Genomic DNA, 115,343 nt, shown 5'->3' with positions numbered 1-115,343 from the left:
TTGCGTTTGTTATATACTCCTTACTTCTTTTTACGCTTTCACATATATCATATCCTAATGCTAAGTGTGCAGCTATTGCTGAAGATAGTGTACATCCTGTTCCATGCGTATTTTTTCTATATAGCCTTTCACTCTTATATACTTTAAATATATCTTTGCCTATAAGTATATCTACAGCATCACCGTCTAAGTGTCCCCCCTTCATAAGTACAAACTTCGGACCTAATTCTAATATTTTTTGACCTGCTAATTTCATATCCTCAACATTGTCTATTTTAATACCTGTTATTTCTTCTGCTTCTGGTGTATTTGGTGTTATTATGTAGGCCATTGGTATAAGATACTCTATCATACTTTGCTTAGCTTCTGGCTTAAGTAGTGAATATCCACTCTTTGATATCATTACCGGATCAATAACTAGATTTTCTGGTTTGTATTTATCTAGAGTTTTTGCTATTTCTTTTATTATTTCTTCACTAGATACCATACCTATTTTTAAAGATTTTGGACGTATATCATCAAATACAACTTCTATTTGTTTTTTAATTATCTCTTTGCTTAAATCTTCTACCATGAATACACCTTTAGTATTTTGGGCTGTTATAGCTGTTATAACACTCATCCCATAAGTTCCTATTGCACTAAATGTTTTTAAATCAGCTTGTACACCTGCTCCACCAGACGAGTCTGAACCTGCTATTGTCAGTGTAGGTATTTTGTAGTTTTTCATATGATCTTCTCCCTTTTATTTATTAAATATTTAATTTGCTAAAGCTTGTTATCTCCTCAATTAACTTCAATATCATATATTTTTGCAATTAAAAAGCTATACCCCAACATTGGAATATAGCCTTAATTTCTAATTTAATATATAATATAATAATATATTATCAAGCTTTCCTACGCTGGTATTATCCAGATCAGGTACAAGGGTTAACGTTTCGTCTCTCAGCCTTTCGGCACCCCTAGCAAATATTTTATTTTATACTTATAGTATATTTCTATAATCTAAATAAATCAACTTTAATTATAATTTATAAAATCTTCTGTATATTTATAAATACTAACATTTATTTAATACCCATTAATATATAAAACTAACATTAATATTTTATATTAATAAATAATATTATTAGTATTAATTATAACTATATGATATTATTTATTAATACGGAAAATATAAATAAAAAGTTTACTTCGTTTAAGCGATATTCAGGATAACTATTTCTATGTCGCAACGATATAACGTTCACTAATGCTTTAAGCAACGTGTTGGCAAACTATTTCGGTCAAATCCGTTGCTCAAATTATAAAGATATTAAGAGGTAATATATAATGAATTTTGAAGAACTTGGAATTAGTAAAGATTTAGTAAATGTACTAAAAAATAGGGGAATTAACTCTCCTACACCTATACAAAAAGAAAGTATTGGATTTATAAAGTCTGGAAAAGATGTTATAGCAGAAGCTCAAACTGGTACGGGAAAAACTCTAGCATTTTTACTTCCTATATTTGAAAATATTAATCCAAACGCTAATTATGTTCAAGCACTTATATTGTCACCAACAAGAGAGCTAGCTATTCAAATAACTGAACAAGCCATTGAACTTTCAAAAGGTAAGAATATAAATGTATTATCAGCTTATGGTGGAAAAGATATAGCAGGTCAATTAAAAAAGTTAAAGGGAAATATACACCTTATAGTAGCTACACCAGGAAGACTTTTAGATCACTTAGATAGAAAAACTGTAAATCTTAGTAAGTTAAAAACTTTTGTACTAGATGAAGCTGACCAAATGTTATTTATGGGATTTAAAAATGAAGTTGAAGCTATATTAAAGGAAGTTCCTAAAAAGCGTCAAACATTGTGTTTCTCCGCTACTATGAACTCACAAGTTAAAAAATTAGCTTATAGATATATGACTGATCCTATTGTTGTATCTATAGAAAAAGAAGAAATAACACTTGAAAATATAAATCAAGAAGTTGTAGAAACTACAGATAGAAGAAAACAAGATGCACTATGTTCTGTACTTGATAAAGATAATCCTTTTTTAGCTATAATCTTCTGTAGAACCAAAAGAAGAGCAGATGCTTTAGATGAAGCACTTTGTCAAAGAGGGTATAATTGTGCTAAACTTCACAGCGACATCCCTCAATCAAAACGTGAAAGAATTATGAAATCTTTTAGAAATGCAGATATACAATATCTTATAGCTACTGATGTTGCATCTAGAGGTATTGATGTTACTGGTGTTACTCATGTATATAACTATGATATACCAGAAACTTCAGAAGACTACATACATCGTATTGGTAGAACTGGTAGAGCTGGTGAAAAAGGTTATACTTGTCTATTTGTTGCCCCAAAAGATGAAAGATATTTAGAACAAATTGAAAATTCTATTCAATATACTATCCCAAGAAGAGAAATAGATAATAACTAATAGTAATGTTAATAAAAATACCTAAAGGAATTATTCCTTTAGGTATTTTTATTTTCTATATCAATATTCTCTAATTCTTCTTTAGTCAATATCTTCTTTCTAGATATAAGCATATTGCACTCCATGCAATAATAATTAATAGTACCTCATCCATCTAGTACATCTAATTTAGATTTACAGTATGGGCAATAATAATCCTTGTTCATATTGTCACTTCCTTAATGTTTATTATGATTATTATTTTACTAGTCATGGAAATGCTATTCAATATTTATTTGTTAAATAATTACCATTATTTATAACTATAAACCAGACTCCTTAAACTTATCATTCATAAATTCAGTTATATTATGGAAAGTTTTCTTAAATATGACTAATGATATAAATATTACAAAGAATATTGCTAACATAGATAAATCATAATATACAGCACTCATGCTAGGTCCTGCTATAGCTTCTCTAAATCCATCTATAGCATAAGTAAATGGCCAATATGGTTGTAATATTTCAAATATCTTAGGGTTAGTTTGTATAGGATATATCCCTCCAGAACCTGCTATTTGGAAGACCATAATAACTATAGCTATAGCTTTACCTAAGTTCCCAAATAAAGAAACTAATGTAAATATAATTGTAGTAAATAGTATAGAAGATACTATAGTAAATAAATACATTAAAGGTATACTAACAGGCTTATCAAATATAAATATATTACCTGTTGCAATTATTAAAGACTGTATTAATGATACTGTCATAAATGTAAGCATTTTACCAAAATGTTTTTGAACTAAATTAGTTTTTTCTCCCGCTAATTCTTCACACTCTGTTGTAAGTAGTGATGTAGATAAAAGTGCTCCTACCCATATTGCAAGTACTGAGTAAAATGGCATTAAAGCGACTCCAAATATACCTGCCTTATATAACTCTTCTGTCTTAACATTAACAGGTGATGATATAAAAGATGCTATCTCTTTTGAATTTTTATCTAATATTGAAATTAACTTGTCTAAATTTTTATCTGTTAATATCTTAGTTTTTTCTACTAACTTATCTAAATCATCTTCAAACTTATTAAGTTCTTTTGATATATTACCTGCTTGTTTTACAAAAACATCACTACTTGATATTCCATAAGTAGAAAGTGCATCTATTTGAGGTATTATAACATTTATACTTTCTAATATGTTGTTTATATCAGAAGAGCTAGAAATCATAGCATCTCCTACACTATCTAAAACATTAGATACATCAGAAGTAAATATAGTATTTGTTAAATTTAACTTATTGTTAAATGAATTTTCTAATTCTGATAAAGAATTAAGTTGTTCATCTATTTGTTCTTTAGTTCCACCACTTTCAATTACTGATTTTAACTCACTTAATTTATCTTTTTCTGAAGAAAGTATAGTTTTTAAAGTATTAAGTGAATCTATTATATTTTGTGTCTTAGAACTTTCATGTTTGCTATTTATATTTTCAAGATCACTTATAACTTTATCTATCGTATTTTCCATAGTTGATATCAATTTTAATACCGACTCTATCGTATTTTCTACATTTTCAATTGAAGAACCATCATTTATATTTTTTAAATTATCAATTTCATTTTGTAATTTAGTATTTATATTATTTATAGTATTCATATTATTATTCATATTTTCTGATGCATTATTCACACTATCCTTTGTAACTAATACTAAATTTTTACTATTTTTTACTACATCTTGAAGACTATTTATTTCTTTTTTTATCTGAGGAAGATTTCCTTTTGTATTATTTAAATACTTTTTAAGTGTATTTGCATGAGAATTTGCTTCTTTTACATAATTATTTATTTTCTCTAAATTATTATATGTACTATCTAAAGCATTTTTTAATTCTATTATCTGCGGTTTATTGTCTTCTAACTTAACTCCTAATGTTGATAAAAATGAAAAAGCTTCTTTATTTAAAGTATCAACAAAATTAGCTTTTATTTCTTCTACTAACTTATTTTTAGCAACATCTGTTATTTTAGTAGCTATTGCATTAACTTTTTCATTAGCCTTATATATAATATTTGGCTTTTGAGGGTCTTTCGTTGTAAGTGTTGACAAATCTTTAGAAAAATCAGGTGGTATTTCAATTAATGCATAAAATTTTCCTTCATTTAACTGATAATTTCCTTGCCACTCATCTACAAACTGCCACCCTATGTCTTTATTCTTTTTAAGCTCTTTAACTATTTCATCACCTACATTTATAAACTTTCCATCAACGGAAGTTCCCTCATCTTGATTTACTATAGCTACTGGAATATTTCCCGTGTTTGAATAAGGATTCCAGCAAGCCTCTATATTAACCCACGCATATAACGATGGTATCAAACAAAGCCCTCCGATTATTATAAAGGCTGACTTAATAGTTAATATATTTTTTAAATCTCTTAAATAAATTTCAAAAATCTTTTTCATATGTTCACCTCTATAATTATTCTGATAAACCAGATTCTTTAAATTCTTTCTCAAATTTTCTAACTGATTTATTAAGCTTTTCTTTAAGTAAATATCCTATGAGTATAGTTACTACTCCAAACACTATAAGTATAGACACATTAAACATAACTGTACTTAAAAGTGGACCTGCTATAGCTTCTCTTAAGTTGCTTAGTGTATATGTAAATGGGAAAAATGGTTGCATTATTCTAAATATTAAAGGGTCTACTTGTATAGGATAAGTTCCTCCAGATCCAGCAATTTGTATAACCATAAGCACTATACCTATTGCTTTTCCTATATTCCCAAATAGAGAAACCAATGTATATAAAATAATTGCAAATGCTGCTGATGAAAGTACTGTAGTAAATATAAATAGTCCTAGATTTTCAGTTTGAACGCCAAGTACAAATTTATCTCCAAGACCTACTATAAAACCTTGTATCATTGCTAAAAATACAAATGTAATCATTTTTCCAATGTATTTTTCTTTTATACTTAATTCTTTAAATTTATCCACTTCAGTTGTAAGAAGTGATGTAAGTACTAATCCTCCAACCCATAGTGAAAGTGTTGTATATATAGGTGCCATACCAGATCCATAATTTTCAATAGGATATATTGGTTCTGATTTTAAATTAAATGGATTAGATATATAATTTCCCATAAGTTGTGGCTTACTTTGAAGTATTGATATTATAGAATTTAAATCATTATCACTAACTTTTTTTAATTCTGTACTTAATATATGTATAGTATCTTTAAATTGATTTAATTTAGAGTCTAAATCCTTAGACATTTCTGCAGTTAAACTACTCCCTTTAGATACATACCCTAGCATATCATTTAAAGCTTGAACTAATCCCTTTGAGCTATCTACTAATGTAGCTGCATTTTTAGCTGCATTTACTAAACTATCCGCAGTATTGTTTAGTGCTGATCTAACCTTAGAATCATAGGAATTTATTGCATTATTTACATTACTTGATAAATTACTTGCAGTTGAATTTATAGAGTTTAATGTATCTTTCATAGATTCTATTGATCCATTTAGTTGATTTTTAAGATTCCCTATGTTTTCTTGCTGTTTACTTAATTCATCTTTTATTATATTTAATTCATTAATTAATTTATTTATATTTTTATTAGATTTAACTTCATTAAATTCTTCTAAATATTTAATAATTGAATCTATTTGGTTTTTAGTACTATTAATTTGATTATTTATCTGCGATATCGCTGATGCAACATCTGCTTTTGAAATATTACCAGAATTATGACTAATACTATTTACTATATCCTTTGTCTGATTATTTTCATTATTAATCTGGTTTAAAGTTGATTTAATACCATTAAATGAGCTATTTAAATTATCTTTTATGTTTTCTATATTTTTACTTGTATTCATATTATTATTAGATACTGCATCTAGCCCACCTGTAACTTGTGGTAGTGTACTTTGTATACTTTTTAAATATGTAGCTAAGTTCTCAGAATTATTATTGACACTATCAAGTATAAAATTAATAATATCCATGTGTTCATCTAAACCTATCACAGCTTTTTTTAATTCTAATATTTTATCTTTACTATCTTCAATATCTTTTCCATATGTATTTAATGAAGAGAATAAAGTTTTATTTACAGTGGCTATAAAATTTGAATTAATCTCATTTACAAGTGTTTCCTCAGCAACCTCTGTTATTTTACCTGCTACTGGATTTGATTTAGTGTTTACTTTATAAATAATGGTTGGCTTTATAGGTTTTCCACTTGTAACACTAGTTAAGTCCTTTGAAAAATCGCTAGGTATTTCTATCATTGCATAATAGCTTCCATCTAATACACCCATATTACCCTTTTTAGAGTCAACGAATTTCCATCCAATGTCCTTATTTTTCTTAAGTTCACTTATGACATCGTCTCCAACATTTAATTTTTTGCCATCTAGAGTCGTTCCCTTATCATTATTTACTATAGCAATTGGAACTGTACTAGTATTTTCATAAGGGTTCCAACAAGCTTTTATATTTACCCATGCATATAACGATGGTATGAAGCATAATCCTATCACTATTATTAGAGCTATAGGATTTTTAATTAGATTCTTCATATCTGTTTTAAAAATTTTAATGGAATTTTTCATATTTACCTCCATTTTAGTTTGATTCCTAAACATACTTCATGTAGTATTATATCACTTTTCACGTTATAATTAAATTTTTTTAAAATCATAAATATACTTATTCTATAAACTTAAAAGCCATTTTTATATAAAATATTATAAAAAAAGCTATCTTTAAAGATAGCTTTTTACCTATACAAGTTGTATTTGAGTACTTAAGTTATATACTACTTTTTTTTCTACATAATTACTTGTGCAAGCTGTTAATATTCCACCATAGCTAGTAACTACAAACCCTAGTATATCTCCTATATTATATATACTTTCACTATTTGTTATATCTAGTATCATATGGTCAGAACTTGCACCTATTATCTGTATATTTTCATCAGTTGGAAATATTGATTCAATATCTATATCTTGCTTTCCTATGCCAACTATTGCTCTTTTCATTATACCCTTATCCTCATAATGAGGCACTTTTCCAAAGGCATCTTTACCTATTTCTCCTATTGGCATTGACGGTTTATCTTTTATTTCTATAATTTCACAATATAATTTAAAACTATCATGATATGTTTCTTCTATGAAGTTTCCATATGCAGTTTCTTTTCCAAGAAGTATGGCTTCTCCTAGTCTTAGATTTGTTATACCTTTTGGCAGTTTTCCTTCTTGAAGTAAATATATAGAACTTGAATTTCCACCAGATATAAATTCTAATTTTATATTATGTTTATCTTCTATATTTTTAGCTATTTTTACTAACCCTCCTAAATTTTCCTGTGATGGAAGTATAGCTCCATAGCAAGTTAAATTAGTGCCTATCCCTATAAGTTTTATATTTTTTAGGTTTAATACGTTATCTACTACATTATATAGCTCTTCTTCATTAAAATATCCTTCTCTTAAATCCCCTAAATCGACCATTAAAACTATATTATGAACTTTATTAATGTTTTTAGCTTCTTCATTTAATCTATATATAGTTTCTATTTCAGAATTAAAACTTATATCTGAGTATTTAACAACTTCTTTTGATTCACTTATCATTGGTATTCTAAGTAATATTTTAGGAAGTTTTAGACTTTGAAGTTTCTTTAAATTTTTAATTCTTGAGTCAGCTATATAATCTACATATTCGTTACTTATTTCTTCTACGACTTCAGGAATTGCACAATATGCTTTTGTTACTATAGCCATTTTTAAGTTCTCTTCATTTAATATACTTTTAAGCCTACATACATTGTGTTTAAGTTTAGTTATATTTATTTCTAATCTTGGATACACAAAGTTTCCTCCTTAAAATTTAAACTCTTTAACATAAGCTTAAGAGCTGCATCTTCGTATTTTTTAGATAATACTCCAAGAGATGCCATTATATAGTCATTATCTACTAATACCTTTACAGTTTCTTTTGGAAACAATAAGTCCTTATTTTTGTTGTTTTTAGGTATTTCTTTCATTATTTCAACTCTGTTAGGAAGCCTAGTTAAAGCACCACCAGTTCCTACAATATATCTAACTTCTGTTAAGTCCTTACCTTCAGCTATCCTACTTTTACCACTAGTAGAATATATACTCCTTATAATTCCTGAATGTCTTTTAGTGGCACGAAGAGCTGCTTCTTTAGTAAGTCTTTCTACTAAAATTATTTGTTCTTTAGTTTTCGGTATTGGTAAATAATTTTCTATAACTTCATCTAAGTTTATATCACTTAATTCTTCCTGTAGATTTTCTTTTCCTATGGTATTTACTATATTTCTCATATTAACGTAAACTCCTAAGTCACCTTCAACACTTCTTTTAGCTATTGGTTCTGGATTTACAAGTATTCTACTTATTCCATCATTTCCTTCTGTTACAGAATGTATATCAGTAGTTGCCCCTCCTACATCTATAACCATCAAATCTCCTATATTTTTTCTAAGTAGCTTTGATGCCTCCATAACAGCCCCTGGTGTTGGTGTTATGTGAGAATTGACTAATTCTTTTATATGTTCCATACCCGGCGCATTAGTTATATGTTCTTCAAATACATTTTGTATGACGCATCTAGTTGGTTCTATATTTAGATAATCAATTTTAGGATATACGTTGTCAACTATATATAGCTTATAGTTTGTATCTTCAAATATTAATTTTATTTCTTCTATATTTTCAATATTTCCAGCATATATAACAGGTATTCCTAGATTAAGTCCTGCTATTAATTCTGCATTATAAATTGCAGTATCTCGCTCTCCATAGTCTACCCCACCAGCTATAAGTATTATATTAGGACTTATCTCTTTTATTTCTTTTAAATCTGTTCTTCTTAGTTTTCCCGCTGTTACTTTATGTATAACAGCTCCCGCTCCAAGTGCTGCTTCTTTAGCAGCTTTAGCCGTCATATCATATACAAGTCCATGAACAGTCATTTTAAGACCGCCTGCTGCACTAGATGTAGCAAAAAAGTCATTATATTCTATACTGTCTACTCCTAACTTCTTAGCTAAATCATCTATTGCTCCATTTAGTCCATTTCTTACATCTCCACCTTCAAATACAGTTGTTGGTGCTTGACCTTGACCAATAAATTTTGGACTGTCTGTATGTATGCCGAAAAAGGCATTTACAACAGTTGTTGTAGAGCCTATTTCAGCAACTAATACGTCTACTTTCATGTTTAATTATTTCCTTCTAGTGCTAATTTTTCTCTTCTTTTTTCAACTAAGAACGTAGCTACGTTAACCCCTCTATCACTTCTTCCAAATCCAGCATCCATTCCATTTTCAACTGCTATATCAGGCGTTACTTGAGTTCCTCCTGCTGCTACCATTACCTTATCTCTTATTCCCTTTTCTACACAATATTCATGTAATTTTTTCATATTTTTGTAGTGTATATCATCATGACTTATTATAGTTGATGCAAGTATAGCATCTGCATTTAACTCTATTGCTGCATTTACTAATTTTTCAACTGGCACTGATGTTCCTAAGTAGTGGCATTCTATACCATATTTTTCTATACCACCATGTTTTATGTCTATAACTTCTCTAAGTCCAACAGAGTGTTCATCTTCTCCTATTGTTGCACAAACGATTTTCATAGGCATTTTTTCTATATCTTCTCTTATTTCATCATCTGTCATTACCTTTTGCTCTTCTGGTATATCAAGTTTAGCTATATCTATGCTAAATGGAACTTTACCTTTCAACTCTATTCTAGTTCCTTCTGCACTATGCATAACTTCTCTGTGGATAACTTCTACTTCTTCTAGATTCATTTTCTTAGCAAATTCTATAGCTGCAAATTCAGCAGTTCTCTTATCTGTTGGTAGCATCATAGTAAGCATTACTGTACCATCTGCACACCATTCCATTTCTGGCTTTATATTAGTAGAATTTCTAAATTCTTCTACCTCTTTAAGTCTTACGTTTACATTATCCATATCATCTAGTTCATCTATATATATTATTTTATCTGGTTCTTCAAAAGTACATCCATCTATCAACTTAGAAGGATTATCTACTAAAGTTTCATCATATTGAGCTACATTATTGTATCCAAAGTGAGCTGTAACTGGAGCTAGATAATCTTCATCTCTTTCATATACACTTCCTGCTCCTACTCCTTCTCTTATCTTTCTACTTATTCCGTCTCCATTTCTTTCTGGGTAGTTACCAGAATCAACAAAGAATCCTTTTTCAACAGCTTCGAAATATCCACCTTCTTCTAATATTTCTTCCATATATAATACTGCTCTTTCTTTTAACTCTCTTGCTTTATCTCTAAGTGGACCTGTTTTTTTAAGTTCTATCATATCCATAAGTCCATCCATACCAACAAGTGCTTGTTTTGCAGTATCACAAGCTTCTATGTTGTACATATGCCAAGGAACGTTTCTTCCTTCGTCTGGAGTTATAGTAGATTGTATATCAGCTCTTGTTAAAACTGAAGTCAATAAGTTAAGTACATGAGTTACTGTTGCTTCTCTAGTTGATGAATCCATATATTTAGTATTCATTTGTGCTCTCATTTTATAGTCACTAAATAACTCTCTTAAAGCTACTGCATAAGGTAGGTCTAGTGTTAAACATGGTGCTGGAGGTGCTGTTGGTGGTACTGTTGATAGGCATATATTGTCTTTATTAATTCCTACTTTTTCTGAGAATACTGAGTTTAGTGCATGTTGAACCATAAGTTCAGGCATAACCTTCCAAGCTTCTCTAGCTGTTGCATTTGCATTGTGTGCTCCATCTATTTGAGCCATATTAGCAAAAGCCATTATATTTTTTGCTTCACAAGCATCAACAAATGATCTTATCATATTTATATTTCTATATAATACGTTGTATTGTGGGTCTTGATGAGCTCCGTTTATTCCTTCTTCTGCAAACATTACAGCAACCTCAGGTCCTGCAACTCCACTTACATAAGAATGATAGTTTATTGGTCTTCCAACTTCTTCTTCTATAAAATCAAGAGCTTTTCTTTGTGCTCTAACTTGCTTTCTTGTTATAGGAACTCCTCCTATTCCCTGTGGTGTTCCTTCTATTAATCCATCAAAGTGAGATTGACCAGCCGTTCTTATAACCATTAAATGGTCTGCTCCATGATGTGCTGCCATTCTCATTCTTCTTATATCATCTTCAAATCTTCCTGATGCTATTTCTGTTGTTATAACTGCATTAGGTTGAGGGTCTATATTATTAAAGTATTTAGCTGAAGGAAGTGCTACACTTTCTTTTAAAGGTGCTGAACAATCCTTATATTTAAAAGGTCCCATTTCTAAATCTTTTTCATTTTCTCTCCATGTCCAGCCTCTTCTTTTTGGTCTATAATTTTCTAGATCTTTTAATATATATTCTATATCTAATTTTTTATTTTCTTTTAACATTGTGCTCCCTCCTTCGCAAATAAACTAACTGCTTCATCCCAATACTTATTTTCTATAAGCATAAGACCAGCTTCGCGAACACTTATATTTTTTTCCTTGGAAAATTTATAAACAACATGCCCCGCACCTTTTCCTATAAGTCCATTTTCAAGTACACCATTTACTATTTCTTTAGCTTCTAAAGAAGAAAATCCCATTCTTAGTAGTACTGATCTTTCTATCGATGGTGTGGTATTTTTTCTTCCTAGTTCTATCATCGGTTCAACTATTTCACTTGCTAAGCTCCAAAATCTATTCTTTAATTCTTCATCACTTAAATTTGCTAGATGAGCTCTTCTTTCATTAAAATCATCATTTCTCTTTTTCATACGTCTCCCCCTATTCTCTATTACTTTCTATTTACGAATCTCTATATTATAATTTTAAACCCTAATTTTTAGTTTTTTATACTCTATACTAACTAATCATGATAAGTGAAATAATTAGTATGTAAGGCTATTTCCCTTTAACTAGTATTTCATTAGCAACATTTTTTACAAACTCTATATCGCACTTACAATCTTTAGCTAAAAATTCTATATCTTCATTATTTAACTTACTTACATTATTATTTTTTATTGCATTTTTTATATAAGATTTTTTTATCTTATTCATGTCTAAATCAACTGCTTTTATCATACTTGGATGTGATGGTAATATTAAATTTTCTCCACAAACTTCATCTTGTGGATTTCCGAACTTAATTTCTATCCCATTTTCACGCGCAAATGTAAGTTGTGGATTTATATGTTTTCCAGCTCCTGTATACTCTGTTTCTTGAACTACTATTATTTGGTCTTCATCTAGTTCTCTAGCTAAACTAAATGCTACTGCCAAAGATGTATTTCCAGCTGGACCTCTCTCTATACCTTCAAGTTGTGCTAGTAGTTCTGTCATATAAAATACTTCCCCTTGACTTACTGTTAAGTATCTATCCATATATCTTAGTGGTCTTGCAGCTGATCTTGGTACATCTGAACGGTCTGGCCAAGTACAAAATGGTATTCCAAACCCAGTGTGCCCTGTAGTAAATGATTTTTTATTAAATTGAGTATCACTAGCCATATGAAGTCCTTTTAGGTTGACGCTTGCACCTACTACTTTAACATCTGTAGCCCCAGCTTTTTTTAGTCCTCTAGCTGTTCCCGTTAAATTTCCTCCCCCTGCATTAGTGCATACTACTACATCTGGATCTTTTCCTAATTTTTCTCTACACTGCATAGCTATTTCATATCCTAATGTCTCAACACCAGCTATCCCAAATGGAGAATAAAGTGATGCATTAAAATATCCTGTTTCTTCTAATAATGTTAAAAATGTATAAAATAACTCAGGTCCTACAGTTAATTGAACAACTTCTGCACCATAGGCTTCACATTTTCTTGCTTTTTCTATTATTTCAGGCTGACCTATTCCATTACTGTCATAACACTCCTGAACTATTATACATTTAAGGCCTTGCATAGCTGCTTGAGATGCAACTGCTGCTCCATAATTTCCACTAGTTGCTGCAATTACTCCCTTATATCCCATCTTTTTAGCATGATATACTGCTGTTGCTGCACGTCTTGCTTTAAAACTTCCAGATGCATTACATGCTTCATCTTTTACAAATATCTTTGCACCTTTTCCCTTTGGCGATACTTTTCTAGCAAGTTTAGTTATATTTTTAAGCTCTATTAATGGAGTATTTCCTACTGCGAAATTTCCTTGGATTTTTTCTATTTCGCTTAAAGAATATCCTGTTTCTTTCATCATTTTTTCATAATCAAAGGATATTCCTTCGTTTTCAAACTTTGTATAGTCTATCCCTATTGCATTTTTCATTATTTCATTTTTTCTACTCATTACAGCACTATAACTATTATCTTTCATTTTCTTCACCTCCAAATAGTATATTTCTTGCCTGTAAACCTATTTGAAGTAATTCTGGTATACACTTTCCATAATCATGTTCATAATATGGTTCTACTTTTAGTAATTTTCCACTTACATTTCTTCCTGTTATAGTTTTTATATTGACTAGTTCCCCAATATTAGCATCTTCTTCTATAAATCCTTTAACCCACATTTCAAGAGGATGTAATTTTGTATCATCTGGAACTTGTGGCGCCCTTTGGCTAGATTCTAATACTATGTTGTGAATTATTACCCAATTTCCACGCTTAGCATCCATAAATCTACTCTCCTTTTTTTCCAATACTAGTAAAATTAATTTACTAGTATTGGTTTGTTATATTCTTTATTTATAAATTTATATTTAAGCCTTAACAGTTTCTTTTAAATTAACTAATTCTCTCATATCGCCCATTATTGCTCTTGGAACAGGTATATCAAGCATTGTTCTAAGTCCTGGTATTGCATTTATAACATGTGGTATAGAATTTACACACATTGCTATAGTACCTATCCCTCCTGGTATCTCTGGAGTTATTTGTAAATTTATATTTGGAGTACCTTTTATAGTTACATAATCTCCTGTTGATTGCCCTTCTAAGTGAGGTAATATTTGTTGTGGATGTTCCATTTCTATTTTAACTTTTCCATCAACATATCCATATCCACATTGTCTACAACCTGCAACATTTCCTGCTTCTACCTCAGCGTACTCGCTCTTTCTATATACACTACTCATTATTGGTTCTCTAGTTTCCTCTACTTTTTCTAAATTCCATCCTATACCATGTGTTATCATGTTTATAGATTCAGGAAAACCTACATGACCTGCTATTGATCCATCTTTAACTCCATTTTCAAATTCATCTTTTGTAACTCCAACCCCCTGTTCTATCATAACTGCTTTACCAAATGGAGATAAGTCATTTACTCTAGCAGCCTTTATATACTCTACTTCTTCGCAAGTTCCAGTTAAAGCAAGTATTAGTAAATCAAGTACAAATCCTGGGTTTATTCCTGTACCAAGTACACTTACTCCATTTTCTTTAGCTATCCTATTTAATTCTTCAGCTAATTCTGGTTCTTGTGCTTTTGGATAAGACATTTCTTCTGCTGTTGATATAACGTTTATTTTTCTTTCTAATATGTATTTTATCTTATCAAATGCTCCTTTAGTGAATGAGTCAGTTGCAAGTAACACAACATCTGCACATTCATCAGTGAAAGCTTCTTTATAATCAGGCTTTATTATAACTTCTGGCCTTTCTCCTCTTTCACACCCTAGTACATCATATACACTTTTATTTACTCTTTCTGGATGCATATCACAAACTGCAACTATATCTACTCCATTTTTTTTAAGTAACATTTTTGCCATTCCACTTCCCATTGCTCCAAATCCCCATATTCCAACTTTTATATTTCTCATATATACTTCCCCCTTATATTTATTTTTTATGCTTTATATATAAAGCAAGAGTAATGCCAATTTTTTAATTTTTCCTATTTTTTAAAAATTTATCTATTTTTCCCCTCGTAATTTTTTATACATAGGGTATCTTTCCTTTTTTACATGCAAGAATTTTATATTAATCATAAAACTGTTGATACCTTATACAAATGATATATATCAATAGGTTTGAAAATAAAAAAAAAGAGCATTAAATTTTGCATGTACTGCAAAATTTTTTGCTCTTATACTATCTATTAATTCTTATATTATATTTTTTCATTTTATACTGAAGGTTTTGCCTTGTTATTCCAAGTATAGCAGCTGCTTTTGTTACATTTTCTCCCGATTTTTCTAAAGCTTCATGTATATATCGTTCTTCTATATCTCCTATTATCCAATCTAAAGGCTTTGAGCCTATATCTATTATATATGTATTTTCTGATAAATTGGTTTTATATTCATTTATATTTATCATATCTTCATCTAAAACATCTTCATTTTCCATAAGGCTCATACTAGAGTATATAGTATTTTCTAATTCTCTTACATTTCCTTGCCAAAAGTGATTTTTAAGTACCTTAGCTCCCTTTTCAGATATACCAATTAAGTTTTTATTTAATTTATAATTATATTTTTTTATAAATTTATTTGCAAGCAATATAATGTCTTCACCTCTTTCTCTAAGAGGTGGTATTTCTATATAAATTACATTTAATCTGTAATATAAATCTTTCCTAAGTTTTCCTTCATTTAATATATCTACAGGATTTTCATTAGTTGTAGCTATTACCCTTACGTCAACTGGTATATCCTTTGTTCCTCCAACTCTTCTTACATATCCTTCTTGAAGCACCCTAAGTAGCTTTGCTTGAAGTTGAAGTGGCATAGAATTTATTTCATCTAAAAGTATTGTACCCTTATTAGCTTGTTCAAATAAACCTGGCCTATCTATTGCACCTGTGAATCCTCCTTTTACAGTTCCAAATAGTATTCCTTCTAATAAGCTTTCGGGAAGTGCCGCACAATTTTGTGCTATAAATGGTTTGTCTCTTCTTTTACTTTCATAGTGTATAGATTGACTTATAAGTTCTTTTCCTGTTCCTGTTTCCCCATATATAAATACTGTTGCATCACTTTTAGTTGCTTTTTTTGATATGTTAATTGCTTTTTTTATACATTCACTTTCACCTATTATATCGCTAAAATTATATCCTTCTTTTGTCTTATTTTTTCTATTATTTTCCTTAATATCATTTAATTTTATAATCTGTTCTGATAATGTTTGAATTTGAGTCATATCTTTTGAAACTTCTAATGCGCCAATTAGCTCCCCATTAATTTTAACTGGTATTGTCGTATTTATAGTAGTTATTTCTTTTCCATCTTTGTTTAAGTATTTTTGTACATTATCTTTTATCTCTTTTTTATTTCTAATAACCTTAAGTAGCGTACTATTTTTTATTTCCATATTTTTTAATACGTCTTTGAAAGATTTATTTAATACATCTTCTTTATTCATATGTTCTAATTTTGCCATAGCATTATTATATATTAATGTTTTTCCATTTTTATCTATAAAATGTATACCTTCATCTATGCTTTCTATTATTTTTTCTATAACTTCTTTATATATATTATTTTGCATAGCCCCTCCACCTAAATATCTATTTTATAATATAAAAATTTTTTGTATCAAACTTTTTCTTAAAATTACAACATACTTTTAAGAATTTAACTTTTGCACCCTATTTTCCTTTTTTATCAAATATATTTATTAGATATATAATTTTATATTATTTCAATTATTTATATATGTGTTATAAAATATCTTTCTATTTTTGATGTAGGTATTTATACTTTTTTCTGCTATAATTTCTATATAATTACAATTTTTTTCAAAAGGGTGTATAAAAATGTTGAATAAAGTTAAAAATAATTTTAGGTATTTAATATTACCTACATTAATAGTTTTATTTTGTCTAAATACCACAAATACAAATGCAATTTCAACAAAAAATGTATTATTCATCAGTTCATACTCTCCAAGTTTTATAACATTTGATGACCAATTAAATGGTATCTGTGATTCTATCGATAGTAACTACGAAGTTCAAATAGAATATATGGATATAAAAAAATTTAATGATGAAGAATTCAGAAAAAATTTCTATAATTTAATAAAATTTAAAACTAAAAATTATAGAAAATATGATGGCATTATTCTCGGGGACGATGCTGCTTTAGATTTTGCACTAAATAATTTAGAGTTATTTAAAAATACTGCTGTGGTATTTCTTGGTATTTCAGATGAAGATAATATAAAAAGGGCAATGGAGAGTAATATAAATGGGGGTGTTATAGAAAATCCATCTATATCAGAAAATTTAAATCTAATACATAATTTATTTAATGAAAATAAAAACTTAATCTTAATAAGTGGTGATGAAAGTAAGTATAAAAAAGAGATTGATGAATTTTATAGCTTTAAATCTAAATACAAAAATTTTAATTATAAAAATATTGTAATACCCGATAAAATTGATGAATCCTTTTTATCTAAGCTATCTAATATAGATAAAAATAAAGATGTTGTTTTGTATCTACATCCATATATAATTAACTCACCTAAAGACTTATATATATATGAATCAGTTGAAACAATCTCTAAGTATATAGATGCACCTATGTTTACAACCTTAAACTATAATCTTTATGATAATATGGTTGGTGGGAAAGTAGTAAGTCATTATGAACAATCTACTCTTGCAAGTAAATTACTTAAATCGATATTAGATGATAAAGTAAATACAAAACAACTTATAACCAGTGATGAGGCTAATGTATGGTGTTTTAATTATGATAATTTAGTTAAATATAATATACCAAAAAATAAGCTTCCAAAAAACTCAATAATAATAAATAAACCCATTCCATTTTTTGAAAAACATAAGGAACTTATTTTTCCTGTTACTTTGACTTTAATTGGACTAGTATGTATAATAATTGCTTTACTTATACATGCCCATAAAACTTCAAAACATAAAGAGGAATTAAATAAATCTAAAAAGATTGCTGAGGATGCTAATATTGCAAAAAGTAATTTTATAGCTAATATAAGTCATGAACTTAGGACACCAGTTACTGTTATTTCATCAGCTAATCAACTTTTAAGTATATTATTATCTAAAGAAACTTTACATAATGATGATAAAATACTTAGCAACTTAAATATTATTTCTCAAAATTCAAATAGACTCATTAGACTTATAAATAATGTTATCGACGTAGCTAAGTTTGACTGTGGGTTTTATAACTTAAAACTTAAAAATATCGATATAATATCATTTATAGAAAATACTGTTTTATCTGTAATTCCTTATGCTAAATCTAAGAAACTAAATATAATATTTGACACTAATGTAGAAGAACTTAACATGTGTGTTGATCCTGAAAAAATTGAAAGGATAGTACTAAACCTTCTTTCAAATGCTATCAAATTTTCAAGTGAAGGAGAAGATATATTTGCAACAATAATTTCAGATGAAAATAATTTTAATTTTATAGTTCAAGATAATGGTGTTGGTATAGATGAAGCTAACTTAAATAAAATATTTGAAAAGTTTACTCAAATAGATAGTGTATTTACCCGACAAAATGAAGGAAGTGGAATAGGACTTTCTATTGTTAAATCATTTGTAAAACTTCACCAAGGTACTATAAGTGTTAACTCAAAATTAGGTGAAGGATCCTCTTTTATAGTATCATTACCTATAAATTCTACATTAACTACTTGTGATGATTTAGAAATACCTTCTAACTTAGATGGTGCTAGCATTGAACTATCTGATATATTTAAATAAAAAGATACAAGTTAAAACTTGTATCTTTTATTATATTAAAATTTCATCTATATCTCTTATAAGCTCTAATTTCTTAGTGTCACTTATTTCTTTATTAACTTCTATTTTCTTTTTTAGTGCTAACAATTTCTCTTTTTTTATATCTAGTCTAGATTTTCTTATGTCCATTTCATCAAAACTTTTACTTAACATATTTATAAGAGACGCCATTTCATCAGAACTTCCTGCTATTCTATTTAATAACATTAAATTTTGTTCTAATAACTCTGGTATTTCGCTTAATGAATATCTAAGTTGATGATCTATTTCTCCATATCCTTCTTCAAATATAGTTCTAACTTGTATCTCAGATATAACTTTTTGCGTCGTAGGGTAAGATTCTATAAGATAATGTACTGACCTATACCCTGATATTCTTGAACACACTTCTATACCCAATTCTTCAAATTGCTTAGTATTATCCCCTTCTCTAACATTTGCTACTATTTCATTAACACGCCACATAAGGCTTATAAAATCATGTATTTCTTTCCAATCTTCCTTAAATATATGTATAACTCTTATTCCTAATAAATCTGTTATTTCTTGTTTATAGTTTGATACAGTAAAATTAAAATCTTCTCCATACTTTTTTCTTCTGTCTGGTGTTTTTCTTATTACTTTTTCTAATAAGTGCTCTTCATCTTTAACCCTAGTTTTAACTGAGTGTACTTTTTTATGTGCCCTTAATATATTTGCTATTAATTCAGCTTGCGTTTCATAACTTTTTCTATAATTTTTAAAATCCTCATATATATCTACTAGATCATTCCAATTTATATTATTTTCAATTAAAAAATCTTCACTTATATTGTAACTATTTAAAAAGTCTGTTTTATTAATCATTTCAGCCTCCACTTAAGTTCGTATAAATAATATTATAACCTATAAAAAACTTTATTTGTAAGCAATCTTTCTATAGGCTAATAGATATATTATTTTGATTGTCTATAATAAATCCATATTTTTTATATAAATTTCTTAAATCCTTTTCACTTATAATATTCTCATCTGCTACTAATAGACCTTCTATAATTTTTATTTCCTTTAGATTATTCTCTTTAAGTACCTTATTAATATCTCTAATTATATCTTTTAAATTAATAAGTATCTTTCTACCATATCCTTTTTTTGATTTAATAGCTCTAAAATTATTTATGTATAAACTAGATCTTTCTTTGTATTGATAGTATACACATTCCATATATGCCTTATTTTTACTGCCACTTAATGTTTGTATATTCACAGGTATACCTACAGATATAGTATTTATATCTATACTAATAATAATATACATTAGTCTATCTAAATTATCTTTATATTCTTTAATTATTATATTTTTTTTATCATTTGATTTTATATACCTTTTTAAATTTCTTAAAAATTTAACATAGTAATTATACTCATCAATATATTTAAAATCATCTTCATTTAAATTGTATTTATTATTATCTTTAATCACACTAAGTTTTAGTTTGTTTATAGCACTTATATCTTTAGTATTTATATATTGTTTCATTTTATTTATCTTAATATCTAAAGTTTCCATATGCTCCCCCCCTAAAAATAGTATTTTTACAATTTTATAGGAGTATAAAACAAAAAAGAACTTACTCATATGAGTAAGTCCTTTAATTTATTTAATACTATTTATATTTTTGAGCTACTATAATATGCTTATAAGTATTGCACCTTTTGAAGTATATGTTCCCATAACTGATCCAACTTCACTTATAGTTATATTTTTAAAATCATATTTATCTTTCATTATCTCTTTTATTTTTTCTGCTTTTTCTATACAATTTGAATGTGCTATTGCTAATGATTTTTTATCATCATTTATATATTTACTTACACTATCTATTACTTTTTTTATACAATTATTATCTCCTCTTGCTTTATCTACTGGTTTAACTACACCATCTATTACCTGTATTATCACCTTAAAATTAAGCACATTTATTATTTTTCCAGCTAAAGGATTTACTCTTCCTCCCTTTATAGCATTTTCTAGAGTATCTAGTGCTCCAAAAAATATAACTTCATTTTTTAATTTTTCAATTTCACTAACTATTTCCTCAAGAGATTTCCCTTCCTCTGCTAATTCACATGCTTTAACAACTAATAATCCTTGACCAATTGAGCCATTTAATGTATCTATTATTTCAATCTTTTTGTTATTTTCTTCTAAAAACATATTTTTAGCAAGCAATGCTGTTGAGTATGTAGCTGATAATTTAGATGTTAATGTAAGTACTAAAATTTCCTCTTCCTTGCAGTCATAATGCTTTACAAACTTTTCAGGAGATGGACAAGAAGTTTTTGGAAGTTCATTAGAATTGTCCATCCTTTTATAAAATTCACTTTTTTCTATATCTCCATCTTCATAAACATCTTCTCCAAAAGAAACATTAAGTTTTACTATGCCTATATCATATTTTTCTATTGTATCTTTATTTAAATCACATGAGCTATCTGTTATTATTTTTACCCTTTTCATAGATCTTTCCTCACTTTATTATTTTTAAATTCACCATAATATTAGAAATATAAATCAGTCGGTCGGTTGACTGATTTATATTTTCATTGTATATTTACTATATATAAAAGTCAATAGTTAAAATATATTATTGAGATCTTCTCAATTATATGATTTATTGACAATAAAATTTTATGATATTATAATTTACTTGTTATAATAGTAGTATTTGAAAGGGATATCACATGAAACCAAATAATATGAAAGAAAATATTTTGCTTACTGCAACAGATTTGATGATTAAAAATGGTATTAAAAATACAAGTCTAGCAGATATAGCAAAAGCTGTTGATATAAGTAAAGGAACTTTGTATTATCATTATTCTTCTAAAGATGATTTAATATCAGATATAGCCAACATGCATTTAATGGCTATTACAAATGCTGCTCTTGATTGCGTATGTAATATAGATTCTGATGCTTCTAACGAGCAAATGATAAATCTTATAATGGATAAAATATCAACTATTGAAGGAAGAGGCAGAATTCACATGTATATACTTTGTGAGGCTATAACTAGTAATGATAATTTAAGAGAAGAAATAAAACTTAAATATATTGAATGGAGAAATACTATTAAATCAGAACTTATAAAAACTAATAAAAAAGATGCAGAAGCCCTTTCTTTTTTACTAGTATCTATAATAGATGGTTTAGTTGTACAAGGTTTATTAAAAACTGAAAAAATACCATATGAATCTATAGCTAACTTTTTAGTTAGTCGTTTTATATAAAAGACATCTTAAATTTAAGATGTCTTTTTTATATAATAGTGATTTTCCTATATTTAAAATACTATTTTTATATTAAGAAAATAATCTTACATTATAGTATAATAGTACTCTCGTCTTCAAATACTATAAGCTTGTCTAGATTTTTTATATCACTCACTAATCTTTGTAGTGCTAAATCTTTTTTCTTAGCCTCTATCATTACATCTACATCCTTATTTACATTATCTTTTATTAAATATATAAACTTTAAGAATTCTTTAGCATCTATATAATCAGAATGTCTTCTATCATTTTCAAATTCTCTAGGCGTAGAAAAATGTATCTTAGGTTGCAATTTTTCATTTTTCCACGTATTAAATATATCATTTAACAATCTATCTATATTTTCGCCATTATTGTTACAATTATGATGATGTATGTCTAAAACCATAGGTAAATTCAGTATTTTACATATATACAAAACATCTTTTACAGTAAATATTTTATCGTCATTTTCTAAGATTAACTTATTTTTAACTATAACTGGAAGTTTATTAAAATTTTCTATAAATCTTTCTATAGCTTTTTCTTTTCCTCCCTTTGCTCCACCAATATGAATAACCATCTTAGCATCCTTACAATTTATATCTTCTAAAAAATTAGCTTGCATAGTTAAATTCTTAGATGTATTTAAAAATACACTTTCTCTATCAGTATTTATTACATTAAATTGGTCTGGATGAATATCAATTCTTAAGTTATTATCATTTATGATCTTACCTATATATTCAAAATCTTTTTTAAAATACTTTCTATAGTCCCACATAACTTCTGGATGAGTTGCTAATGGTATAAGATTTGAAGTTATTCTATAAAAGTGTATATTGTTTTTTATATTATATTTTAATATTTTCTCTAAATCAATTATATTTGAATATGTTACTTTTTTTAATTTGTTCAATCTTTCTTCATCACTATTCATACTAGAATATCTTTTAAATGTAAGAGTACTTGACGAAGTTACTTTTGGTAAATTAAGTGCTATAGCAACATATCCTAGCCTTATTCTCATATCTATTCTCCTTATCACCTTTTATATTTACTATTAATTTTTGCTTTTTTTTTAATTTTATTAATAGATAATATTTACTATTAATTTTTCATATATATATACATGTCTATATTAATATAATTATTTTTATAGACTATATATTAACTTAATGAGGAGATAAATTTTATGAACATAGTTAAAAGAAGAAAACTTTTAATAAATGCGTTTATTTTAACGTTTACCACCGTTACACTGGGGTTTATAAATACTGGATTTCGAGTGTATATTTCTAATGAAATTGGTGCTGAAGGTATGGGGTTATATCAACTTATAATGAGTATTCATATAATGACTTCTACTTTTGCCATATCTGGTATTAGAGTAACTACCACTAGGCTTATAGCTGAAGAACTTGGAAAAAATAACAGAGCTAATATAAAAAAAATTATGAATAGAGCCTTTGTATATAGTCTTTTCTTTAGTTCTTTAACTACATTTATAATTTACAATAGTTCAGAGTTTATAGCTATAAAATTTATCGGAGATGAAAGAACTATATTCCCTCTAAAAATATTAGCTTTAAGTTTACCTTTTATCGGTATTTGCTCTTGTCTTCATGGATATTTCTATGGAATGAGAAAAATTGTAAAAAGTATAACTTCAGATATTCTTGAAGTATCTTCATCAATGATAATAATAATAACTTTTTTAGGTTTATATTTGCCTAAAGGTCTTGATTATACTTGTATTTTAGTAGCTATAGCTATGACTGTGGCTAATATACTAGCAGCTGTTTATTCTTACATTCTATATTTATTTGAAAAAAAATCCGGATTTAGGCGCATTGATAGTACTAGTTCTAATTGTAGTTTATTGACTATTTCCAAAATAGCTTTTCCTATTGCTTGTAGCGCTTATATACAAACAGGCCTTAGGACTTTAGAAGATATTTTAATACCAAATGCTCTTAGACAATTTGGTTCTACTACTTCTGCTTCTTTATCTATATTTGGTATGATTAAGGGTATGGTACTTCCTATTCTCTGCTTTCCATCTATATTTTTAGCTTCATTTTCTACGCTAATAATACCTGAAATAGCCGAAGCTAAAGCACTTAATCAAACTAATCGAGTAAATAGTATAATATCTAGAGTTTTTAAATTTACACTTATGATAGCAGTGTTTGCATCAGGACTTTTTATTATATACTCTAAAGAAATGGGCATTACTATATATAATAGCGCTAAAGTTGGAGATATGATGAGAATTCTTGCTCCTTTGATACCTTTTATGTATCTAGATAGAGTTGTTGATGGTAGTTTAAATGCTCTTGACCAACAAGTTAGTACATTAAAATATAACCTTATAGATATGAGTGTTAGAATTGCATTAATATTTTTTGTAATCCCTAAAAAGGGTATTGAAGGTTTTATATTAGTATTATTTGTTGGTACTTTACTAAATGCAACTTTAAGTATAAATAAACTATTAAAAGTTACAAAACTTGATTTTCTTATAGGTGATTGGATTTTAAAACCAGCCATATCCGTTACTTTATCTGCTACTATAGTAAAATATATTTTTGATGTTACAAATATAAAGACTCTAATTATACCACAAGTATTGTTAGTTATTTTGTTTTATTTTATATTTTTAATATTGTTTAAATCTATAAGAAAAAATGATGTTATGTGGTTTATAAATGCTTTTAGAAAGGATATAAATCCTACTAAAATTAGTGACGTAGGTTTTTATAAATTTTACAATAATATGTAAAAATAAAAATACTATAGGATTCCTATAGTATTTTTTGTTTAATTTATCTCTTTTAAGAATTTAATTATACTCTTAGCAGTTTTGTTAATTTGCTCTTTTTCACTTATTAATGCTTCATTATCTCCATTTTGAAGTCCATAATCTCCAAAATAGGAATGATTAGCACCTTCTATTTCTACATAAGTAGTATTGTTAGGTAAATCTTTTTTAGAATCTATTAGTGATTCAAAGTTTACTACACCATCCTTACTTCCCCATATAGACACTACGTCTTTTGTCATATTTTTTAACTTATCAGTCATAGGATATGATGAAAGTAATACAACTCCATCTACTAAGTTGTTTTCAGCTGCAAAGCTTGAAGCAACCACTCCCCCTAAAGAATGTCCTCCTACTACCCAATGTGTTATATTTTTATATTCCTTCATTACTTTACTAGCTTCATTTTCTCCCAGAAAAGCTATATTAAGTGGCATTTTTAATATAACTACTTCATACCCAGCCTCTGCTATCTCTTTGCATATTGGTGCATAAGCTTCTGGATTTATTTTAGCTCCTGGATAAAATATAAACCCTTTAGTTACATCCTTATTTTTTGGAGTAAACACTATATTTTTATCTATTTTAACTTCTACATTCTTATCACTTATTAACGCTTCTTTTGCCAATGTTCCTGGTTCATATGTATTTCCTATCCATATAAAAAATCCTAAAAATGATATGCCTAATATTATAGCGATTGTTATAAGTATTTTTCTTTTGATATTTTTTCTTCTTAATTCTTTTTCCTTTTGTTCAGTATGCTTATTTATCTGATCTATTATTAGTGGTCTTTCTAATTCCATAGTTATGCTAAAAGTATCGTCTGATATTCTTTCTTTTCTGTCTTTTCCCATATGCTCCCTCCATAACTCAAAATACTATTATAGTTTATCATATATAAAGTATATTTTCATTAAATTAAGTAACTATTTTTTATTAAATTATCCAGTAAAATCTTTTATCCACTCTTTTATAGACCTATCCATTTCTATTGAAAATTCTGAACTAATTTTATTTTTGTATATTAATTCGCCAAAGTTTTTAGCATTTTTGGGGTTATTTTTTATCATTTTTTCTTCTTTATATTTATACATTTTATTTAAATCATCTTCATTTAATCTTTGGTATTTTTCTTCAAAAACAACATATTCTTTTTCAAATCTATCTCTATAAATCTTTTTAAAATTATCAGGATAATAGCCTAGTGTTATCATACAAGCTGGGAATGTATAGCTTGGTAAATCTAATATTTCTTTATGCTTTTCATAATTTTCCATAATATCTCCTATATAGCAACTTCCTATACCTAGGCTTTCAGCCGCTAAAACTGCATTTTGACATGCTATTATAGCATCATTTACTCCTAACATAAAATCATTTATTCCAGGTGATTTTATATCTTTAACATCACATATATTAAAATAGTCAAACCATTTTCTCATATCTGCTAAAAATAATAATATTACTTGTGCATTTTTTATAAATAGCTGATTATCACAAGTTTTACTTAATAATTCTTTAGTATTTTTATTTGTTATCTTTATAATAGAATACATCATCATATTTCCTGCTGTTGGCGCTTTTATTGCACTATTTATTATTAAATCTAAATGTTCTTTCTCTATCATTTTATCCTTGTATCTTCTTAATGACACTCTTTTATTTATAGTATTTATTACTTCATTCATAATATCCCCTCCCTATATAATTATATATCTATATGCAATTTATATTAATAAAAAATAAGCACCACGTAAAATTTACGTGATGCTTATTTTTTAATTTATTTTATTTCCACAACATGTACAATATATGGAATCTATATCTATATTCATATTACATATTTCACAAGTTATATATTCTTTTTCTTCTAGCTTAAGTTCTACTTTTTTGCCACATTCTGCACAGAATTTAGCACCTTTACTTATTGTGTTTCCACATTCACATATACTCTCTTCCATAGATTTATTTAAAGCTTCTATTATTTTCATATTTTCATATATTATTTTATCTATTTTTACTATCTCATTACTTATCTCATCAAAATCAGTATCTACGATTTCATTTTTTCTTATTTTATCATAAATTAATATCCCCATATCTAAAAATAGCCTTGATTTTAATTCTTGATTTTCATTTATAATCTTATTTATACTATTTTTTTCTTTTATTAAGTCTACTTTATTTTTACTCTTTTCTATTTTATCTTTAATCTTTGATACTTCACCTTCTATTTTCTCTTGTATATTTTCCATATTTATCCTCCAACTATACTTATTCAAAGTTATAAAGTTTATATCCTATAAAGGCTAATATATAGCTATATATAAATGAACTTATAATTGTAATTATAATAGGTAGTCCAAATGTAATAACATTATGATTATTTGCATTTGTAGTTAACATTCCCATACCAACATCAATTTTACTTAACATAGATATTAATGCCATAACAAAAGAATACATTATACTAAATATAAGTAATACATTTTTATCATTATTTTTAAAATGTTTCTTTAAATTACATCCAGCTATTAATATTATAAGACTTACTAATATAAATACTATTATAAATATAAGCTTAGTATCAAAAAATAAATTAGAATTTAATATATTAAATATAGATATTGTATAATCACCTATAACCATAGGAATTAAATTTGCAAATCCCCACATATAAACAGATAATTGACTTACAATTATTCCTGTGTTTATATATTTCATATATTCAGATATACCAAACTCGTATAAATATGTACTATCGGATATAGTAAGTATACCAACAATTATAAATACTAATATGTAACCTATTATAAATATATTTATAACTTTTTTAAATATATTTATATATATGTTTTCTTTGCCTATTCTTTTTTTATATCCTATAGTAAATGTAGATAAAAATCCTATTAAAAAACTATTTATAAATATACTTGTTGTAGCAAACTTTACTTTAAGTAAAGTAGCTATGTTCATCATATCATATGAGTTTAATTCAATTTTTGATATCATACTTATAACTGCCATAAATAAAGCGTAAACTATTCCAACCCCTATAGAATTTATAATGAGTTCATTAGGTGTGTTACTTTTATTTTTCATAAATAATATATTACTTATAACTAAGGATATTATAGGTGCTATTAATAAAGATATTACTCCTAAATGTACGCTTACTTCACCTACACCTATTAAAGATGATGATGTTATATTAATACTACCTAAATTCATACCTAGCATTGTATGAAGTGGACTTATACTAATCCCTAATTTTCCTAAACTTATATCCATCATACCATTAAAAATTACAGATAAAATAAATAAAATCAATATAGATGATACAGAGGTTATAAATATATTAGTGCTACTAGCATAGCTTTTTATATTATTAATATTAAATTTACTTTTTTCTCCTATATTAAATAAGTTTTTATCTACTACTTTAAAAAGCTCATTGCCGCATTGTTTACAATAATTACTTCCATATTTACTTTCAGTATGGCACTTAGAACAATTCATTTCATTATTTATTTCTAGTCTATAATAATTTGAAATTTTATTTAAGATTTTCCCATCCTCTTTTGAATAATTACTATATTTTTCTTCTGTATTCATTATTACCTCCAATACAAGCATTTAACTTATTTATTGCTATATTCATATTATCAAGTATACTATAAAACTCTAGCTAAAAGCTAGAGTTTACAATCCAATTATTCCCTTTTCTAAATTATATAATTTGTTGAATCCTTCCATATGAAGTAGATTACATGCTGTTATACTTCTATGTCCACTTCTACAGTAAACAATAACATTTTTTTCTTTGTATTCTTCTAATTCATCTATCTCAAATAATAAATTATTTAATGGTATATTTATAGAGTTTTCTATATTATTATCTTCATATTCTTCCCTTGTCCTTATATCAATTAATATAGTATCCTCTTTTTTCATTAATTCTTTTAATTTTTTATTATCTATATTTATATAAGCCATATTATCCTCCTTAAATCTTTAATCTATCTATTTAATACCCTGAATATTTTGTTAAAAACATTGTATTAATTAACTTTTCTAGATTTCATAAGCTTAATATGTCTTATTATAAATGATATTTCCATAGTTATAGCTGCACAACTTATAAGCCTTTGAACTATATCTGTTGTATCAACTGCATAGTTATAAAAATATATAATTAATAAAATATCTATTATCAACATTATATTGTCAAGTATCTTTATCATTTTGCCTCCAATTTTTATTATGATTAATAATTATAACATAAAATATAATCTATTTTTCTATATTTTATTAAATTAGGACTTATACTACTCATATATTATTTAGATAATTTGTTAAATTTTTCTGTATATAAAGTTCGCTTATATTTAGTAACGTTTAGATAATTCGATTTAAAGCCGAATAATAAAATTAAAAGCTTAGGATATTCCCTAAGCTTTTAATTTTATTATTCAATTGTTATTGCACTTACTGGACATCCTTCACATGCTTCTTGTGCACTTTCTTGTAAATCCTCACTTATTTCTCCTTCTATAGCTACTGCTAATCCATCATTATCCATATCAAATACTTCTGGGCATATTCCTACACATGCTCCACATCCTATACATACGTCTTTATCTACAAATGCTTTCATTTTAAAGCCTCCTATTTAATTTGTTTACATTATGTATATATCCATATTGTGATGGTCTAAACAGATTTTTTTATATAACTAATTTTTTATTTATTTTTTAAATATTATTATAATATAAAAAGCACTAAACATAAGTCTAGTGCTTTAATATATAAATATTAGAATTCAGCATTTTTAGGAGTTCTTGGGAATGGTATTACGTCTCTTATATTAGACATTCCTGTCATGTACATTATTATTCTTTCAAATCCTAGTCCAAATCCTGAGTGAGTAGCTGTTCCGAACTTTCTAAGTTCTAAGTACCACCAGTAATCTTCCTTGTTTAATCCCATTTCTTCTATTCTTTCTAATAGTTTTTCTTCTCTTTCTTCTCTTTGAGAACCTCCAACTATTTCTCCTACTCCTGGAACTAATAAGTCCATTGCTCTAACAGTCTTTCCATCTTCATTCATTCTCATATAGAATGCTTTTATGTCCTTTGGATAATCAGTAACAAATACTGGAGCTTTAAATATTTGTTCTGTTAAATACCTTTCATGTTCGGTTTGAAGATCATCTCCCCAATTAACTGGGTATTCAAATTCATGTCCGCTTTCTTGTAATATTTTAACAGCATCTGTATAAGTAAGTCTCTTAAATTCAGAGTTTACTACGTTGTTTAATCTATCTAATAATCCTTTGTCTATAAAGTTATTGAAGAATTCCATTTCTTCTGGAGCATTTTCCATTACGTAGTTTATTACGTATTTTATCATGTCTTCAGCAAGTTCCATATTGTCTTCTAAGTCTGCAAAACATATTTCAGGTTCTATCATCCAGAATTCTGATGCATGTCTTTGAGTAAATGAGTTTTCAGCTCTAAAAGTTGGTCCAAATGTATAAACATTTCTAAATGCAAGTGCCATTATTTCTGCATTTAATTGACCACTAACTGTTAAGTTAGCTTCTTTCCCAAAGAAGTCTTTAGAATAGTCTATATTTCCTTCTTCATTCTTAGGTATGTTGTTTAAATCCATAGTAGTTATTCTAAACATTTCTCCTGCACCCTCACAGTCACTTCCTGTTATGATTGGAGAATGTGCATACACGAAGTTTCTATCTTGGAAGAACTTATGTATAGCGTATGCTGCTAAACTTCTTACTCTAAATACAGCAGAGAAAGTGTTACTTCTTGGTCTTAAGTGAGCTATTGTTCTTAGATACTCTAATGTATGTCTTTTCTTTTGTAATGGATATGAAGAATCTGATTCTCCTTCTACTACTACTTTAGTAGCATGTATTTCAACTGGTTGCTTAGCACCTTCTGTTGATACTAATTCTCCTTCTACAAGTATTGATGAACTTATTGGTAATTTAGATATTTCTTTGAAATTCTCTAATTTATCTTCTGCTATTACTATTTGCATGTTCTTAAAGAAACTTCCATCATTTAACTCTATAAATCCAAAGTTTTTAGATGCTCTAGATAATCTTATCCATCCAGCTACATTTACAGTTTTACCTACATACTCTTCTTTTTTTCTGTACAAGTCTTTAATTTCTATAAATTCTTTTTGCATTTTGTTTCCTCCATATTTTATTTTTTATATTACTTATTTTATTTATTACTAAAATATTTATTATTTTGTATTAAAAAAGCCCTTCATCCCTATAAAAAGGGACGAAAGGCTGTTGCTCTCGCGGTACCACCCTAATTGCCAAAACTGGCCTCTTAGTAAGCATTGCTTATAGTCTGTAACGGGACTTCCCGTCTAAGTCTACTCTCTTTCAAGATTTCGGTTAGAAACTCCGAGATGTTCTTCAATATAAACTTCGTATTGAGCTTTCACCATCCTCAACTCGCTATGACTACCTTTTATATTTACTCTTCTCTTCACAGTCTATTATTGTTATATTATTTCAACTATTTAAAAAGATTATACCAACTTATATTTTTTTAGTCAATAATTTATTTTCTAAATAATTATCACAAATGTTTAATACTATATTTATTTATCAATAATATTAGCTAGGAGGTGCATTGCTTGAAATATCTATTTATATTTTTATTTATAATAACATTTATATCACCATCAGTTGATAAAGGATATTCTTCTAATATCATACGCTCATCTGTTTATAATTATATAACTTCTCTAGATAGAGCTAAAGATTATTTTGTAGAAAATGTTTCATTTTTTTCAAAGCTATCTAAATTAAGCTATAAAAAAGCATACGATAATGTCATGAAAGATAGAATATTAGTTAAACACTTAGTTTTATCCGGCGAGACTTTAGACGATATAATAAAAATTTATAATTCTGATATTGAGAATATTGAATATTTTAGATTAGTAGCTCTTAATGAAAATCCTGATACCATTTCCAAAGATTATCAAATATCTTATGGTGATTATATACTCGTTCCTAGTGAATAATTTATATTTTATGTAGACCTATTAAAATAGGTCTACTCATCTTAATATTTTAGCTAATTGTATAAATGTGTTTTTTAAATCAAGTACCCCATAACCTCTTGTTACATTTGGATATATATATAGATCTTTTTTTCTTGCTCCAAGCATTAAGTAAGTTTTTAAAACTTCTGTGAATAATAAATTTCGGCTAAATGCACTTTGACTTGTTATATATTCCATAAGTATAGCTACAACTCCACTTACCATAGAACTGCTTACTCCTGTACCCGTTGATGTGGTATAGCTTCCATTTTTAGATGGAGATATTATATCAACCCCTGGTGCTAATAAATCTGGCTTTATAGGTCTACCTCTTACTGGGCCTTTTGATGAACCTATCCATACACTATCAATCTTATCATCATATGCTCCTATAGTTATTGCATTTGAAATTGCACCAAACAAAGTTATGGTTACAAATGAATTTGGATCTGTAAATCTAGTATCGTTAGAGATTAAGTTTTTATTGGGTAAATACACATCGTACAATCCATCTATAATAAATTCTGGAAATAACCTTAAAGTCCATACTCCTGGTTTAACATTATTTAATTTTATTGTTAATTCTTGAGTCGCTGATTTTATCCAAGGATATAGATATCTAATTTCATAAGATGTATCTTCTATATTAAATTTACCTTTATATGTATAATCATCTGGAGCATATACAACTTTATAGCTTATTTCACCTGATGGTGATATTATTGAAGCTGCTATTTTATCAGGACCTGCAACACTTAATGTTATATCTAAATTTTTTTGCTCTCCAACTTGAATTGGTATATCTTGAATATCATCTATACTATTTATTTTTCCTTGGTAGTGTATATCAGTATTTCCTTCGTTTCCTGCCCCACTAACTACTATTACACCCCTTCCTCTTAAATCATTAAAAGTATCTAGTAATGTAGCTACTACTACAGACCTTGATCTTTCCCCTAAAGTTAAATTAATGATCATGTTTTTTTCTTCTTTTCTAGCTATATCTATAGCATATTTTACTCCTGCTAAGAAGTCTGATAGTTCATAATTAATTTTTCCTTCTTTATAAGTATCTTTATATGATTTTAACTTTATTACTAATAATTCACTATCTACTGCTACCCCTTTGTATTCTCTATTTAAGTTTCCCCTGCCACATGCTATTCCTGAAGCCACAGTACCAGTTCCAATATTATCTTTACTTAAACTTGGATCACTATTTCTTATATACTCATTTATAATATCTTTTTTAAACTCGCTTCCAAATAATAATCCTATTGGAGGGTTCCCCATTTGACTTTCTTGATCCCATATAGATACTATTTTTGTAGTACCATCTGAGTTTATAAAATCAGGATGTAGATAGTCTATGCCAGAGTCTATAATTGTAATTATACATCCTTTTCCTGATGTTTTTATATATGGGTTTTTATCAACATAATCAATACCTGATGCTATTTTTACACTTATTCCACTTTCTAAATTATCAGTTATATCAATTAATGAACTCATAGGTACTGATGGTATCCAATCTGATATGCTTTTTATACTTTTTAATGTCTCTTCTTCAAAACTTTCATCAACATAAATTGATGCTATTTGATTATTTAATATAATATATTTATCTATGTTATATAAATTTAAATCAGTCTCTAAACGTTCTAAATTATCATAAACAATCACATATGATTTTTCCATATAAATATATTCTCCCTAAAATTACCTTAATTGTTCAAACAATCCTCTTATATCTAACTCTCCATATCCATAACTATAATTAGGATATACAACATCTTGATTTCTTCTAGCTCCTGCAGTTAGATATGTTCTTATCTTTTGTACGAATGCTTTATTTTCATAATTCCCATTTACTTGTATATATTGAAGAAATAATGCGACTGCTCCTGATGTGTATGCCGATGCTATGCCAGTTCCTGTCCCTGTTGCATATGTTTTATTTATATATGGACCTATTATATTTACGCCAGGTGCTACTATATCTGGCTTTAACAATGATTCTATGGTAGGTCCTCTTGATGATGGTGCCCATAGACTATTATTTATAGTATCATATGCTCCTACACTTATTACATCATCTAATGTAGATGGATAGTTTATTGTACTTGATGGGTCACTCTTTGAAAATTTAGTTCCTGGTTTGATGAATTTTCTATTTTCTAGGTACATATTATATATTCCATTTGTTATATATGCTCCTATTAATCTAATTTTCCAAATTCCTCTTTTAACATCAGTTAAATTTATTACTGTTCTTTGCTGGCCTGAGTAAGAAAATGGATACGAAAAAGATATTGTGTATCTAGTATTTTCTAAGTTAAATAATCCACTTATAATATTGTAATCAGAAACAAAAGCAACCTTACTTTCATCTCCACTTGGAGATATTATATATAAATCGATTTTATCTGGTCTATTTACCCATAACTCTATATTTAAAATTTCCTCATCTTCCTCTACGTCTATCTCTACATCTTGTATTTCTCCATTAAATCCTAATTTTCCTGATGCATGCGTCTGTGTATTACCTTCATTTCCTACTCCTATTACTTGGCATAATCCATGCTCAAAAAATAACTTATCTGTAGAAAGCCTAGAGCTCATCCCTACTAAACTATTATTTCCCAAAGAAACATTATTAACAAGAGGTTTTCTTTCTTGTCTCGCTTTTTGATACATATATTCCATGGCCGCTATTAAATAGCCATTATTATAATCATTTTCTATTTTCTTTAATTTTACTATTATTAGATCTGATTCTTCTGCTACTCCTTTATACTTAGGGTTTATATTTCCTAATCCTGTGCATATTCCACTTATCATGGTTCCTGTACCTTCTTCATCTACTGATAAAGAAGCATCTTCTTCTAAAATTGCTTTATTTATATCTTCTCTGTTATATTCTGTACCTATATAAAATCCATTTGGTGCTTTTCCTTCTTTTGTTTGATCCCATAGATATAAAATTTTAGATGTTTTATCTGGATATATAAAATCTGGATGTAGATAATCAATCCCAGAATCTGCAATACCAATTATAACTCCTTTGCCACTTATTGATATATTAGGGTTATCTTTAATAAAATTTGCACCTATATCTTCGTTAGCCACAACACCATTAAAAGTTCCTAGATTTATATTTATTAATGATGCTAATCGAATACTAGGTTCTAATCTATATAACGATTTTATATCAATAACATCACTAATATCACTAATATCACTAATACCATTAAGTTCATTATTCTCCGCGAATAATATTCCAAAGTTTTCTGAAATTTTTTCAAACTTAAATTTATCTCCAAATTTTTTTAAATCATCTTCAAAACCTTCTCCATAAATCACATTTCCTACTAAAGTGTAATTTGCTCTAAATTCTTTTTTCATAGTATTTATATCACCCCCATATATGTCAATATTTTATTATTAAAAGTTTCTAAATAAAATTTTTTAATCATCTTTATAAAAAAGTATGCTTTAAATTCTTAAAGCATACTTTTTTTATTATAATCTACTTCCATTATCAACCCACTCTTTAGCATTTTCTACATTATTTAAAGATGGGATTGATACATTAGTTACTTCTTGTAGTTCCTGTGTATTTGCCCAAGCAGCTGTGCTCTCTTGATTTGTTGGCCTATTTGATTTTAATCTTTTGTTATTTTCTCCACTTAATGCTTTACTTTTTTCATTTTGCAAAACTATCACCTCTTTTCATTTTTAGTTTTTGCATTATTTCTTATAAAATACGCTTTATTCAAAGTTATTTGAAATAGAAATAATGGTATCTTTGAGATTTAAAACTCCATATCCTTGAGATACATTTGGGAATGTATATATCTCATTCTTAGTCGCACCAAGCATTAAATATGTTTTTAACTGTTGAGTATATAATGCTTCTTCATACTCATTAGTTTGTTCTTTTATAAACTCCATCATTAATGCTAATACTCCACTTACTACTGATGAACTTACTCCAGTACCTGTCGCTGTATTATATGACTTGTCTTTGTATGTGGAAATTATATCAACACATGGCGCTATTATATCTGGTTTTATCCCCCCATTTTTTACAGGTCCTTTTGATGAACCTATCCATAGGCTATCAGTCCTTCCATTGTATCCACCTATTGTTATTACACTTTCTTGTGTTGCATACATAGTTAGAGTTGCTACTGAATCTGGATCTAGAAATCTAGTATTTTCAGACATTAAATTTTTATTTGGCAAATATAAATCATACTCACCTCTAATTATAAATTCAGGTGCAAGTCTTACATTCCATATACCAGGCTTAACGTCTAGTAGTCTTATTATTAATTCTTGATGTCCTGATTCTAGCCATGGATAAGTAAATTTCATTTCATAGGCTGTGTCTTCTAAGTTAAACTTTCCTCTATATACGTAAAAATCTGGAGAATACATTATTTGATAGCTTACTTCTCCGCCTGGAGATATTATTGATGCCCCAATCTTATCTGGACCAACTGCCACTATTGTTATGTCTAAATTTAACTGTTCTCCTACTTGAATTGTTATATCATTTTTTTCTTCTAAAGATGTAATTATTCCTTGATAATGTATATCTGTATTTCCTTCATTTCCTGCACCACTTACTACTATAATTCCTGGTTTATCTATATCCGAAAATGTTTCTAACATAGTAAGATTTACTATTGATTTTGACATAAGACCTACTGTAAGATTTATTATTAATTCTTTTTTCTCTTTTTTAGCTATATCTAAAACATACTTTATTGCAGCTAAAAAATCTGTTTTTTCATAATTTGTTGTACCTTTTTTGTATCTATCTTTGTATTCTCTAAGTTTTACTATTATTAGTTCACTATCTACGGCCACACCTTTATATTCTCTATTTAACCTTCCATTACCTGATGCAATTCCAGCTGCCATTGTTCCTGTACCCATATTATCTTTAGTTAACGTATCATCATTTTCTTTTATAGCTTGATTTATTTCATCTCTTGTAAATTCACTTCCATATAATAATCCTTTTGGAGGATTTTTTTTCATACTTTCTTGGTCCCATATCGATACTATCCTTGTTGTACCATCTAAATTTATAAAATCTGGGTGTAAGTAATCTATTCCAGAGTCTATTATAGCTATTAATATACCTTTTCCTGTAATATTTATATACGGATTTTTATAAATATAATCAGTTCCAGCAGCGCTAGTAGTACTTTCTCCTTCACTCATATTATTTGTTATATCTATTAATGAACTCATTGGAGCTGAATTTTGCCACCATGCAATAGTATCTATTTTAGTTAATTTTAATTCATCAAAATCTATAGGAACATATATTACTAATATAGTATCATTTAATATTATATATTTTTCTATTTGATTTTTTAATAAATCATTTATTACTTCATCTAAACTACCTTGATACACTATAATATAAGATTTTTCCACAGTGATTTTACTCCCTATCTAACTTTATTTTAATTGATTAAACATTCCAATTATATCTAGCTCTCCATATCCATAACTTTCATTTGGATAAATTATTTCCTTATTTCTTTTTGCACCTGCCTGAAGAAAAGTTCTTATCATTGTTGTGAATGATTTTTGTTTATAATAGCCTTCAACTAATGTGTACTGTAAGTAAAAACTAACAGCTCCAGATACATACGCAGCTGATGCTGCAGTTCCAGTTATAGTGGCATACTTATTATCTGGGTATGTTGATATTATGTTTACCCCTGGAGCTATTATGTCTGGCCTTAACAAACCATTTATAGTTGGTCCTCTTGAAGTAGGTGGCCATAAACTATTATTTATTATGTTATATGCTCCTACTGATATAACATCACTATAAGTAGAAGGATAATTTATAGTATTATTTGGACTTGAATCTCTAAACTGAGTCCCTGGTTTTATAAGCACTCTATTTGGTAGATATATATTATAGATTCCATTACTTATGTATTCTCCTCTTAATCTAATCTTCCATACACCTTTTGTTACATTCTTTAGTCTTATTATAGTTTTTTGCTGACCTGAAAACGATGTTGGATATATATAAGTTATTGCATACCATGTACCTTCAAAATCAAATATTCCCGTTACTTCATTAAAATTTTCAACTTCAATGAACTTACTTACTTCTCCACTTGGTGATATTACTGCTACACTAGCCTTATCTGGTTTATTTATCCATAAATTAATATCAAGAAATTCTTCATCTTCAGCAAGTTCCAATTCTATATCTTGCTCATCTCCATTAAAATTAATCACTCCTGTAGCATGAGTTCTAGTATTGCCTTCATTTCCAACTGCAGATACAAGGCATACTCCTCTACTAAATAATGGTGTATCTGATAATATCCTCTGTGTAGCTCCTACTACGTCATTACTTCCTAAAGATATATTTATTACCAAAGGCATTTTCGCTTCTGCTGCTTTTTTATAGGCATAATCCATCGCAGCTTCTACAAGTGCATTATTATAATTTCCATCAATTTTTTTTAGTTTTACGATTATCAACTCTGCATCTGGAGCTACACCTTCATATCGTTTATCTATATTTCCAAGTCCTGCACATATACCACTTAACATTGTACCTGTTCCCTCTTCATCTACTGACAAAGACTTATCATTTTCTAAAATTGCTTTATTTATTTCTTCTCTTGTATATTCTGTACCTATATAAAACTCATTTGGTGGTCTACCATCTTTAGTTTGATCCCATAAATATAATATTTTAGATGTTCTGTCTGGATATATAAAATCTTCATGTAAGTAATCTATTCCAGAATCGATTATAGCTATTAATACACCTTTACCGGTTAAATTTATATTTATATTATCTTTAAAAAAATTTGCACCAATTTCCTCTGTGGCTACAACTCCGTTCTCTATCCCTCTAGTTATAGTTCCTAGTGAGTTCATTGTTATTATAGGTTCTGAGGTTTTATAAGAGCTTAAACGTTTTATTGTACTAATCTTATTTTGTTCTCCTAAAGGTATCATTAATATTCCATTTTTATCACTTATAGGATAAAACTTATAATCTAAATTTGTTTTTTTTAATTCTTCTTCAAATCCAGGTCCATGAAAAATTTGAATATATGTTTTTATATCGTCTGGAATTTCTAGTCTTCTAAGCTTTTTCGCTTTTTTTTTATTACTTCTATATAAAAAATCGTATTCATTATTCATTTGAGACATACTACTCAAATCTACATTTGATAAATCAAAAAGGCCGTATCCCATAGAGTTATTTGGGTATCTATATACAGGGTTTCTTCTAGCTTCCTTTATAAGAAATGCTCTTAACTTTTGACCATAAAAAAATAAATCATTTCTATTTACAATTCCCCATTCCATTAAGAGCGCTGCCGAGCCAGTCACATGTGGAGTAGCCATACTCGTTCCTGTTAAAGCACCTAAACTCCCACCTGGTAATACTGATAGTATATCTTCTCCTGGAGCTAGTAAGTCTGGCTTAATTACATTTCTTTCTATATCCCCTTCTCCTGAGAATACAGATACATTGTCAGTTCTTGAGTTAAAACTTCCAACAGTTATTACCTTACTTGCAGTTCCTGGAACAGTTACAGTCAAATTTTTATCTGCACCTAAAAATCTAGTATCTTTGCTTATTCCTTCTGACGTTGGTAGGTATATATTTACATTTCCTACGACTACATCTATAGGCGTAAATACCAATTTCCATATTCCCGCATTTATAAATGTATTCGATGTCATTTGAAGAGTAACCCTTCTTATAAGAGAATATGGTGCTATAGGGTAAAAGTATCCTTTTATTCTAGTTGCACCTATTATATTTCTTATTTCTCCTGATGTTAATGATATTTCTTGCGTTTTAGCGTTAGATGGACTTACCAACCTAACACTAAAATTATCAATAAAGTCAGGCCATATATTTATATTTAGTATCTTTTCTGAATCACCTACTACAAATTCAACTTCAACTTCTCTATCTTGCTTTATGTTTATATTTCTATGTCCGCCTTTGTCTGCATTATTTCCAGCTGCAACAACTATATTATTCTTCCAAAATGAACACATATCATCTATATATTGTTCAAATAACGATAATCCTCTATGAGATCCTTCATTACTACCATAGCTTATATTTATAACAATTGGCATTAATAGTTCTAATGCTTTATTTAATACAAATTTTATAGCCCTCATAAACTCTGTACTTCTAGAAAAAACATCAGTTGATCTATTTCCAACTCTTACAACTATTAATTTAGCTTCATTTGCAATTTGAGCGCATATCCCTGCTACATGAGTTCCATGGGCACTAGTTGCAGATACCGGTATTATCTTTTCTCCTCTTATTGCACTATTTATATCTTCATTTGTATAAAGAGTACCATTTCTAAATCCTTCTGGAGGGTTTCCCTGTATTGATTGGTCCCAATAATAAAGTATTTTTGAATTTCCCTGATTATCTTTAAATACATCTAAATTGTAATCTATCCCCGAATCAATGATACCTATTATTGTTCCTTTTCCACTTAGATTATTTAAATTCTTAAACCTAGTTATTCCAGTTCTCGAAAAACTTTGTACATCTTGAGTGGTTAATATAAATGGTTTTTCTATAAATACTATTTGAGGATAATTAAGTAGCGCATCAATTTTTTCTGCACTATCAGCTGTTATTATGGCGTAATTATATTCTAAAATTTCTACGAATACCCCTAATTCTTGTTGTATAAACGAAATATCTCCATTATATCTGACAATTACTTCAAATTCGATAAAAACACCCCCTATGCTTATACCTATATTTATTTTTGCTATTTCTAATATTTATAATATATATGTATGTATTTATGCTAAATTTATTGTATAATACATATATTGATTTATTTTAAATCAATTAAGATAAAATATTAGATTAGAAAGGATGTATTAATTTGAAAAATAAAAAAATTAATCTAAGTCTCGTACTTACATTAGTAGTTTCTTATATAATAATAAAACTTATAGATAATTATCAGTACTTCTTAGGTATTTTGAAAGTTTTATTTTCGCTTTTAACTCCATTTGTTATAGCATTTGTATTAGCATATATATTCACTCCTATTGTTAGTTTCTTAGAAAATAAGTTTAAGATTAAAAGGATATTTGCTTTATGTATAACATATGGATTTTTACTTCTTATAATAGGTTCTTTCATATTCATTACAGTACCTATATTAATAAGTAGTTTAGCAGATATAATAAGTCAAGTTCCTTTATATGCTGAAAAGACTCAAACTTTTCTTATACAGATTGGTGATAGCTTAAAAAATGTTGATCCAAATACTTTAAAATCAGTAGGAGATAAACTATTTTCTGCTATGCCACAAATAAGTAATTTACTAATAGGATATTTAGGACAAGTATTTTCAACTACATTCTCAATATCTAAATTTATTGTACAATTTGTATTAGCGTTTATAATATGCTTTTACATTATTCTCGAAAAAGAAGATTTCTTTTCATTTTATAAAAAGACTCTAAACGTAATATTTGGTCAAAAGTTTTGTAATTTAACTTTAGATATTGGAAGTACCTTAAACGAAAATATAGGTAAATATTTCACAGGAAAAATAATAGATTCTGCTATAGTTGGTTTAATATCAGGTATAGGTCTTCAGCTTATTGGGTCTCCATATTCTTTATTATTTGGAGTTTTAATGGGAGTTACAAACTTAATTCCTTATTTTGGACCTGTTATTGGTATGACACCAGTCGTATTAATAAATATATTTTATAACCCTAGTATAGCAATATTTTCATTAGTATATTTAATGCTGGTTCAACAAGTTGAGATTGCCTTTATAGAACCTAAAATAGTCGGTGGTCAGCTAGGGCTTAGTCCATTTTTAACTATACTTGCTGTAACAATTGGTGGCGGTTTTTTTGGTATACCAGGTATGATTTTATCAGTTCCTATAATGGGTGTTATAAAGATATATCTTAATAAATTTTTTGATTATAAACAAAATCAACTAAATATATAAAAAATGAGTAGCATATGCTACTCATTTTTTATATATTTACTGTTTATGTATAAATTAATTACGATATTGTAATCATAAGTAACAGGGGTGTAACTATTATATTTTGATAATTATGTTAATATTTAATTATAGAAATAATATTTATATAATTAAAATAATTTATGAAAGTTGGTGTATTATGAAAAAGGCAATTATAGTTTTATCTATCTTATGTGGTTGTTTAATTATTCAACAACCTTTACAAAAAGTTGTTTTTGCTCAACCTGCTATCACAATTTCAAATAATCAACATGAACTTACTAAAGAAGATGCTAAAAACCTTCTTATAAAATATAATGATAAAGTAGATTATATATATCAAGGAGATGCTAGTAAATTCGAATATCTAAAATCTAAAAATCTTGAAGGATATGTATTCTTACCAGATGTAGAAACAGATATTGGATATTTTGTTGATAAAAATACTAGTGATATATACTATTTCCATCCAAGTGGATATTTAGAACTAGTAAATGATATAAAAAAATAAAAGGAGTGGATACCCACTCCTTTTATTTTATGAATTTTCTTCGATTTTTTTACTAAGCCTAGATAACATCTTCTTAGAAAAGTCTGATATATCTTTTGGGATACATGTATACGTAGATAATATTGAATAGATTTCAATGGCTCTTTTGTAGTCTCTTTTGCCTGCATATGACTTAAAAGCTTCTTCTGCTAAGTCTTTTGAAGCACTGCTTATTTGTTCATATCTTCTTCTCAAAACCATCTCTCCTCTAATAAAGTATATCTACTTATATGTTTTTTATTGATGATTTATTACTGGTTCTTCTATATCCACATCTTCATCGCTAACTTTTCTTTTTATAATTTCAATATTACTATGTTTTGAATATTTGTCATCTTTATTAGCTTTTACATAAACTTCTAGGTCTACATTTTCATCAGAAAGTTTTATTGTATATTTATTACTTTCTATATTGCTTTCAAAAAGCACAAATCCTTCATCTTGATTTAAGTTGTTTTTAACGTAAATACTGTATTTAACATTTTTTATATCTAATTTATCCCAAGTAAGTGTTGCTAAATTATTATTATTATCTATAGATGCTTTTAGATTTTTAACTTCTACATTCTGTATATCTTCATCTATTGGTTTTATATTTATAGTGTTACTTGGATTTGTCATACCATATTTAGTCTTACCAGCTACGTATATGCTTATATTTGGTATTTTACCATCTATTAAATCTATTTCTATATTTTTGTGTACAGTATTTGAATCTAATTTATCCTTTTGTACTTTTATTGAATCATATAAATTAAAATCTGGATCATTTAATGAATTATTTTTTAAGTATATATAATATTCATTTACATCATCTATATAATCCCAAGATAATTTAACTAAAAGTTTACCATCTACTATCTCATATAAAGCTTTTATATTCTCTACTTTGTTGCTTGTAACTGACTCCTTACTAACATTTATAGTTACTATTTTTTCTTTTTCACCACAGATTATTCTTATCTTTTCTTTTCCTTCTTTTATTCCAGTTATAACTCCTGTGTTTTTATCAAGACTTATATTTCTGTCTACTCCTAATTTATTTTCAACTAGTTCATATCTTATCTTAGGATGTTTAAGTCCAACAGGCATAGTTATTATATCTGGTTTTAACTTTTTACTTTTTTCAAGTCCTACTTCTATAGTACTACTTATAGATATTTCTGCAATCTTTGCTTGTATATTATACTTTAAAGTTTCTACCATATCTTTAGACTTTATATACACCTTAGCACTACCTACACCCACAGCTTCTATTTTATTGTCCTCTATTTTTATAACATCTTCATTACTACTTTCATAAAATACTTTCTCTTTTTCCTTAAATTTGTCATAGTCTACTTTAACTTCTGATGTTATAGTAGCAATATCTCCTACATACTTTAAATTATTATCAACATCATACGTTATATCCTCAACTTTCGGATCTATAACTCTTACATTAACTTTCCTTAGTACTCTTTGATTTTTCATAACACCTATAGTTGATATTCCTTCTTTTTTACCTATTAATTCATTTCCTTTTATCTCTAGAATATTCTTACTATCTAATACATTAAACCAAATATCAGGTTTTTTTGCATAAGATGGTATACAAATATAATCTCCACTAGATAGTTTAACTTTATCATTTAATTTTATAGTATATTCATCTATATCTGTAACATAATCTCCATTTACTACTTTAAGTTCTATACCTCTTACAATAGGACTTAAAACTCCAAATTTAAAAAGAAAGTACTGCAAAAATACTAATATAGGTAAAGATACTAATATGAATAACCACTTGCTGTTTTTACTAACTTTCTTCATTTAACCACATCCTTTATGACAATTCATTTTACCTATGATTAAATCTTAGTGTACTAATATCTATATTAATTCCATATGTTTACTAAAATTCCTTTAAAACACCTTTTATTATCATATTTGATTATTATCCATAAAGTTAAACTCTAATCATTCTTGCATTTAAGTATAACTTTATAGTTAAATAAAAAAATTTTACAATAAATAAAAGCTACAGATTTAGGAATACCTATATCTGTAGCAAAATATTATCTATCTTTTACTTGGACATTATACTTTTCTATTAAATTATCGACAACATTACTTTGTTTTTCATATGATAGTTTATACTTTAATTCTTCTTTTATATCATCAAAGTTTTCTTGCTTTTCATCAGTCTTTTTTATTATGTGATATCCAAATTGAGTTTCTACAGGTTCTTTGCTTATTTCACCTACTTTTAAAGCAAATGCTTCTTTTTCAAATGGCTCAACCATTTGACCTTTTGTAAAGAAATCAAGGTCTCCTCCATTGTCTTTACTACTATCTTCAGAATATTCTTTTGCTAATGTAGCAAAATCTTCTCCAGCTTGAGCCTTTTTAAGTATTTTATCTATTTCTTCTTTAATCTTTTTCTTTTCATCTTCACTTACATCATTTCCATCTTTATCTGTAGTTTTAAGAAGTATGTGAGATGCTCTAACCTTTAAGAATTCATCTTTGTTTTTATCATAATAGTTTTTAGCTTCTTTATCACTTACTTCTGAAGCCTTTTTTATATATTTAGTAGCTATAATTTCTTTTTCTAAATCTTTTTCAGAATCTTTCTTGCTTATTCCAAATTTATTTATATATTCTTCTTCTGATATTCCAAATTGTTTACTAATACTTTCCATTAAAGATTTATATTCAGCATCTATTTCTTCTTGTGTAGCTTTTATACCATCCTTTTTACCTTCTAAATATAATACTTCTGTTGTAGTCATATAATCTATCATGCTATCTTCATAAGCTTTTATTTGTTCATCCGTCATTTCTGTTTTACCATTTATATAAAATAAAGGTTCCATCTTTTTTTCAAGTTCTTTTCCCGTTATTTTAGTATCTCCAATTGTTGCTATTACCTTATTATCGCTATAATTTTTGTGTGTTGCTGGTAACTTTCTTCCAACATTTTTTCCTGTAGTAAATCCTACTCCTATGCATAATATACCTACTAATGAAGTTATCATAGCAGTTTTTACTATTCCTTTATTTTTTTTAGCTGGCTTTACTTCTTTTTTTTCTCCCTTTTCATTTTCAATTTCATGTTCATCTAAACTATTTATTTTCTTATCTTCAGACATTTACATCCTCCCTAATACCTATTTTTTATAACTATTTATATTTTACATTATTTGAAATGTAAATAAAATTAAAATTTAATAAAGTAATATACTCTTATTTCTGTCATTAATTATTTTAGTATATATAAGTGAATGGTAATTGAAGTGCTTATGAATTTATTATGAATTTAAATATTTCTTAAACTATATCTTATTTCATATCTACCTACTTTTGTATTTTTTTCTTTTAGCATTTTAACAACTTCTTTTTTATCTTTTTTTAAATGATTCGCACATTCATCTAAAGACTTAAATATCTCTATTACTTCTCCTTTTGTGTCTATAAGTTCTACTTTCTTTTTCCCCCCTCTTTTAATTATTGATTTATATTTATTAAAATACTCATCATACTCTTCATCTATACACTCAAATATATAGTGCATTTTCACAGGGTCTAATTTATCACTACATAATATTTCTTCTCTTTTTTCCTTTGATATTTTTGAAGTAAATATTTTATTATTTAATATCGTTAAAATCTGAGAGGGCTTTTTATTACTATCCAAATAACTTTCATACTCTTTTTCAAGATTTAACTCTTTACTTAAATACTTTATAGCTCCTCCTAGATAATCAGTATATCCATACTTTAGGTTTTCCTTTATATACTCAATAGGAATTCCTAGATTTTTAGCACACTCTTTATGTGTCTTAAAAACTCTCTCTTCTTTTGTATATACATCTATAGCTTTAATAGACATACCTCTTTTTATTTTTATATCTTTTATATAACATTTATCGTCTTCACTAACAATTTCTATACTTTTATTTTCAATTTTTTCTTTTTTATGTTCTTTACTTTCATTATAAGTCCTATCTTCATTATGTATTCCATCTTTTTTAACTTCTTTTATTTCACTTATTTTATTATTTTTATCTGGTTTTACAATCTCTTCTTTATATACTACTTTATCTTTTTTATGTATTTTTGAGTTATCTTTATTTTGTTCTACTAAATGTTTTACCTTATTTATAAATTTCTTTAACAACACTTTTCCTCCCTAAAATTGTCGATATTATATGTATTATGCCTTATAATATATTACTAAAATATACGTTATTAGTAAACTAATTCTATAATTTTATTAATTAATTATTTAACACAGATTTTTGGGTATCATGTAATAATTTCTGTATATAATTATCCTTTTTTCTGTTATAATATAACATAATATAACTTATTTCGAGTTAATTAGTGTACTTTATATTTATATATAATATACCTTTAATATAATTTAGTACATCATATTTTATATCATAATATAATAAAGGGTGGTAATATAATGCTTAAAAACTTAAATGAAGCCAACAAATGTATTAATTGTAAAAATGCAAGATGTCAAAATAATTGTCCTATAAATACTCCAATCCCTCAAATTATTGAGCTATACAAGGATGGTAAAATAAAAGAAGCTGGTAAAATACTATTTGAAAATAATCCTTTATCAGCAATATGTGCCATAGTATGTCCACATGAAAACCAATGTAGAGGTAATTGTATAAAAGGCATAAAAGGTGAACCTGTACGTTTTCATGATATTGAACATGAAATATCTAGCGAATATTTAGAAGATATAACTCTAAAAAAACCAAAACAAAATGGTGTTAAAGTTGCTGTTGTAGGTTCTGGTCCTGCTGGTATTACAGTTGCACTTAACTTAGCTTTAAGAGGCTACGATGTTACTATATTTGAAAAAAATGAAAAAATAGGTGGAGTATTAACTTATGGTATACCATCTTTTAGACTGCCAAGAACTAATATTGATTTATTAGAAAAAAGACTAAAAGAATTAGGCGTTAAAATAAAAATAAACTCGCTTATAGGTCCTGTAGTTACTTTATCTAAACTATTTGAGGATGGATATAAATCTATATTTATCGGTACTGGTGTTTGGAATCCAAGAAGACTTGATATAAAAGGTGAATCTCTTGGACATGTTCACTATGCTATTAACTATCTAAGATCCCCTGAAAGTTATGACCTTGGAAATAAGGTTATAGTAATAGGTGCTGGTAATGTAGCAATGGATGCTTCTAGAAGTGCAAAATACTTTGGCTCAGATTGTGTAGAAATATTCTATAGAAGAGACTTTGATAGTATGAGTGCTACAAAGCATGAAATACATGAAGCTCAAAATGAAGGTGTTTTATTTAAAACTTTCAAGGCCCCTGTTGAAATAGTTGATGAAGGTATAATATTTGAAGATACTGAAGTTGTATTAAATGAAGATGGCACTGAGTCTTTAGTTTCTATAGAAGGAAGTCAAAAGCTATATGAATGTGATAGCATATTAATAGCTATTAGTCAAATTCCTAAAAACAATATAGTTATAAACAATAAAGGTCTTGATACTAAAAATAATGGACTTTTAATGACTAACGAGTTTGGCCAAACTACAAGAGAAGGTGTATTTGCCTGTGGGGATGTTACAAATGGAGCTAAGACTGTTATAGAAGCTGTTGTAGATGCTAAAAAAGTTTGTGATTCTATGGATAACTACCTTAAGCAATTTATTAAATAAAAAAAAATTCCTAGATATCTAGGAATTTTTTTTTATTTAATAAGATTTAATTTCTTATAACTACTCATTATTATAGGGATCATAACTAAAGAACCAATTAGAGCATCTATCATATCTATAACTGTATCCTTAAGCCCACCTACTTGCATATTAGTTCCTATAAAAGTATCTAATAAAAATTCAATTATTTCCCATAAGCTCGCTACCCCCATGCTAAACATAAATAGGTATATAATTATAAATATTTTGCTTATAGATTTTATTTTGTTATCATTAAAAAATAACAATAATGAATATGCTACACTACAACTTATAAGACCTGACCAAACATGTAAAAAATCATCATAATGATTTATGTCGTAAAAATCATAGCAAGAACCTAATAAAGAAGATATCATTATAAATAAGGCTAATACTAAATATAAATTGTCATTTATAAGCCTTTTATTCTTTTGATTTATCTTATGAAGCGCTATTGTAGCTATCAAGCAAAAAGATGCTATACCTATGTTTCTTATTTCACCATTTTTAAAAAATAATATAAGAGATATTGAGTATAAAATATATAAAGCATATGTTGTATATTTCGTTGATTTTTTATTACCCATAATAATCACTCTTTTCCTATTATTGTATTATTTATATATTAATTTTAATATGTGTTTATAACTTACTATTTTAACATTTTTTATTATCCATTATTAATTACATTTTTATCTATAAAGTTAAATATTCTATTAAAATATTCATCTCCTAATATTTCATATCCGTTTACATGCCCAACATTATCTATAAGCCATAATTCTTTTTTATCATGCGGTATATTTTCATATATTATCTTACTACTTTGTGGTGAGCATACCTTATCTTCTTTTCCATGTATTAAGAACATTGGAGTAGTTATATTTTGAACTTCTTTATAAGGTTTTACATCTTCATAGGAAAATCCTGATTTTACTTGTGTGTATATATCTCCCATAAATTTTGCATATCCTACAGGAAGTAGTGGTATATTTTCAGCCTCTATTCCAAGTCTTATTGCATCAGCCATTTCATGATATGGTGAATCTACTATATAAAAGTCTACATATTTATTTTTTTCATTTAAACTAGAGTGCATAAGTGCAGTACCTGCTCCCATTGAATGTCCATGTACCCCAAGTAAACCATTAGGGTATCTTTCATGTATAAATTTAGCTACATTTTCTAAATCATATCTTTCATATAGTCCAAAAGTATAATCATCTCCTCCAGTATTTCCTGTATGTCTTTGATTATATATAACTGCATTGTATCCTTTTTCTAAGTACTCATATGCCTTATCTAAATATTCATAATAATAACTTTCTATACCATGAACTAATATAACAGTCTTATCTGTTTTTATGTTTGACTTTATAAGCTTAGCTTCTATTTTATAACCATTTTCTGGTGAATCTATAAATACATCTTCATTTTCATAATTTTTAAGTCTTTCTAGTGGCTTATTTTCTCTACTTGAAAATACTTCTACAACATCTTCATTTTTTATTTTCTGACTAGAACCTACCGAACCATCATAAACTAAATATCCTATAAATGTAGATACTCCTATAAATACTGTCAAAGACAATCCTATTACTTTTAATCTTATTTTATTGCTTTTATTCATATTTTTCTCCTTTGTTACCTAGTACTAAAACCTAGTATACAATATTTTTTATTATTTTTCTACATGTTTACAAGTTTTTTATTTTAAATTAAAATAAAGCATCTTACTATGTTTAGTAAGATGCTTTATTTACTATAGGTAATAATTTATAAATTCTTTAATATCTACACTTAGTATACTATTTCTTTAACTTAGCTAAAGCCTCTGCAAATGGATTATTAAATACTTCCTCATTTTTGTTTTGATTTTTTAGATACTTATTAATATCTTTTTTAGATGCTTTATTTTTTTCTTCACTTTTTCTTTTGTTAAAGGCACTTAACTTTTCTCTATGCCCACAGCTACAAACAAAAGTCTTTCCTTCTCCTTCTCCACGAAGTTCTAATCTCTTATGGCATACTGGACATCTTGCATTAGTAGTTTGGGATATAGTCTTTCTAGTATTACATTCTCTATCTTCACATACTAACATCTTTCCTCTTTTACCTTTAACTTCAAGCATATATTTTCCACATTCTGGGCATTTATTTTTGGTTAAATTATCATGCTTAAATTTACTATCACTATCCTTTATTTCTCTAACTATATCTTTTGAGTATTCTTTCATTTCATTTATAAATACATTTTTATTAAGCTTTCCTTTTGATATATCTGTAAGCTTAGTTTCCCATGTAGCTGTTAATTCTGGTGTTTTTAATTCATTTGGTACTAATTCTAAAAGTTGTCTACCCTTTGATGTTATGTGTATTTCTTTTCCTTTTTTCTCTACTACAAATGTGTTAAATAATTTTTCTATTATATCTGCTCTAGTAGCTACTGTTCCAAGATTATTTTTTTCCATAAGAGTAAGAAGGCTTCCTTCATTTAAATATGATGGAGGGTTAGTTTTCCCACTAGTCTTTATAATATCAAAGACCTTTAATACTTCGCCTTCTTTTACTACTATTACATTACCATAGTCTTCATTATCATCTAAGTCTTTATAATTTTCTCTAAATCCTAGATTTATTACTCTATTTCCTTTAAATGTGAAGTATTCATTTTCAATACTAGCATTTATTACTGTTTGTTCATACTCAAATGGTGTACAAAGTACTGATAAGAACCTTTTAACAACAAGGTCATATATTTTTCTCTCTTTTTCACTTAACTCACCTAAAAATACTCTTTCTTCTGTAGGTATTATTGCATGATGGTCCGTTACTTTCTTATCATCTACAAATGATTTATTTGCCTTTATATTAGACTTTAATATTTTATTACATACTCTAGAGTAATCACTTATATTAACAGCCTTAACTCTATCTTTTAAAGTTTCTACTATGTCAGATGTTAAATATCTAGAATCTGTTCTAGGATATGTAAGTACTTTATGATGTTCATATAACCTTTGCATTATAGATAAAGTTTCTTTAGCAGAGTACCCATATATTTTATTTGCATCTCTTTGTAGTTCTGTTAAATCATATAATCCTTGTGAATATTTTTTCTTTAGGGTTTTATCTACCTTTATTATCTTTAAATCTTTACTTCTTATTTTATTTATTATTTTATCTATCTTTTCTTCATTAAAACTACTACTTTGATTATTTTTATCTACCCAAGTAAATAAAATATCTGAATTTCCTTTATTAGCTTTTAAATTTATTCCATAGTAGTTTTTAGGTTTAAATTCTATTATTTCTTTTTCTCTTTTATATATCATTCCTAATGTTGGTGTTTGTACTCTACCACAAGAAAGCTGTGCATTGTACTTTGTTGTAAGTGCCCTAGTTGCATTTATGCCAACTATCCAGTCAGCTTCAGCTCTTGCTATTGCTGAGTAGTATAAATTATCATATTCTTTTGCATCTTTTAATTTATTAAATCCGTCTTTTATTGCTTTATCTGTATTTGATGATATCCATAAACGCTTTAATGGCTTTTTTACTTGTACTTTTTCTATTATCCATCTAGCTACAAGCTCTCCTTCACGCCCTGCATCTGTAGCTATTACTATTTCTCCTACATCATCTCTAGTCATTTGAGATTTTACTGTGTTAAATTGTTTGCTAGTTTTTTTAATAACTACAGTTTTTAAGTACTTTGGAAGTATTGGTAAGTCATCTATATTCCATGTTTTATACTTTTGATCATAGCTTTCTGTGTCCGCTAATGTTACTAAATGTCCTAGTGCCCATGTTACTATGTATTTACTTCCTTCTATATATCCATTTTTATCTTTATTGCATCCTAATACCCTAGCTATATCTCTTCCTACAGAAGGCTTTTCTGCTAGTACTAATGTTTTTTTCATATTTGTTTCCTTTCTTATAGGCTAAACTTAAATAAACCTAAACTTTGTTCTATTTATAATATTACCATATTTTATACTTAAATAATAAAAAGAAATAGAGGATAGTTAACTCCTAGCTAACTATCCTCTATATTATATGTTTTAATTTATCTATAAAAAATTTCTTCAAATGATGCATGATCGAAAACTTCTTGTTTCTTACCATCTATTAAAATATCCACACCTTTTATCCACTCTCCATTATAATCTTTTTGAAGTAGTGTTTCTACTATTGTCTTTTGATTTATATATCCACCTGTTGAACCTTGGAAATGTGTTCTCCAAGCATTTTCATCTACTAAATTTATTGTAACTATCCCATCATTTATTGACTCTAATTGTATATTTGTTTTGTCATCTTTAAAATAATCTTTCTTTAAAGATAATAATAAAGCATTTATTTTATTTTCTAGTGTATCGTCTTTATTTATATTATGTATGTCTTTTAGTATGATCCTTTTATCAGTATCCTCAGAGTCAAATGTGTATAATTTAAAATCTATTTCTCCTTTAGGATTTTCAATATTTATATTTTCCTTATTAATTTCTTCTATCTTTTCAATAGGTTCTTCTTTTTCTTTATTTATACTAACATTATTTTTATTACTATTTTCTATTTCTTCTTTATTAATTTCTTGTTCTTTATTATCTTTATGTGTATCTTTGTTTTCTTCTATACTCGGTTTATTTGTACTATCATTATTTTCTATTGTTGCATCTGAACATCCTACTAATATTGTACTAAGTACTAGTGCTAATAATCCTATTTTGATTTTCATAAGTATCTCCCCTTTTGTTGTGTTATTTATACTATCATACCAAATTTTACGTATAATAGGATTACAATAAAAAAACAAAATAAAAGACAATGGATTTAATGGTTGTACCATCAAATCTATTGCCTTTTACAAAGCTATATGCTTTTCCCTCTTTTTGACTTTTACTAGATAATACTTGCTTCTTAGCATTTAGCCATCTATTGGTTTTGGCCTTATTAGCTAACAGCCATAGATTAAAATGAGGTAGTTTTAGCCTAGGTGAACTATCTAATATGATAAAATATCTCGTCTTCTAAACACCCAATAGGTACTAGCAAAAGGTTCGGTAACCCGAGCTTTTATCTAGTGTGCTTAGATACACAATTAATTGTGTAGTTATATATTAACCATTTTTTTTAAAATAATTCATATTTTTATTTTTTAAAGTTTTATTAATATTTATAAAAAATAAACACGAGTAATCATGATAAGAAAAACTTTCTTTTCTTAGGAAAGCTAAGTACTGTTTTTTAATGTTGATAAATTTTTTTCAAATATTAAATTAGAAAGATTATTAAATTACAGTAAATATGTAATTTGATTTTTAGCTATTTTTCGTTAAAAAAAATGACCTATAAATTGGTCATAATAATCATAATTTTTTATTTGAATTTAACATCAAATTCTCGAGTACATTAATACTACTAGATTTAAAAATTTATTATATTAATAATAAATTTGACTACTGATAGTAATCAATAACTCCGCACGCCCATCTATCCCCTGAATTTCCCGCAGGTTGTGAAGTAAAATCATCATATCCTTCATGAAGTATAAAAGATTTTCCTATAACTTCATCTACAGTAAACCTATTGGTAAATACAGAAAGTATCCCTATTCCATTAGCAGATAGTATTGGCGGTAAATCTCCTGCATGCATAGGGTGTTCTGTGTTGGTTGAATTATAATGAGATTTTGCAGAAGTAAATGGATTATTTTTATCTTCTATTGAACAATCGCCTACTTCATGGATATGAAATCCATGAAACGAACTAGTTTGATTATTTATACTAGGTATTCCTGTTATATATGCCTTTACATATACCCCCTCTTCTAATTGATACAGGTATACTATTCCTTTTATACAAGATGCTAATGGTCCTCCATTTATTTGAGCATATGCATTTGGTTTAGATGGTTTGTATCCAGAAAATATTTTTTGAATATCATATTTTGGGCAAGAATTATCCATGATGCACCTCCTTATAATGAAATACATTTCTATCGCTATATATCTTATGATTTACATTAATAGAATGTTAATATTTATTTCATATAATTTTAGATGCTTTTTATGAGATTTTGACGTAATTAATTTTTAATGATTTAAAAATAAAAAATCTCCATCTTATTTTGATGGAGATTTTTTAATTAAAAGTGTAATAGTCCAATGTCACATTCTATAGAGAACTTATCTCTACTCATTAGCCCGCCATAAGATATATTCATAAAAAATATTTGGCAATCCAATCTTTTATTTATTATTATCTTATATCCATCAACTTCATGAAGTACATCATCTTCCTTCATTTCGTCTAACATAAAGTCTAATTTTGCATCTTCATATATAGATGGACGATTTTTATATATTCTTATATATTTATGCTTGCTATTTTCTAATATTTTATCAAATTGTTTTTTAGCTTCTTGAGTTATTAATATATCCATATTATCAGTCTCTCCTATCCTTATGTCTCTTTAATATTATACCATATTTATAAAAATAATTATTTCTAATAGTTTAAAATTTATTAATTGAATATAATTTTTATATTTTGAGAAAAATATTTTCAATTACGTATATATATGGAGGTTTTTTATGGAATCAAATCATAAACATTTACTAGACCCACAAGCTGCAAATTTCAATGATACTGTAGTCCCTAAGACGCCAGTATTTTCTGGTAACGATATCACTTGTGAAGTTTATTATTTTAAGCCAAATCAAGATTTGGCAATGCATAGACATCCAAATGGAGAGCAAATATTTTTCTTTTTAAAAGGCTCTGGAGTTATGACTGTTGAAGAAAAAGAACATAATGTTCATACTGGATGTACAGTTTTTGTAAAAGCAAATGAATGGCATGGCATTAAAAACTCTGATAAAGAAGATATGATTGCTGTTCAAGTTACTAAAGTTAATGCTGGTGCTGAATATAAAGATAAATAAAATTTTTATTAAAAGTTGTAAATAATTTTATACTTAATATAAAATCCTTACAAACAAAAAAGCTTGATTGTTAAAATCAAGCTTTTTGTATACTTACAATTTATATTTAGGTTTTATTGAATTACTTTTTTACTAACTTTAATTCGACTGGTATATATTTATCTATTTTCTCACCTTTTATAACCTTATTGGCAGCTTCAACAGCTGTTTCTCCTATAAGTATCGGTTGTTGTGCCACTGTTGCATCCATTTTCCCACTTTTAACAGATTCAACTGCATCATCTGTTGCATCAAATCCAACTACTAATACATCTTTCATATTAGCATCTTCTAATGCTTTTTGAGCACCTAAAGCCATTTCATCATTTTGTGCAAATACAGCATTTATATTATCCTTTGATTGAATGATATTTTCCATAACAGTAAGTCCTTTACTTCTATCAAAATCTGCACTTTGTTTAGCAATTAACTTAAACTCACTATTTTTTATACCATCTTCAAATCCTTTACCTCTATCTCTTGTAGCTGAAGAACCCGCTATACCCTCAAGTTCTACTACATTTCCTTTTCCACCAAGTTTTTCTATTAAAAAGTCTGCTGCCATTTTTCCACCAGCAACATTATCAGATGCAACGTGAGATATAACTTCTCCTCCATTTGCTGCTCTGTCAACTGTTATTACTGGTAATTTTAGATTATTAGCAACCATAACAGATGCTATTGCTGAATCTGAATCAACTGGGTTTAAAAGTACTACATCTACATCTCTAACACTTATATCTTCCATATTAGATACTTCTTTAGCTGGGTCATTTTGTGAATCAAGAACTACTACTTCATATCCTAATTCCTTTGCTTTTTCTTCTACTCCAGCTTTTAAATCTACGAAAAATGGATTGTTTAATGTTGATACTATAAGTCCTATCTTTTTCACTCCATTATCTTTAGCACTACATCCTACTAGTAGGCTTGCTGATAATATTACACTTATTATTATAGAAAGAAATTTTTTCATTTTATTTCCTCCTAGTTACTTCTTCTGTCTAAAAGTACAGCTATTAATATAACTACACCTTTTACCATCATTTGATAATATGATGATACATCTAATATATTAAGTGCGTTACTTAATACACCTATTATTAATGCACCTATTATAGTTCCAGTTATTTTACCTTTTCCACCTGTTAAACTAGTTCCACCAAGTACTACTGCTGCTATTGCATCTAACTCATATCCAGTACCTGCTGTTGGTTGTGCAGAATATAATCTAGAAGTTATTATAACTCCAGCTAGTGCTGATAATATACCACTTATTGTGTATACCCATATTTTTATTTTATCTGTATTAAGTCCTGATAGCTTTGTTGCTTCTTCATTAGAACCTAATGCATAAGTATATCTTCCCATTTTAGTACTATTTAGTATATAAGCACATACTAAAAATACTACTATCATTATTATTGCTGGAGTTGGTATAGAGAATATTTCTCCTCCACCTATTTTACCAAAGTTTATTGCTAAATCTCCACTCCCTAATGTTATAGGCTTTCCATCTGTAAATACTAAAGTTAAACCTCTAAGTATTGTCATAGTTGCAAGTGTTGCTATAAATGGTTGAAGTTTTCCTTTTGAGATTACAAATCCATTTAAAAAACCAACAACAGCTCCTATTAATATAGATATTACTATAGCTATTACTATATTTTGTCCTGATACAAGTAAACTTGCACAAATTGCTCCACTTATAGCAAGTATTGAACCTACAGATAAATCTATTCCTCCTGTTAATATAACAAAAGTCATACCAGCTGCTATTATTGCATTTACGGATGTTTGTCTTAATATATTAAAAATATTTTTAGTGCTTAAAAATGATGGACTTAATATTGAAACTATACCTACTAACAATAATAATCCTACTAAACTTTTATACTTTATTAATATATTTTTTATATCTAATTTACTATCTTTCGTATTTTGTATACATTGTGATGACATAACTATACTGCCTCCCTAGTTTCTACTGCACATTTTAATATTGCTTCTTGGCTTACTTCTTCTTTCTCAAACTCTCCAGTTATTCTTCCTTGGCTAAGTACTAATATTCTATCACTTAATCCAAGTATTTCTGGCATTTCTGAAGATATCATTATAACCGCTTTTCCCTTTGACTTAAAATCATTTATTAAGTCATATATCTCTTTTTTAGCTCCTACATCAACACCTCTAGTAGGTTCATCAAGAATTAAAACATCTGGATTTGTAAGTAGTGCTTTTGCTATTGCTACTTTTTGCTGATTACCACCACTTAAATTTCTTATAAGTTGTTCTTGGCTTGGTGTTTTTATATTTATCTTATCTATATAGCTATTTACTATCTCTTTTTCTTTTTGCTTATTTATTTTAAATAAAGATGATATAGTATTTAATGAAGATATGGTCATATTTTCTCTTATAGATAAATCTAAGATTAATCCATCCCCTTTTCTATCTTCACTAACATAAGCTATTTTATTTTTTAAACCGTCTTTTGAGCTTCTATTAAATATCTCTTTTTTATTTACATATATACTTCCACTTTCTTTTTTTATATGTCCATATATAGTTTTTGCAAGTTCCGTTCTACCTGCCCCCATAAGTCCTGATATACCGACTATTTCTCCACCTTTTACATCAAAACTTACATTATCTACAAATTTATTTTTTAGATTTTTAACCTCTAGTATAGGCTCTCCTTTTTCACATTCAATTCTAGGGAATTGATCTGTAAGCTTTCTACCTACCATCATCTCTATCATTTTATCTTCGTCTATATCTTTTATTTCTTCTTGACCTACATATTTTCCATCTCTTAGTACAGTTATATAATCACATATTTCAAATATTTCTTTTAGTCTATGTGATATATATACAATTGCTTTTCCTTCTTCTTTTAACTCATTTATAACCTTAAATAAACTCTCAGTTTCCTTATCTGTTAGTGCATCTGTTGGCTCGTCCATTATTATTATCTTTGCATCTAATGATAAAGCTTTTGCAATTTCGATCATTTGCTTTTGACCTATGCTTAAGTTTTTTACAAGACATTTTGAACTAGTCTCTACATTTAACTTTTGAAGTAACTTTTGACTATCACTATGTAGTTTATTAAAGTCTATTTTAAGTCCATTTTTAGGTTCTCTTCCTAAAAATATATTTTCGCCTATACTTAAATCATTTACTAAGTTAAGTTCTTGATGTATTATTGCAATACCTTTATCAGCTGCATCTTTAGGTCCTTTTATATCTTCTTCTTTTCCATTATAGTAAATTTGACCTTTAGTTTTTTTATATACACCACTTAATATTTTCATAAGTGTAGATTTTCCCGCTCCATTTTCTCCCATCAAAGCCATAACTTTTCCTTCATAAAGCTCCAGATTAACCCCGTCTAGTGCCTTAACTCCTGGAAATTCTTTTACTATATTTGTCATTTTCAAAATAGGTGTTTTCATGTTAAAATACAACTCCCGATTTTAATATTATATTAGCATAAGGACTGCACTCCCCAGTTCTAACAAAAGCTTTACTGTTATTAGTCATCTTTTTAAATTCTTCATGACTCACTTCTGTAACTTTTACATTTTCAAATCGTTTTAATATTTCTTTATATATTTTTTCGTTTTTTTCTTTAATCTCACTAGCTATTATTATCTCTTCAACACATAGTTCTTCTAATATTACATCTAAAGTATCTATAAAACTTGGTACGCCGTGAGTTAATGCTAGATCTATCTTTTTAACATCATCACTTATCGGAAGTCCACAATCTCCTATAGTTAAACTATCAGTATGACCCATTTTAGATATAGTGTATGATATTTCACTATTTATCAGTTTAGTTTTTTTCATAATTTACCCCCTAAAGTTCTCAACTTCTATTAATGTTGGTAAGCTACTTTGAGCACCCTCTTTCATAACTGATAATGCTCCAACTTTTGAAGCAAAATCCATAGCATATTCCATATCTTTGCCACATGCTATTGCCACAGCCAAAGCTCCAGTATAACTATCACCAGCTGCTGTAGTATCTATAGCTTCAACTTTATATGCCTTTTTAAACATTGATGTTTCTTTATTTATATATAAACTGCCCTTAGAACCTAAAGTTACTATAAGTTCTTTTACACCTTTGTTTATCATTATTTGTGCACATTCATTTATATCATCTTCATTACTTATTGATTTTTGGCTTATTATTTCAAGCTCAGTTTCATTTGGAGTTAATAAATCGACATTTTCTATTATCTCATCTTCTAAGACTACTGCTGGTGCTGGGTTTAATATAGTATACTTACCTAGCTCTTTAGCTTTTTTAAGAGCATACTTTATAGTTTCTAGCGGAGTTTCAAGTTGAACTACTACTATATCACTATTTTTTATTGCATCTATATTCTTATCTATATCTTCTTTAGTTAATTTATAATTAGCTCCTGGTGCTACTACTATAGAGTTTTGTGCATTTTTATCTACCGTTATAAGTGCTACACCACTTGGACCTTCTTCTACTTGTATGTAATTAGTATTTATATTATCTTTTTTTAATGAGTTCACTAAAGTTTCTCCAAAGCTATCATTTCCAACTTTACCAATCATAGTTACATTTCCATTTAACCTAGCCATAGCTACCGCTTGGTTAGCTCCTTTTCCGCCTGGAACTTCTTTGAAATTACTTCCTAATAAAGTTTGTCCTGCTTTTGGCATCTTTTCTACATTTACAACTAAATCCATATTTAGACTACCTATAACGCATATATTCTTCACAATGTTCCTCCTATTTTTTATAATATATATATCATTTCTATTTTAATATTCATTTTATCTTTTCTATAGAGTATCATATTTATTTATTAAGTGCAACATATTTATATATTTATATATATTTTTTTACATTTTATATCAATTACAACCATAATTTTATATAAAAGTATATAATTATATTTTAATAATATACTCTTATATAAAAAATTTGCTTCGCTCATGTATCCAACAAATTTGTCCTTTGCTAAAAATATCATTTTTTACACTTTTAAACTTATTAGTATATCTTATTTTATAAGTTATCAATAATTTTATATTTAATATAATTTCCTTATATGCAAAAAATGAACTAAAACAATTATGCTTTAGTTCATTTTCACTATCACTATATACTTATTTAAAGTTTTATGCCTTTATTAATCTTTAAATATACATTTGATTTTTATTTTATTACTATATTCATAAGTTTAGTTAATTCTAAGGCTTGAATAGGTGTAAAAATTCCACCTGAGACATCTTTTATACTTATTTCTAAGCTATCTATATTACAAGTAGTTAAATCTACTTTATCAAGAGAACTTCCCCTAAAAATTGATTTTGTTAAATCTGTAGATTCTAAAATTAAACCTTTACTTTCTACTTCCTGAAATACTGAATTTCTAAAATTAGAATCTTTAAAACATACATTTTTTAATTTAGCATATGAAAAATTTGAATATGTCCCTATAGTATCCTTAAATAATACATTTTTCATCAAAGAATCATCGAATCTACTTCCTATTAATTTACAGTTTATAAACTCTGTTCTATATATACTACTATCTGATATATCTATATTAGATATATCACAGTTTTCAAATATACAATCTACTATATCTATTTTTTTTAAATCGCATTCTTCAAATATTATATTTTTAAAAACACAGGAATTAAAACTAATTCTTATATTATATATATCACTTATTATAGTATCTTCTATTGTTTTATTTTCTATACTTTCCTCATCTATTATAAGTTCTACTATATTGTTGCACTCTTGTAGATCATCATATATTTTAGGCTTTTCTATTTTATACTTCACAGGTATTTATATCTCCTTTATATCCTCTAATTCTTTTTCTTTCTTATTGTATTCTTTATTTTTTCTACAATACCCATATATATTTTTATATTTATTTATAAAGAATATAGATATTATTACTGTAGATAATTCCGCTAATGGAACTGCTAACCATACTCCATTTGCATTTAAATATTTAGGTAAAAAAATTATTCCACATACTATAAATACAAAAGTTCTTAAAAAAGATATAGTTGCAGATATTTTTCCATTTGAAAAGGCTGTAAACATTGCCGAAGTAAATATATTAGTTCCCATAATTAAAAAACCTATAGCAAATAGCCTAAATCCATTATAAGCAATATTAAAAACATTACTTTTAGGCTCTGAAAATAAACCTACTATTACTGGAGATGCTAATATTGCTACTGTAAACAATATTACAGAACTTATCAATATAAATATTATACTATACTTTATTATCTTTTTAAGCTCAGGCTCATTTTTATTCCCATAATTGTAGCTTATAATAGGTGCAACCCCTGATGAAAATCCTATATATGCAGATGTTATTAAAAATTCACCATATAAAACTATGGTTATAGCTGCTACTCCATCTGAACCTAAAAGTTTCATCATAACTATATTAAATAACATTGTAGTTACTCCTGCTGATAAATTCGTAACCATTTCAGATGAACCATTTGTCATTGTAGTTAATATAACGTTAATGTCTAAGCTAGGCTTTACAAAATATAAAGAAGCTTTTTTTCTACTAAAATATATTATACCAAGTATTGCTGGTATTAAATTTCCCATACCTGTTGCATATGCCGCTCCTGATATTCCCATATCCATAGGAACTATAAATAAATAATCTAATATTATGTTGCTAAATCCACCTATTAAGGTAAATAATAATCCTATATTTGGCTTTCCTGCAGTTATTGTAAGGTATTGAAATAATAAGTTAATTATAAATGCTGGAACAAATATTAAAGTTGATGCTAGATAATCTCTACAATACCCATATAAGTTATTATTTCCACCAAGTGTATATATTATCTTTTCTAAAAATACATATCCAATAAATGATATTAAGATTCCTAAAGTAGCCCCTAAAAGTATTATTAATGTAAAATTCTTTTTAGCTTCTTCAGTTTTACCTTCACCAATTTTTTTAGCTATAACTGCGCTACTTCCAGTCGCTAGCATTACCCCAACTGCTATTACTACATTTATAAATGGATATACTATATTTACAGATGATAATGCGTCAGTATTTACAAATCTAGATACAAATATTCCATCTATTATTGTATATAAAGACATAAATACAAGCATTACAACCGATGGTATAGTAAATTTTATAAGTGATGAAAAGTTAAAGCTTTTTGCTATTGAATTATCCATTTTATCCTCCTAAATTGTGTATCTTATCATATTATACAATAAAGTATATTGTTACAATACAGTCAATAGATATTTTAAGTAATAAATATAATAAAAAACTACTTAGCATAAATTTATACTAAGTAGACTTTTGTTATAGTATATTTAATTTTATAGCTTCTAAAACTCCATTATCATCATTACTTTTTGCAATAAATCTAGATACTTTCTTTAAATCATCATGAGCATTTTCCATAGCATAACTGTGATAAGCTGCTTCCATCATCTCCAAATCATTTAGATAATCTCCAAATACCATAGTTTCATTAAAATCTATACCCATTTTCTCTTGAAGTGCTTTAATTGCCATTCCTTTATTGGCGCCTTTATTCGTTATATCTAACCATATCTTCCCAGATATAGATACTTGTAAATCATCTCTATAGTCGTCGTAATATTTATTGCTATTTTCTTGAGCCCCATTAAAGTCACATATAGTAACCTTTAATATATCATCTTCTATTTCATTTACATCTTTTACTACTTCATACTTTTCATAGTATTTTTCTACTTCTTTTATAAATTCTTCATCAGTAGATTCTATATATGCAGAATTTTTACCACAAAGTATTACATTTGAATTTTCTATATTTCTTCCTATATTAACTAATTCTTTAGCTATATTTCTATCTAATGAGTTTATAAATATCTCTTCTCCCTTATAAACTACAATTGTTCCATTCTCAGCTATAAACATCATCTTATCTTTAACATCTTCAAATCTTTTTAACAAATTAAAGTATTGTCTTCCACTAGCAGCTGCAAATATTATATCTTTTTCTTGTAGTTTTTCAAATACATCTATAAAATCATGGTGTATTTCATTATTATTATTTAATAGTGTTCCATCCATATCTGTTGCAATAAGCTTTATCATCTGACTCCTCCTTTGATGCTTTATGTATATTATATCAAATGTATTTGCTTATTTTAATTATAAAATCTAGGTTAATAAATGTGAACACTATTATATAATTTATAGGTTATCTAATTCTTCATATATTCTTATAAATGGTATATCGCCAATTACTGCTATATCCTCTGCATTAAAATAGTGCTTTATATTTGAGTCAAATAATATATTAGATGCTGATTCTATTTCATCATCCCCACTCCATAAAATATATATAATATATGTATCATTTAAAAATCTAATTTTATAGGCACTATCTCCCATATTTATTTTACTTGCTCCAATATTTTTCATTACAGATTTAAATTTTTCTACATTTCCTCCAAATTCTTTAGTTAATCTATTTATACTAGTTCTTAAAAATGCCGGATAATATACATGTCCTCCATCAATTTCTTTAAATGTTATATATTTATTAGTTGGTGGTATTGGATTAGCATTGACTAAAAATCTTATTACTAAAATTTCTAAAGCTATTTTATCTAATTTTTCTCCATTTTCTTTATATATATCTCCACTAGGATATTCTACATATAAAGTAAAATCCATACACTTTACATGAAATATACTGGTGCTTTTATCATAGTATGAATTTGATAGCTTTGCCATAAGAATAGGATCTTTTTTACTAAATTCATTTTTAGCATAGTCTAACGGTATATTATAATTTCCAACTTTATTAAATTTCTCCATGATAATTCCCCCAAAATAATTTATATTACTACTTTCTACATAAAGTAGTTTAAAACCTTTTAATTATACTAACATTTCATACTATATTTAATATATTATTAATAATTAGTGTCTACCTAGTAAATTTGATGTTGTTATTTGTATATATTTTTTACTTATGCTAATATTATTAATTATCAATAAAGTTTTATTTTAATTTGGAGGTGAAGTATGAAAATACTTTTAATACTAACTCTAATTTCATTTTCTATCTTTTTAATCTCTTATAATCTAGATAAAAGAAAACTTTATAATGGCTTTTTATTTAATATTTCATTATTTATGTTTTTATTAACTGCAACATACATAACCTTCTCTACTTCTAATATATTATTGATGGTTATATTTTTTATATTTTTTATTATAGCAATTTTTATTTTAATATTTGGGATTTATATACTCATAATTGGATTATTTATAAATGCACGAATTGTAATAAAAAGGGAGAGTAGAAGCTTATCTAATCTATTAACATTTTTCTTAGGCTTAGTTTTACTTTTTCATGTAATACTAACTATAATTAATCCTGAAAGATTTTTACCTAGTGATATTAATGCATTTATTGGTGGATTTATTCTTATAGAAATATATTTCTTATTTAGTGTTTTTAACTTCTTAATGATTTCACTATTATATCAACTTAATAGACCTAAGTTAAATCAAGATTTTATAATTGTTTTGGGTAGTAGGGTAATTGGAGATAAGGTTCCTCCTTTACTTGCTAGCAGAATAAAAAAAGCAATTGAATTTTATAACAAGCAAGCTAAAGCATCGAAACCACCTAAAATAATATTTTCTGGTGGTCAAGGTAAAGATGAGAAAGTTTCTGAAGCATTTGCTATGCAAAAGTATGCTATAGAAAATGGTATACCTATTTCTGATACAATACTTGAAGATAAATCAACAACAACATTTGAAAATATGAGTTTTTCTAAAAATATAATGGATAAAATTAAGCCAAGTGGATACAACAGCATTTTTGTTACTAATAATTATCATCTATTTAGAGCTGGACTTTATGCCAAAAAAGCTAATTTAAAAAGTGATGGCATTGGTGCAAAAACTGCACTTTACTTTATTCCAAATGCTTTAATAAGAGAATATATTGCTATTGTAGTAATGAATAAAAAACGTCATTTTATAGTTATATCATTTATATTAATCTGTAGCTTTATATTAGCCTTAATAAATTATTTTTTAATAGGTTAAAAATAAATAAATAAAAAAGCAGTATACATAAATTTATGTATACTGCTTTTTTATTTATTTTAATACGTCTAAAACCTTATCATAATTTGGTTCTTCAGTTATTTCTTCTAGATATTCTACATATATAATTTTATCATCTTCATCAACTACAAACACTGCTCTTGATAAAAGACCTAATTCATTTATGTATACTCCATAATTTTTCCCAAATTCTCTATCTTTATAATCTGATATAGTCTTTACATTTTCTATACCAGCTGCACCACACCATCTAGCTTGTGCAAATGGTAAATCCATTGATATTGTATATACTGTAACGTTGTTTAATTTTGAGGCCTCTGTATTAAATCTTCTTACTTCCATATCACAAACTGGTGTATCTATTGATGGAACAGATAAAAATACTCTTTTTCCTTTAGTATCATCTAATTTTAATGGGTTTAATTCATTGTCTATAACTGTAAAGTCAGGAGCTTTATCTCCAACTTTTAATTGTTTTCCTTTTAATGTTAATGGTGCTCCTTGAAATGTTACTTTCATTATAATTACCTCCTAATTATTTATATAAACCTATATTATTTTTAGTATTTGTTAATATATTTATACCTTTATATTAACTATATAAACAACAAAATATAGCTTTTTATAAATATTAAAGTAATACTTATTTATCTATCTTAGGAAAGACTAATATAGATTTAAATAAATCACCATCTATTTCTACACTAAACTTACCACCTTGAAGATTTACTAAATCTTTGCTTATAGCAAGTCCCAGTCCACTACCTTCTGTGTTTCTTGACTCATCTGCTCTTTTAAATCTTTCTGTTATCTCTGTGGCATCAAAGTTAAGTTCATATGAAGATATATTTTTCATAGTAATGATTACACTTTCATCAGACTCTAATAAATCTATATATACTCTTGTACTAGGTAGTGAGTACTTTGATATATTTGATAATAAGTTTTCAAATACTCTATACATTCTTCTACCATCTGCATATATATTAATTTTTTCACTACTCAATTTTAATCTTATATCTAAGTTAGAATTTGTTAATTTTTCTTCCATTTCTCCTATACTTTGTCTAAGTAGCTGTACTATATCTATATTTTCCATATTAAGCTCTAAATTTCCACTACTTGCTTTACTAGCTTCAAACAAATCTTCGATTAATATTTTTAACCTCTTAGACTTTTGGTCTAATACTTTTATATAATCATTTACATGTTCTGGGGTTACGTCTTCTTTTTTTATTAGCTCTATATAATTTATTATAGATGTAAGTGGGGTCTTTAAATCATGACTTACATTAGTTATAAGTTCTGATTTCATTCTCTCACTTCTTAATTGAGTTTCTATTGATTTTTCTAGTCCTTCTCCAATATTATTAATATTTTCTGCTAAATTAGTGAAACTATCATTTCCCAATAAATCTATTTTGTAATCTAATTCTCCATTTTTTATTCTAGAAGTTCCTTCTATTATATTACTTAAATAAGCTAATTTTTTAACTATATATAAGGTAAATAAAATCATAGACATAGGTATTCCAACTAAAAGCATAACCTCATTATAGATAAGTTCATACAATAAGACTGACACTACCCCACCTATAAATGTTATACCTATTGATACTATTATTATTCTTTTTATTAAAGGTATTTCTTTAGATGCTTTTAACGCACTGATAACAGTATTTTTTAATATTTTATATAGTTTATATACAATAGTTTCTTTTAATATATATATTTTTTTATCATATTTTTTGCTTCTTCTATTTATAGTGTAAGCTGCATATATAAGTAGATATGCTCCTATTACTGCACATATTTTTTCTATCATATACCTATAACCTTGATAATAAGAAAGTGAAAATGGTACATATAATAAAAAGTCTATAGCCATTAACCATAGTATAATATCTATTGGTACTTTGTTTGATAACTTAGTTAATATGCCTTCATCATGGTCTTCATTTATTTTTATTTTTTTATATGTAACTGCTGATATAATAAATACAATTATATTTACAATCATTAAAATTAAACATATATACACTTCTTTTATAGTTTGTGTATATTGGTGATACTCATTATATACCTTATCTGAAATTTCTACATTAGATAATAATTTAGGAAAAGACATATGTACTTCTAAATTTTCTTCTGGTGTAGCATCTAATAACTTACCCTCTATATAATGGGTTGGATTTTCTGATACTTTTTTATTTATTGTTTTTATGTAACTTCTATTTGAATTATTTTTGTCTATTTTTATATTTGTATATTCATCTATATTTTTATCAAATTCATCAAATGTCTTATATCCTGTATTAGTATAATACTCATTAGTTTTAGTGTTTTTAACCATAAATTTAATATTGTGTATTTGCTTTAATTGATTTCTACCATAATTAATCTTATTTAAAAGAGCCTTTTTAGCTTCTTCTTTAGTAGGTTTTACTTCTTTTTGTTCATATATTTCATTTCCTTTTTCATCAATACCACTGCTAACATCCTCATAATATGTATTTTCATTTATATAATTACTTATATTTGAATCTACATCTGATACACTTTCCCCCATCCAATACAAAATAGGTCTAAGTACATTAAATTCAAATACATTACTTTTATAAAAATCTGTTTCTAGTATTTGCTTATCCTTATGCATATAACTTGTCCATAGCCCCATATTTTGACTATAGATTGAATATGTCGTTGGTATTACTGTAAGTAATATTGATAATGAAATCATAGATAACATTAAGAATACATTCTTTAATCTATTTTTTTTCAAATTTATCCCTCATCTCAATTTATTTAAATTATTACCTATAATATAGATAGTTTTCTCATTATTTTATATATAACAAAATTTATAAATGATAAATTAGCTAATATCATAAATAAATTTTGGCTAAAAAATTTAAAACATGTTATTATTCCTATTATTTGTGTAACCATAAATATAGTTAGTATAAGTATTAAATTAAACACTAAACTTTTATTTTTTACAATTTTACCACTAAAGCTTTTCAACTTTATATCCAACTCCCCACACCACCTTTAAATATTTTGGTTCTCTAGGATTTATTTCTATTTTTTCTCTTATTCTCCTTATGTGAACTGCTACGGTATTTTCCGCATTAAAACTTTGTTCCTTCCATACTTTCTCGTATATTTCATCAATTGAAAATACTATTCCCTTATTAGATAATAAAAGCCTTAATATATTAAATTCAATTGGTGTTAGTTTAACATTCTCTCCTTCTACTAAGACTTCCTTTGTCAATAGATTCATAGAAAGTTCTCCACTTTTTATTACTTCTTTATCTTCATTTTTATAAGTTCCTAAATTAACATACCTTCTAAGGCTTGACTTTACTCTAGCTACAAGTTCTAGTAAATTAAATGGTTTTGTTATGTAATCATCTGCACCAATATTAAGTCCAAGTATCTTATCTGTATCTTCACTTTTTGCTGATATTAATATTATAGGTATATTTTTTTCTTCTCTTATTTTTATAGTAGCTTTTATACCATCTAATTTTGGCATCATTATATCCATCAAAATAAGATGTATTTTTTCATTTGCTATAATATCTAATGCATCTAATCCATTATAAGCTTTGTATATTTTATAACCTTCATTTTTTAGATATATATCTATTGACTCAACAATTTCTTTATCATCATCCACTACTAATATATTGTACATATAAACTTTCACCTTCTTTATTATTTTCTTTAATATTATACAATAATTTCACATCCTTTAAATATTAATAATATAAATTCATTTCCTACCTTACAAATATATAATAGAGTATAAATCTTAAAAATTTCTTAATCTAATTCTTAAGATTTTATTACAAAATATGTAAACATAGCGGTATTTGGCAAATGTTATTTGGCTTTGAAGATATAAACATACAATCTTGGGTTAATATCTACAGTGTAGCTTCTATGGCTGCTTTTGATGCTTGTTCTAATTATATTATTTAGTGCTAAAGTGAGATGATTACTCTAAGTTTGCTCTTATAAGCTCTATGATATCTTTATAGATCGTAAGGATACCTGCTTGATATTTATTTTCTAATTTCTTTGGTGTAAATGTTATATTGATGGGAATTCCTGTTGGTTAGATAATTGAATTTTTTATAAAACTTGAAACTAGAAGAAAAGACAGTCGTTTATAATCAGTATAAATCCATATTAAATTTTGAACTAGTAAATACTTATAATGAAGAATAAATTGAATTTATGCTCAAATAATATTATTATAAGTTTATGTCTTTCATCTTAGGAGTGTATATATGTCAACAATATTAAAAAAGTACAGACATAAAATAATCGAATATATAAAATTCAATGTAATAGGTATAAGCAATTTTGTAATATCTCAAGGTATATATCTTACTTTGTTTCTTTACTTTAAACTTCACTACCTATTAGCCTATACTATAACTAGTGTTATTAGTATAACAGCATCTTATATATTAAATAGTAAATATACTTTTAAAGAAAAGAAATATTCTTATAAAAAATTTTTCTATTCAATTTTAATATATATATTTGAGTATATATTAAATATGGGAGTTATAGTAATACTTGTAAATGTATTTAAACTTGGAGAAATATTATCACCAATAATTGCTCCAGCTTTTACTACTCCCCCAATATTTCTTCTTATGAGGAAAGTAATAAAAAATAGTTAGCAATATTGCTAACTATTTTTTATCCTTCTATATTTTCATATAAATTAAATTATATTTTAGATAAAGCAGATACTATAATCTCTTCCTTAAAAGGCTTTACTATAAACCCTTTTGCTCCATATATTATAGCTTCTTTCATTCTTGCCTCTTGTCCTAATGCAGATACCATTACAACTGAGGCAGATGGATCAATTTTCTTTATTTCTCTTAGTGCTTCTAATCCATCCATTTCAGGCATAGTTATATCCATAGTAACAACTTCTGGCTGTAATTCTTTATATTTTTCAATTGCCATTACTCCATTTTCAGCTTCTCCAACTATCTCAAATCCATTATTTTCAAGCATATTACGTATAGACATACGCATAAATGCTGCATCATCAACTATTAATACTCTTTTCATATTTTTTCCTCCAATTACTTGTTATAAATTTTTTCTATATACAGATGGTCTCACTCTTTCAAAGTCAGTTTGTAGATTAGATAAATTTTCTGACATACCTATTATCAGGTATCCTCCTGGTTTTAATGAATCATATAATTTCTTACATAATTTTTGCTTTGTAGGATTATCAAAATAAATCATAACATTTCTACAAAATATGACATCATACTTAGAATGATTCCAGCCTATATTGTCATTTAAGTTAAAGTATTTAAATTCTACTATGTTTCTTACATTATCTGTAATTTTATAATTTCTATCATTTAATTTCCTAAAAAAGCTCTTAATCCATGCTGGTGGTAGTTTAGCTATTTTGTCTTGTGAATAAATCCCCATTTTAGCTTGATTTAAGACATTATTTGATATATCAGATGCAGTTACAGAAACTTTTAACCTAGGATTTTTAGACATCATTTGTTGAGCTAACATGGCTATACAATAAGGTTCTTCTCCAGTAGATGAAGCTGCTGACCAAATTTTAACTCCTCCTATTGGAGGTTTTTTTAAAGCATGTGTTAAAACTTCATCCCTTAAAAATTCATAATGTTGTTCCTCACGCATAAAATATGTAAAGTTTGTAGTTAACTTTTCTACTAAAACTGCTGCTTGTTCTCCACTTTTATCTTGCGTTAAATTGTCTATGTAACTCTTAAAATCTCTAAAGCCTAATCTTTTTACCATAAGACCTAATCTAGTTTCTATCAGGGTCCTTTTTTTGTCAAGATTTATCCCATAATTATTATACATAAAGTTCTTTAGTCTTATGAAATCTTTATCTGTTAAGTGCATAATCTATATCCTCTACAATTTTTACTAATGAATCACAATCTAGTATTAATTGAACTTCATTATTTATTTCGCTAACTCCCTTTATAAAATTAGGCTTATCATCACTATCATTTGAATCCATTTTCATACTTTGACCATCAGGAATATGAATAACCTCATTTACTGCATCTACAATTAAACCTATTTTTTCATCATTATTTTCAATTATTATTATGCAAGTTCTCTCATCATATTCTTTTGGACTAATTCCAAATCTCATTCTTGCATCCATAACAGGTATTATATTACTTCTTAAGTTTATAATTCCTTTTATATATTCAGGTATAAATGGAACTTTAGTTATAGGTAGCATTTCAATAATTTCTGTAATATATTTTGATGATAAAGCATATTTTTGATTATCTATAATAAATACCATACATAAATCATCAATTTTATTATCTATTATTTCATCATTTGTGCTCATATATAAGGCATCCTCCTTTTTAAATGACTTTTTCACCTTTTCCTACACTTTTGATTTTTAGTTTACTTGTTAATACATCAAAAGTAATAGTTCTACCACATGTTCCTAAAACATCTTCAGATACAATAGGTATATGTAATTTTTTTAATGTTTCTTTACATGCCTTTACATTTTTTTCTCCAATAGTAAATATACTACTATCTGCGTTTTTAAAAGTAAACATGTGAGCTCCACCCGCTATTTTAGCTTTTATAAACATTGGATTTGCTCCTGATTTTTTCATTTCTTCATACAGTAAACTTATTCCAGTATCTGCATATTTAGCTTTATTTACAACTTGTCTCTCATTCTTTGAATCTGATAATAAAATATGAACTAAACCTGCTATCTTTTTTGTTTCGTCATATAATACTATTCCACAACATGATCCTAATCCAATAGTCGTAATTTGGTCTGGAGCCTTAACAATATTAAAATCGGCTATACCAACCGTTATATTTTTCATTTTTTATCTCCTAAACATTAAATCCTAGTGATGCTAATAATTTATCACATGATTCAGCCTTTGGTAGGAAATAATATTTTCCTTCTATTTCATGATCTTCCGTGAAAAAGTCTGTTTCTATACAAAGTATAGAATCAAATACAGGCCCATATAATGACATTGGTAAATTCATAATAGCCATGACCATATCTACACTAAAATATGGAATAGAAGGAGTTACATTTAAATTTGTCATATCCGAAATTGCTGTTAAATACGTTCCACAAAGTATATTACAAACTTCACCAATAGAAGATAATGTTTCACAAACTTTATTATAATCATTTCTATCGCAATCTATTTTACTTCCTGTAAGTCTAGATAATAAATTGAATGCAGAATCTACCTTCATTATCACCATAATAAAACCTTCCATATCTCCTGATAGTTGAAGTACCGTTCCAACAACTAACTCCTCTGGTGATTCATAGCTATCTGTTATATCAGAAAAACCTACCATATCACTTTTAGGAATACCTATATCTACTAACTCATTTAACATAACTGCCAATGAATTAGATGCATTTCCTGATCCTATATTACTTATCTCTCGAAATACATTTAATTTATCACATTCAAATTTCATATATATTATCCTCCAACTATCCTTTTACTTTCGATGTTAATTGTCTTCTTTTTAACTGATTTAATATAATATTTGGCATCATATCTAAAGATGCTTCTTTTAGCACTGCTCCAATTTTCTTAGCAACCATAGGCATACCATATACAACACAAGAGTTTTTATCTTGTCCTATGGTATATCCGCCTTCATTTTTTATACTTAAAAGTCCTCTTGCTCCATCTGACCCCATACCCGTTAAAATAACTCCTATTGAATTATCCTTTGCTTGCTTTGCAACGGACATAAATAAATAATCTACTGACGGACAATGACCACTAATCTTTTGGCCTTTTTTTATATCTAAGATATATTTTCCATTTCTTTTTATAATTCCCATCTGTAATGCTCCTGGGGCAATATAAGCATGTCCACTTAATAGTTCTTCTCCATCTTCACCTTCTTTTACTTTTAATACGCACCCTCTATCTAATCTTTCTGCATATTTTTTTGTAAATATTGGTGGCATATGTTGTGTTATTACAATTGGTGGCAATCCTAGTGGTAGTTGTTTTAATAACTTTTCTACTGCCTCAACACCTCCCATAGAAGCTCCTATGGCAATTATATCTTTATCATTTTTTCTTACTATATTATTTTCTAATAACTTACGTTTATTTTGTATAATACTAGATTGAACTTTTGTTTTCTTGTCTAATTTTGCAATAGATGCTTCCTTTATTTTTGTCGATAAATCATCAAAAAACTGGTTCATCGTATCTGCAGTAGGCTTTCCAACAAATCCTACTGCTCCTGCATCTATAGCTTCGAAGCATCTTCCATCTGCTCCACTTATTACAATAGTTGGTACTGGATGTTGTTCCATTAGTATTTTTAAAAACTCAATACCATTTATACCTGGCATTTCTATATCTAAAGTTAATACATCTGGCTTAAGTTGTATTACTTTGTCTTTTGCTTCAAAAGAATCTTTAGCTGTTCCTACAACTTCTATACCTGAATATTCTCGTAATCTAGTTGACACTACTCTTCTAAATACCATAGAGTCATCTATTACTAAAACTTTTATTTTTTTACTACCTTCCATAGATATCTCTCCTTAGATAACTAAATTACTTGTGTATTATTGCATTTACATCAAGTATTAAACTAATTGAGCCATCTTCTAAAATAGAGCATCCTGACATATAAGATTGAACTTTGTCAAATTGAGTAAGTAAAGTCGGTATTGGCTTTATAACCACTTGTTGTTGACCTAAAATTCCATCTACTATGATACACACATTTCCCATTTCAGACTCTACTAATATCATAATACCTTCATCATTTTTCTCAGAGTTAATACCTAATACATTAGAAACCCTTACTATTTCATAGCAATTTCCTCTTATAATGCTATGTTCTTGCCCATTAGGATTTTTAACTATTTCATAGTCTCCTTGTCTAAATACTTCTTTTATACTTAGAGCTGGTATAATATAAATTTGATCCCCTATATTTACCTTCATTCCATCTACTATCGCTAATGTTAAAGGAATTCTAAGTATAAATGTTGTACCATTTCCTGGCTCGCTATCAATACTTATTGAGCCTCTTAACTTACGTATATTGGTATATACAACATCCATACCTACTCCTCTTCCAGAGTATTCACTTACTGCTTCTTTTGTTGAAAAGCCTGGTGCCATTATAAAGTTATATGCTTCTTTGTCACTTATTTCATCTATACTTTTAGTTGTTATTCCTTTTTCAATAGCTTTTTTTACTATAGTTTCTTTATTTAAACCTCTACCATCATCTTTAATTATTATTACAACATCTCCACCAGTATTTTTAGCTTCTAATGTTACAGTAGCTCTTTCTGGCTTAGTTGTATTTTTACGTTCTTCCAAAGTTTCAATACCATGATCCATACTATTTCTAATCATGTGCATTAAAGGATCTGAAATATTTTCTAATATGTTTCTATCTACTTCTGTTTGCTCTCCTATTAAAACTAAGTCTACTAATTTTCCAGTTTTTCTACTCATATCTCTTACAACTCTTTGCATTTTAGTAAAGGTTGAAGATATTGGAACCATACGCATAGACATTACAACATCTTGTAATTCATTAGTTAATTGGTGAAGCCTTCTAGCTTGTTTTTCAAAGCTATCTCTGTCAAAGTTTTCTACTTGAGATTGCTTTTCTACCATTGACTCTGTAGTAACTATTTCTCCAACAAGGTTCATTAATGTATCTATTTTATTAATATTTACTGTTAGATAGCTATTTTTACTATGTGCATGACCTTGATTTTGTTCTTCTTTTTTATCTTTCTTTTGAACTTGTGCTTGTTTTTCCTCTATTATATTTGTACTTTGTTCTTTTGACTCTTCTACTACCTCTGCACTTTCTTCTTTTGGAGCTTCTATTATTTCTTCATTAATATCACAATTTTTTTCTTCCTTTATTTCTTCTTTTGGAGCAATTATTCCAAATACACTTTCTAACTCTTCATCATTTAGTCTATGTATTTCGTATTTATCTAAAAACATTGTATCTTTTATAGCTTCTTCTATTAATGATTGTTCCTGAACTGTTCTCATATATAATACAAATCCGTCTTTAATTATTACATCATCACAGTCTGAATCTAAATCTTGTGGTATATGCTTTACTTCAGAGCATAGACTTTGTAATATTGTTAGTACACCTAAAGCCCTTATGCTTTCCATTGCACATCCTTTTTCAAAGAATACTTTTGCACATAAATAATTTTCATTACTATTTTTAGCTGTAATTTTTTCTTCTTTATTTTCCGCTAACTCTTGTATATTTTCATTTGATTTATTATCTATATCATCTTCTTTATTTGTTGCACTTTTTAAAAAATTAATTGCCTTATCATGTAGTTCTTCAATACTTGCTTCTGGAAGAAGACCATCTTGAATATTTAACATTTCTTCTTTCAAGAAATCTATACTCGCTAAAACAAGATCAACAACTTCATCCCACTGATTACTTGAAAGTTCTAACCCATTACGTATTGCATCAAATATGTCTTCTACACTATGAGTTAGTTTTGTTAAACTATCATACCCCATCATTGCAGACGAACCTTTAATAGTATGCATCGCTCGGAAAATTTCTTCTATATGCTCTTTATCTAACTTCCCATTTTCTGATTGACCTGCAAGTAAAATCTCTTCCAATTGTTCTAATAACTGCATATTTTCATGCACATAAAATTCATTTAAAGAATCTACTCCACTCATATTTCTCTCCTTTATTAAATAAGATAACTCCTTTAAAACTAACTTTTAAAAATGGAAGCTAAAAGCTTCCATTTTTTAAATCATAATTTATGATATATTATTTTTTACTAAAACTCATTCATTTCAAAATAGCTAGCTTCGTCAGTATTAAAGTTTATTGATCTATTTGAACCATTTACATCTTTTAATCTAAAGTTTTCAATAAGTGATTTTAACATTTGTGCTTGACCACTTAATTCTTCACTTGCTGCAGCACTTTCTTCTGAAGTTGCTGAATTTGTTTGCACCACTTCAGAAATTTGTTCAACACCTAATGTAACTTGAGCTATAGCAACAGCTTCTTCTTCTGATGTTTTAGCTATATCATTTACTATAACAGTAGTTCTGTTTGTTGTATCTATTATCTTTTGAAGAGATTGTGCTGTATTATCAACTATTTCAGTTCCTTTATTTACAGCTTCCATAGAATTTTCAATTAATGTAGCTGTGTTCTTTGCAGCTTCTGCTGATTTAGCAGCTAGATTTCTTACTTCATCTGCAACTACAGCAAATCCTTTACCTGCAGAACCTGCTCTAGCAGCCTCAACAGCAGCATTAAGTGCTAGTATATTTGTTTGGAATGCTATATCGTCTATAGTTTTTATAATTCTGCTTATTTCGTTAGACGTAAATGATATTTCTTCCATAGCATTTACCATTTGTTTCATTTGTTCATTACCTTCTTGAACTTGTTTTGCAGAACTGTTAGTTAATGAGTTAGCATTTCTTGCATTGTCAGCTGTTTCTTTTATCTTATCTGATATTTCTATTATTGTTGCTGATAATTCTTGTATAGCACTTGCTTGTTCTGTAGCACCTTGAGCTAACATTTGTGATCCACTTGAAACTTGATTTGATGCTGCTTCAACTTCTTCTGCAGCTGCATTTATTTGTGCTATTGTTTCACTTAAATCATTACTTATTCTTGTAACAGACTTTTCTATATCTTTAAATACGCCTATATATTCAACATTAGTTTCAACATTAAAGTTACCTTTAGCAAGTTCTCCTAGTACACAAACAGTGTCATCTACTATTGATTTTACTTCTTTACTCATATGACGCATACTTTCAGATAATAAACCTAATTCATCTTTTGATTCGTATTCTATATTTATATCAAAATCTCCATTTGCCATTTTATTTGAAGCTTCTTCTATTTCTTCAATTGGCTTTGTTAAAGATTTTGTTATATAAATTGATATAGCAAGACCGACAACTATAGTTAATACACTTACGGCTACAGATGCAATTATTGCATTTTTTACTGTTTCATGGATGTTTTTATTAAATTCAATACCTCTTTGGTTAGATCCTTCGTTTAACTTTACAGCAAGATCTACAGCTTTGTTATAATCATTATAAAATGGAGTATTTTCATCACTCATTTCCATAGCTTTTTTGTAATCACCAGTTCTTGCCACATCATAAATATTTTGACACTCTAATTTATAATTATTTACAGCAGTTCTAACCTCTTCAAGATCACTTTTATCTCCTGTAAATGTTTTAGATATTTTATCTATTCTATTGTTTATACTGTCAAAATTTTCTTTTGCCTTTTGGAAGTAAACATCAGGCTTTTGTCTAAGTACGATATTAACTGTATTTCTTCCGGCAGAAACTAAATCCCTACGTATACCCATAGTTTCATTAGTTCCTACATACGGTCCATTAAATAGCTGAGAATTTAACTCTTCCGCTTCTTTTAATTTCGATATTGTATATATACTTGAAAATGTAGCAAGTAGTAATACAATTATAAATGATATTGCAAGTTTTCTACCTATTTTTAAATCTTTAAACTTTCTCATAATCGTCTCCCTATAATTCATATTAGATAATATAGATTTTAAAATTATACATAAGTATATAAACTATTTTAATTCCTTATAAAATTTTGAGCTTTGATTATATTAATATATGATTCTATGTTATTAGTTTATATTTCATTAATATTAATTCTTGAAGTTCGTGCACGCTAAATCCTAAATATACCTTTAATAAACATACCAAATATATTAAATACATTTAACATATATTTTATACGGATACTTAATTTAATACTTTAGATTTTATATATTATGTTTTTAATAATTACATAATATGAATAAATTTTATATTCTATTTATACGGATAAAAAACAAATACTTTATATATTAAATATTTTTTTATATTTAATATATAAAAATAAAGCATATGAAGCTATTTAATATATTTATAATAGACTCATATGCTTTATTTTTATATTTTTTTTATACTGTAGTCTTTAGATCTCTTACTTTTATGTTCATTTAAAAGTAAAGTAAGGGTTTGAATTATTTCATATTCACTAGGTAATATTATTACACGTCTTGAATCTAATACAAACTTAGTTTCCTTGGTTACAAGAGTATTACTAGATACTTTCTTATTTACACTCCCCTTCATATCCATAAGAAGTTTAGTAACTTCACCCTTTGTAATGTTTTTTAGTATAAGTTTTACTTCTTTTTCAGTCAATAAATTTTCATAGCTAACTTTTTCTAATTCTTCATCGAATAATTCCATTATGGATGATGTACTATTTTTTACATATTTTTTCGTGATAAAGTTTATACTTTTTATCATAATAAAAGCAACTATAGACATTGTAATAGCATTTAATAATAAATATACTATTTCATTTGAAATATTTTCTCCAAAATTAGTAGCAATCTGTACAATCATAAACCCTAGTAATCCACCTAAAAAACCTAGTGGTAAATCTAAACTTTTAAAAATCTTATGTTTTGGATTTAAATCATTTTCTTCAATTTCATTATCTATACTATAGTTTTTAGATTTATATAATTCTACATCCATTAGATTTTCTATTGAAAATATACTCTTTGCAAATTTTAAGTACTCAACTTCATCTGAGTCTTCATCTAGAGTTATCCCATATATAAAGTCTTCACCATAAACTTTTATAGACCTAATTACTGCTTTTTCTAAAGCTTCAATCTTACTTTCTCCATTCCAAATAGATAGTGCATACTCTATACTTCCTGATATGCCAAGTATGTGTTCACATTCTACACTTCCATCTATCTCAAAAAAATCTAAACCTTTAATTTTTCCATCTATAGCTAATTCTTTAGCTTGATTATAACTTATAGTACCTCTTTTTAATATTGCTTTAGGATTCATATCCTTTTGAGCTATACCTTCTTTAATCCTATCTTGAAAATCACTTATAGCTTCCTCATATTTATCAAAAGGTATCTCTATATTAACTGGTGATCCATCTTCATTTACATATCTTAGCATCCCATAATTTAAACAAGCATCTACACACCTTTCCCCCGTACTGCTGTATTTACTTTTTAATATTTTTGCCATGTGCTGCTAACCATCCTTTACTATATAGGTTCTTAGCTTAAAGTTTTTACTAATTCTTCTTCTCCTAATATACTTGTTATTCTTATACCGAAATTTCTATCTACTACTACAACTTGTCCATAACCTATTTTTCTTCCATTTACATATATTTCTACTTCTTGATCTTCGAATGTATCTAATTCTATTAAAGATCCTTTAGATAACTCAAATATATCTTTTAAAGACATCTTAGTTCTTCCAAGTATAGCACTAACTTTTAATTCTATATCTAATACTCTATCAAATTTTTCACTCATATTCTACCCTTCCTTTCTTATAGAGTTTGTTATTATAACACCTTTTTTATTTTTTATAAGTCCAGGTTTACACTTAAATGCTTTAGCCCCTGCAACATACAAATCTAAATCTCCTGCTACTTTTGTATCTAGTGATAAAATATCACCAACTTGTAAGTTTAATAAATCCTCAACACTTATATTTGTTTCACCTAGTCTAGCTACTATATCTACATTTGCACCACAAACATTGTTATAAATTGCATTTGTAAATTCAAAATCATACTCTATATTCTTATTTCTAAATAATATCTTCGTTTCTAGTTGATCTAATATTGGTTCCATGCAACTATAAGGGTTGCAAAAGCGCATTTTTCCGATTTCTTTGTCTCCATACATCATTTTCATATGAGCTATAAGTACTGATTCACTTACTGGATACTTTTTACTAGCACCTGCATTTGAATGTACTCTTAATACTTCTCTTGATTTACAAGTCTCAACTATATATAACCTAGTTAACAATTTTGTGCATAAATGAAAAATTAATTGCTTATCAATTTCTGTTAAATCTCTTTCATAATTTTCAAATACTCCATCTCCACCTAGCATTAAATCTATGTATGTTAATGCTACAGATTTATCAATTTGATAAATAAGATCCTTTACTAGTGGTTGTATTGCATGTTCTACGATAACTGATTTTGGACTTATTGAGTTAATAAATTCTTCATAATTTGTTTGTTCTACTTTTTCAACCTTGCAAGTTATATTAGGTCTTTTTAACTCATATGCTAAAAATAAATTTGTATTTTTGCAATAGTCTTCAGATATAACAGATAAAAATCTCATGTTATCAGTTGAATATCTTTGTGGTTTTTTAAAATCATATGTTTTTACATTTTGTTCCATAAACTGTATATATCTAAAATATATAATTATACATTTTAGAATACTAACTCCTTTCTATAAAAATTTATCTACTTTGTAGATTATTTATCATACTCCACATATCATCAGTAGCTTGTAGCCCCTTACTATTAAATTGGAAACTTCTCTGAGCTATGATTAAGTCTGTCATTTCAGTTTCCATATTTACATTAGACATTTCCACATATCCTTGTAGTATATTTGAATTAGTTACTAACTCAATTTTAGCGCCATCTCTTAAATTAAATAAATTATCACCTGCAGGAATAAAATCTTTATCGCCTTGTACTTTATATAAATTTATCTTACCAACTTCTTCTTTATCTACAAATATTTCTCCCAACTTATTTATGCTTACTTCTCCTTTTGATAAATCAACATCATTTCCATTTATAACTTGTATATCTAATTTATTTCCCTTATCATCAACTAAATCACCATTTGAATCTACATTAAATTCTCCATTTCTAGTATAACTAAATGTACCATTTGGATTTATAACTCTAAAAAATCCATCTCCATCTATAGCTAAATTACTTTTTATTCCTGTATCCTTTATTGCTCCTTGGGATAAGTTTCTAAAAGATTGAGATACTTTTACTCCAGTACCAGTATTGTTATTATTATTGTGTGGATAGTAGCTTCTATCTAATGTTTCATTATACAAATCTAAAAAACCAATGTCTAATTTCTTATACCCTGTAGTCTGCACATTCACCATATTATTTGAAGTTACCTCTATTTTCCCTTGACTTGCAGACATTGCAGATACGCTATTTTTCATTATATTGTACATATTTTATCTCCCTTATCTTACTGTTCCAATTTCATTTGCGACTTTACTAAGAGTAGAATCTATCGTTTGAATAACTTTTTGATTTGCTTCAAATAGTTTTACAGTCTCCATTAATGATGACATTGTACCTATACTATCAACATTTGAACCTTCTAAATACCCTTGTTTGATCTTTATATTATTGGTTTTTATTTCATTTTTACCATTATATAGATTATTTCCACTCTTTGTTAAATCATGTTTATTATCAAACTTAACTATATTAAAATCATACATTTTATTACCATCTATGCTTATACTATTATCTGGATTTATAACTAGCTTTCCATGTCCGACATATATAGGCTCTGAATTATTTGTATTTCTGTTTGTTCCAAGTACATAATCCCCTGATTTTGTTACTAAATACCCTTGATTATCAATATTAAAAGATCCGTTTCTCGTATAAAATGTTTTATTATTATGATCTAATACCTTGAAAAATCCATCACCATCTATAGCAAAGTCAGTATTGTTTTCAGTTGAAATATGTGCACCTTGTTTATGATTTGTAGCATTCTCATCTATTCTTGTACCAAAGCTTAATCCACCTAGCTTTTGTTTATGAGCAATTCCATTTATGTAATTGTCATTATTTGATAGCATAATTTCATCAAAACTTTTCTCAACTAAAGTATCTTCTTTATAACCTACAGTATTTACATTGGCTAAATTATTTGTAACAATACTTTGTTTAGCTTCTAATGCCATCATGGCAGATACAGACGTATATAATCCTCTTATCATTTTTTCTCCCTCCAATTAGTCTATATATTTTAACTTTTTCATAGCTAACTTTAAATTCTTTATGGCTCTACTATTTAATTGGGATACTCTAGACTCAGAAACCCCTAATATTAATCCTATTTCTTTTAATGTTAATTCCTCATAATAGTATAAAGATAAAACAAGCCTATCTTTTTCATTAAGGGTATCTATAGCCTTTGCCATTATTTCTTGTAGCTCATCTTTTTCAACTAAATGTGTCGGAGATAACTCTTCTTTTTCTTTTAAAGTATCTATAAGCTTAACTTCATTTTCATCATCAAAAATTACATTATCAAGATATACGTTGTTTAAATCTAACATTTTTACATTTATATCATTAATTTCATTTTTACTAACACCCATATGATTTGCTATTTCATCTATAGTTGGTTTTCTAAAAAATTTATTTTGCAAAATTTCTACAGCCTTATTATATTCTTTTATTTTGCTCATATACATTCTAGATATAGGTGAGTATTTTCTTATTTCATCAATTATATAAGATGATATTCTTATAGATGCATAAGTTGAAAATTTCACTCCTCTACTTTCATCAAACTTATTAGTTGCGTCTATAAGTCCCATGACTCCATAACTAACTAAATCTTCATATTCCATTCCCATTTTGCTCGTATAGTATTTTGATGCAATATGCTTAACAAGAGGCATATTACTAATTATAAGTTCTTCTTGTTGATGTGACTTCATTATTACATTCCTCCATATTATATATTTACTACACCTTGAGCTTTTATCTGAATATCACTTGGAACTTCATTAAGAGATAGTACTGAGACATTTGGAAATACAATCTCAACTAATTTTCTAAAAGGTGCTCTTATCTTTGGTGATACCAGTAATACTGGTCTGTTATTCGTAAAGTTAATTTCTTCTATTGTCATTTGTATACTATTAAATATTTTATTAGTAGTGTCTGGGTCTATAGCTGGATATGTTCCATTTACTGACCTTTGAAGATTATTTCCGATTAAATTTTCTATTTCCATAGATAATGTAGCTACTGTAATAGAGTTATCCTCATCTATTAATTCCGAGCATATGCTTCTACTCATTGCCATTCTTACATATTCGGTTAAAAGTTCTATATCTTTAGTATTTCTTGCATTATCTGCCAAAGTTTCTAAAATAGTTACTCTATCTTTTATAGCAATTTTTTCTTTAAGAAGGTTTTTAAATACCTTTTGAATTTCACCTAATGTCATTAAATCCGGAATTAGCTCTTCAACAACAGCACTATATCTTTCTTTTGTTTCATCTATTATTTCTTTAACTTCTTGTCGTCCTAAAAGTTCATGAGACTTCGACTTTATAACTTCTAATAGATGTGTTACTAAAATTGTAGTAGGATCTACAACTGTAAACCCATATAATTCTGCTTCTTCTGCTTTATCTTTATTTATCCATAAAGCATCAAGGCCAAATGTAGGTTCTTTTGTTTGTATACCTTCTATACTTGAATCTATTCCCATTGGATTCATACAAAGTAACATAGATGGCATTAAATCATATGTTGCTACTGCAATTCCTTTTATTTTTATACTATATTGATTTGAATTTAGCTGTAAATTATCTCTTATTCTTATTGGTTGAACTATTATACCCATATCAATAGCACATTGTCTTCTTACTGATACAATTCTTTGTAGTAAGTCTCCTCCATTACTTTCATCTACTAGGGGAATTAGACCATATCCTATTTCTACTTCTATAGGTTCTACATTTATTAACTTAGATACATCTTCTGCGTTTTCTAAACTAGCTTGAGCATCTTCTTCTTTATATTCTAAGTCATAAGATTCTGCTTCTTTTTCTTTTTCTGCTTTATTTAATAAAAACGAAATTCCTACTGCTCCTATACCTAATGAGAAAAATGATAGTTTTGGAAGCCCTGGTAAAAAACCTAATACTATAAGAACTATTCCTGTCATTCCTATAGCTTTTGGTATAGATATTAATTGTTTTCCTAGTAAATTTCCAAAACTTTCATCTGAGTCTGATCTAGTTACTAATATACCTGCTGATGTAGATATTAATAGTGCTGGTATTTGACTAACTAGACCATCTCCTATTGTAAGTCTAATATATGTTTGCACAGATTCTGAAAAACTCATCCCAAGCATTATAATACCTATAATAATTCCACCTAATACATTTATAGTTGTTATTATTATACCTGCTATAGCATCTCCCTTTACGAATTTAGATGCTCCATCCATAGCTCCATAGAAATCTGCTTCTTGTTGTAATTCTCTTCTTCTAATTCTTGCCGTTTTTTCATCTATTGTACCTGAGTTTAAATCAGCATCTATACTCATTTGTTTACCTGGCATGGCATCAAGAGTAAATCTTGCTGAAACTTCAGAGACTCTACTTGAACCATTTGTTATGACTATAAACTGAATAATTATTATAATTAAAAATATTATTACTCCAACTACATAATTGCCACCTACAACGAAACTTCCAAATGATTCTATTACATTTCCTGCATAACCTTGCCCTAATATAAGTCTTGTAGATGATATATTTAGAGCTAGTCTAAATAAGGTTGTAACAAGCAATATAGTAGGAAATATTGATAGTTGTAATATATTAGTTGAAAAAAGTGTAAGTAATAATATTAGTAATGAAAATGCTATATTTAATGTTAGCATTACATCCAATAGAAATGGAGGTAGTGGTATTATTATCATTAAAACAATGCCGATTATTCCAAATCCTACTATTATATCAAATCTTTTCTTCAAATCTAGTTTTTCCATCTATGACCTCTTTTTAACTATTTGTATTTATTTTTAATTTTATAAACAGCCACTAATACTTCTGCTACTGCTTGATACATTTCTTCTGGTATTTCTTGATCTATTTCTACCTCTTTATATATAAGTCTTGCTAGAGGTTTATTTTCTAAAATAGGTATATCATGTTCCTTGGCTATTTCTCTTATTTTAAATGCTACTACATCAGCTCCTTTTGCAACAACTATAGGAGTTGTATCTTTTCCTCTTTCATACCTTATTGCTATAGATATGTGTGTTGGATTTGTTACTATTACGGTAGCTGATGGAACAGCTTGCATCATTCTCTTACTAGCCATTTCTCTTTGTCTTTGTTTTATCTTTCCTTTTATATGAGGATCTCCTTCAACTTGCTTAAATTCCTCTTTTACTTCCTGTTTAGTCATTTTTAGACTTTTTCTGTAACTATACTTTTGATATACAAAATCAATTACTGCTATTATTACTACTGCTAAAACTATATTTATTAGTAAATCTTTTATTATATTTACTATAGTGTATATAAGGTATGGAAGATGTATGTCTCCACTGTTCATTATTAATTCGAAATTTTTTTTCATAAAACTGTATCCTATTTCAAAAAGTACAGCTATTACAACTATACTTTTTATCAACATTCCTACAGATTTCATAGAAAACATATTTTTAAATCCATTTATTGGATTAAGTTTTGAAAATTTTGGCTTAATGCTCTCAAAGTTAAACATAAACCCTGTTTGCATAACATTTCCTATTACAGAAAATACAATTATTATCAATCCTATTGGTAAAAATAACTTCATAAATGAAATTATTAAATTTACTGTCAAAGTGTGTAATATGTTATAATCCATATTAAATTTAAAATTATTACTTAAATAATGTATTATATTATTTTTAAAATCTGATATCATATAATTTGACATTGTACCAATTATAAATAATATGGCTATTAGGGTTATTGCAGTTGTTACTTCTTTACTTTTAGCTACATTACCCTTTTTTCTAGCGTCTTTCTTTTTCTTTGATGTAGGTTCTTCTGTTTTATCACCACTAGAAGATAAAATCATACCTACAGGTCCAATAGAGCTTAACACTCCATGCTTTACTTTTAAAGTTCCATCTAGTATAGATGGTAATTGATTAAATAAGTTATGAATTTCTTTTAGTATAAATGGCATTCCTATAATAAAAACTGCTATTCCTACTAAAAGTTTAATTGGCATTCCTATAACCATTACATTAAATTGTGGAACACTTCTTGATATTAATCCCATTATTATCTCAGTTATTATTAAGCAAAGTACAATAGGAACTGCTATTTTAAAACCAATTGCAAAATATTCAATAAATACATTTATTACGTAATCGAAATTTCCAATTAGTATAGATTTTCCTACAGGTATTATCTCAAAGCTATGTTGTATTCCTTCTATTAAACTATGATGTCCGTTCATAGTAAAAAATACCAAAATACCTATCCAATACATTATATTTTCTATAAGTGTTGATTGATTTTTACAGTTAGGATCATATATGTTTATCATAGATAATCCTAACTGTTGATCTATTAAGCTACCTACAATTTTTAAGCTATTAAAACACAAACTTGTTATAAATCCTAATACTAATCCTGTTACTATTTCAACTACACTATAATTTATTAATTGTAAAACTGTAGTAATGTGTACATTTACATGTACCGAAAAAGCTATTATTGTAGACATAAATAATGAAAATACTACTTTAAATATATTTGGTGTTCCTGCAGGAAATATTACATTTATGATAGCAAAAAAGGTTATTATTCTAATAAATATAAATATCAATTTTTTATCCTTTTATATTAGCTATTATACTCATTATTTTTGTTGTAAATTTTATAAGTTCCTGCAACATCCAATTTCCACCTAAAGCTAATGTTAATGCTATAACTATCAACTTAGGTACAAAAGTTAATGTTTGTTCTTGAATCTGAGTAGTTGCTTGAAATACACTTACTAGTAGTCCAACAACTAAAGATAGTATAAGAATTGGGCCTCCCACCAACATACTTGTATATAATGCTTCTTTTACTATACTCATTACCATAGTTTCATTCATAATATTCTCCTCATTATTTAAAGCTTAAAAGTAAAGATTTTATTAATAAATTCCATCCATCTACCATAATAAATAATAGTAATTTAAAAGGTAATGAAATCATAACCGGAGGGAGCATAAACATCCCCATAGACATAAGTGTGCTTGATACCACTAAATCTATTAATAAAAATGGTAAATATATTAAAAATCCTATTTGAAAAGCTGTTTTTAATTCACTTATAGCAAATGCTGGGACTAATATATATAATGGAATATCATCTCTTGTGACTTTTTTTCCATCCATATTAGACATTTCTAAAAATAATTTTATATCTTTTTCTCTTGTCTGCTTTAATAAAAATTTTCTTACAGGTACTTCAGCTTTTTCTATAGCTTCTTTAAATTCAACCTTTTTTTCCATATAAGGTTTTATTGCAGTTTTATTTATATCACTTATAGTAGGTGCCATTATAAATATGGTAAGTGCCATGGCTATACCAATTAAAATCTGATTAGGTATAGATTGCTGTGCTCCTAATGCTGATTTTAAAAATGAGAGTGTAATAATTATTCTAACAAAGCTTGTCATCATAAATATTACAGTTGGCAAAAACATTAAAAATGTTAAAACTATAAATAATTTTATTAAAGGAGCTAAATGTTGCTGATTTTTTAACATCATACTAGCGAAATCTTCCATATTTATTCCTCTTTAAGTTTAATTTATCTATCTTGTATTTACTAAGATTTAAATTATTATAATCTGATTTATTTACTTTAAGGCTTTTATATTTTGATTTATTTCCAAAAAAATTAAATTTCTTATATCTTGGAGTAAACTGCCCTAAGTTTATTTCAGAATCATCTTTTATTTTTTCTATTGAATTTATTTCTTCTTTAGTTAAATCCTTAATTTTATCTACTTTAGAAGGTGATGATACTAATACACATCCCTCATCACCTATCTTTAAAACAAATAAATCTATGTCTTTTTTTAAATTTGTAACTTCTAAAACTTTAGTATATTTTTTGCCTGCAATAGTTGACATACTTGCTTTACTTAATCTTAAAGAAACTACTATTAAGATTAAAATTAGTGGTACAAATATCAATAAATTTATTATATATTGCAACATATTATCCATGATGTTTATTATCACTTCTCCTTTTGCTCAACAATTAAAATATCTACCCTCCTATTTGTTGCCCTGTGTTCTGGTGTATCATTTTTAACTAATGGTTTAAATTCTCCATATCCTTTTGCAGAGAATCTAATAGGATCTAGTTTTTGCTCATCTACGAAATATTCAACTACACCTACAGCTCTTGCAGTTGATAGTTCCCAGTTAGAAGCAAACTCTTTATTATGCATAGGAACATCATCTGTATGACCTTCAACTAAAACGTCATTATCAGTGCTTTTTATTATACTCGTTATTCCATCTAACACTTTTTTTCTATCTTCTTTTAAATTTGCTTTTCCTGGGTCAAATAATATATTTTCTCCTAATTGTAATACTATACCCCTATCTTCTTCTCTAACTTTTATGTCATCTTTAAGACCTTTTTCATCTATTATTTTATTTAATTTTTTAGATAAATCTTCGTATTTTGATGCTAATTTATCTCCATCTTTTTCTATAGCTACCTTTAGCTGGTCTATATTTTTTAAATCAGTTACTTTTGTACTTCCTTGAAGTGAATTTTTTAATGCAGCAGTTAACTCATTAAGTTTTTGAGTATCTACTGCAGACATTGAATATAGCAATATAAAAAATGTAAGAAGTAAAGTTATTGTATCGGCATATGTGTCCATCCACGCATTTGTATTGACATCATCGCCTTTCTTTTTTTTACGCGCCATCTAAATCTGCTACCTTTTCATTTCCTTCTCTTTTATAATATTTTGCTCTTTCTTTTTCATCTAAGAATGCTATTAATTTTTCTTCTATTACTCTTGTACTTTCTCCATTTTGTATACTGCTAATTCCACAAATCATCATTTCCATAAATACAACTTCTTTTTCACCTTTTCCCTCTATATTAAATCCTATAGGGTTTAATACTGCATTTGAGAATAATGCACCGTAAAAAGTAGTTATTAATGCTTTTGACATACCACTTGCTATTACTTCAGGAGAACCCATGTCTGTAAGCATTTGTATTAGACCTATTAGTGTCCCAACCATACCAAATGCTGGTGCATAAGATCCCCATACTTTAAACATTTTAGATCCACCCGAATAAAGTACTTCTTTTTCTGCTATTTCTGTTTCTAATATTTCTTTTATACTTTCAGTGTCCACACCGTCTATTACTAATTCTAATCCTTTTTTTAAAAATTCATCTTCTATCTGCGAAACTTCCTCTTCTATAGCTAGTACTCCATCTTTTCTTATCTTTTTAGAAATTTCTTTAAACTGGTCTACTAAATCCATCTTGTATAAATTGTTTGATGTTGTACATAACTTAAAGTACTTAGGAATCTTTTTTATATCAGCAACCGAAAATGTTACTAATACTGCAGAAAATGATCCTCCTAATGTTATTGCTAAAGAAGGCATATCTATAAATGGTTTGATTCCAGTCCCACCCATAGATATTCCAAACATTACAAGAGCAAAAGCTAGCACTAGTCCTATTGGTGTTAAAATATCAAGCTTTTTCATTTCTTTATCTTTCTCCTCTTTTATCTCTTAAGGTTTATTATCTCTTGTAATAATTCATCACTAGTTGTTATAACTTTACTAGAAGCTTGGAATGCTCTTGTTGTAACTATCATTTCTGTAAATTCTTCTGATAAATCTACGTTAGACATTTCTATGGCTCCTTGGTTAATTTGACCATGAACAGCTGTCTTTAACGGTTGTCCTGAGTTTGCAGATTCTGAATAAAGATTTCCACCTAATAACTTTAATCCTTCTGGATTTTGAAAAACTGCTATTTTAAGTTTTTGCTGTGTTCCTTTAACTATATTTCCATTTTTATCAACTAATGGCATTTTTGTACCATCCTCTAATAAATAAGATATTTTACCTTCCTTATCTATATTAAAAGATAATACCTTTTTAACATTCTTAGCTCCATCTGGTGCTGGATTTCCATTTGCATCTACTGCCTTTGGTATTTCTATAGGATTTCCATCCTCTCCTAATACTTTATAACCATCAGCTGTTACTAAATTACCATTTAAATCTAGACTAAATGATCCATCTCTTGTATATGCATATTGATTAACTCCTGTTTGAACTGTAAAAAAACCATCTCCATCCATAGCTAAATCTGTTGGTCTTCCTGTTGGTTGTATTGGTCCCTGTATCATATTTTTAAAGATACCACTAACTTTAGTACCTATACCAACTTGTCCAGGGTTTACTCCACCAATTACTCCACCTGGAGCACTTGCATATAAAAATGTTTGGTTTAAAGCATCAGAAAATCTTGCAGATTCTTTTTTAAATGCACTTGTTCCAACATTCGCGACATTATTACCAACAACATCCATCTTAGTTTGGTTTGCTTTCATACCGCTTATTCCTGAGTACATTGATCTTAACATAAAACTAATCTCCCTTAACTTCTAATTTTTTTCATTTATTTTCATTAAAGCTGCATATTCAATAGATGCAACTTCGCCTGTATCTTTATCTTTTACGTCCATATATACAGTCCCATCTTTTATATGAACACCTTCTACCATACCTTTTATAGTTTTATTTTCTGACTTTGTGTTATTTGAACTTTCATCTAATTTTGTGGCATTCATTTCGACTTCCTTACCTATTAAAGATGTCGCAGAATTTAATGCTGAATTAGTTAATAACCCACTAGTCATTCCCATCATTTGTTCCATATTATGATTAAGAGTCATTGTCTGTTCTAGCATAGTAAATTGAGATAATTGTGTTACATATTGAGTGGGATCTTGAGGATTAAAAGGATCTTGATTTTGCATTTGAGCAACTAGCATTTTTAAAAATAATTCTTTGTTATTTTCTTCCCCCGGCATTATTATAGGAGTGTTATTTTCTGTTTTTTGACTTTTTTGATTTTTAGGTACTTTTTGACTTCCTATTATATCTGGTTTATTCATACTTACTAATCCACTCATTTTATATTCTCCTATACTAATATATTTAGATTATCTTCTTCTATATTAGAGATTTCATTTATATCTTCTAACATAATATCTCTTATACGTCTTTGGTTATTTTTCTGTCTTTCTTGCTGGCTATTTTTATTATTAAAATTTTGGTTTAGATTGTCTGAAAATACATTTTGGTTTTCTGAATTTATATTTATTGATACATCTTTTACTTTTATGTTCATATCATTCAAATGTTTAGTTATATCATTTATATTTTTATTTACCAAGTCAAATATATTATTTTTACTAACAGTTATAGATAAACTATTTTCTTCTCCATGCTTTACAAGTTTTATAGTCATCTCTCCTAATTCTATTGGATTAACTTTAATTTTTATTTCTTCATTACCACTTCTTTTTAAGTAGTTTACTGTTTTTATAATATCTTCATTTATAAATATTTTTCTAATCTCTTTAACTGAGCTATCATTTAAATTATATGTATTTTCATTTTTTAAAATATTATTTGTATTTAGATTTCCTATGCTTCCTTTATTAAGGATGTCTTCTAACTTACTTATTTGTAGATCATTGTTATCTAAACTACTACTTTTATTTAAGTTTTTTTTATTTATTAATGAATTAATTTCTAATTCTCTATACTTAGTTTCCTTTATTAAGTCATTTTTTTTATAATTTTTAGTATCTTCAAAATCATTATTTAATAATTCATTGCTATTTGAAGTTGGTTTTGATTTGATATTATTACTACTTTTGTTTTCGTTTATATCAAATTTTTTTATTATATTTTCTGTATCATTATTTATTTTCTCTAATAAATCATTTAATTTATCTTTATCATTGTTACTTAATAAATTAGACTTAAATTCAATTTCACCTAAAGTATTTTCTAAAGTTTCTAATCCTTCTTTATTATTTATATTTATTTCTAAATTATTTTTATCTATATTCATAGAATCAAAAATAACTTGTATATTATTGATACTTTCATTTAACCCTTCTACATCTTTACCTTCTTTTAACTCATCATTTACAAAATTATATATGTATTTAAGGTTAAATATTATATTTTGAAGGAGATTAAAATCAATGTCTTTTTTATTAGATTCATCTGTATTGAAATTTAAACTCATATCTTCAAGCTTTGATTCTATTTCGCCAAAAAAACAATTGACTATATCTTTACTTCCCTCTGTTTTTTTTAAAATATTTTCTTTTGCATTAGTCATTGCTTTTATAGACATATTTAAATTCATATTAATTCACCTTTATGATATATTTGTTCTATTTCTTATATATGCATATAATGCAAATTCGTCATTTTTTAATTGTTCTAATCTATCTTCTTCTTTTTTTAATCTATTAAGTTCGTTTTCTTTAAGGGTTTCTAAAGATTTCCTATCTATTTGTTTTTCTATAAAATCTTTTTTTGCTTTAGAAACATTAATTTCTTCTTTTCTCAAATCTTCACTAGTTAATTTTATAGATTGAGTAAGTGCTGCTAAATAATTAATAGTAATTTTTTGACTAATTATATCTTTAGACATTCCTATATCTGAGTATTTTTTATAAGAATTTTCTAAATTCCTTAAATTATTCTCTATTATTCTTTTTTGATTTTGAGCTTGTGTATATCTTAATTTACTTTCTTCCTCATCTTTTACTTTTATATCTAGCAGTTTTTGAAGTTTGAATTTGAACTTACTCACTTACATCAGTCTCCTTTAGTTGAACATATTAATTAATAACTCTTTGCTTTCATTAAATGGTGTACTATCATTAACACCTTGTTTTAAATAATCATTTACTCTGTCTATATATTTAATAGACATATCTATATTTTTATTTGAACCTTCTTCATAAGCTCCAATATTTATTAAATCTTCAGCTTCTTTATAAGTAGCAAGTATATCTCTAGCAAATGATGCAGCTTTATTATGATTATCATCTGCAATTTCTTTCATAAGTCTACTTACACTGTTTAATATATCTATAGCTGGATAATGATTTTTATGTGCTAATTGCCTAGATAAAACAATGTGTCCATCTAGTATTCCTCTTACAGTATCTGCTATTGGTTCATTAAAATCGTCTCCATCAACTAAAACAGTATAAAAAGCTGTTATAGATCCTTTTTCAGACATTCCTGTCCTTTCCATAAGCTTTGGTAACATAGCAAATACGGAAGGAGTATATCCTTTTTGTGCTGGCGGTTCTCCTATAGCTAATCCAACTTCTCTTTGAGCCATAGCAAATCTTGTTACAGAATCCATCATTAATATTACTTTTTTACCTTTATCTCTAAAGTACTCGGCAATAGATGTAGCTGTTAGTGCTCCCTTTAATCTTACTAAAGGTGATTTATCTGATGTAGCACAAACAACTACCGACTTCTTCATGCCTTCTTCACCTAAATCTCTCTCAATGAAGTCTAAAACTTCCCTTCCTCTTTCTCCAATAAGGGCTATAACATTTACATCTGCTTCTGCCGTTCTTGCCATCATTCCTAAAGTTGTACTTTTACCAACTCCACTACCTGCAAATATTCCTATTCTCTGTCCTTCTCCACAAGTTAAAAATCCATCTATTGCTCTTATTCCTGTTGGCATTATATTTGTTATTCGAGGTCTTCTCATTGGATCTGGTGGTTCATTAAATAAACTATATCTCTCACCTTGTAAAATCATATTTTCATCTATTGGATTACCTATGCCATCAAGTACTTTTCCTAAAAGTTCATCACTACATTTAACACTAAGTGGTACTCCTTGTGCAATTACTTTGCAACCAGGTCCAATCCCTGTTAACTCACCAAGAGGCATAAGTATTACATCTCCATCTCTAAAACCTACAACTTCACAATTTATAGGGGTATTTAAATTATTGTATACAGAGCATAACTCACCTACAAATCCTTTTATACCTTCGACTTCTATTGTAAGACCTATAACTTTTTTTACTTTTCCTTCAGATATAACAGTAGGCATATCCTTTATCCTACTAAGTATTCTTTCAAAATCTATGTCTATCATAATAGCTCCTCTTTAACCTTATCTATTACAGCATCTACACCTACTATTATTCTTCCTTTTACGTTCTCTATAATAGCATTTCCAATATCTATAGATTCATCTTCTAAAACGAATACGTCGCCTTTAAGTTTATTACATTCTTTTAAACTTAATATTTCATTATTTAAGCTATCTTTATATAAAGGATTTACTTTTATTACTATATTTTCCTTGAGTTCATACTCTTCAATTATCTTAGTTAATAAAGTATTCATAGATGATTCTGATTTGAATTCATCCCTTAGAACTTGTTGAGCTATACTTATACTAATTTTTAGTATTTCTTCTTTATTTAAATTCATATACTCAGCTACTTTATCCTTAGCTTGTATCAATAATTTACTGGCATTATTTACAATTTCTTCAGACTCTTTTTTTGCCTTTTCTATATTTTCTTCATATGATTCTTTGTATCCATCTTCATATCCGTTTTTAAGCCCTTGATTGTATCCTTCTTCATAAGCTTTTTTTTCTATATTTTCTCTTTCTAACTTACTTTCTTCAATTATCTGACTTGCCTCAGCTTTAGCTTGATTTATAATGTCATCATATTCTTTTTGAGCTTCTTGTAACTTAATATTTATTTCTTCTTTTTTTTCGCTTAATTTTTTTTCTAAGTCTTCTCTAAGCTTTCTTTCTTCTTCACTTTCAATTTGAGAGAGGTTATTTATTGTTTTTACGCCTTTTAAATTAACATTTTTAGCTTTTATTATGTTACTACATGATAAACTCATCATCTGATCCTCTTGTTAAAGTTATTTCACCCATATCTTCAAGTCGTCTTATAACATTAACTATATTTTGTTGTGCTTCCTCTACTTGAGATATTTTTATTTTTCCTAATAAATCAATTTCCTCTTTAAGAGCTTGTGATGCCCTTTGAGATTGATTTCTAAATATGACATTTGATACTTCCTTAGATGCCCCCTTAAGAGCAAATGCAATATCTTTAACATTAACCTCTTTAAGAATTCTCTGAATAGTAGAATTTTCAAGCCTTACAATGTCGTCAAATATAAACATATTTGCCTTTATATCCTCAGCTAATTCATTGTTTCTTTCTTCTATGTAACTTATAATGCTTTTTTCTGTTTTTCTATCTACATTACCAAGTATTTCAACCAAGCTATCAACACCACCAGAACTTTCCATTTCTCTTTGTCCAAGTTTTGATAGTTTCATTTCTACAGCTTCATCAATGGCCTTTATTACACTTGGTGATACTGATGATGTTGATCCTATTTTTAGTGAAACTTCATTTTTAATCTTAGGTGGTAACTCACTTAATATCAAAGCTGCTTTGTCTGATTGTATGTGAGATAAGATTATAGCTATAGTTTGTGTACTTTCACCTTGTATACATGCTAATATCTGCTCTGGTTCAGCTTTTCTCGCTGCCATAAACAGTTTTGTATAAGCATCATATCTAATTCCTTCTATTAATTTATTAGCTCTTTGGTTTCCTAAAGCTCCATTAAGCAGTGATTTTGCATAGTCTATACCACCTTTTAACACAAATTCTTTTCCTTTATTTAGTTCTATAAATTCTTGGAGAATTTCTCTTCTTTCTCTTGCGTTGACAGTGTGTATATTAGCTATTTCTACACCGATTCTTTGTATTTTCTTATCAGATAGATTTTTAACTATATCCGCTGAAACGTCAGTCCCTAATGTCATTAAGAGTACTGCTGCCTTTCTAGCACCAGTAACTCTTCTCACTTTAGGTATATCACCTAAATCAAATGCATTTCCTGATTTAGTACTCTCTACTGATTTAGTAACTTCATTTTCCAAAACAAACTACCACCCTTTACTCATTTAACCAATTATTTATTAATTCTGTAACTTCTTCTATATTTTCTGAAGCGTATATCTTAACTTCTTCCTCTAAAGTCATATTATCTTCATCATCTTCTAAATTGTGTAGCCTATGTTTTTCCATTTCTTCTAGCTTTTGATTTATCATATCTATTTCATTAGATTCATCTATTTCATCAATTTCTTTAGATTTATTCTTTTTCTTAATAACAAATATAGCTATAAGTGCTATTACTATAATTAGTAATAATCCGGCTACTATATATCCTGTTGTTTTTAATAACTTAGCCACTTCATCTTCATCACCTAATGCATTTTTTAGATTCTTTTTAGCATTTGCTTCAAAGTCCATAGCAACAACTACTACATCATCGCCTCTATTTTTTTCTACACCAATGGTATTAGATACCATATCTTTAACGTCTTGAATATCTCCCGCATCTAATTTGCCATCTATAGCAACCGAAGCAGTTATTCTATTTAATTCACCTTGAGCTTTAACAGTTTTAATTTCTGTCTTTCCTACTTCATACTTTATATCTTCACTTTTACTTTCAGTAGTTCCATCATTTACATTGCCTTTATTATTCATATTGTTATCAACAGTACCACCTGTATTTACTGGCTCTGTAGATTTATTTTCACTTTTTGACTCACTTACTATAACCTTGTTAGGATCTATTATCGTTTGAGTTTTTTCATTAGTGTCAAAATTCAAATCAGCATTAACAGTTGCTCTTACTTTTCCTACTCCAAATATAGGTTCAAGTAATCTAACTATATCTCTTTCTAATCCTTTATCTAGATCTCTTTCTGCCTTAGTTGCAATATCAATCCCATTAGAATTATCGCTAGAATTTGCTTTTCCATTTTCATCAAATATTCCTTCTGATAATAAGACCATATTTTGGTTGATTACCTCAACATTTTGTTTCGGTATATTTGGTGTACTTGCGGATACTAAAGATATTATAGATTTAACTTGTTCTTGACTTAATTGTTCTCCTACATTTAAATCTACATAAACGGCTGCTTTTCCAGGTATGCTCTCTTTAGCAAATACAGATTCTTCACCTTCTGTTATATGAACTCTTGCATCTTGTACTTGCGGAAAAGTTTTTATAGTTTTTTCTAGTTCACCTTGAATCATTCTTTGTTTTTTTACCTCAAATTCCTCATCTGTAAGACCTAACGATGATCCTTCATCCATAAGTTCAAATCCTTTAGAACCATTTGAAACTTTTCCAGATAGTTCAAGTCTTAACTTATCTACCTGATCTTTAGGTACATATATACTATCGCCCTCTATTTTCGTTTCAATTTTTTCTTTTTCTAGTTCTTTAGTTATAACAGATGCATCATTTGAATCTAAACCTGAGAAAAGAACATCATATTTATTATCATTTTTATACTTAATTCCAAATATTATAGCTAATATAATTGCAATCACTCCAACTATAATGGCTATTTTCTTTTCTTTTCTCATTTCCTTAAATTTTTCTTTTCTTGTTTTTATAAAATCTTTTATTTTTTCTATTATCTCTTTAAAATTCATCTATCTGCTCCTTATTAAGGAATTACAATTGCACTCTATTAATTTCTTGGTAAGCATCATATAACTTATTTCTAATCTCAATCATAAGTTGCACTGACATTTGAGATTCTTGTGCTGATAGCATAACATCATGCATAGAAACATCTTCACCTTTTATAAGCGCTTCTATCTTTTCATTTGAATTTATAATACTATCATTTACCTTACCTATAGCATTCTTTATAACATCTTCAAATTGCTTGTCTGGCTTTTCATTTCCTTTAACTTTATATGTAGTCTTATTATTAATAGCATTAGAGAATATATCAGAATTAATATTTATATTACTTATTCCTGTCATTTAACCACCTACTTTCTATCTACCTATCTCTAAAGCTTTAGATATCATATTTTTTTGAGCATTTAAAGTATCTACATTAGATTCATAAGCTCTCGATGCACTTATAAGATCTGACATTTCAGCTAATAAATCTACATTTGGATATTCTACATATCCATCTTTGTCTGCATCAGGATGATTCGGTTCATATATTTTTCTGAGAGGAGATTTATCTTCTTCAATCTTTTTTGTTTTAACTCCTAACATCCCTAATTTTTCATCATAATTTTCTTCAAAGGTAGCTACTTTTCTCCTATATGCTCCTCCATTTTTAGTTCTTGTAGTCTGCATATTAGCAACATTTGAAGATATTATATCCATTCTCATACGTTCTGCTGTCAGACCACTTGCACTAATTCTCATACCACTAAAAACACTCATTTATTTACCTCCCAGATATTATACTTTTTGTCATAGCGATTTTTATATTTGTAAGACTTACTAACGCATTATATTCTAATGTCGTAGCTGCTTGATTAACCTTCTCATGTTCAATATCAACGTTATTCCCATCTTCTCTGACCACAGATTCCTTATCAATCTTTAACTTTATACTAGGAATTTCTAGTTTATTCTTCAAAGTATCTTCGAAACTAACATACTTTCTTTTATACCCTGGAGTATTTATGTTAGCAATATTTTCTGCAATGGCATTACTCCTTAAATGTGTAGCATCTAATCCCATTTTCATTAAATTATAGATTTCCATATTACTCTCCTCCATTAATTTTATAAATCAAAAAACCACTCTCTAAAGAGTAATTTTGTATACTACATAGCATACTATCATTGCTAGAATTTGATTATTTTTTATATAAAATTAAATCAATATATTTATTATTTGTTTCCTTATATTTAATTTTTTTACTATTTTAATTATAAACTTTTACTTATTTTTTTCTATATAATTTATACTATTACATAATTTTTCCTATAATAAAAAATGTAAAATACATAATGAACTTTAATAATTTAATTGAATTATTAGATTTATTAAAATATTATTTCTTCAAAAAAAAATAACTCTAAAGAGAGTTATATAATATCAGCGTCGATAAATAGAGATGCATAATTTGGACACAAACAATCAAAATAATTTATATATTATTCATAATTCTCCAAAATTATAAACCTTATATATCGAAAACAAAAACACACAGTTTTTTGCAACTGGCTAGCATAGTTTCTACTTTAGCTCCTATAGTTTTGCGTCACTAGATTTCTCTAGCTTGCTATTTTGTTTTTCGTTCTTTTTTTACACTTTTCGACATTTTTTTCCATACACTAAATATTATAGTATAATTACCATTTAATCAAGTTTTTATTTGTATTTTCTTACTATTTTTTTTCAAACTAATATTAAAAATATATTTAAACTTATTGGTTAAATCGCAAAGTGTAATTTTATTTTATATTATACGGCTGATATAATTAGAACTTTATATTTTTTATTAAAATAATACAAATTATATATTAGATAACAAACTCTATAACACTAAAAATTTTTAACTTAAACATCCTTATTCAGATTAATTTATAAATATTATAAATTTAGATAATATTCCTATTTTTTTCAATTATGACTGTAGTTTTATTTATAAATTCAAAATATTAAAATTAGAAAATTTACTTTATTTATATCTATATTAGTTCCTAAAGATATTTTTGATATAAATATTGATTTAATACTCAATTATATTAATAAAATTTCTTATGATACTTATCTACCTTATTAATAAATCAAAGCTTATTATAGTAATAAAATGTATATTAAAGTTAGTTTTTACTTAGATAAATTTTATAACATTTGCAACATTAAAATTTATTCTTTCTTTAAAGAAAATTTAATATTGTGTTCATATAATATTATAAAAATTCATAATTTTGAAAAATGATTAAAGACTTTAGTAGTAATTTAACTACTTTTAATTTAGATTTATTTTATGAACTTATCGGGATATGTGTAAAACTATTAATTATTATAAATACTCTTATAGTTAAATTTATATACCTGTATTAATTAATACTTAATATTTTTAATAATAAAATACAAAAAGTCTTGTAAAAATAGTTACTTAATATAATAAGTTATTCATGACTTTTTGTATTTAATATCATTGTGAAATTTTAAAAATAATTATTTTCAATACACTGCTTTATATGTTTGTGAACTTGTTCTCCACAACTACCATCAATATTTGAAAGAACAGTATTTAGTGCATTAATTCTATTATCTTTTTTGTAATCTTTTTTATTGACTACTAAATCTATAAATTTATCTACAGTCATTTCATCTTCACCAACTATATAATTAGAAAATATATCAAATACTTTTTCATGATAGTATTCTCTGTTTAATTCTATGTCATATATTAAAACAGGTTTTCCTGTAGCCATATATTCAATTAATACAGAAGACCTATCTGTTATTAGTGCATCAGATATTTGAAAAGCTTCGTAATAACTAGGTGAATTATCAATAATTATATTTTCTGTATTTTTTGCTGAGCTTAATAACTCTTTATATCTTTTATAGCATTCTGGGGCTCTTGATTTAACATATGAAAGCTCTAGAGGGTGAGGTCTATATATTAATCCATAGTTTAAATCATTTCTAATTTTATTAAAGACTTCTTCAACTTCATCTAATACTTTATCTCTTCCATTTATAACTTTCATTAAGTTTGTAGTCCATAAAAATACCTTTTTACCTTTAAATTTATTTTTATAATATTCATTTGTAGTATTTGATTTTAGACTACTAACTAAAGCATCAAATTTAGGTGACCCAAGAGGCAATAATTTCTCTCTAGCTACCCCACTATATTCTGCAATGTCTGCAAATGCATAAGATTGTACAACAACTTTATCAAATTCTCTTGTTCCTATAAATGAGTAAAAATCTTTATAAAATGAAATTGGATAAGTACCTAATATTCCATAAGTAACATATACTAGCATATCTGTATATTTTTTTAAATTATAAGAAAAATAGTTGCTATCTACTCTAGTAGCATTATTATATTCATCATATTGATTGTGTATATATATAACATCTGGACTAATTTTTTCTAAATCAAATGTTTTATAATCAGTAATAGGTACATATTTAGGCAACATATCACCTTCATATGTAAATATAGCGTCTATATTCCCATTTCTATTATAAATTAACTTATAATATGGAATTGGTACTACATAGCAATTACAATTTTCATCTTCTTTAGCTTCTTTCCAAATACTTTCAAGACTATTCCACATAGATGCATTGTATGGCATAAAAACAATATTATATTTTCCCTTAATATTTTTATTTATAATATCTATCATATCATTTATCATATTAATAATTTCTTGGCAATCATAAAGTGTATCTGTATCTTTTGTTTTATTTAGATTTTTTAATTTTTCTAATATACTATTTGATAGATTATAAAGTCTATCGTCACATTTTTTAGCGTTTTCAAAGCTATTTTTAACTGTATTAATAGCTTGTATACAAATTTCAGACATAAACTCATAGTCTGTATTTAAATTTTTAATTATGTAAGAAATACCTTCTATTGAGGTTTTTAAAATTTCTATTATTCTTTGTTTTTCATTCATTTTTAATCACACTACTTTCTATAAATCCAAGATTTAAATTGTAACTTTAGTTATAAGTTTATTGTTTAACCTCTCTTTAAAATAAAATAGTGTCTCTCAGTTTCTTTGTATTGTTTTTTTATCAGTTAGAAACATTTCATTTTCTATAATCTTAAATCCATTATTTATAAGAACTTTAAAAACATCTATGTATTCATCAATTGTTCTATATACAACATTATATTCACTATTTAATTTATTAGAGTAAAAATCACCTAGGGTTAATCTTTCTTTTGTAGCAATTGGTTATGCTATATATATCATAGCCTCTTTATCTAGCACTTTTAGTAAATTTTTAAAGCATATGTTAAATTCTTCATCATTTATATACATTATAACACCTGCTAAAATTACTTTATTAAACGGGGCATTACTTTTTACAACTTCATTATCATATATATTTATAAAATCATATATTTGAAAATCATAACTATTGTTACAACCTATTCTTTTTCTCGCTATATTAAGTAAATCTTCTGCAAAATCAGTACCTAAATAGTATTTACTATCTAATACTATCATTTCTGCTAATCTTCCTACTCCACAACCTATATCTAAAGCTTTAGAATTTTTATCTATTTTTAATTTAGGTATTATAACTTCTTTTTCATACTCATCTAATAATTTTGCATATTCAGAATCATTATCGTTACATTTTACAGCTTTATAAAGATTATCTTCTGTGTACTTTTCTGCTCTTTTATTCAAAAACAGTTTTACACTTTTTTATTTATATTTTCTTTATATACCCTTGTATTTTTTCGTCATTTCATTTCTCGGAGTTAAGGTTTGATTATAAATTCATATTTAACCGATTTTATTTGTATCCATTTTTATACCAATCTAAAGCTTCTTTATATTCATTCATATTATCTATTTCCTTTAAATTTACATGAACTACTTTTAAAGGTAAATTAGGTGTTATCATTTTATATACATGGTCATTTCCCCTATTAAGTTTATCTGAATATATTTTAAACAACCCAGTCCATTCATACTTTCCATGTTGTCTTGAAAAACTAACTGCATGTTCAGTTCCATCTATAAATTCAGTATCTATATATACTGGTTCATTAGTATATGGAGAACAAACACCTATTGCTTCTTCATCATCTTCTAATATAAATCTTTCGAGGTCTTCAGGTTTAAATAATACATCTCCATCTAATGATATAATCATCTCATTAGAATGTTTTTTTCCTAGTGATAAACTAGCAGCAGTTTTTGTATTAGTATAATCATGATTAAACACAAAAGTAATATCTTTTCTATATGAACAAACTACATCAATAACTTCTTGGGCTTGATATCCTACAACAATTCTTATATCATCAAACTTGTCTAAACATTCTAATTGTCTTATTATTAATGGTTTTCCATCAATATCAATTAATGATTTATTAGTATTTAAACCTAATCTAGTTCCCATTCCTGCGCAACTTATAATAATCGTTTTAGAAACTGACATAATTTCTCCTCCTCATAAAACGCATAGTCACAAACATTTAATACACTCGGAGCTATTGGTCTAACAGCACCAAATCCAATTCCTATATCAGCATACTCTATCATTTTTGAGTCATTACTTCCATCTCCAATAGCTACTATTGGTCCATCTATTTCTTTTATTATATCTTCCTTTTTTATAACATTTTCAACTGATTTAATATATTGCCCATCTGTTAAAGCCTTTGATGAGTAATATATATCATTTAAACCTAACATATCCATGAGTTCACAAATCCAGATATCTAGATTACCAGTTATTATAATACATCTATCTATATTCTCTAAAATAAATTTAATTAATTCTTCATTTAATATTATATTTTTAACTATATTACGTACTTTTTTTATAGGTATCTCTTTTAATATTTCAATTCGTTTTAGAAAACTTTCTTCAAAAGACAACTTACCTAACATAGTCTCTTCTGTTATTTTACTAATACTTTCATGACATCCAATACACTTTGCCATTTCAGGAAGTATTTCCTGTTTTGTTAATGTTGAATCTAGGTCAAATACAAATTTATACTTACTCAAATTTGAGCCTCCTCTTATGACATAATTTTTGTATATTTTAATTTATAATCATAATTTTTTCTTTTGATTCTAGAACTATGTTTTCGTCTTCACAGTTTTTTACTATTAATTCAAAATATTTAGTGGCATCTTCATATTGTCCTAATATTTCTTTTATGCACCCTATATTAAAAACCACATTATAATTGTATCTATCTAATAAATATGAATTTTTAAATATTTTATCAGATTCTTCGAACTTTCCTTCTAACATTTTTATAATTGCTTTTAAATTTAGTATCTCTGCTTCTTCTTCTTCGAATATACTTTCATATTCATCTATATTTTCTTTAGCTCCAATAATATTTCCTACCTCTATGTCATTTTGAATTATCGATTTATATTGTTTTTTAAGACCATTTAGCTCTTCATTTATATCAAATTCATTTTTAAATTTCTCTATTAATATTTCTATTCCCTTTTTGTATTTTTGATTTTTTATTAATAAGTCTTTCATTTTTTTTACATACTCTAATTTATCAGTTTTACTAAGTTTTTGAGCTCTATTTATACTTATAATGAATATTTCATCTTCATTTTTCAATAAATTTAGTAAATCATCATCTTCTAAGTCTGTATTATATAATTGCTTCAAATAATCATAAGTATAAGTTATATACATTAAAAATAAATTTTCATATTTTTTACCAACTAAACCACCATATATTAACAATGATTTAGATACACAACTATAAATTTGAAGTTTCTTTATGTCTAAAGTATTTAAAGTACTATCTAAGTAATCATATAAATCAAATATAAAATCTCTTTTATTTGAAACTAAATAATCTATATAACCTTGCATTTTTAAGTTACTTATATTTTTTAATATATCTTCTAATTGTAGATTTTCTTTCATAGCATAATATATTATATCTGCATAATATATTTCTTGCTCTTTTGTTAGTATCTCATTATATTGTTCAATCGTTAATTTCTCACCTAATCTTATTTTATTTAAAGTGCCGTAATTTCCATCTATTTTAGAAAGCATTTTATACATTTTAGGCAAATCTTCTTCTTTTATTTTTTTTAGTATACTTTCTAATGCAACTTTAAATTTATTTTGCTGTACTATACAAGATGAAAGATTTTTATATATTTCAATAATTTTTTCTTCTTTATTTAATTTATATAAACTCATAAATATAACTAAGTAAGCTTGTTCTAAAATATTAATATTTATATCATCTATATTATTTATTATCTCTTGATACATCTCTAATTTGTAATAAATATCAATAATGTTAACTTTAGCTTTATCTTGGTGTATCAATGTATCTGCATTACACTCAACAGCATTAGCTTGTGTAGATATATCATAATTTTCTATAAGATATAAATACCTTTTATAATTTTCTAAGCTTCGTTTATTTTTTCTTAAATATTTTTGACTTGTCGCTAGGTAATAATATATATCTATATTTTTATTATCATTTTTTATATACTTAGTGCATAAACTTTCACATTTATCAAACTCATTCATTTCTAAATAAAGCATAGCTAAATCTAATGTTACAAATATCGGTATATATTTAATTTTTGTATACAAATCATACCCTTTTTCCATATAATATATTGCATCTTCATAGTTTTTAGATATAGAATAAGTTTTTCCTAATTGATAGTTAATATATGGGTTATTCGGTTCTTTCTTTATTTCTTTTAATAAAATATTTTTATTTCTATTATCTTTTAATTGTTTGATTTCTTCATTTTCAAACAAATATCCATAGTGATCAAATAAAGCTACATTGTTATATATAGGATGTTTAAATTTTGGTTGTTCGTGTATTGCTCCTTCATATCTAAAATCCTTTGAGTTTTTAAACATTCTAATTAAAGGTGTCATACTATAACTTTTTTTATCTAGCGAAAGTATATTTTTTAGATTTATACTTGCACTATTATATTTATTGCATAAGCTTTTATCAAAGAATTCTTTTAATTTCTCATAATTAATTAACTCTTCATCTGCATCTAATATAAGTATCCAGTCTCCCTCTGCATAACTTATTGATATATTTCTCATATCTGAAAAGTTATCATTCCACTTTGCAAAAAATACTTTATCAGTATATTTTCTTGCAATATCAACAGTCGAATCAGTTGATCCAGTATCTAGTATTACTAATTCAGAATTTATTTCTTCCATTAAAGGACGTAGTGAGTTTAATGTTTTATCTAAATATCTCTCTTCATTTTTTACCATCATTACAATACTTAGTAGCATATATTTAATACTCCTTTTAAGTGATTAAATTTAAAAATAAAGAGTAAAGCACATGCTTTACTCTTTATTTTTTAACTTAATAAAGCTATCTTAATAACTGAGTTACACTTTGAGGTTGTTGGTTAGCTTGTCCAACCATAGCTTGTGCTGCTTGATTTAATATGTTTAACTTAGATAAATTAACCATTTCTTTAGCAACATCAACATCTCTTATTCTTGATTCTGCTGCACTTAAGTTTTCTGTAGAAGTTGTTAAGTTAGCAGAAGTATACTCTAATCTATTTTGAGTTGCTCCTAATTTAGCTCTTCCTGTGTTTATGTTTTCTAATGCTGCATCTACCGTACTTACGAAAGCTTGAGCCTTTGTATTATCAGATACATCTATAGTTAAACTTCCTGCAGTCTTAACTAAATCTATTGTATTTATAGTTCTAGTTTCATTATTAGCTCCTGATTGTATTGTAAATGTACCTGCTCCACTTAATAAGTTTTTACCATTAAATTTAGTTTCTTTACCTATTTGGCTCATTTCTTGTTGTAATTGAGTTAATTCTTCTTTTATCTTATCTCTATCAGTTGTAGTTAATGTATCATTTCCTGCTTGAACTCCTAGTTCTCTCATTCTTTGAGCTATATTTCCTGCTTCTTCTAATGCACCTTCTGCTGTTTGTACCATTGATATACCATCTTGTACGTTTCTATCTGCTTGTTGCATTCCTCTTATTTGAGATCTCATTTTTTCTGAAACAGCAAGTCCTGCAGCGTCATCTCCTGCTTTATTTATTCTTAGCCCTGTTGATAATTTTTCCATAGACTTTCCTGATAATGCAGTATTTTTTGCCATTTGGTTAGTCGCTATCATAGCATTCATATTAGTATTTATTCTCATTGTTTTTTCTCTCCTTAGAACTTTACGACATCCTTGTCTTTTATTTATAAAAGTATATCTATATTATATATATCGGCATAATATAGATATACTTTATATTTTTTAATATATTTATAATTTATTTACTTATTTTAAAACTATCTTAATAACTGAGTTACACTTTGAGGTTGTTGATTAGCTTGTCCAACCATAGCTTGTGCTGCTTGATTTAATATGTTTAACTTAGATAAGTTAACCATTTCTTTAGCAACATCAACGTCTCTTATTCTTGATTCTGCTGCACTTAAGTTTTCTGTAGAAGTTGTTAAGTTAGCAGAAGTATACTCTAATCTATTTTGAGTTGCTCCTAATTTAGCTCTTCCTGTATTTATTTGTTCTAATGCTGCATCTACTTTACTTACGTAAGCTTGTGCTTTTGAACTACTAGAAACGTCCATACTAGCTAAAGTTTTAGCTTGTCCTACTAAATCTATAGTATTTATAGTTCTAGTTTCATTATTAGCTCCAGCTTGTATTGTAAATGCTCCTGCTCCACTTAATAAGTTTTTACCATTGAACTTAGTTTCTTTACCTATTTGATTCATTTCTTGTTGTAATTGAGTTAATTCTTCTTTTACCTTGTCTCTATCAGTTGCAGATAATGTGTCATTTCCTGCTTGAACTCCAAGTTCTCTCATTCTTTGAGCTATATTTCCTGCTTCTTCTAATGCACCTTCTGCTGTTTGTACCATTGATATACCATCTTGTACGTTTCTATCTGCTTGTTGCATCCCTCTTATTTGCGATCTCATTTTTTCTGAAACAGCAAGACCTGCAGCGTCATCTCCTGCTTTATTTATTCTTAGTCCTGTTGATAATTTCTCCATAGACTTTCCTGATAATGCAGTATTTTTTGCCATTTGATTAGTCGCTATCATAGCGTTCATATTAGTGTTTATTCTCATTGTTTTTTCCTCTCCTTAGGACTTTACGACATCCTTGTCTTTTGCCTTTTGTATTGTGTATTTTGTACTTGGCCAAGTACCTTACATATATATATATCGTTATAATTTATATTAACTTTATACTTTTTTGTTAAAAATATTTAAATTTTCTTTTTTCGTACTTAGATATGAGGTATTTACTCTATTTGATAGTTTGTGATTTTTTATCTCATCTTTAGTTTTTTCTATACTATCACTAAGTAATATATGTATCTCTCTATCAATTTCTAATATTCCTTCATCGATCATCTGGCTTTTAAATGCTTCAAAGTCAAGTACATTACTTAATATTTCTTGTCTTTTATCAAATAAATCACCTATATTAATTAAACTACTACTTTTTAATTTATTTACTATATCTAATGATAAACTTTTATATAATTTGATACTTTCCTTCATTTTTAACCACCTAGCCTTAAGCCTGCATAAAATAACTCATCTGTGAATTTAGCTTATTCATACTAGCTTCTAGGTCTGCAAATTTTTTATACAAAGCATTTTCCTTAGTATCCATTTTTCTTTGAAGATTTTTTATCATATCCTCTTGTCGTTTTATTTGTTCTGAGTAAAAATTCTTCACAACAGAAGATGTTCTCTCTAGCCCAGCTTTTCTAGCAAATATAGATGATGATCCTCCTATATTCTTGTTAAGAATATCATTCATTTTTCCCATTATACTAGATTTATCTTTTGCAAATAATTTATAGACTTTATCCGAATTATATTCTAAAGATTTAGTAAATTTATCCTCATTTAATGATATCTGACCTTTTTTATTATAGTCTTGTGGACTAGTTACACCCATTTCACTTAAAACTTTTATATTATCACCAAATATAGCATTTTGCATATCATTTATAAATCTTCTCATCTCAGAATCATTTCGAAGTATACCTTTTTTAGCATTAGCTTCCCATTTCTTTACTTCTTCTTCACTCATATCCTTTTTCTGTTCTTCCGTAAGCGGTTGATAATCTTTCTTAGATTTTTCAGTTATAAGACTATACATTTTATCCATTATTTTATTATAATCTTGTACAAAACCTTTCATGTTATCTAGGGCTTTGGTTGTATCCTTTTTTGAGGTTATCTCAGAAGTTCCTTTATTATAAATACTATAATCTATTCCATCTATTGAGAAATTATTTTTTTGCTCATTTATTACTTTACTAAATCCGTCATCTCCTGAGACTTTGATATAAGAATTACTTCCACTTGCTATACCTGAAAAATCAACCATATCAAAATCTGGTTCATTCTTTGAATTTAATACAAAACTTCCATCTGCATTTGTCTTGTATTTTTTTGTTTTTAGTCCTAAAAATTCTAGAGAATTAGATTTGCTTCCATCTTCAGAAATGATTTCAATATTACTGTTTGATCCTGTGTCAAAAGATTCAATACTAAAACTTCCAGTCATCTTGCTATATGATGCCTTTATTTTTCCATTTCCATTACTGTTAATTTTATCAACTAAACTCTCTATAGTATCACTTGATTCTATTGTTATAGGATTTGAGTATAAAGTATTCCCTTTGTCATCTTTTCCAACAGAAATTTTAAATGATTCTCCTATTTTAGCTCCTAAATCCGCTAATTTACTTGACTTGTCTAAATTGTCTTTTGAAGATACAATTTTAGCTGGTTCTGCTATTTTATTAACTTCAAAATTATAATGTATATTATCTGCTCCCGCTCTTGATGTAGCTGACATTACACTACTATTAGAACTTTGAACTGATAATGTATTCCAAGCTTTACTACTGACTATTGAATCTTTAGATGTTACTGAAAAATATTTATCATTTATATTTTTCAAATCTTTCATTACGTCTCTATAAATTTCCTGCTGCCACTTTACTATTTGCTCTTTTTGCTTGACTTTATCAATTTTATTTTGTTCACCAACAAGCATTTGCTTTACAACTGTGTCGGTGTCCATTCCCGTTGCAAGACCTGGTATTCTTATTGTATTTACTCTTGTCATATAAAATTCACCTACTTACCTGTCTTTATTTTTTTGTCTACCTCATACCACATATCTCTAACATCTTCTATTACAGGAAGTACTTCATCTATTATCTTAATATCCTTTTTCATATTGGCTTTAGCAAGTTCGCTCTTTATAAAATCATATATATTATATAAATCTTCCATATATTTCCCAGCACTTTTATCCATAGTTATCATAAGTTCTAAAAATATATCTTGAACTCTAACCAATTCATTGTGAGCTCTAGAAATATTTTTTTCTAATATTGCCATTCTTGCTATTTTTGTATATTTAACTGCTCCATCTAACAACATCAACAATAGTTGTTCTTTAGAAGCCATATTTACTGAATTTTGCTTATATGTATTATATGGATTTGTTGTATACATTATTTTCCCTCTCTTACTTAAATAACTTTGTAATATCTTTAGTATTAATTATAGCCTTAGAATTTTCTTCTTTTATACTTTCGTAAACTTCTCTTCTTAGTATAACCTTATCTTTTGGCGCCTCTATGGCTATCTTTACGCTTCCATCCTCAATTTTTATAATTTTAACTTCTATATCATCTCCGATTAATATAGATTGATCTTTTTTTCTACTAATTACTAGCATTATTTTCACTTCCTGTTAAAGGTTCTTTTATATTATATTTAGTATCCTCTAGTATTAATTGCTTTCCTCTGTTATTATTTATGTTAATAATAATAGGAGCTCTTAAATTAACTGTACTTGTATCTATACTATTACCTAATGTTATTAGGCTTAATACTAGTACATCTTTATAATCTTTTATATTTAATTCATTTATTGTATCCTCATTTAATTCTATTTCATAATCTTTTTTTATCTCAAATGGAGATACACAAACAAATCCTACATTTAAGTCATCCTTAGATATCATGCTAATAAAATTTTTATTTTCCTTAATTTCTTCAACTAGAAAAGTATTATAATTTTCAAATCCAGGTATACCTTTTTCAAATAAAATGTCCATATGATCCTCCTAGCTATTTTAAATAATCCATTATACTCGGTTGAATCAATCTACTTCCAACTTGAACTGACATTTGGTATATTAATTCAGCTGATTTTAATTCTATATATGCACTAACTTTATCTGTATCTTGAGTTAATGATAATACATCCTTCATGTTCATAATATTTTCATCATTTAGCTCTTTTATTTTTTCTGCAGTATTAACTTTTACACCAAATGATGTTCTTATATCTACTGAATGATTAAACAATGTATCAATATCATCTTTTATAGTCCCTAACACTTGAGCTTTATTAGTTTCTACATCTTTACCATTAACTATATCATTCATAGCAGTAGATAATTTATTTATAGATTCTAATAAATTTTTACCATCTTTGTTTAATAATTCTTTTGCTGATACATTGTAATCTATATCTATTCCTTCAGATATAATTGCTTTTAAGTCTTGTGAATTTGATTTAGAATTTAGGGTAAGTTTAGCTACTCCGTCTTTTTCCTCGATAATTATAGGCAAATCTTCTACGTCACTTCCTCCAAACATATGATTACCACCATGACTTGAATTTAATGTTTCACCTAGTTCTTTTATTTTTTCATTCATTTCAGCCCTTATAGATTTCATCTCTTCTGCCGAATAAGTTCCATTACCTAACTTTATTATTTCATCTTTTATATCTCCTAATACAGTTCCTACTTCTTCTAAAGATGAATCTGTATTATTCATCCATCCTACTGCTTCGTCAATATTGTAACTATATTTTTCAGTATATTTTATTTCATTTTTTAAGTTCATTATTTTTATAGCTTTGTATGGATCATCTGATACTTTGTTTATGACCTTCCCTGTACTGATTTGTCTATTAAGCTTGTCCGTTCTTTGAAGATTTTCTTGATTATCATACATATTATTTCTTATCATTGAAGAATTGGCTATTCTCATACTATCCTCCTATCTTTTTAACCCATTTATTACTACGTCTAGTAAAGAATCTATAGTAGATATAACTTTTGCACTGGCATTATATGCATGCTGAAATTGGACAAGATTTACCATTTCTTCATCTAATAATACTCCAGATACATTAGCTCTAGAATTTTCTATTTCATTTATTATTTTATTTTGATTCTTTTCATTTCTTATAACTTCCTGCGCCTCATTACCTAGCTTTTGAACTATATTATTATAAAATTTATCTATGGTAATTTCTGGTTCATTACCAATTTTCATTTTTTTATCTTTAAATCTAAATATTTCACCTGCAACTTTCGATGAAACTGATAATTTATTTGAGTCTGTTAGATAATCATCATTAACTTTAAGTGATGGGCTGCCTTTTTTGTCAAATTCAAAAAAATTAATTCCTAAAACATCATTTATACCATTGGCAATGCCTTCTGATAGATCATCTATACTAGACGTATATTCATTAATTTTATCTACCATATCAATAGAACCTTGTATTTCACCTGAGACATCTCCTATTGCTTTTATATCCTCTAATGTAATACTTGTTCCATCATTTATTTTTTTTTCAATTAAATTCTTAACATTATTATCTTCTATATTAAATTTATAACTTAATTTATCTAACACTTTATCTTTTTCATCTAGTAAGTCATTTGGTGTTTTTCCACTACCTTCGACTATTCTTATATTTTTATTTAATCCTCTTAATTGGTCAACCATATCGTTTATTTCATTTAAATTTTTATTTATTTTATCATTTGCCTGACTTGATAGTTTTTCCAATTTATTTTTAAGATTACTTATATTAGTCGCTAAATATTTTGCATTTTGAACTACGGTGTTCTTTGATCCACTATCATTAGGATTTTTTGAAATTTCATTCCAACTGCTAAAAAAGTTGCTTAATGATGATGAAATAGAAGTGTCTGATGGTTCATTAAATATAGTCTCCATATTAGTATAATACTCACTTTTTGTACTTATTTTTCCATAATTGTGAGACTCATTTCTAAATTGAAAATCAAAGAATGTATTTCTAATTCTTATAATATCTGTTGCTTCAACTCCTGTACCTAGTTGACCTGCACCCATACTACTGTTATATCCAGGGTAACTATAAGCACTTCTTGCACTTTGTTGTACTCTTTGTCTAGAGTACCCTGGTGTATTCATGTTATTTATATTATGAGATGTAGTCTGTATAGAAGTTTGACTTACACTCATACCTGACTTTGCTGTCTGTAAACTTCCTAGTAATCCTGACATAATTTTCCTCCAAACAATTACTTCCCTACTTGACCATAAGCATTATATGTTCCAATACTTTTTCCTGGCTTTATGCAGTTTATCATCTTCTTTGTGAAAAATAATCTCTGCTTTATAAGAGTTTCATTTGCTTTTTTTTGTAATTCTATCATATTTAATATTTCTTTTATTTCTTTATAAGCTTGTTTTATATTTTCATCATTGCAATCTTCTATATACTGCTTTACACTAGGCTTAGACTCCATTAAATTTCTTCTCTTTATTTCTAATCTAGCTAACTTTTTAGCAGCTTCATCTAATTCCTTAGCTATTTTATCTATCTTAATAAGATCTTTATTAATTATAAATTCATATTGATTATCTAAAAGATCTAGCATATTTTTTAAGACACTTTTTTCTTCAAAGATTACTATTTTCACCTCTGGAATCAATTATGCTCCCCCCTCATTTTTTCTATTATCTTCTTAGCTAATTCATTAGAATCTATTCTATATTGGCCAGATTCTATCTTACTTTTTATTTCATTTACTCTATCTATGTTAACTTCTTCCTTAGATGAATTTACTTTATTTAAATACTTTCCCATTTGTGATATTTCAACTGTGTCACCTTTTTTCGTATTCTTTACATAATTAACATCTACTTTATTATTATTATATACTCTTTCTAAATTTCTAAATTTAACCAAATTTATATTCACAATATTCCTCCTTAGTATTTAGATTAATTAGTATTAATCTTCATCTGCACTTTTTATTTTAGCTAGTCTAACAGCTAGTCTATTGTCCATTATTATACTTTCTCCACTAGCTATCATTTTACCATTTACATTTATATCCAAATTCTCTTCTACTTGTTTATCTAGTTCTATTATATCTCCAACTTTATAGTTTATAATTCTCCCTATTTTTTCACTAGCACTTCCCATAGATACAGTTATATCTAATAGTGCTCCAAATATATCCGTAGCACTATTTAATGGAGTTTTCTCACCTTCTTTTAGCTGCTCAAACTCTATTTCATATACGTCTACATTATCTACTTCATTTTTCATGGTTATCCTCCTTACATGTATATATCTACTAAAAGTCCATTTATTTCATCTATTTTTGAAGCTATACTAATATTTTCTTTTTGCTCATAAATAAGTTCTCTAGTTATAGCCTCTAGCTTTTCATTTATAGTCCTTACCGTAGTAAAATAATTTCTATCCCAAAAGCTATTATCTTTATTTAAACTATATACATAGTCTACGGCTGATTTCAAATAATTCTTTATAGCTTTTTTATAATCTATAATATCACTATAATTTTTAGTAACTACCAATTTTTCTCCTATATTTTTAATCTCTTTCATATATACTTCGAGTTCTTCTTTGTTTTTCAGTCTATTTCTTTGATTAAAATTTTCTTCAAAATCTAGCTTTTCTTTTTTACCCTTACTTTCTATATTAATACTTTTATTTAATCCAATATTCCTTACCTTCATTTTGAAACCTCAATTTTTGTAATTTATATTATCTTGCTTTTGTAATAATACGGATATCCTTATTTTTTCTTAAGTTTTATATAACAA

The 115,343-nt window shown here is 27.0% G+C and carries 112 protein-coding genes, 2 riboswitches and 1 other annotated feature (1 of these 115 running past the window's edge); of the genes, 11 read left to right on the top strand and 101 right to left on the bottom strand.

What is annotated here, in order from left to right; translation table 11 throughout:
• Positions 1–730, bottom strand: the 5' portion of a protein-coding gene (thiD, locus tag I1959_RS01760) for a bifunctional hydroxymethylpyrimidine kinase/phosphomethylpyrimidine kinase (protein ID WP_092926731.1). It extends 77 nt beyond the left edge of the window; 730 of the gene's 807 nt are visible here — the first part of the coding sequence; it begins with the start codon at positions 728–730; its stop codon lies beyond the left edge, outside the window.
• Positions 731–880: 150 nt separating this feature from the next.
• Positions 881–977, bottom strand: a riboswitch (TPP riboswitch).
• A gap of 358 nt (positions 978–1,335) precedes the next feature.
• Here thiD and I1959_RS01755 point away from each other — a divergent pair.
• A complete protein-coding gene (locus I1959_RS01755) occupies positions 1,336–2,448 on the top strand; it encodes a DEAD/DEAH box helicase (protein WP_195236923.1) in 1,113 nt (370 codons plus the stop codon).
• 302 nt (positions 2,449–2,750) lie between these two features.
• Here the strand turns inward: I1959_RS01755 and I1959_RS01750 are convergent, their stop codons facing one another.
• The 10 genes from I1959_RS01750 to I1959_RS01705 form a co-directional block, all read right to left on the bottom strand.
• Positions 2,751–4,901: a YhgE/Pip domain-containing protein gene (locus tag I1959_RS01750; RefSeq protein ID WP_166505056.1), complete on the bottom strand. Its 2,151-nt coding sequence runs from the start codon at positions 4,899–4,901 to the stop codon at positions 2,751–2,753.
• A 16-nt stretch (positions 4,902–4,917) separates the two neighbouring features.
• The gene (locus I1959_RS01745) at positions 4,918–7,068 is read right to left on the bottom strand and encodes a YhgE/Pip domain-containing protein (protein ID WP_195236922.1); all 2,151 of its coding nucleotides are present in this window, start codon (positions 7,066–7,068) and stop codon (positions 4,918–4,920) included.
• A gap of 171 nt (positions 7,069–7,239) precedes the next feature.
• Positions 7,240–8,334 (bottom strand): ornithine racemase Orr, encoded by a 1,095-nt coding sequence (orr, locus tag I1959_RS01740; RefSeq protein ID WP_195236921.1) that lies wholly within the window; start codon positions 8,332–8,334, stop codon positions 7,240–7,242.
• Entirely contained in the window at positions 8,319–9,710 is a 1,392-nt protein-coding gene (locus tag I1959_RS01735) for a GlmL-related ornithine degradation protein (protein WP_166505053.1), read from the bottom strand. The genes orr and I1959_RS01735 overlap by 16 nt, the downstream gene beginning before the upstream one ends.
• Before the next feature lie 2 nt (positions 9,711–9,712).
• Positions 9,713–11,929: a D-ornithine 4,5-aminomutase subunit OraE gene (gene oraE, locus I1959_RS01730; protein WP_166505052.1), complete on the bottom strand. Its 2,217-nt coding sequence runs from the start codon at positions 11,927–11,929 to the stop codon at positions 9,713–9,715.
• Entirely contained in the window at positions 11,923–12,297 is a 375-nt protein-coding gene (locus I1959_RS01725) for an ornithine aminomutase subunit alpha (protein WP_166505051.1), read from the bottom strand. The genes oraE and I1959_RS01725 overlap by 7 nt, the downstream gene beginning before the upstream one ends.
• Positions 12,298–12,424: 127 nt before the next feature.
• Positions 12,425–13,843 (bottom strand): 2-amino-4-oxopentanoate thiolase subunit OrtB, encoded by a 1,419-nt coding sequence (gene ortB / locus I1959_RS01720; RefSeq protein ID WP_166505050.1) that lies wholly within the window; start codon positions 13,841–13,843, stop codon positions 12,425–12,427.
• Entirely contained in the window at positions 13,833–14,144 is a 312-nt protein-coding gene (ortA, locus tag I1959_RS01715; RefSeq protein WP_092926749.1) for a 2-amino-4-oxopentanoate thiolase subunit OrtA, read from the bottom strand. Before ortA ends, ortB begins: the two co-directional genes overlap by 11 nt.
• Before the next feature lie 84 nt (positions 14,145–14,228).
• Complete coding sequence (gene ord / locus I1959_RS01710) at positions 14,229–15,293, bottom strand: 2,4-diaminopentanoate dehydrogenase (protein ID WP_092926751.1); 1,065 nt, start codon at positions 15,291–15,293, stop codon at positions 14,229–14,231.
• A gap of 271 nt (positions 15,294–15,564) precedes the next feature.
• Positions 15,565–16,962, bottom strand: a complete 1,398-nt coding sequence (locus I1959_RS01705; RefSeq protein ID WP_166505049.1) for a sigma-54 interaction domain-containing protein — start codon at positions 16,960–16,962, stop codon at positions 15,565–15,567.
• 268 nt (positions 16,963–17,230) lie between these two features.
• Between I1959_RS01705 and I1959_RS01700 the strand changes: the two genes are divergently transcribed.
• The gene (locus tag I1959_RS01700; RefSeq protein ID WP_195236920.1) at positions 17,231–19,177 is read left to right on the top strand and encodes a sensor histidine kinase; all 1,947 of its coding nucleotides are present in this window, start codon (positions 17,231–17,233) and stop codon (positions 19,175–19,177) included.
• Between the two features lie 30 nt (positions 19,178–19,207).
• On the opposite strand, the gene I1959_RS01695 is transcribed toward I1959_RS01700, so the two are convergent.
• The 3 genes from I1959_RS01695 to I1959_RS01685 form a co-directional block, all read right to left on the bottom strand.
• A complete protein-coding gene (locus tag I1959_RS01695; RefSeq protein WP_207733503.1) occupies positions 19,208–20,062 on the bottom strand; it encodes a RelA/SpoT domain-containing protein in 855 nt (284 codons plus the stop codon).
• 70 nt (positions 20,063–20,132) lie between these two features.
• A complete protein-coding gene (locus I1959_RS01690; RefSeq protein ID WP_092926759.1) occupies positions 20,133–20,765 on the bottom strand; it encodes a hypothetical protein in 633 nt (210 codons plus the stop codon).
• Positions 20,766–20,882: 117 nt separating this feature from the next.
• Positions 20,883–21,716 carry a DegV family protein gene (locus I1959_RS01685; protein WP_195236919.1) on the bottom strand — a complete coding sequence of 278 codons (834 nt, stop codon included), beginning with the start codon at positions 21,714–21,716 and terminating at the stop codon, positions 20,883–20,885.
• A gap of 239 nt (positions 21,717–21,955) precedes the next feature.
• On the opposite strand from I1959_RS01685, the gene I1959_RS01680 reads away from it, so the two are divergent.
• The gene (locus I1959_RS01680) at positions 21,956–22,489 is read left to right on the top strand and encodes a TetR/AcrR family transcriptional regulator (protein WP_243239964.1); all 534 of its coding nucleotides are present in this window, start codon (positions 21,956–21,958) and stop codon (positions 22,487–22,489) included.
• A 91-nt stretch (positions 22,490–22,580) separates the two neighbouring features.
• On the opposite strand, the gene uvsE is transcribed toward I1959_RS01680, so the two are convergent.
• A complete protein-coding gene (gene uvsE, locus I1959_RS01675) occupies positions 22,581–23,540 on the bottom strand; it encodes a UV DNA damage repair endonuclease UvsE (protein WP_195236917.1) in 960 nt (319 codons plus the stop codon).
• Positions 23,541–23,705: 165 nt separating this feature from the next.
• Here uvsE and I1959_RS01670 point away from each other — a divergent pair, with 165 nt between their 5' ends.
• Positions 23,706–25,295, top strand: a complete 1,590-nt coding sequence (locus I1959_RS01670) for an oligosaccharide flippase family protein (protein ID WP_195236916.1) — start codon at positions 23,706–23,708, stop codon at positions 25,293–25,295.
• Positions 25,296–25,333: 38 nt separating this feature from the next.
• Here the strand turns inward: I1959_RS01670 and I1959_RS01665 are convergent, their stop codons facing one another.
• The 8 genes from I1959_RS01665 to asnS all read right to left on the bottom strand — a co-directional run bounded on the left by I1959_RS01665 (position 25,334) and on the right by asnS (position 31,553).
• Positions 25,334–26,191 carry an alpha/beta hydrolase gene (locus I1959_RS01665; protein ID WP_166505040.1) on the bottom strand — a complete coding sequence of 286 codons (858 nt, stop codon included), beginning with the start codon at positions 26,189–26,191 and terminating at the stop codon, positions 25,334–25,336.
• An 87-nt stretch (positions 26,192–26,278) separates the two neighbouring features.
• Positions 26,279–27,025: a nitroreductase family protein gene (locus I1959_RS01660; protein ID WP_207733502.1), complete on the bottom strand. Its 747-nt coding sequence runs from the start codon at positions 27,023–27,025 to the stop codon at positions 26,279–26,281.
• A 90-nt stretch (positions 27,026–27,115) separates the two neighbouring features.
• Positions 27,116–27,592 (bottom strand): zinc ribbon domain-containing protein, encoded by a 477-nt coding sequence (locus I1959_RS01655; RefSeq protein WP_166505039.1) that lies wholly within the window; start codon positions 27,590–27,592, stop codon positions 27,116–27,118.
• Positions 27,593–27,611: 19 nt separating this feature from the next.
• Complete coding sequence (locus I1959_RS01650; RefSeq protein ID WP_195236915.1) at positions 27,612–28,952, bottom strand: hypothetical protein; 1,341 nt, start codon at positions 28,950–28,952, stop codon at positions 27,612–27,614.
• 87 nt (positions 28,953–29,039) lie between these two features.
• Positions 29,040–29,333: a rhodanese-like domain-containing protein gene (locus I1959_RS01645; protein ID WP_195236914.1), complete on the bottom strand. Its 294-nt coding sequence runs from the start codon at positions 29,331–29,333 to the stop codon at positions 29,040–29,042.
• A 65-nt stretch (positions 29,334–29,398) separates the two neighbouring features.
• Positions 29,399–29,581, bottom strand: a complete 183-nt coding sequence (locus I1959_RS01640; protein ID WP_092926777.1) for a hypothetical protein — start codon at positions 29,579–29,581, stop codon at positions 29,399–29,401.
• 224 nt (positions 29,582–29,805) lie between these two features.
• Positions 29,806–29,994: a ferredoxin gene (locus I1959_RS01635; protein WP_092926779.1), complete on the bottom strand. Its 189-nt coding sequence runs from the start codon at positions 29,992–29,994 to the stop codon at positions 29,806–29,808.
• A 158-nt stretch (positions 29,995–30,152) separates the two neighbouring features.
• Complete coding sequence (gene asnS / locus I1959_RS01630; protein WP_166505037.1) at positions 30,153–31,553, bottom strand: asparagine--tRNA ligase; 1,401 nt, start codon at positions 31,551–31,553, stop codon at positions 30,153–30,155.
• Positions 31,554–31,647: 94 nt separating this feature from the next.
• Positions 31,648–31,880: a binding site (T-box leader), on the bottom strand.
• A 138-nt stretch (positions 31,881–32,018) separates the two neighbouring features.
• On the opposite strand from asnS, the gene I1959_RS01625 reads away from it, so the two are divergent.
• A complete protein-coding gene (locus I1959_RS01625) occupies positions 32,019–32,411 on the top strand; it encodes a hypothetical protein (protein ID WP_166505036.1) in 393 nt (130 codons plus the stop codon).
• Between the two features lie 36 nt (positions 32,412–32,447).
• On the opposite strand, the gene cspC (I1959_RS01620) is transcribed toward I1959_RS01625, so the two are convergent.
• The 5 genes from cspC (I1959_RS01620) to cspBA all read right to left on the bottom strand — a co-directional run bounded on the left by cspC (I1959_RS01620) (position 32,448) and on the right by cspBA (position 41,219).
• Positions 32,448–34,130, bottom strand: coding sequence for a bile acid germinant receptor pseudoprotease CspC (gene cspC / locus I1959_RS01620; RefSeq protein ID WP_195236913.1), 1,683 nt, complete (start codon positions 34,128–34,130; stop codon positions 32,448–32,450).
• Positions 34,131–34,151: 21 nt separating this feature from the next.
• Positions 34,152–35,837, bottom strand: a complete 1,686-nt coding sequence (locus I1959_RS01615) for a S8 family peptidase (RefSeq protein ID WP_195236912.1) — start codon at positions 35,835–35,837, stop codon at positions 34,152–34,154.
• A gap of 117 nt (positions 35,838–35,954) precedes the next feature.
• On the bottom strand, positions 35,955–36,149 hold the full coding sequence (locus I1959_RS01610; protein ID WP_092926787.1) for a CDIF630_02480 family spore surface protein: 195 nt from the start codon (positions 36,147–36,149) through the stop codon (positions 35,955–35,957).
• Between the two features lie 54 nt (positions 36,150–36,203).
• Positions 36,204–37,889, bottom strand: a complete 1,686-nt coding sequence (cspC, locus tag I1959_RS01605; RefSeq protein WP_195236911.1) for a bile acid germinant receptor pseudoprotease CspC — start codon at positions 37,887–37,889, stop codon at positions 36,204–36,206.
• Between the two features lie 24 nt (positions 37,890–37,913).
• Positions 37,914–41,219, bottom strand: a complete 3,306-nt coding sequence (gene cspBA, locus I1959_RS15590) for a bifunctional germination protease/germinant receptor pseudoprotease CspBA (protein ID WP_271932900.1) — start codon at positions 41,217–41,219, stop codon at positions 37,914–37,916.
• A gap of 158 nt (positions 41,220–41,377) precedes the next feature.
• Between cspBA and I1959_RS01595 the strand changes: the two genes are divergently transcribed.
• Both I1959_RS01595 and I1959_RS01590 read left to right on the top strand, forming a co-directional pair.
• Positions 41,378–42,469, top strand: coding sequence for an AI-2E family transporter (locus I1959_RS01595; protein WP_092926793.1), 1,092 nt, complete (start codon positions 41,378–41,380; stop codon positions 42,467–42,469).
• A gap of 178 nt (positions 42,470–42,647) precedes the next feature.
• Complete coding sequence (locus I1959_RS01590) at positions 42,648–42,998, top strand: hypothetical protein (protein ID WP_166505029.1); 351 nt, start codon at positions 42,648–42,650, stop codon at positions 42,996–42,998.
• 27 nt (positions 42,999–43,025) lie between these two features.
• Here I1959_RS01590 and I1959_RS01585 read toward each other — a convergent pair whose 3' ends face one another.
• The 4 genes from I1959_RS01585 to I1959_RS01570 form a co-directional block, all read right to left on the bottom strand.
• Positions 43,026–43,232: a hypothetical protein gene (locus I1959_RS01585; RefSeq protein WP_195236910.1), complete on the bottom strand. Its 207-nt coding sequence runs from the start codon at positions 43,230–43,232 to the stop codon at positions 43,026–43,028.
• A gap of 42 nt (positions 43,233–43,274) precedes the next feature.
• Positions 43,275–44,849, bottom strand: coding sequence for a hypothetical protein (locus I1959_RS01580; protein WP_195236909.1), 1,575 nt, complete (start codon positions 44,847–44,849; stop codon positions 43,275–43,277).
• Between the two features lie 245 nt (positions 44,850–45,094).
• On the bottom strand, positions 45,095–46,171 hold the full coding sequence (locus tag I1959_RS01575; protein WP_195236908.1) for a peptidylprolyl isomerase: 1,077 nt from the start codon (positions 46,169–46,171) through the stop codon (positions 45,095–45,097).
• Between the two features lie 167 nt (positions 46,172–46,338).
• Positions 46,339–47,199, bottom strand: coding sequence for a hypothetical protein (locus tag I1959_RS01570; RefSeq protein ID WP_166505026.1), 861 nt, complete (start codon positions 47,197–47,199; stop codon positions 46,339–46,341).
• A 294-nt stretch (positions 47,200–47,493) separates the two neighbouring features.
• On the opposite strand from I1959_RS01570, the gene I1959_RS01565 reads away from it, so the two are divergent.
• Positions 47,494–48,732: an NAD(P)-dependent oxidoreductase gene (locus tag I1959_RS01565; RefSeq protein WP_092926802.1), complete on the top strand. Its 1,239-nt coding sequence runs from the start codon at positions 47,494–47,496 to the stop codon at positions 48,730–48,732.
• A gap of 32 nt (positions 48,733–48,764) precedes the next feature.
• Here the strand turns inward: I1959_RS01565 and I1959_RS01560 are convergent, their stop codons facing one another.
• The 6 genes from I1959_RS01560 to I1959_RS01535 all read right to left on the bottom strand — a co-directional run bounded on the left by I1959_RS01560 (position 48,765) and on the right by I1959_RS01535 (position 55,204).
• On the bottom strand, positions 48,765–49,340 hold the full coding sequence (locus tag I1959_RS01560) for a hypothetical protein (RefSeq protein WP_195236907.1): 576 nt from the start codon (positions 49,338–49,340) through the stop codon (positions 48,765–48,767).
• Positions 49,341–49,423: 83 nt separating this feature from the next.
• Complete coding sequence (locus tag I1959_RS01555) at positions 49,424–50,383, bottom strand: alpha/beta hydrolase (RefSeq protein WP_195236906.1); 960 nt, start codon at positions 50,381–50,383, stop codon at positions 49,424–49,426.
• A 178-nt stretch (positions 50,384–50,561) separates the two neighbouring features.
• Complete coding sequence (locus I1959_RS01550; protein WP_195236905.1) at positions 50,562–52,679, bottom strand: DNA topoisomerase III; 2,118 nt, start codon at positions 52,677–52,679, stop codon at positions 50,562–50,564.
• A 146-nt stretch (positions 52,680–52,825) separates the two neighbouring features.
• The gene (locus tag I1959_RS01545) at positions 52,826–53,497 is read right to left on the bottom strand and encodes a hypothetical protein (protein ID WP_195236904.1); all 672 of its coding nucleotides are present in this window, start codon (positions 53,495–53,497) and stop codon (positions 52,826–52,828) included.
• Positions 53,498–54,218: 721 nt separating this feature from the next.
• Positions 54,219–54,728 carry a superoxide dismutase family protein gene (locus tag I1959_RS01540; protein WP_195236903.1) on the bottom strand — a complete coding sequence of 170 codons (510 nt, stop codon included), beginning with the start codon at positions 54,726–54,728 and terminating at the stop codon, positions 54,219–54,221.
• 179 nt (positions 54,729–54,907) lie between these two features.
• The gene (locus I1959_RS01535) at positions 54,908–55,204 is read right to left on the bottom strand and encodes a hypothetical protein (protein WP_195236902.1); all 297 of its coding nucleotides are present in this window, start codon (positions 55,202–55,204) and stop codon (positions 54,908–54,910) included.
• Positions 55,205–55,355: 151 nt separating this feature from the next.
• Here I1959_RS01535 and I1959_RS01530 point away from each other — a divergent pair, with 151 nt between their 5' ends.
• Complete coding sequence (locus I1959_RS01530) at positions 55,356–55,706, top strand: cupin domain-containing protein (RefSeq protein WP_195236901.1); 351 nt, start codon at positions 55,356–55,358, stop codon at positions 55,704–55,706.
• 121 nt (positions 55,707–55,827) lie between these two features.
• Here I1959_RS01530 and rbsB read toward each other — a convergent pair whose 3' ends face one another.
• The 9 genes from rbsB to I1959_RS01485 form a co-directional block, all read right to left on the bottom strand.
• Entirely contained in the window at positions 55,828–56,721 is an 894-nt protein-coding gene (gene rbsB / locus I1959_RS01525; protein ID WP_195236900.1) for a ribose ABC transporter substrate-binding protein RbsB, read from the bottom strand.
• 11 nt (positions 56,722–56,732) lie between these two features.
• Positions 56,733–57,707 (bottom strand): ribose ABC transporter permease, encoded by a 975-nt coding sequence (gene rbsC, locus I1959_RS01520; protein ID WP_166505021.1) that lies wholly within the window; start codon positions 57,705–57,707, stop codon positions 56,733–56,735.
• Between the two features lie 2 nt (positions 57,708–57,709).
• The gene (gene rbsA, locus I1959_RS01515) at positions 57,710–59,203 is read right to left on the bottom strand and encodes a ribose ABC transporter ATP-binding protein RbsA (protein WP_166505020.1); all 1,494 of its coding nucleotides are present in this window, start codon (positions 59,201–59,203) and stop codon (positions 57,710–57,712) included.
• Between the two features lies 1 nt (position 59,204).
• The gene (gene rbsD / locus I1959_RS01510) at positions 59,205–59,600 is read right to left on the bottom strand and encodes a D-ribose pyranase (RefSeq protein WP_092926824.1); all 396 of its coding nucleotides are present in this window, start codon (positions 59,598–59,600) and stop codon (positions 59,205–59,207) included.
• A 3-nt stretch (positions 59,601–59,603) separates the two neighbouring features.
• Entirely contained in the window at positions 59,604–60,512 is a 909-nt protein-coding gene (gene rbsK / locus I1959_RS01505) for a ribokinase (protein ID WP_195236899.1), read from the bottom strand.
• A 439-nt stretch (positions 60,513–60,951) separates the two neighbouring features.
• On the bottom strand, positions 60,952–61,590 hold the full coding sequence (locus tag I1959_RS15585) for a pentapeptide repeat-containing protein (protein WP_330615149.1): 639 nt from the start codon (positions 61,588–61,590) through the stop codon (positions 60,952–60,954).
• A gap of 6 nt (positions 61,591–61,596) precedes the next feature.
• On the bottom strand, positions 61,597–62,982 hold the full coding sequence (locus I1959_RS01495; RefSeq protein WP_195236898.1) for an MATE family efflux transporter: 1,386 nt from the start codon (positions 62,980–62,982) through the stop codon (positions 61,597–61,599).
• A gap of 133 nt (positions 62,983–63,115) precedes the next feature.
• The gene (locus I1959_RS01490; RefSeq protein WP_195236897.1) at positions 63,116–63,898 is read right to left on the bottom strand and encodes an HAD family hydrolase; all 783 of its coding nucleotides are present in this window, start codon (positions 63,896–63,898) and stop codon (positions 63,116–63,118) included.
• Between the two features lie 99 nt (positions 63,899–63,997).
• Entirely contained in the window at positions 63,998–64,627 is a 630-nt protein-coding gene (locus I1959_RS01485; protein WP_166505015.1) for a DUF3786 domain-containing protein, read from the bottom strand.
• Positions 64,628–64,837: 210 nt separating this feature from the next.
• On the opposite strand from I1959_RS01485, the gene I1959_RS01480 reads away from it, so the two are divergent.
• Positions 64,838–65,875 carry a YdcF family protein gene (locus tag I1959_RS01480; protein ID WP_195236896.1) on the top strand — a complete coding sequence of 346 codons (1,038 nt, stop codon included), beginning with the start codon at positions 64,838–64,840 and terminating at the stop codon, positions 65,873–65,875.
• 54 nt (positions 65,876–65,929) lie between these two features.
• Here the strand turns inward: I1959_RS01480 and tpx are convergent, their stop codons facing one another.
• From tpx to I1959_RS01460, 4 genes are all read right to left on the bottom strand, one after another.
• Entirely contained in the window at positions 65,930–66,415 is a 486-nt protein-coding gene (tpx, locus tag I1959_RS01475; protein WP_195236895.1) for a thiol peroxidase, read from the bottom strand.
• 124 nt (positions 66,416–66,539) lie between these two features.
• Complete coding sequence (locus I1959_RS01470; protein WP_195236894.1) at positions 66,540–68,678, bottom strand: sensor histidine kinase; 2,139 nt, start codon at positions 68,676–68,678, stop codon at positions 66,540–66,542.
• Between the two features lie 35 nt (positions 68,679–68,713).
• Positions 68,714–68,932, bottom strand: coding sequence for a hypothetical protein (locus I1959_RS01465; protein WP_195236893.1), 219 nt, complete (start codon positions 68,930–68,932; stop codon positions 68,714–68,716).
• Positions 68,907–69,599 carry a response regulator transcription factor gene (locus tag I1959_RS01460; RefSeq protein WP_195236892.1) on the bottom strand — a complete coding sequence of 231 codons (693 nt, stop codon included), beginning with the start codon at positions 69,597–69,599 and terminating at the stop codon, positions 68,907–68,909. The genes I1959_RS01465 and I1959_RS01460 overlap by 26 nt, the downstream gene beginning before the upstream one ends.
• A 598-nt stretch (positions 69,600–70,197) precedes the next feature.
• Here I1959_RS01460 and I1959_RS01455 point away from each other — a divergent pair.
• Positions 70,198–70,599, top strand: coding sequence for a GtrA family protein (locus tag I1959_RS01455; RefSeq protein ID WP_195236891.1), 402 nt, complete (start codon positions 70,198–70,200; stop codon positions 70,597–70,599).
• A gap of 49 nt (positions 70,600–70,648) precedes the next feature.
• Here I1959_RS01455 and I1959_RS01450 read toward each other — a convergent pair whose 3' ends face one another.
• The 50 genes from I1959_RS01450 to I1959_RS01205 form a co-directional block, all read right to left on the bottom strand.
• Positions 70,649–71,002 carry a response regulator gene (locus I1959_RS01450; RefSeq protein ID WP_092926840.1) on the bottom strand — a complete coding sequence of 118 codons (354 nt, stop codon included), beginning with the start codon at positions 71,000–71,002 and terminating at the stop codon, positions 70,649–70,651.
• A gap of 21 nt (positions 71,003–71,023) precedes the next feature.
• Positions 71,024–71,833 (bottom strand): CheR family methyltransferase, encoded by an 810-nt coding sequence (locus I1959_RS01445; protein WP_195236890.1) that lies wholly within the window; start codon positions 71,831–71,833, stop codon positions 71,024–71,026.
• Entirely contained in the window at positions 71,817–72,299 is a 483-nt protein-coding gene (locus I1959_RS01440; protein WP_092926842.1) for a chemotaxis protein CheW, read from the bottom strand. The genes I1959_RS01445 and I1959_RS01440 overlap by 17 nt, the downstream gene beginning before the upstream one ends.
• A gap of 19 nt (positions 72,300–72,318) precedes the next feature.
• Complete coding sequence (locus I1959_RS01435) at positions 72,319–72,804, bottom strand: chemotaxis protein CheD (RefSeq protein ID WP_166505011.1); 486 nt, start codon at positions 72,802–72,804, stop codon at positions 72,319–72,321.
• A gap of 10 nt (positions 72,805–72,814) precedes the next feature.
• Complete coding sequence (locus tag I1959_RS01430; protein ID WP_195236889.1) at positions 72,815–73,429, bottom strand: chemotaxis protein CheC; 615 nt, start codon at positions 73,427–73,429, stop codon at positions 72,815–72,817.
• 16 nt (positions 73,430–73,445) lie between these two features.
• Entirely contained in the window at positions 73,446–74,513 is a 1,068-nt protein-coding gene (locus I1959_RS01425) for a protein-glutamate methylesterase/protein-glutamine glutaminase (protein WP_166505010.1), read from the bottom strand.
• A 25-nt stretch (positions 74,514–74,538) separates the two neighbouring features.
• On the bottom strand, positions 74,539–76,683 hold the full coding sequence (locus I1959_RS01420; protein ID WP_166505009.1) for a chemotaxis protein CheA: 2,145 nt from the start codon (positions 76,681–76,683) through the stop codon (positions 74,539–74,541).
• Between the two features lie 107 nt (positions 76,684–76,790).
• Entirely contained in the window at positions 76,791–78,536 is a 1,746-nt protein-coding gene (locus I1959_RS01415) for a methyl-accepting chemotaxis protein (RefSeq protein ID WP_243239963.1), read from the bottom strand.
• A 430-nt stretch (positions 78,537–78,966) separates the two neighbouring features.
• Positions 78,967–80,085 carry a hypothetical protein gene (locus I1959_RS01410; protein WP_195236888.1) on the bottom strand — a complete coding sequence of 373 codons (1,119 nt, stop codon included), beginning with the start codon at positions 80,083–80,085 and terminating at the stop codon, positions 78,967–78,969.
• A 32-nt stretch (positions 80,086–80,117) separates the two neighbouring features.
• Entirely contained in the window at positions 80,118–80,381 is a 264-nt protein-coding gene (fliN, locus tag I1959_RS01405; protein ID WP_092926849.1) for a flagellar motor switch protein FliN, read from the bottom strand.
• 3 nt (positions 80,382–80,384) lie between these two features.
• The gene (locus I1959_RS01400) at positions 80,385–81,272 is read right to left on the bottom strand and encodes a flagellar motor switch protein FliM (RefSeq protein WP_092926851.1); all 888 of its coding nucleotides are present in this window, start codon (positions 81,270–81,272) and stop codon (positions 80,385–80,387) included.
• A 64-nt stretch (positions 81,273–81,336) separates the two neighbouring features.
• On the bottom strand, positions 81,337–82,086 hold the full coding sequence (locus I1959_RS01395) for a flagellar hook-basal body complex protein (RefSeq protein ID WP_092926853.1): 750 nt from the start codon (positions 82,084–82,086) through the stop codon (positions 81,337–81,339).
• A 12-nt stretch (positions 82,087–82,098) separates the two neighbouring features.
• On the bottom strand, positions 82,099–82,872 hold the full coding sequence (locus I1959_RS01390; protein ID WP_166505006.1) for a flagellar hook-basal body complex protein: 774 nt from the start codon (positions 82,870–82,872) through the stop codon (positions 82,099–82,101).
• Between the two features lie 15 nt (positions 82,873–82,887).
• Positions 82,888–83,601, bottom strand: a complete 714-nt coding sequence (locus tag I1959_RS01385; protein ID WP_092926857.1) for a sigma-70 family RNA polymerase sigma factor — start codon at positions 83,599–83,601, stop codon at positions 82,888–82,890.
• Between the two features lie 17 nt (positions 83,602–83,618).
• Positions 83,619–85,676: a flagellar biosynthesis protein FlhA gene (gene flhA, locus I1959_RS01380; RefSeq protein WP_195236887.1), complete on the bottom strand. Its 2,058-nt coding sequence runs from the start codon at positions 85,674–85,676 to the stop codon at positions 83,619–83,621.
• Between the two features lie 17 nt (positions 85,677–85,693).
• The gene (locus I1959_RS01375) at positions 85,694–87,520 is read right to left on the bottom strand and encodes a fused FliR family export protein/FlhB family type III secretion system protein (protein WP_195236886.1); all 1,827 of its coding nucleotides are present in this window, start codon (positions 87,518–87,520) and stop codon (positions 85,694–85,696) included.
• Positions 87,521–87,524: 4 nt separating this feature from the next.
• On the bottom strand, positions 87,525–87,794 hold the full coding sequence (gene fliQ / locus I1959_RS01370) for a flagellar biosynthesis protein FliQ (protein WP_092926863.1): 270 nt from the start codon (positions 87,792–87,794) through the stop codon (positions 87,525–87,527).
• Positions 87,795–87,807: 13 nt separating this feature from the next.
• Positions 87,808–88,476, bottom strand: a complete 669-nt coding sequence (gene fliP / locus I1959_RS01365; RefSeq protein ID WP_092926865.1) for a flagellar type III secretion system pore protein FliP — start codon at positions 88,474–88,476, stop codon at positions 87,808–87,810.
• Positions 88,460–88,921, bottom strand: a complete 462-nt coding sequence (locus I1959_RS01360; protein WP_195236885.1) for a FliO/MopB family protein — start codon at positions 88,919–88,921, stop codon at positions 88,460–88,462. The genes fliP and I1959_RS01360 overlap by 17 nt, the downstream gene beginning before the upstream one ends.
• Before the next feature lie 11 nt (positions 88,922–88,932).
• On the bottom strand, positions 88,933–89,640 hold the full coding sequence (locus tag I1959_RS01355) for an OmpA family protein (protein WP_195236884.1): 708 nt from the start codon (positions 89,638–89,640) through the stop codon (positions 88,933–88,935).
• Positions 89,630–90,445 carry a motility protein A gene (locus I1959_RS01350; protein WP_092926871.1) on the bottom strand — a complete coding sequence of 272 codons (816 nt, stop codon included), beginning with the start codon at positions 90,443–90,445 and terminating at the stop codon, positions 89,630–89,632. Before I1959_RS01350 ends, I1959_RS01355 begins: the two co-directional genes overlap by 11 nt.
• 20 nt (positions 90,446–90,465) lie before the next feature.
• A complete protein-coding gene (locus I1959_RS01345) occupies positions 90,466–91,335 on the bottom strand; it encodes a flagellar hook-basal body complex protein (protein ID WP_166505001.1) in 870 nt (289 codons plus the stop codon).
• 21 nt (positions 91,336–91,356) lie between these two features.
• Positions 91,357–91,887: a flagellar hook assembly protein FlgD gene (locus I1959_RS01340; RefSeq protein WP_195236883.1), complete on the bottom strand. Its 531-nt coding sequence runs from the start codon at positions 91,885–91,887 to the stop codon at positions 91,357–91,359.
• Positions 91,888–91,898: 11 nt separating this feature from the next.
• Positions 91,899–93,140, bottom strand: coding sequence for a flagellar hook-length control protein FliK (locus tag I1959_RS01335; protein ID WP_195236882.1), 1,242 nt, complete (start codon positions 93,138–93,140; stop codon positions 91,899–91,901).
• Positions 93,141–93,152: 12 nt separating this feature from the next.
• Entirely contained in the window at positions 93,153–93,593 is a 441-nt protein-coding gene (fliJ, locus tag I1959_RS01330; RefSeq protein WP_166504998.1) for a flagellar export protein FliJ, read from the bottom strand.
• A 15-nt stretch (positions 93,594–93,608) separates the two neighbouring features.
• Positions 93,609–94,916, bottom strand: a complete 1,308-nt coding sequence (gene fliI / locus I1959_RS01325; RefSeq protein ID WP_092926881.1) for a flagellar protein export ATPase FliI — start codon at positions 94,914–94,916, stop codon at positions 93,609–93,611.
• Positions 94,913–95,692, bottom strand: a complete 780-nt coding sequence (locus I1959_RS01320; protein WP_195236881.1) for a FliH/SctL family protein — start codon at positions 95,690–95,692, stop codon at positions 94,913–94,915. The genes fliI and I1959_RS01320 overlap by 4 nt, the downstream gene beginning before the upstream one ends.
• On the bottom strand, positions 95,673–96,749 hold the full coding sequence (gene fliG / locus I1959_RS01315; protein WP_092926885.1) for a flagellar motor switch protein FliG: 1,077 nt from the start codon (positions 96,747–96,749) through the stop codon (positions 95,673–95,675). Before fliG ends, I1959_RS01320 begins: the two co-directional genes overlap by 20 nt.
• A 16-nt stretch (positions 96,750–96,765) precedes the next feature.
• Positions 96,766–98,328, bottom strand: coding sequence for a flagellar basal-body MS-ring/collar protein FliF (gene fliF / locus I1959_RS01310; RefSeq protein ID WP_195236880.1), 1,563 nt, complete (start codon positions 98,326–98,328; stop codon positions 96,766–96,768).
• Positions 98,329–98,350: 22 nt separating this feature from the next.
• Positions 98,351–98,668, bottom strand: a complete 318-nt coding sequence (gene fliE, locus I1959_RS01305) for a flagellar hook-basal body complex protein FliE (protein ID WP_166504996.1) — start codon at positions 98,666–98,668, stop codon at positions 98,351–98,353.
• A 15-nt stretch (positions 98,669–98,683) separates the two neighbouring features.
• Positions 98,684–99,088 carry a flagellar basal body rod protein FlgC gene (gene flgC, locus I1959_RS01300; protein ID WP_092926891.1) on the bottom strand — a complete coding sequence of 135 codons (405 nt, stop codon included), beginning with the start codon at positions 99,086–99,088 and terminating at the stop codon, positions 98,684–98,686.
• 4 nt (positions 99,089–99,092) lie between these two features.
• Positions 99,093–99,416 (bottom strand): flagellar basal body protein, encoded by a 324-nt coding sequence (locus I1959_RS01295; RefSeq protein WP_195236879.1) that lies wholly within the window; start codon positions 99,414–99,416, stop codon positions 99,093–99,095.
• A gap of 453 nt (positions 99,417–99,869) precedes the next feature.
• Positions 99,870–99,951: riboswitch (cyclic di-GMP riboswitch) on the bottom strand.
• An 883-nt stretch (positions 99,952–100,834) separates the two neighbouring features.
• Positions 100,835–102,313 carry a CDP-glycerol glycerophosphotransferase family protein gene (locus I1959_RS01290; protein WP_195236878.1) on the bottom strand — a complete coding sequence of 493 codons (1,479 nt, stop codon included), beginning with the start codon at positions 102,311–102,313 and terminating at the stop codon, positions 100,835–100,837.
• A gap of 285 nt (positions 102,314–102,598) precedes the next feature.
• Complete coding sequence (locus tag I1959_RS01285; protein ID WP_243239962.1) at positions 102,599–103,060, bottom strand: class I SAM-dependent methyltransferase; 462 nt, start codon at positions 103,058–103,060, stop codon at positions 102,599–102,601.
• 109 nt (positions 103,061–103,169) lie between these two features.
• Positions 103,170–103,820, bottom strand: coding sequence for an NTP transferase domain-containing protein (locus I1959_RS01280; protein WP_195236877.1), 651 nt, complete (start codon positions 103,818–103,820; stop codon positions 103,170–103,172).
• Positions 103,793–104,395: an HAD-IB family phosphatase gene (locus I1959_RS01275; protein WP_195236876.1), complete on the bottom strand. Its 603-nt coding sequence runs from the start codon at positions 104,393–104,395 to the stop codon at positions 103,793–103,795. The genes I1959_RS01280 and I1959_RS01275 overlap by 28 nt, the downstream gene beginning before the upstream one ends.
• A 37-nt stretch (positions 104,396–104,432) precedes the next feature.
• A complete protein-coding gene (locus I1959_RS01270) occupies positions 104,433–106,667 on the bottom strand; it encodes a glycosyltransferase (RefSeq protein WP_195236875.1) in 2,235 nt (744 codons plus the stop codon).
• 85 nt (positions 106,668–106,752) lie between these two features.
• Complete coding sequence (locus I1959_RS01265) at positions 106,753–107,556, bottom strand: flagellin N-terminal helical domain-containing protein (RefSeq protein ID WP_166504989.1); 804 nt, start codon at positions 107,554–107,556, stop codon at positions 106,753–106,755.
• Between the two features lie 137 nt (positions 107,557–107,693).
• The gene (locus tag I1959_RS01260; protein ID WP_166504988.1) at positions 107,694–108,500 is read right to left on the bottom strand and encodes a flagellin N-terminal helical domain-containing protein; all 807 of its coding nucleotides are present in this window, start codon (positions 108,498–108,500) and stop codon (positions 107,694–107,696) included.
• 117 nt (positions 108,501–108,617) lie between these two features.
• Positions 108,618–108,938: a hypothetical protein gene (locus I1959_RS01255; protein WP_166504987.1), complete on the bottom strand. Its 321-nt coding sequence runs from the start codon at positions 108,936–108,938 to the stop codon at positions 108,618–108,620.
• A gap of 16 nt (positions 108,939–108,954) precedes the next feature.
• Positions 108,955–110,526: a flagellar filament capping protein FliD gene (fliD, locus tag I1959_RS01250; RefSeq protein WP_195236874.1), complete on the bottom strand. Its 1,572-nt coding sequence runs from the start codon at positions 110,524–110,526 to the stop codon at positions 108,955–108,957.
• 11 nt (positions 110,527–110,537) lie between these two features.
• On the bottom strand, positions 110,538–110,921 hold the full coding sequence (fliS, locus tag I1959_RS01245) for a flagellar export chaperone FliS (protein ID WP_195236873.1): 384 nt from the start codon (positions 110,919–110,921) through the stop codon (positions 110,538–110,540).
• Between the two features lie 13 nt (positions 110,922–110,934).
• On the bottom strand, positions 110,935–111,147 hold the full coding sequence (gene csrA / locus I1959_RS01240) for a carbon storage regulator CsrA (RefSeq protein ID WP_092926915.1): 213 nt from the start codon (positions 111,145–111,147) through the stop codon (positions 110,935–110,937).
• A complete protein-coding gene (fliW, locus tag I1959_RS01235) occupies positions 111,134–111,529 on the bottom strand; it encodes a flagellar assembly protein FliW (protein ID WP_166504985.1) in 396 nt (131 codons plus the stop codon). The genes csrA and fliW overlap by 14 nt, the downstream gene beginning before the upstream one ends.
• 13 nt (positions 111,530–111,542) lie before the next feature.
• Positions 111,543–112,475, bottom strand: a complete 933-nt coding sequence (locus I1959_RS01230) for a flagellin N-terminal helical domain-containing protein (RefSeq protein ID WP_166504984.1) — start codon at positions 112,473–112,475, stop codon at positions 111,543–111,545.
• A 9-nt stretch (positions 112,476–112,484) separates the two neighbouring features.
• On the bottom strand, positions 112,485–113,768 hold the full coding sequence (gene flgK, locus I1959_RS01225) for a flagellar hook-associated protein FlgK (RefSeq protein ID WP_166504983.1): 1,284 nt from the start codon (positions 113,766–113,768) through the stop codon (positions 112,485–112,487).
• 17 nt (positions 113,769–113,785) lie between these two features.
• Positions 113,786–114,199: a flagellar protein FlgN gene (locus I1959_RS01220; RefSeq protein ID WP_166504982.1), complete on the bottom strand. Its 414-nt coding sequence runs from the start codon at positions 114,197–114,199 to the stop codon at positions 113,786–113,788.
• Positions 114,196–114,468: a flagellar biosynthesis anti-sigma factor FlgM gene (gene flgM, locus I1959_RS15580; RefSeq protein WP_166504981.1), complete on the bottom strand. Its 273-nt coding sequence runs from the start codon at positions 114,466–114,468 to the stop codon at positions 114,196–114,198. Before flgM ends, I1959_RS01220 begins: the two co-directional genes overlap by 4 nt.
• A gap of 33 nt (positions 114,469–114,501) precedes the next feature.
• Positions 114,502–114,822, bottom strand: coding sequence for a FliM/FliN family flagellar motor switch protein (locus tag I1959_RS01210; RefSeq protein WP_092926928.1), 321 nt, complete (start codon positions 114,820–114,822; stop codon positions 114,502–114,504).
• 11 nt (positions 114,823–114,833) lie between these two features.
• On the bottom strand, positions 114,834–115,256 hold the full coding sequence (locus I1959_RS01205; protein WP_092926930.1) for a YaaR family protein: 423 nt from the start codon (positions 115,254–115,256) through the stop codon (positions 114,834–114,836).
• Positions 115,257–115,343 lie beyond the last annotated feature (87 nt).

This window comes from Romboutsia sp. 1001285H_161024_C4 (assembly GCF_015550185.1).
GTDB lineage: Bacteria > Bacillota > Clostridia > Peptostreptococcales > Peptostreptococcaceae > Romboutsia_C > Romboutsia_C hominis.
Note: the sequence above shows the minus strand (reverse complement) of the source record. Positions and strands in the feature narration are given on the sequence as shown.

Coding starts and splice junctions, on each gene's coding strand:
- I1959_RS01450 (WP_092926840.1), bottom strand. CDS start 71,002: ATGAAAAGAGTATTAATAGTTGATGATGCAGCATTTATGCGTATGTCT.
- I1959_RS01490 (WP_195236897.1), bottom strand. CDS start 63,898: ATGATAAAGCTTATTGCAACAGATATGGATGGAACACTATTAAATAAT.
- I1959_RS01410 (WP_195236888.1), bottom strand. CDS start 80,085: ATGGCAAAAATATTAAAAAGTAAATACAGCAGTACGGGGGAAAGGTGT.
- tpx (WP_195236895.1), bottom strand. CDS start 66,415: ATGAAAGTAACATTTCAAGGAGCACCATTAACATTAAAAGGAAAACAA.
- I1959_RS01750 (WP_166505056.1), bottom strand. CDS start 4,901: ATGAAAAAGATTTTTGAAATTTATTTAAGAGATTTAAAAAATATATTA.
- I1959_RS01345 (WP_166505001.1), bottom strand. CDS start 91,335: ATGTTAAGATCAATGTACTCAGGAATAAGCGGTATGAAAGCAAACCAA.
- I1959_RS01335 (WP_195236882.1), bottom strand. CDS start 93,140: ATGAATTTAAATATGTCTATAAAAGCAATGACTAATGCAAAAGAAAAT.
- I1959_RS01580 (WP_195236909.1), bottom strand. CDS start 44,849: ATGAAGAAAGTTAGTAAAAACAGCAAGTGGTTATTCATATTAGTATCT.
- fliN (WP_092926849.1), bottom strand. CDS start 80,381: ATGAGTGAAAAATTTGATAGAGTATTAGATATAGAATTAAAAGTTAGT.
- I1959_RS01440 (WP_092926842.1), bottom strand. CDS start 72,299: ATGAGCACAAATGATGAAATAATAGATAATAAAATTGATGATTTATGT.
- I1959_RS01735 (WP_166505053.1), bottom strand. CDS start 9,710: ATGAAAGTAGACGTATTAGTTGCTGAAATAGGCTCTACAACAACTGTT.
- ord (WP_092926751.1), bottom strand. CDS start 15,293: ATGAGAAATATAAAAGTTGGAATATGGGGATTTGGAGCAATGGGAAGT.
- I1959_RS01415 (WP_243239963.1), bottom strand. CDS start 78,536: ATGAGAAAGTTTAAAGATTTAAAAATAGGTAGAAAACTTGCAATATCA.
- csrA (WP_092926915.1), bottom strand. CDS start 111,147: ATGCTAGTAATTAGTAGAAAAAAAGATCAATCTATATTAATCGGAGAT.
- fliI (WP_092926881.1), bottom strand. CDS start 94,916: ATGATAGACATAGATTTTGAAAGAATACTTAGTAGGATAAAGGATATG.
- fliP (WP_092926865.1), bottom strand. CDS start 88,476: ATGGAAGATTTCGCTAGTATGATGTTAAAAAATCAGCAACATTTAGCT.
- I1959_RS01550 (WP_195236905.1), bottom strand. CDS start 52,679: ATGAAAAAAACATTAGTACTAGCAGAAAAGCCTTCTGTAGGAAGAGAT.
- rbsB (WP_195236900.1), bottom strand. CDS start 56,721: ATGAAAAAATTTCTTTCTATAATAATAAGTGTAATATTATCAGCAAGC.
- ortA (WP_092926749.1), bottom strand. CDS start 14,144: ATGGATGCTAAGCGTGGAAATTGGGTAATAATTCACAACATAGTATTA.
- I1959_RS01635 (WP_092926779.1), bottom strand. CDS start 29,994: ATGAAAGCATTTGTAGATAAAGACGTATGTATAGGATGTGGAGCATGT.
- rbsA (WP_166505020.1), bottom strand. CDS start 59,203: ATGAAAACACCTATTTTGAAAATGACAAATATAGTAAAAGAATTTCCA.
- flgK (WP_166504983.1), bottom strand. CDS start 113,768: ATGTCAGGATTACTAGGAAGTTTACAGACAGCAAAGTCAGGTATGAGT.
- uvsE (WP_195236917.1), bottom strand. CDS start 23,540: ATGAGAATAAGGCTAGGATATGTTGCTATAGCACTTAATTTACCAAAA.
- I1959_RS01395 (WP_092926853.1), bottom strand. CDS start 82,086: ATGTACAATATAATGAAAAATAGCGTATCTGCAATGTCTGCAAGTCAA.
- I1959_RS01385 (WP_092926857.1), bottom strand. CDS start 83,601: ATGAAGTCACATCAACAAGAAGAACTTATAATTAGTAATATGCCTCTT.
- ortB (WP_166505050.1), bottom strand. CDS start 13,843: ATGAAAGATAATAGTTATAGTGCTGTAATGAGTAGAAAAAATGAAATA.
- I1959_RS01420 (WP_166505009.1), bottom strand. CDS start 76,683: ATGAGTGGAGTAGATTCTTTAAATGAATTTTATGTGCATGAAAATATG.
- I1959_RS01540 (WP_195236903.1), bottom strand. CDS start 54,728: ATGGATAATTCTTGCCCAAAATATGATATTCAAAAAATATTTTCTGGA.
- I1959_RS01350 (WP_092926871.1), bottom strand. CDS start 90,445: ATGAAAAAGCTTGATATTTTAACACCAATAGGACTAGTGCTAGCTTTT.
- flhA (WP_195236887.1), bottom strand. CDS start 85,676: ATGGAAAAACTAGATTTGAAGAAAAGATTTGATATAATAGTAGGATTT.
- I1959_RS01640 (WP_092926777.1), bottom strand. CDS start 29,581: ATGATAAAGATACTTGACAATATAATGTTGATAATAGATATTTTATTA.
- I1959_RS01700 (WP_195236920.1), top strand. CDS start 17,231: ATGTTGAATAAAGTTAAAAATAATTTTAGGTATTTAATATTACCTACA.
- I1959_RS01665 (WP_166505040.1), bottom strand. CDS start 26,191: ATGGGAAAAGACAGAAAAGAAAGAATATCAGACGATACTTTTAGCATA.
- I1959_RS01545 (WP_195236904.1), bottom strand. CDS start 53,497: ATGAAAATCAAAATAGGATTATTAGCACTAGTACTTAGTACAATATTA.
- I1959_RS01565 (WP_092926802.1), top strand. CDS start 47,494: ATGCTTAAAAACTTAAATGAAGCCAACAAATGTATTAATTGTAAAAAT.
- I1959_RS01455 (WP_195236891.1), top strand. CDS start 70,198: ATGTCAACAATATTAAAAAAGTACAGACATAAAATAATCGAATATATA.
- I1959_RS01575 (WP_195236908.1), bottom strand. CDS start 46,171: ATGTCTGAAGATAAGAAAATAAATAGTTTAGATGAACATGAAATTGAA.
- fliE (WP_166504996.1), bottom strand. CDS start 98,668: ATGACAGGAATAAGTAATATAAATATTAATTCTGATATATTCTCTAAT.
- fliS (WP_195236873.1), bottom strand. CDS start 110,921: ATGTATACAACAAATCCATATAATACATATAAGCAAAATTCAGTAAAT.
- I1959_RS01485 (WP_166505015.1), bottom strand. CDS start 64,627: ATGGAGAAATTTAATAAAGTTGGAAATTATAATATACCGTTAGACTAT.
- flgC (WP_092926891.1), bottom strand. CDS start 99,088: ATGAGTGTTTTTAGTGGTATGAGAATTAGTGCAAGTGGTCTGACAGCA.
- I1959_RS01755 (WP_195236923.1), top strand. CDS start 1,336: ATGAATTTTGAAGAACTTGGAATTAGTAAAGATTTAGTAAATGTACTA.
- I1959_RS01555 (WP_195236906.1), bottom strand. CDS start 50,383: ATGAATAAAAGCAATAAAATAAGATTAAAAGTAATAGGATTGTCTTTG.
- I1959_RS01745 (WP_195236922.1), bottom strand. CDS start 7,068: ATGAAAAATTCCATTAAAATTTTTAAAACAGATATGAAGAATCTAATT.
- I1959_RS01495 (WP_195236898.1), bottom strand. CDS start 62,982: ATGGATAATTCAATAGCAAAAAGCTTTAACTTTTCATCACTTATAAAA.
- I1959_RS01430 (WP_195236889.1), bottom strand. CDS start 73,429: ATGAAATTTGAATGTGATAAATTAAATGTATTTCGAGAGATAAGTAAT.
- I1959_RS01425 (WP_166505010.1), bottom strand. CDS start 74,513: ATGGAAGGTAGTAAAAAAATAAAAGTTTTAGTAATAGATGACTCTATG.
- I1959_RS01360 (WP_195236885.1), bottom strand. CDS start 88,921: ATGGATAATATGTTGCAATATATAATAAATTTATTGATATTTGTACCA.
- I1959_RS01255 (WP_166504987.1), bottom strand. CDS start 108,938: ATGAAGGAAAGTATCAAATTATATAAAAGTTTATCATTAGATATAGTA.
- I1959_RS01460 (WP_195236892.1), bottom strand. CDS start 69,599: ATGTACAATATATTAGTAGTGGATGATGATAAAGAAATTGTTGAGTCA.
- fliW (WP_166504985.1), bottom strand. CDS start 111,529: ATGGACATTTTATTTGAAAAAGGTATACCTGGATTTGAAAATTATAAT.
- I1959_RS01270 (WP_195236875.1), bottom strand. CDS start 106,667: ATGCTACTAAGTATTGTAATGATGGTAAAAAATGAAGAGAGATATTTA.
- I1959_RS01230 (WP_166504984.1), bottom strand. CDS start 112,475: ATGAGAATAGCCAATTCTTCAATGATAAGAAATAATATGTATGATAAT.
- I1959_RS01590 (WP_166505029.1), top strand. CDS start 42,648: ATGAAAAAGGCAATTATAGTTTTATCTATCTTATGTGGTTGTTTAATT.
- I1959_RS01705 (WP_166505049.1), bottom strand. CDS start 16,962: ATGCAAAATAATATATATAAAGAAGTTATAGAAAAAATAATAGAAAGC.
- I1959_RS01560 (WP_195236907.1), bottom strand. CDS start 49,340: ATGGGTAATAAAAAATCAACGAAATATACAACATATGCTTTATATATT.
- I1959_RS01530 (WP_195236901.1), top strand. CDS start 55,356: ATGGAATCAAATCATAAACATTTACTAGACCCACAAGCTGCAAATTTC.
- I1959_RS01685 (WP_195236919.1), bottom strand. CDS start 21,716: ATGAAAAGGGTAAAAATAATAACAGATAGCTCATGTGATTTAAATAAA.
- I1959_RS01615 (WP_195236912.1), bottom strand. CDS start 35,837: ATGAAAAAAGAATTTAGAGCAAATTACACTTTAGTAGGAAATGTGATT.
- rbsD (WP_092926824.1), bottom strand. CDS start 59,600: ATGAAAAAAACTAAACTGATAAATAGTGAAATATCATACACTATATCT.
- I1959_RS01355 (WP_195236884.1), bottom strand. CDS start 89,640: ATGGCGCGTAAAAAAAAGAAAGGCGATGATGTCAATACAAATGCGTGG.
- I1959_RS01390 (WP_166505006.1), bottom strand. CDS start 82,872: ATGATAAGAGGATTATATACGTCTGTATCTGCCATGATGGCATTAGAA.
- I1959_RS01650 (WP_195236915.1), bottom strand. CDS start 28,952: ATGAATACAGAAGAAAAATATAGTAATTATTCAAAAGAGGATGGGAAA.
- I1959_RS01725 (WP_166505051.1), bottom strand. CDS start 12,297: ATGAAAAAGAGAAATGATGATTTTAATGAAAGAAGAGCTCATCTAGCA.
- I1959_RS01655 (WP_166505039.1), bottom strand. CDS start 27,592: ATGGAAAATATACAAGAGAAAATAGAAGGTGAAGTATCAAAGATTAAA.
- rbsC (WP_166505021.1), bottom strand. CDS start 57,707: ATGTCATCACAATGTATACAAAATACGAAAGATAGTAAATTAGATATA.
- I1959_RS01690 (WP_092926759.1), bottom strand. CDS start 20,765: ATGGAAACTTTAGATATTAAGATAAATAAAATGAAACAATATATAAAT.
- I1959_RS01260 (WP_166504988.1), bottom strand. CDS start 108,500: ATGAGAATAAACACTAATATGAACGCTATGATAGCGACTAATCAAATG.
- asnS (WP_166505037.1), bottom strand. CDS start 31,553: ATGCAAAAAGAATTTATAGAAATTAAAGACTTGTACAGAAAAAAAGAA.
- I1959_RS01210 (WP_092926928.1), bottom strand. CDS start 114,822: ATGAAAAATGAAGTAGATAATGTAGACGTATATGAAATAGAGTTTGAG.
- fliQ (WP_092926863.1), bottom strand. CDS start 87,794: ATGAATGAAACTATGGTAATGAGTATAGTAAAAGAAGCATTATATACA.
- I1959_RS01660 (WP_207733502.1), bottom strand. CDS start 27,025: ATGAATGAAGTAATAAATACTATAAATAAAAGAGTGTCATTAAGAAGA.
- I1959_RS01280 (WP_195236877.1), bottom strand. CDS start 103,820: ATGTCAGTTTCTAAAACGATTATTATAAGTTGCGCAGGAATGGGAACT.
- I1959_RS01265 (WP_166504989.1), bottom strand. CDS start 107,556: ATGAGAATAAATACTAATATGAATGCTATGATAGCGACTAACCAAATG.
- I1959_RS01670 (WP_195236916.1), top strand. CDS start 23,706: ATGAACATAGTTAAAAGAAGAAAACTTTTAATAAATGCGTTTATTTTA.
- I1959_RS01480 (WP_195236896.1), top strand. CDS start 64,838: ATGAAAATACTTTTAATACTAACTCTAATTTCATTTTCTATCTTTTTA.
- I1959_RS01205 (WP_092926930.1), bottom strand. CDS start 115,256: ATGAAGGTAAGGAATATTGGATTAAATAAAAGTATTAATATAGAAAGT.
- I1959_RS01340 (WP_195236883.1), bottom strand. CDS start 91,887: ATGAGTGGATTAGTAAGTATGAATAAACCAGATATAATAGGAAGTCAA.
- I1959_RS01320 (WP_195236881.1), bottom strand. CDS start 95,692: ATGATGAGTTTATCATGTAGTAACATAATAAAAGCTAAAAATGTTAAT.
- fliD (WP_195236874.1), bottom strand. CDS start 110,526: ATGACAAGAGTAAATACAATAAGAATACCAGGTCTTGCAACGGGAATG.
- I1959_RS01400 (WP_092926851.1), bottom strand. CDS start 81,272: ATGGAACAAAATGTAAAAACATATGATTTTAAAAAACCACAAAGATAT.
- I1959_RS01435 (WP_166505011.1), bottom strand. CDS start 72,804: ATGAAAAATATAACGGTTGGTATAGCCGATTTTAATATTGTTAAGGCT.
- I1959_RS01535 (WP_195236902.1), bottom strand. CDS start 55,204: ATGGATATATTAATAACTCAAGAAGCTAAAAAACAATTTGATAAAATA.
- I1959_RS01445 (WP_195236890.1), bottom strand. CDS start 71,833: ATGCACTTAACAGATAAAGATTTCATAAGACTAAAGAACTTTATGTAT.
- I1959_RS01680 (WP_243239964.1), top strand. CDS start 21,956: ATGAAAGAAAATATTTTGCTTACTGCAACAGATTTGATGATTAAAAAT.
- cspC (WP_195236913.1), bottom strand. CDS start 34,130: ATGGAAAAATCATATGTGATTGTTTATGATAATTTAGAACGTTTAGAG.
- I1959_RS01645 (WP_195236914.1), bottom strand. CDS start 29,333: ATGGCTTATATAAATATAGATAATAAAAAATTAAAAGAATTAATGAAA.
- I1959_RS01295 (WP_195236879.1), bottom strand. CDS start 99,416: ATGGAAATCTATAATTTAATGAAAATGGGATTAGATGCTACACATTTA.
- fliF (WP_195236880.1), bottom strand. CDS start 98,328: ATGAATTTTAAAGAGATAATAGAAAAAATAAAAGATTTTATAAAAACA.
- oraE (WP_166505052.1), bottom strand. CDS start 11,929: ATGTTAAAAGAAAATAAAAAATTAGATATAGAATATATATTAAAAGAT.
- I1959_RS01290 (WP_195236878.1), bottom strand. CDS start 102,313: ATGAATGAAAAACAAAGAATAATAGAAATTTTAAAAACCTCAATAGAA.
- I1959_RS01695 (WP_207733503.1), bottom strand. CDS start 20,062: ATGATTAATAAAACAGACTTTTTAAATAGTTACAATATAAGTGAAGAT.